The 114,712-nt window shown below is 71.2% G+C and carries 101 protein-coding genes, 4 tRNA genes and 2 pseudogenes (1 of these 107 only partly in view); 57 read left to right on the top strand and 50 right to left on the bottom strand.

Translation table 11 applies throughout. From position 1 onward, the window contains the following. Together ACQP09_RS17985 and ACQP09_RS17980 are read left to right on the top strand one after the other, a co-directional pair. Positions 1-86, top strand: partial view of a precorrin-8X methylmutase gene (locus ACQP09_RS17985; RefSeq protein ID WP_433400815.1) — the 3' end only. 541 nt of this gene lie to the left of the window's left edge; only the last 86 of its 627 coding nucleotides appear in the window; its start codon lies off the left edge, out of view; it ends in the stop codon at positions 84-86. Beyond that, complete coding sequence (locus tag ACQP09_RS17980) at positions 86-1,597, top strand: precorrin-2 C(20)-methyltransferase (RefSeq protein WP_433400812.1); 1,512 nt, start codon at positions 86-88, stop codon at positions 1,595-1,597. Before ACQP09_RS17985 ends, ACQP09_RS17980 begins: the two co-directional genes overlap by 1 nt. Here the strand turns inward: ACQP09_RS17980 and ACQP09_RS17975 are convergent. Further along, entirely contained in the window at positions 1,582-2,340 is a 759-nt protein-coding gene (locus ACQP09_RS17975; RefSeq protein WP_433400809.1) for a cobalt-precorrin-6A reductase, read from the bottom strand. The genes ACQP09_RS17980 and ACQP09_RS17975 overlap by 16 nt on opposite strands. A 29-nt stretch (positions 2,341-2,369) precedes the next feature. Between ACQP09_RS17975 and ACQP09_RS17970 the strand changes: the two genes are divergently transcribed. Next, positions 2,370-3,491: a cobalt-precorrin-5B (C(1))-methyltransferase gene (locus tag ACQP09_RS17970; protein ID WP_433400806.1), complete on the top strand. Its 1,122-nt coding sequence runs from the start codon at positions 2,370-2,372 to the stop codon at positions 3,489-3,491. A gap of 450 nt (positions 3,492-3,941) precedes the next feature. After that, positions 3,942-4,250, top strand: a pseudogene (locus ACQP09_RS17965) (transcriptional regulator); the annotation flags it as partial. Between the two features lie 31 nt (positions 4,251-4,281). Here ACQP09_RS17965 and cobM read toward each other — a convergent pair. Both cobM and cbiE read right to left on the bottom strand, forming a co-directional pair. Beyond that, positions 4,282-5,031 (bottom strand): precorrin-4 C(11)-methyltransferase, encoded by a 750-nt coding sequence (gene cobM / locus ACQP09_RS17960; RefSeq protein ID WP_433400804.1) that lies wholly within the window; start codon positions 5,029-5,031, stop codon positions 4,282-4,284. Continuing rightward, a complete protein-coding gene (cbiE, locus tag ACQP09_RS17955) occupies positions 5,028-6,299 on the bottom strand; it encodes a precorrin-6y C5,15-methyltransferase (decarboxylating) subunit CbiE (RefSeq protein WP_433400801.1) in 1,272 nt (423 codons plus the stop codon). Before cbiE ends, cobM begins: the two co-directional genes overlap by 4 nt. Before the next feature lie 206 nt (positions 6,300-6,505). Here cbiE and ACQP09_RS17950 point away from each other — a divergent pair, with 206 nt between their 5' ends. From ACQP09_RS17950 to ACQP09_RS17925, 6 genes are all read left to right on the top strand, one after another. Continuing rightward, positions 6,506-6,913 (top strand): YciI family protein, encoded by a 408-nt coding sequence (locus ACQP09_RS17950; RefSeq protein ID WP_388048586.1) that lies wholly within the window; start codon positions 6,506-6,508, stop codon positions 6,911-6,913. A 35-nt stretch (positions 6,914-6,948) separates the two neighbouring features. After that, positions 6,949-8,214: an RNA polymerase sigma factor gene (locus ACQP09_RS17945; protein WP_433406640.1), complete on the top strand. Its 1,266-nt coding sequence runs from the start codon at positions 6,949-6,951 to the stop codon at positions 8,212-8,214. Between the two features lie 199 nt (positions 8,215-8,413). Further along, positions 8,414-9,082, top strand: a complete 669-nt coding sequence (locus ACQP09_RS17940) for an HhH-GPD-type base excision DNA repair protein (RefSeq protein ID WP_433400798.1) — start codon at positions 8,414-8,416, stop codon at positions 9,080-9,082. A 220-nt stretch (positions 9,083-9,302) separates the two neighbouring features. Next, a complete protein-coding gene (locus ACQP09_RS17935) occupies positions 9,303-10,862 on the top strand; it encodes a M28 family metallopeptidase (protein ID WP_433400795.1) in 1,560 nt (519 codons plus the stop codon). Positions 10,863-11,179: 317 nt separating this feature from the next. After that, entirely contained in the window at positions 11,180-11,476 is a 297-nt protein-coding gene (locus tag ACQP09_RS17930) for a type II toxin-antitoxin system VapB family antitoxin (protein WP_003967677.1), read from the top strand. A gap of 193 nt (positions 11,477-11,669) precedes the next feature. Then, complete coding sequence (locus ACQP09_RS17925; RefSeq protein ID WP_433406639.1) at positions 11,670-12,299, top strand: LytR C-terminal domain-containing protein; 630 nt, start codon at positions 11,670-11,672, stop codon at positions 12,297-12,299. Positions 12,300-12,420: 121 nt separating this feature from the next. On the opposite strand, the gene upp is transcribed toward ACQP09_RS17925, so the two are convergent. Beyond that, the gene (gene upp / locus ACQP09_RS17920) at positions 12,421-13,056 is read right to left on the bottom strand and encodes a uracil phosphoribosyltransferase (RefSeq protein WP_018513622.1); all 636 of its coding nucleotides are present in this window, start codon (positions 13,054-13,056) and stop codon (positions 12,421-12,423) included. Between the two features lie 102 nt (positions 13,057-13,158). Here upp and ACQP09_RS17915 point away from each other — a divergent pair, with 102 nt between their 5' ends. The 4 genes from ACQP09_RS17915 to ACQP09_RS17900 all read left to right on the top strand — a co-directional run bounded on the left by ACQP09_RS17915 (position 13,159) and on the right by ACQP09_RS17900 (position 15,041). Further along, on the top strand, positions 13,159-13,425 hold the full coding sequence (locus ACQP09_RS17915) for a hypothetical protein (RefSeq protein WP_433400790.1): 267 nt from the start codon (positions 13,159-13,161) through the stop codon (positions 13,423-13,425). Positions 13,426-13,657: 232 nt separating this feature from the next. Beyond that, positions 13,658-14,275, top strand: a complete 618-nt coding sequence (locus ACQP09_RS17910; protein WP_433406638.1) for a hypothetical protein — start codon at positions 13,658-13,660, stop codon at positions 14,273-14,275. A 182-nt stretch (positions 14,276-14,457) separates the two neighbouring features. Continuing rightward, a complete protein-coding gene (gene tadA, locus ACQP09_RS17905) occupies positions 14,458-14,886 on the top strand; it encodes a tRNA adenosine(34) deaminase TadA (protein WP_433406637.1) in 429 nt (142 codons plus the stop codon). A 67-nt stretch (positions 14,887-14,953) separates the two neighbouring features. Beyond that, positions 14,954-15,041 (top strand) — tRNA-Ser (locus ACQP09_RS17900). A gap of 165 nt (positions 15,042-15,206) precedes the next feature. On the opposite strand, the gene ACQP09_RS17895 is transcribed toward ACQP09_RS17900, so the two are convergent. Then, complete coding sequence (locus ACQP09_RS17895; protein WP_433400787.1) at positions 15,207-15,617, bottom strand: hypothetical protein; 411 nt, start codon at positions 15,615-15,617, stop codon at positions 15,207-15,209. A 737-nt stretch (positions 15,618-16,354) separates the two neighbouring features. Between ACQP09_RS17895 and ACQP09_RS17890 the strand changes: the two genes are divergently transcribed. The 10 genes from ACQP09_RS17890 to ACQP09_RS17845 all read left to right on the top strand — a co-directional run bounded on the left by ACQP09_RS17890 (position 16,355) and on the right by ACQP09_RS17845 (position 25,447). Continuing rightward, positions 16,355-16,618, top strand: coding sequence for a hypothetical protein (locus tag ACQP09_RS17890; RefSeq protein WP_433400785.1), 264 nt, complete (start codon positions 16,355-16,357; stop codon positions 16,616-16,618). Continuing rightward, positions 16,587-17,117, top strand: a complete 531-nt coding sequence (locus ACQP09_RS17885) for a DUF6879 family protein (protein ID WP_433400782.1) — start codon at positions 16,587-16,589, stop codon at positions 17,115-17,117. The genes ACQP09_RS17890 and ACQP09_RS17885 overlap by 32 nt, the downstream gene beginning before the upstream one ends. A 25-nt stretch (positions 17,118-17,142) precedes the next feature. Continuing rightward, on the top strand, positions 17,143-17,994 hold the full coding sequence (locus ACQP09_RS17880; protein WP_433400779.1) for a helix-turn-helix domain-containing protein: 852 nt from the start codon (positions 17,143-17,145) through the stop codon (positions 17,992-17,994). 432 nt (positions 17,995-18,426) lie between these two features. Further along, positions 18,427-19,500, top strand: a complete 1,074-nt coding sequence (locus ACQP09_RS17875) for a MarR family transcriptional regulator (protein WP_433400776.1) — start codon at positions 18,427-18,429, stop codon at positions 19,498-19,500. 262 nt (positions 19,501-19,762) lie between these two features. Then, complete coding sequence (locus ACQP09_RS17870; RefSeq protein WP_433400773.1) at positions 19,763-21,037, top strand: HEAT repeat domain-containing protein; 1,275 nt, start codon at positions 19,763-19,765, stop codon at positions 21,035-21,037. Between the two features lie 692 nt (positions 21,038-21,729). Next, entirely contained in the window at positions 21,730-21,894 is a 165-nt protein-coding gene (locus tag ACQP09_RS17865) for a hypothetical protein (RefSeq protein ID WP_204117102.1), read from the top strand. A 19-nt stretch (positions 21,895-21,913) separates the two neighbouring features. Beyond that, on the top strand, positions 21,914-22,207 hold the full coding sequence (locus ACQP09_RS17860; RefSeq protein WP_433400770.1) for a Dabb family protein: 294 nt from the start codon (positions 21,914-21,916) through the stop codon (positions 22,205-22,207). A gap of 290 nt (positions 22,208-22,497) precedes the next feature. After that, complete coding sequence (locus ACQP09_RS17855) at positions 22,498-23,349, top strand: RNA polymerase sigma factor SigF (protein WP_433406635.1); 852 nt, start codon at positions 22,498-22,500, stop codon at positions 23,347-23,349. Positions 23,350-23,583: 234 nt separating this feature from the next. After that, positions 23,584-24,450: an RNA polymerase sigma factor SigF gene (locus ACQP09_RS17850; protein ID WP_015610039.1), complete on the top strand. Its 867-nt coding sequence runs from the start codon at positions 23,584-23,586 to the stop codon at positions 24,448-24,450. Between the two features lie 760 nt (positions 24,451-25,210). Further along, positions 25,211-25,447 (top strand): hypothetical protein, encoded by a 237-nt coding sequence (locus tag ACQP09_RS17845; RefSeq protein ID WP_433400767.1) that lies wholly within the window; start codon positions 25,211-25,213, stop codon positions 25,445-25,447. Between the two features lie 80 nt (positions 25,448-25,527). Here the strand turns inward: ACQP09_RS17845 and ACQP09_RS17840 are convergent, their stop codons facing one another. Continuing rightward, positions 25,528-25,743: a hypothetical protein gene (locus tag ACQP09_RS17840; RefSeq protein ID WP_433400764.1), complete on the bottom strand. Its 216-nt coding sequence runs from the start codon at positions 25,741-25,743 to the stop codon at positions 25,528-25,530. A gap of 257 nt (positions 25,744-26,000) precedes the next feature. Here ACQP09_RS17840 and ACQP09_RS17835 point away from each other — a divergent pair, with 257 nt between their 5' ends. The 5 genes from ACQP09_RS17835 (at position 26,001) to ACQP09_RS17815 (ending at position 31,748) form a co-directional block, all read left to right on the top strand. Next, complete coding sequence (locus ACQP09_RS17835; protein WP_404060989.1) at positions 26,001-26,513, top strand: MarR family winged helix-turn-helix transcriptional regulator; 513 nt, start codon at positions 26,001-26,003, stop codon at positions 26,511-26,513. A 31-nt stretch (positions 26,514-26,544) separates the two neighbouring features. After that, positions 26,545-29,085 carry an MFS transporter gene (locus ACQP09_RS17830; RefSeq protein WP_433400761.1) on the top strand — a complete coding sequence of 847 codons (2,541 nt, stop codon included), beginning with the start codon at positions 26,545-26,547 and terminating at the stop codon, positions 29,083-29,085. A 224-nt stretch (positions 29,086-29,309) separates the two neighbouring features. Beyond that, on the top strand, positions 29,310-30,125 hold the full coding sequence (locus ACQP09_RS17825; protein ID WP_433400758.1) for a YceI family protein: 816 nt from the start codon (positions 29,310-29,312) through the stop codon (positions 30,123-30,125). Positions 30,126-30,277: 152 nt separating this feature from the next. After that, positions 30,278-30,748, top strand: coding sequence for a PPOX class F420-dependent oxidoreductase (locus ACQP09_RS17820; protein WP_433400755.1), 471 nt, complete (start codon positions 30,278-30,280; stop codon positions 30,746-30,748). A gap of 4 nt (positions 30,749-30,752) precedes the next feature. Next, the gene (locus ACQP09_RS17815) at positions 30,753-31,748 is read left to right on the top strand and encodes an NAD(P)-dependent oxidoreductase (protein WP_433400752.1); all 996 of its coding nucleotides are present in this window, start codon (positions 30,753-30,755) and stop codon (positions 31,746-31,748) included. Positions 31,749-31,832: 84 nt separating this feature from the next. On the opposite strand, the gene ACQP09_RS17810 is transcribed toward ACQP09_RS17815, so the two are convergent. Then, positions 31,833-32,636, bottom strand: coding sequence for a TetR/AcrR family transcriptional regulator (locus tag ACQP09_RS17810; protein WP_433400749.1), 804 nt, complete (start codon positions 32,634-32,636; stop codon positions 31,833-31,835). Positions 32,637-32,730: 94 nt separating this feature from the next. After that, positions 32,731-34,260 (bottom strand): MFS transporter, encoded by a 1,530-nt coding sequence (locus ACQP09_RS17805; RefSeq protein ID WP_433400746.1) that lies wholly within the window; start codon positions 34,258-34,260, stop codon positions 32,731-32,733. A gap of 255 nt (positions 34,261-34,515) precedes the next feature. Here ACQP09_RS17805 and ACQP09_RS17800 point away from each other — a divergent pair, with 255 nt between their 5' ends. Both ACQP09_RS17800 and ACQP09_RS17795 read left to right on the top strand, forming a co-directional pair. Beyond that, entirely contained in the window at positions 34,516-35,367 is an 852-nt protein-coding gene (locus ACQP09_RS17800; protein WP_433400744.1) for an endonuclease/exonuclease/phosphatase family protein, read from the top strand. A gap of 179 nt (positions 35,368-35,546) precedes the next feature. Next, on the top strand, positions 35,547-36,824 hold the full coding sequence (locus ACQP09_RS17795; protein WP_433400741.1) for a serine hydrolase domain-containing protein: 1,278 nt from the start codon (positions 35,547-35,549) through the stop codon (positions 36,822-36,824). Positions 36,825-36,855: 31 nt separating this feature from the next. Here the strand turns inward: ACQP09_RS17795 and ACQP09_RS17790 are convergent, their stop codons facing one another. The 9 genes from ACQP09_RS17790 to ACQP09_RS17750 all read right to left on the bottom strand — a co-directional run bounded on the left by ACQP09_RS17790 (position 36,856) and on the right by ACQP09_RS17750 (position 46,640). Further along, positions 36,856-38,946: a glycosyltransferase family 39 protein gene (locus ACQP09_RS17790; protein WP_433400738.1), complete on the bottom strand. Its 2,091-nt coding sequence runs from the start codon at positions 38,944-38,946 to the stop codon at positions 36,856-36,858. After that, a complete protein-coding gene (locus tag ACQP09_RS17785) occupies positions 38,943-40,271 on the bottom strand; it encodes a glycosyltransferase (protein WP_433400735.1) in 1,329 nt (442 codons plus the stop codon). The genes ACQP09_RS17790 and ACQP09_RS17785 overlap by 4 nt, the downstream gene beginning before the upstream one ends. 26 nt (positions 40,272-40,297) lie before the next feature. Then, positions 40,298-41,908, bottom strand: coding sequence for a HAMP domain-containing sensor histidine kinase (locus ACQP09_RS17780; protein WP_433406634.1), 1,611 nt, complete (start codon positions 41,906-41,908; stop codon positions 40,298-40,300). 19 nt (positions 41,909-41,927) lie between these two features. Then, positions 41,928-42,674, bottom strand: coding sequence for a response regulator transcription factor (locus ACQP09_RS17775; protein WP_433400732.1), 747 nt, complete (start codon positions 42,672-42,674; stop codon positions 41,928-41,930). Between the two features lie 75 nt (positions 42,675-42,749). Beyond that, positions 42,750-43,655 (bottom strand): amidohydrolase family protein, encoded by a 906-nt coding sequence (locus ACQP09_RS17770; protein ID WP_433400729.1) that lies wholly within the window; start codon positions 43,653-43,655, stop codon positions 42,750-42,752. A 9-nt stretch (positions 43,656-43,664) separates the two neighbouring features. After that, entirely contained in the window at positions 43,665-44,555 is an 891-nt protein-coding gene (locus ACQP09_RS17765; protein ID WP_433400726.1) for a DUF2797 domain-containing protein, read from the bottom strand. 52 nt (positions 44,556-44,607) lie between these two features. Beyond that, a complete protein-coding gene (locus tag ACQP09_RS17760) occupies positions 44,608-45,294 on the bottom strand; it encodes a hypothetical protein (RefSeq protein WP_433400723.1) in 687 nt (228 codons plus the stop codon). An 84-nt stretch (positions 45,295-45,378) separates the two neighbouring features. Then, on the bottom strand, positions 45,379-46,077 hold the full coding sequence (locus ACQP09_RS17755; protein ID WP_433400720.1) for an excalibur calcium-binding domain-containing protein: 699 nt from the start codon (positions 46,075-46,077) through the stop codon (positions 45,379-45,381). A 176-nt stretch (positions 46,078-46,253) separates the two neighbouring features. Then, complete coding sequence (locus ACQP09_RS17750; RefSeq protein WP_433400717.1) at positions 46,254-46,640, bottom strand: hypothetical protein; 387 nt, start codon at positions 46,638-46,640, stop codon at positions 46,254-46,256. A 341-nt stretch (positions 46,641-46,981) separates the two neighbouring features. On the opposite strand from ACQP09_RS17750, the gene ACQP09_RS17745 reads away from it, so the two are divergent. Both ACQP09_RS17745 and ACQP09_RS17740 read left to right on the top strand, forming a co-directional pair. After that, entirely contained in the window at positions 46,982-47,926 is a 945-nt protein-coding gene (locus ACQP09_RS17745) for an RNA polymerase sigma-70 factor (protein WP_433400714.1), read from the top strand. A 93-nt stretch (positions 47,927-48,019) separates the two neighbouring features. Next, positions 48,020-49,243: an NAD(P)/FAD-dependent oxidoreductase gene (locus tag ACQP09_RS17740; RefSeq protein ID WP_433400711.1), complete on the top strand. Its 1,224-nt coding sequence runs from the start codon at positions 48,020-48,022 to the stop codon at positions 49,241-49,243. 45 nt (positions 49,244-49,288) lie between these two features. On the opposite strand, the gene ACQP09_RS17735 is transcribed toward ACQP09_RS17740, so the two are convergent. Then, a tRNA-Arg gene (locus ACQP09_RS17735) sits at positions 49,289-49,361 on the bottom strand. Positions 49,362-49,575: 214 nt separating this feature from the next. Continuing rightward, positions 49,576-49,666: transfer RNA gene (locus tag ACQP09_RS17730), tRNA-Ser, on the bottom strand. Positions 49,667-49,959: 293 nt separating this feature from the next. Between ACQP09_RS17730 and ACQP09_RS17725 the strand changes: the two genes are divergently transcribed. Together ACQP09_RS17725 and ACQP09_RS17720 are read left to right on the top strand one after the other, a co-directional pair. Further along, the gene (locus ACQP09_RS17725) at positions 49,960-50,523 is read left to right on the top strand and encodes an SSI family serine proteinase inhibitor (protein WP_432149357.1); all 564 of its coding nucleotides are present in this window, start codon (positions 49,960-49,962) and stop codon (positions 50,521-50,523) included. Positions 50,524-50,759: 236 nt separating this feature from the next. After that, positions 50,760-55,019 (top strand): PAS domain-containing protein, encoded by a 4,260-nt coding sequence (locus ACQP09_RS17720; RefSeq protein ID WP_433400707.1) that lies wholly within the window; start codon positions 50,760-50,762, stop codon positions 55,017-55,019. 84 nt (positions 55,020-55,103) lie between these two features. On the opposite strand, the gene ACQP09_RS17715 is transcribed toward ACQP09_RS17720, so the two are convergent. The 9 genes from ACQP09_RS17715 to ACQP09_RS17675 form a co-directional block, all read right to left on the bottom strand. Continuing rightward, the gene (locus ACQP09_RS17715) at positions 55,104-56,756 is read right to left on the bottom strand and encodes a long-chain fatty acid--CoA ligase (protein ID WP_433400704.1); all 1,653 of its coding nucleotides are present in this window, start codon (positions 56,754-56,756) and stop codon (positions 55,104-55,106) included. A gap of 160 nt (positions 56,757-56,916) precedes the next feature. Then, positions 56,917-57,483, bottom strand: a complete 567-nt coding sequence (locus ACQP09_RS17710) for a SigE family RNA polymerase sigma factor (RefSeq protein WP_392071693.1) — start codon at positions 57,481-57,483, stop codon at positions 56,917-56,919. 180 nt (positions 57,484-57,663) lie between these two features. Then, positions 57,664-58,830 carry a lipid-transfer protein gene (locus ACQP09_RS17705; protein WP_433400701.1) on the bottom strand — a complete coding sequence of 389 codons (1,167 nt, stop codon included), beginning with the start codon at positions 58,828-58,830 and terminating at the stop codon, positions 57,664-57,666. Continuing rightward, on the bottom strand, positions 58,827-59,279 hold the full coding sequence (locus ACQP09_RS17700) for a MaoC family dehydratase (protein ID WP_433400698.1): 453 nt from the start codon (positions 59,277-59,279) through the stop codon (positions 58,827-58,829). Before ACQP09_RS17700 ends, ACQP09_RS17705 begins: the two co-directional genes overlap by 4 nt. Continuing rightward, a complete protein-coding gene (locus ACQP09_RS17695; protein ID WP_433400695.1) occupies positions 59,276-60,307 on the bottom strand; it encodes an acyl-CoA dehydrogenase family protein in 1,032 nt (343 codons plus the stop codon). The genes ACQP09_RS17700 and ACQP09_RS17695 overlap by 4 nt, the downstream gene beginning before the upstream one ends. A gap of 1 nt (position 60,308) precedes the next feature. Then, positions 60,309-61,256 carry a bifunctional MaoC family dehydratase N-terminal/OB-fold nucleic acid binding domain-containing protein gene (locus tag ACQP09_RS17690; protein WP_433400692.1) on the bottom strand — a complete coding sequence of 316 codons (948 nt, stop codon included), beginning with the start codon at positions 61,254-61,256 and terminating at the stop codon, positions 60,309-60,311. Positions 61,257-61,417: 161 nt separating this feature from the next. After that, entirely contained in the window at positions 61,418-62,593 is a 1,176-nt protein-coding gene (locus ACQP09_RS17685) for an acyl-CoA dehydrogenase family protein (protein WP_433400689.1), read from the bottom strand. A 205-nt stretch (positions 62,594-62,798) separates the two neighbouring features. Then, positions 62,799-63,113: a hypothetical protein gene (locus ACQP09_RS17680; RefSeq protein ID WP_433400686.1), complete on the bottom strand. Its 315-nt coding sequence runs from the start codon at positions 63,111-63,113 to the stop codon at positions 62,799-62,801. A gap of 263 nt (positions 63,114-63,376) precedes the next feature. Further along, positions 63,377-63,922 (bottom strand): pyridoxamine 5'-phosphate oxidase family protein, encoded by a 546-nt coding sequence (locus tag ACQP09_RS17675; protein ID WP_433400683.1) that lies wholly within the window; start codon positions 63,920-63,922, stop codon positions 63,377-63,379. A gap of 102 nt (positions 63,923-64,024) precedes the next feature. Between ACQP09_RS17675 and ACQP09_RS17670 the strand changes: the two genes are divergently transcribed. Then, positions 64,025-64,921, top strand: a complete 897-nt coding sequence (locus ACQP09_RS17670) for a bifunctional DNA primase/polymerase (protein WP_433400680.1) — start codon at positions 64,025-64,027, stop codon at positions 64,919-64,921. A gap of 404 nt (positions 64,922-65,325) precedes the next feature. Here the strand turns inward: ACQP09_RS17670 and ACQP09_RS17665 are convergent, their stop codons facing one another. From ACQP09_RS17665 to ACQP09_RS17645, 5 genes are all read right to left on the bottom strand, one after another. Continuing rightward, positions 65,326-65,964: a hypothetical protein gene (locus tag ACQP09_RS17665; RefSeq protein WP_127468289.1), complete on the bottom strand. Its 639-nt coding sequence runs from the start codon at positions 65,962-65,964 to the stop codon at positions 65,326-65,328. A gap of 312 nt (positions 65,965-66,276) precedes the next feature. Next, positions 66,277-66,993 (bottom strand): class I SAM-dependent methyltransferase, encoded by a 717-nt coding sequence (locus ACQP09_RS17660; RefSeq protein ID WP_433400677.1) that lies wholly within the window; start codon positions 66,991-66,993, stop codon positions 66,277-66,279. Between the two features lie 26 nt (positions 66,994-67,019). Next, on the bottom strand, positions 67,020-67,469 hold the full coding sequence (locus ACQP09_RS17655; protein WP_433400674.1) for a hypothetical protein: 450 nt from the start codon (positions 67,467-67,469) through the stop codon (positions 67,020-67,022). After that, complete coding sequence (locus ACQP09_RS17650) at positions 67,466-68,491, bottom strand: hypothetical protein (protein WP_433400671.1); 1,026 nt, start codon at positions 68,489-68,491, stop codon at positions 67,466-67,468. The genes ACQP09_RS17655 and ACQP09_RS17650 overlap by 4 nt, the downstream gene beginning before the upstream one ends. A gap of 466 nt (positions 68,492-68,957) precedes the next feature. Beyond that, positions 68,958-69,185 (bottom strand): hypothetical protein, encoded by a 228-nt coding sequence (locus ACQP09_RS17645; RefSeq protein WP_079181489.1) that lies wholly within the window; start codon positions 69,183-69,185, stop codon positions 68,958-68,960. A 149-nt stretch (positions 69,186-69,334) separates the two neighbouring features. Here ACQP09_RS17645 and ACQP09_RS17640 point away from each other — a divergent pair, with 149 nt between their 5' ends. Continuing rightward, entirely contained in the window at positions 69,335-70,675 is a 1,341-nt protein-coding gene (locus ACQP09_RS17640; RefSeq protein WP_433400668.1) for a tetratricopeptide repeat protein, read from the top strand. A gap of 413 nt (positions 70,676-71,088) precedes the next feature. Here the strand turns inward: ACQP09_RS17640 and ACQP09_RS17635 are convergent. Continuing rightward, positions 71,089-71,920 (bottom strand): annotated as a pseudogene (locus tag ACQP09_RS17635) (IS5 family transposase). A gap of 332 nt (positions 71,921-72,252) precedes the next feature. On the opposite strand from ACQP09_RS17635, the gene ACQP09_RS17630 reads away from it, so the two are divergent. Next, a complete protein-coding gene (locus ACQP09_RS17630) occupies positions 72,253-72,780 on the top strand; it encodes a hypothetical protein (protein ID WP_433400665.1) in 528 nt (175 codons plus the stop codon). Here the strand turns inward: ACQP09_RS17630 and ACQP09_RS17625 are convergent. The 3 genes from ACQP09_RS17625 to ACQP09_RS17615 form a co-directional block, all read right to left on the bottom strand. After that, entirely contained in the window at positions 72,740-73,804 is a 1,065-nt protein-coding gene (locus ACQP09_RS17625; protein ID WP_433400662.1) for a DUF4365 domain-containing protein, read from the bottom strand. The two genes, ACQP09_RS17630 and ACQP09_RS17625, sit on opposite strands and share 41 nt — an antisense overlap. Before the next feature lie 245 nt (positions 73,805-74,049). After that, positions 74,050-74,136, bottom strand: a tRNA-Ser gene (locus tag ACQP09_RS17620). An 84-nt stretch (positions 74,137-74,220) separates the two neighbouring features. After that, positions 74,221-76,023: a trypsin-like peptidase domain-containing protein gene (locus ACQP09_RS17615; RefSeq protein WP_433400659.1), complete on the bottom strand. Its 1,803-nt coding sequence runs from the start codon at positions 76,021-76,023 to the stop codon at positions 74,221-74,223. A gap of 201 nt (positions 76,024-76,224) precedes the next feature. Between ACQP09_RS17615 and ACQP09_RS17610 the strand changes: the two genes are divergently transcribed. The 3 genes from ACQP09_RS17610 (at position 76,225) to ACQP09_RS17600 (ending at position 78,913) form a co-directional block, all read left to right on the top strand. Further along, the gene (locus tag ACQP09_RS17610; RefSeq protein WP_433406633.1) at positions 76,225-77,061 is read left to right on the top strand and encodes a glycerophosphodiester phosphodiesterase; all 837 of its coding nucleotides are present in this window, start codon (positions 76,225-76,227) and stop codon (positions 77,059-77,061) included. 94 nt (positions 77,062-77,155) lie between these two features. Then, on the top strand, positions 77,156-77,764 hold the full coding sequence (locus tag ACQP09_RS17605; RefSeq protein ID WP_432149375.1) for an ATP-binding protein: 609 nt from the start codon (positions 77,156-77,158) through the stop codon (positions 77,762-77,764). A 183-nt stretch (positions 77,765-77,947) separates the two neighbouring features. Further along, on the top strand, positions 77,948-78,913 hold the full coding sequence (locus ACQP09_RS17600) for a DUF5926 family protein (RefSeq protein WP_433400656.1): 966 nt from the start codon (positions 77,948-77,950) through the stop codon (positions 78,911-78,913). A 265-nt stretch (positions 78,914-79,178) separates the two neighbouring features. Here ACQP09_RS17600 and ACQP09_RS17595 read toward each other — a convergent pair whose 3' ends face one another. Both ACQP09_RS17595 and ACQP09_RS17590 read right to left on the bottom strand, forming a co-directional pair. After that, positions 79,179-79,760: a hypothetical protein gene (locus ACQP09_RS17595; protein WP_433400653.1), complete on the bottom strand. Its 582-nt coding sequence runs from the start codon at positions 79,758-79,760 to the stop codon at positions 79,179-79,181. A gap of 194 nt (positions 79,761-79,954) precedes the next feature. Then, complete coding sequence (locus ACQP09_RS17590; protein WP_433400650.1) at positions 79,955-80,695, bottom strand: bifunctional DNA primase/polymerase; 741 nt, start codon at positions 80,693-80,695, stop codon at positions 79,955-79,957. 560 nt (positions 80,696-81,255) lie between these two features. Here ACQP09_RS17590 and ACQP09_RS17585 point away from each other — a divergent pair. Beyond that, complete coding sequence (locus ACQP09_RS17585; RefSeq protein WP_433400647.1) at positions 81,256-82,746, top strand: PP2C family protein-serine/threonine phosphatase; 1,491 nt, start codon at positions 81,256-81,258, stop codon at positions 82,744-82,746. A 93-nt stretch (positions 82,747-82,839) separates the two neighbouring features. After that, positions 82,840-84,321 carry an aminopeptidase P family protein gene (locus ACQP09_RS17580; protein WP_433400644.1) on the top strand — a complete coding sequence of 494 codons (1,482 nt, stop codon included), beginning with the start codon at positions 82,840-82,842 and terminating at the stop codon, positions 84,319-84,321. Positions 84,322-84,358: 37 nt separating this feature from the next. Here the strand turns inward: ACQP09_RS17580 and ACQP09_RS17575 are convergent, their stop codons facing one another. After that, positions 84,359-84,919: an ATP-binding protein gene (locus ACQP09_RS17575; RefSeq protein WP_432149381.1), complete on the bottom strand. Its 561-nt coding sequence runs from the start codon at positions 84,917-84,919 to the stop codon at positions 84,359-84,361. Positions 84,920-85,200: 281 nt separating this feature from the next. Here ACQP09_RS17575 and ACQP09_RS17570 point away from each other — a divergent pair, with 281 nt between their 5' ends. The 9 genes from ACQP09_RS17570 to ACQP09_RS17530 all read left to right on the top strand — a co-directional run bounded on the left by ACQP09_RS17570 (position 85,201) and on the right by ACQP09_RS17530 (position 95,242). Continuing rightward, the gene (locus ACQP09_RS17570) at positions 85,201-86,046 is read left to right on the top strand and encodes a hypothetical protein (protein WP_433400641.1); all 846 of its coding nucleotides are present in this window, start codon (positions 85,201-85,203) and stop codon (positions 86,044-86,046) included. A 191-nt stretch (positions 86,047-86,237) separates the two neighbouring features. After that, positions 86,238-86,990: a YcnI family copper-binding membrane protein gene (locus ACQP09_RS17565; RefSeq protein WP_433400638.1), complete on the top strand. Its 753-nt coding sequence runs from the start codon at positions 86,238-86,240 to the stop codon at positions 86,988-86,990. A gap of 84 nt (positions 86,991-87,074) precedes the next feature. Next, positions 87,075-87,734 carry an SCO family protein gene (locus ACQP09_RS17560; RefSeq protein WP_433400636.1) on the top strand — a complete coding sequence of 220 codons (660 nt, stop codon included), beginning with the start codon at positions 87,075-87,077 and terminating at the stop codon, positions 87,732-87,734. Beyond that, complete coding sequence (locus ACQP09_RS17555) at positions 87,731-88,180, top strand: copper chaperone PCu(A)C (RefSeq protein ID WP_433400633.1); 450 nt, start codon at positions 87,731-87,733, stop codon at positions 88,178-88,180. The genes ACQP09_RS17560 and ACQP09_RS17555 overlap by 4 nt, the downstream gene beginning before the upstream one ends. A gap of 10 nt (positions 88,181-88,190) precedes the next feature. Next, on the top strand, positions 88,191-90,104 hold the full coding sequence (locus ACQP09_RS17550) for a copper resistance CopC/CopD family protein (protein ID WP_433400631.1): 1,914 nt from the start codon (positions 88,191-88,193) through the stop codon (positions 90,102-90,104). 5 nt (positions 90,105-90,109) lie between these two features. Continuing rightward, positions 90,110-91,432 carry an iron uptake transporter deferrochelatase/peroxidase subunit gene (efeB, locus tag ACQP09_RS17545; RefSeq protein WP_433400628.1) on the top strand — a complete coding sequence of 441 codons (1,323 nt, stop codon included), beginning with the start codon at positions 90,110-90,112 and terminating at the stop codon, positions 91,430-91,432. Between the two features lie 89 nt (positions 91,433-91,521). After that, complete coding sequence (pheA, locus tag ACQP09_RS17540) at positions 91,522-92,457, top strand: prephenate dehydratase (protein WP_404061113.1); 936 nt, start codon at positions 91,522-91,524, stop codon at positions 92,455-92,457. A 683-nt stretch (positions 92,458-93,140) separates the two neighbouring features. Further along, a complete protein-coding gene (gene serS, locus ACQP09_RS17535; RefSeq protein WP_433400625.1) occupies positions 93,141-94,418 on the top strand; it encodes a serine--tRNA ligase in 1,278 nt (425 codons plus the stop codon). Further along, positions 94,415-95,242, top strand: a complete 828-nt coding sequence (locus tag ACQP09_RS17530; protein ID WP_433400622.1) for an HAD family hydrolase — start codon at positions 94,415-94,417, stop codon at positions 95,240-95,242. Before serS ends, ACQP09_RS17530 begins: the two co-directional genes overlap by 4 nt. A gap of 69 nt (positions 95,243-95,311) precedes the next feature. On the opposite strand, the gene ACQP09_RS17525 is transcribed toward ACQP09_RS17530, so the two are convergent. The 5 genes from ACQP09_RS17525 to ACQP09_RS17505 form a co-directional block, all read right to left on the bottom strand. Next, positions 95,312-96,019 (bottom strand): hypothetical protein, encoded by a 708-nt coding sequence (locus tag ACQP09_RS17525; protein WP_433400619.1) that lies wholly within the window; start codon positions 96,017-96,019, stop codon positions 95,312-95,314. Positions 96,020-96,342: 323 nt separating this feature from the next. Then, complete coding sequence (locus tag ACQP09_RS17520; RefSeq protein WP_433400616.1) at positions 96,343-97,062, bottom strand: ABC transporter permease; 720 nt, start codon at positions 97,060-97,062, stop codon at positions 96,343-96,345. Between the two features lie 30 nt (positions 97,063-97,092). Further along, a complete protein-coding gene (locus ACQP09_RS17515) occupies positions 97,093-98,004 on the bottom strand; it encodes an ABC transporter ATP-binding protein (RefSeq protein ID WP_433400613.1) in 912 nt (303 codons plus the stop codon). After that, positions 98,001-98,909 (bottom strand): ABC transporter permease, encoded by a 909-nt coding sequence (locus ACQP09_RS17510; protein WP_433400611.1) that lies wholly within the window; start codon positions 98,907-98,909, stop codon positions 98,001-98,003. Before ACQP09_RS17510 ends, ACQP09_RS17515 begins: the two co-directional genes overlap by 4 nt. Next, a complete protein-coding gene (locus tag ACQP09_RS17505; RefSeq protein ID WP_433400608.1) occupies positions 98,906-100,012 on the bottom strand; it encodes an ABC transporter ATP-binding protein in 1,107 nt (368 codons plus the stop codon). Before ACQP09_RS17505 ends, ACQP09_RS17510 begins: the two co-directional genes overlap by 4 nt. A 212-nt stretch (positions 100,013-100,224) precedes the next feature. On the opposite strand from ACQP09_RS17505, the gene ACQP09_RS17500 reads away from it, so the two are divergent. From ACQP09_RS17500 to ACQP09_RS17485, 4 genes are all read left to right on the top strand, one after another. After that, positions 100,225-101,124, top strand: coding sequence for a M24 family metallopeptidase (locus ACQP09_RS17500; protein ID WP_433400605.1), 900 nt, complete (start codon positions 100,225-100,227; stop codon positions 101,122-101,124). Continuing rightward, positions 101,121-102,893, top strand: coding sequence for an SDR family oxidoreductase (locus tag ACQP09_RS17495; RefSeq protein ID WP_433400602.1), 1,773 nt, complete (start codon positions 101,121-101,123; stop codon positions 102,891-102,893). Before ACQP09_RS17500 ends, ACQP09_RS17495 begins: the two co-directional genes overlap by 4 nt. Beyond that, a complete protein-coding gene (locus tag ACQP09_RS17490) occupies positions 102,890-103,861 on the top strand; it encodes a MerR family transcriptional regulator (protein ID WP_433400599.1) in 972 nt (323 codons plus the stop codon). Before ACQP09_RS17495 ends, ACQP09_RS17490 begins: the two co-directional genes overlap by 4 nt. A gap of 148 nt (positions 103,862-104,009) precedes the next feature. After that, the gene (locus ACQP09_RS17485; protein WP_433400596.1) at positions 104,010-104,552 is read left to right on the top strand and encodes an RNA 2'-phosphotransferase; all 543 of its coding nucleotides are present in this window, start codon (positions 104,010-104,012) and stop codon (positions 104,550-104,552) included. 14 nt (positions 104,553-104,566) lie between these two features. On the opposite strand, the gene ACQP09_RS17480 is transcribed toward ACQP09_RS17485, so the two are convergent. Continuing rightward, the gene (locus ACQP09_RS17480) at positions 104,567-105,463 is read right to left on the bottom strand and encodes an LLM class flavin-dependent oxidoreductase (protein WP_433400594.1); all 897 of its coding nucleotides are present in this window, start codon (positions 105,461-105,463) and stop codon (positions 104,567-104,569) included. Between the two features lie 230 nt (positions 105,464-105,693). Here ACQP09_RS17480 and ACQP09_RS17475 point away from each other — a divergent pair, with 230 nt between their 5' ends. Further along, positions 105,694-106,539, top strand: coding sequence for a Cof-type HAD-IIB family hydrolase (locus ACQP09_RS17475; RefSeq protein WP_433400591.1), 846 nt, complete (start codon positions 105,694-105,696; stop codon positions 106,537-106,539). Positions 106,540-106,557: 18 nt separating this feature from the next. Here the strand turns inward: ACQP09_RS17475 and ACQP09_RS17470 are convergent, their stop codons facing one another. The 4 genes from ACQP09_RS17470 to ACQP09_RS17455 form a co-directional block, all read right to left on the bottom strand. Next, positions 106,558-108,270: a sensor histidine kinase gene (locus ACQP09_RS17470; RefSeq protein ID WP_433400588.1), complete on the bottom strand. Its 1,713-nt coding sequence runs from the start codon at positions 108,268-108,270 to the stop codon at positions 106,558-106,560. Between the two features lie 69 nt (positions 108,271-108,339). Next, entirely contained in the window at positions 108,340-111,900 is a 3,561-nt protein-coding gene (cydD, locus tag ACQP09_RS17465) for a thiol reductant ABC exporter subunit CydD (protein WP_433400585.1), read from the bottom strand. An 81-nt stretch (positions 111,901-111,981) separates the two neighbouring features. Next, the gene (gene cydB, locus ACQP09_RS17460) at positions 111,982-112,983 is read right to left on the bottom strand and encodes a cytochrome d ubiquinol oxidase subunit II (protein WP_433400582.1); all 1,002 of its coding nucleotides are present in this window, start codon (positions 112,981-112,983) and stop codon (positions 111,982-111,984) included. Positions 112,984-113,001: 18 nt separating this feature from the next. Next, a complete protein-coding gene (locus ACQP09_RS17455) occupies positions 113,002-114,513 on the bottom strand; it encodes a cytochrome ubiquinol oxidase subunit I (RefSeq protein WP_433400579.1) in 1,512 nt (503 codons plus the stop codon). Positions 114,514-114,712 lie beyond the last annotated feature (199 nt).

Here is a 114,712-nt window from a genome sequence, read left to right as displayed (position 1 = left end):
TGGAGCACCTGATCGTGCGCGGCAGGCGCGGCGGCAGCGCGATAGCGGCGGCGGCGCTCAACGCCATCGCGAGCGAGGAAGAGTAGTGACCGACATCAACACGGGTGGCGGCAGGCTGTACGGCGTCGGGCTCGGCCCAGGCGACCCGAACCTGATGACGCTCCGGGCCGTCCAGGCCATCGGCGAGGCCGACGTGATCGCGTACCACAGCGCCCGCCACGGCCGCTCGATCGCCAGGTCCATCGCCGCCGCGCACCTGCGCCCGGACCACATCGAGGAGCCGCTGGTCTACCCGGTCACGACCGAGACCACGGACCATCCGGGCGGCTACCGGGGCGCGCTGGAGGAGTTCTACGAGAAGGCCGCGGCCCGGCTCGCGGCGCACCTGGACGCGGGCCGGACGGTGGCGGTCCTCGCCGAGGGCGACCCGATGTTCTACGGCTCGTACATGCACATGCACAAGCGCCTGGCCGACCGGTACGCCACCGAGGTCATCCCCGGCGTGACGTCCGTGAGCGCGGCGGCGGCCCGTCTCGGCACCCCCTTGGTCGAGGGCGAGGAGATCCTCACGATCCTCCCCGGCACCCTCCCGGAGGAGGAGCTGACGGCCCGTCTCGCCGCCACGGACACGGCGGTGGTGATGAAGCTGGGCCGTACGTTCCCGGCGGTGCGCGGCGCGTTCGAGGCGTCGGGCCGGCTGGCGGAGGCGCGGTACGTGGAGCGGGCGACGATGGCCGGGGAGCGTACGGGCGACCTCGCCGACATCGACCCGGCGTCGGTCCCGTACTTCTCGGTGGCGGTCCTGCCGAGCCGGGTGGACGCGGTCAGGCCATCGGGAACTGCGGACGGCGAAGTGGTCGTCGTGGGCACCGGCCCGGCGGGCCCGCTGTGGCTGACGCCGGAGACGCGCGGCGTGCTGGCGGCGGCGGACGCGCTGGTCGGCTACACCACCTACCTGGACCGCGTCCCGGTCCGCCCCGGCCAGGCGCGGCACGGCTCGGACAACAAGGTGGAGTCGGAGCGGGCGGAGTTCGCACTGGACCTGGCCCGGCGCGGCCACCGCGTCGCGGTCGTCTCGGGCGGCGACCCCGGCGTCTTCGCGATGGCGACGGCGGTGCTGGAGGTGGCCGCGCAGGAGGAGTACGCGGACATCTCCGTACGGGTCCTGCCCGGCGTCACCGCGGCCAACGCGGCGGCGGCGCGCGCCGGCGCACCGCTCGGCCACGACTACGCCACGATCTCCCTCTCGGACCGCCTCAAACCGTGGGAGGTCATCGCGGAACGGCTCCGCGCCGCGGCCTCCGCCGACCTGGTCCTCGCCCTCTACAACCCGGGCTCCAAGTCCCGTACCTGGCAGGTCGCCAAGGCCCGCGACCTCCTCCTGGAGCACCGCGCTCCGGACACCCCGGTCGTTCTGGCACGGGACGTCGGGGGCCCGACGGAGAGCGTCCGTACGGTACGGCTGGCCGATGTCGACCCGGCGGAGGTGGACATGCGGACGCTGCTGATCGTGGGCTCGTCGCAGACGCGCTGGGTGCGGCGGGGCGAGTCGGGCGGGTCCGTCGTGTGGACGCCGAGGCGCTACCCGGAGGCGTAGAGCTTCCGTACGACCCACTCCCCGGCCTCGTCGGGCGTGGCGGCCACCGGCACCCCTTCCGGAACCGGTGGCCGCCGCACCACGACGACGGGGATCCCGGCCTCGCGGGCGGCGGTGAGCTTGGGGGCGGTGGCGTCGCCGCCGCTGTCCTTGGTGACGAGCACGTCGATACGGTGGCGCCGGAGGATCTCCCGCTCACCGTCGAGGCTGAACGGCCCCCGATCGAGCAGCACGTCCATCTGCCGCGGGCAGGGCGGCTCCGGCGCATCCACGGACCGTACGAGGAACCACAACGCGTCGAGCCCCGCTCCCGCGAAGGCGGCGAGCCCCATCCGCCCGGTGGTGAGGAAGACCCGCTTCCCGAGTGTCGGCAGCAGGTGCGCGGCCTCGGCGAGCGAGGCGACGGAGTGCCAGCGGTCGCCGTCCTGGGCGACCCAGCCGGGCCGGCGAAGGGCGAGGAGGGGAACATGGGCCTGCGCGGCGGCCTCGGCGGCGTTCCGGCTCATGGTGGCGGCGAAGGGGTGGGTGGCATCGACAAGAGCGTCGACGCGGTGCTCCCGTACCCACTCCGCGAGCCCGTCGGGCCCCCCGAACCCCCCGACGCGCACGTCACCGGGCGGAAACCGGGGAGCGGCGACGCGACCGGCGAGCGAGGTGGTGACGCGGACTTCCGGGGCCTCGGCGGCGAGACTCTCGGCAAGCCGACGCGCCTCGGTGGTCCCTCCCAGAACGAGAACATGCATCGAACGGACTCTTCTCATGAACGCTTCCCATGACCGCTGAGGCACGGGGCGGTCGCAGTGCCCAACTCAAGCACACGGGTCTCCGCCCCGGCTGGACGACCGGTGCGTGCGCGACGGCGGCGACGACGGCCGCGTACATGGCCCTGCTGACCGGCGACTTCCCGGACCCGGTGAGGATCACGCTGCCGAGGGGCCAGACCCCGGAGTTCGCGCTGGCGGTGGAGGAGCTGGGGCCCGGGCGGGCGAGCGCCGGGGTGGTGAAGGACGCCGGGGACGACCCGGATGTGACGCACGGGGCGCTGGTGAGGGCGACGGTACGGAGGCTGCCGCCGGGTTCCGGGGTGGTGTTCCGGGCGGGCTCCGGCGTCGGTACGGTCACCCTCCCCGGCCTGCCGCTGGACGTCGGGGAGCCCGCGGTGAACCCGGTGCCGCGCCGGCTGATGCGCGAGCACGTGGAGCGGGTGGCGGCGGAGTACGGGGAGGCGGGGGACGTGGAGGTGACGGTGTCGGTGGACCACGGCGAGGAGATCGCGCGCTCGACGTGGAACGGCCGGCTCGGCATCCTGGGCGGCCTGTCGATCCTCGGCACGACGGGCGTGGTCGTCCCGTACTCCTGCTCGGCGTGGATCGACTCGATCCGCCGGGGCGTGGACGTGGCGCGGGCGGCGGGCCTGACGCATGTGGCGGGCTGCACGGGTTCGACGTCGGAGAAGACGGTGGTCGGGGAGTACAACCTCCCGGACATAGCCCTCCTGGACATGGGCGACTTCGCGGGCGCGGTCCTGAAGTACGTACGCCGCCACCCCATCGACCGCCTCACGATCTGCGGCGGCTTCGCCAAGCTCTCGAAGCTGGCGGCGGGCCACCTGGACCTCCACTCGGCCCGCTCCCAGGTGGACAAGCCCTTCCTCGCGGACCTGGCCCGCGAGGGCGGCGCGAACGAGGAGCTGGCGTCCCGGATCGCCACGGCCAACACGGGCCTGGAGGCGCTGCGGCTGAGCGAGGCGGCAGGGGTGCGGCTGGGCGACCTGGTGGCTTCACGGGCACGCGACGAGGCACTGTCGGTGCTGCGGGGCGCCCCGGTGGAGGTGGACGTGATCTGCATCGACCGGGCGGGGGTGGTGGTGGGGCGGTACGGAGGTGGACGCTAGCTCTTCCGAGCCCAGCAGGGGCAACGCGAGGAGCCAGACATCGGGCATCCACGGCCGGTAGCCGTAGCCCACGGTCACGTCGAGCAGGTACAAGGCCTCGTCACGGCTCTCAGACCCCGGCCCCGGGTCGTGCACGGTGTCGGAATCAACCAGGTCGAACCCGTGCTCGTCCAGCAGCTTTGTCCATACCGTCGGTTCCAGGACCCATCGCTGCAGGGTGCCGGGGCTGCCGTCAGGCATGCGGGTCGGGATGTCGGCGGGGCGGCATTCGGTCTCGGGTGGCGTGCCCGTTCGGTAGTGGGCCAGCGTCGAGAACACCAGAGTGCCGCCTGGTCGGAGCCCGACTGCGGCTGCCGGGAGCAAGGTCTGCGGGTCGCTGAAGTCGAGTGCGCCGACGATGCCGTAGGCGACATCGAGACCGGCCGGGTGGTCCAGGAGGTACGCGGCGGCGCCGTGAGCGTCCACTGGGCACTCGGTGACGCCGGTGCGGCGCTCGAAGCCGGACGGGGCCTGCGCGCCGGGCAGTTCAGGACAGCTGAGCGCCGTAGCCGCATGCACACCGACCTCGCGCGGGCCTGGTGGCAGTGGGGCAAGCCGGAACAGACCACCGCCGAGCTTCTGTCGGCAGTGCGTGTCTCACCGGGTGAGGTACGCGATCGCCCGGCCATCCGGCAGATGGTCACCGAGATCCATTCGCGTCACCCCCGGACCACGGGCATGCAGGAGCTGGCGAAAGCAGCAGTTCCGCGCTCCACCTGACAGCTCTGCCCGGCTCCTGGACACCGCCCCCTCAGCACCCGCCCCGCTCCCGCCCCACCGCATACAGGTGGCTGTCCCGGAACTGCTCGGCCCCCAGCGTGCGCCCCACCATAATGACCGCCGTCCTGATCACGCCCGCCGCCTTCACCTGCTCCGCGATCGAGTTCAGCGGCCCGCGCAGGATGATCTCGTCCGGGCGGGACGCCATCGCGACCACCGCGGTCGGGCAGTCCGCGCCGTAGTGCGGGAGCAGCTCCTCCACCACCCGGTCCACGTAGCGGGCCGCCAGGTGGAGGACGATGAGGGCGCCGCTGCGGCCCAGGGTGGCCAGGTCCTCGCCCTCCGGCATGGCCGTGGCTCGTTGCGCGATGCGGGTCAGGATCACCGTCTGGCCGACCGTCGGGACCGTCAGCTCGCGCTTCAGGGACGCGGCCGCCGCCGCGAACGCGGGGACGCCGGGGACCACCTCGTACGGGATGTCCGCCTCGTCCAGGCGCTTCATCTGCTCGTTCACCGCGCTGAACACCGACGGGTCGCCCGAGTGCAGCCGCGCCACGTCGTGGCCGTCCGCGTGGGCCCGTACGAGCTCCTCGGTGATCTGCTCGATGTCCAGGTTCGCCGTGTCGATCAGGCGGGCGTCGGGCGGGCATTCCGCCAGCAGCTCCACCGGGACCAGGCTGCCCGCGTACAGGCAGACCGGGCTGGCGGCGAGCAGGCGCGCGCCGCGCACCGTGATCAGGTCGGCCGCGCCGGGGCCCGCGCCGATGAAGTACACCGTCATGTTCGATCTCCTGGGACTGGGACGGGGATTGAGGGTTTGCGTACGGACCACTGCGTCACCGGCATCGCCTGCCGCCAGCCCGTGAATCCGCCCACCGGGACCGCGTGCGCCACCGCCAGCCGGGTCAACTCCCCGCCGTACGACCGGTACCACTCCCCCAGCAGCGCCTCCGACTCCAGCGTCACCGTGTTCGCCACCAGCCGGCCACCGGGCCGCAGCGCCTCCCAGCACGCGTCCAGCAGGCCCGGTGCCGTCAGGCCGCCGCCGATGAACACCGCGTCGGGCACGTCCAGTTCGGCCAGGGCGGCAGGGGCCCGGCCTGTGACGACCCGCAGCCCCGGCACTCCCAGGCGGTCCGCGTTCCGCGTGATCCGCTCCGCCCTCGCCGGGTCCCGCTCCACGCTCACCGCCCGGCAGGAACCGTGCGCCCGCATCCACTCGATCGCGATCGAGCCCGAGCCGCCGCCCACGTCCCACAGCAGCTCGCCCGGCGCGGGGGCCAGGGTCGCGAGCGTGGCGGCCCGGATGTGGCGCTTGGTGAGCTGGCCGTCGTGTTCGTACGCCTCGTCCGGCAGGCCCGGGACCGTGCCGAGCCGCAGCGCGTCCGCCGAGGCGCGGCACTCGATCGCGATGACGTTCAGGCGGTCGCCCGGCGCGTGCGTCCACGTCTCCGCGGTGCCGTCCGCGTACGCCTCCGCCTCGCTGCCCAGCTGTTCCAGGACGCGCAGCCGGCTCGGGCCGAACCCATGGGCCGCGAGCAGGGCCGCCACCGTGGCCGGCGTCGACGCGTCCGCGCTCAGGACCAGCAGCCTCCGGCCCTCGTGGAGCGAGGCGGCCAGCCGTGCCGCCGGACGGCCCACCAGCGTCACGACCTCCGTGTCCTCCAGCGGCCAGCCGAGCCGCGCGCAGGCATACGAGACCGAGGACGGGTGCGGGAGGACCCGCAGCGCCTCCGGGCCCAGCTCCTCCGCCAGCGCGCGCCCGATCCCGTAGAACATCGGGTCCCCGCTCGCCAGCACCGCGATCCGGCGCTCCCGGTGCTCGGCCAGGAGCCGGGGTACGGCGGGGCGCAGCGGCGACGGCCACGCCACCCGTACGCCCGCGCACTCCGGCGGAAGCAGCTCCAGCTGGCGCGCCCCGCCGATCACCACCTCCGCCTCCCGCAACGCCGCGCGCGCCCCGCCGGACAGCCCGGACCAGCCGTCCGCGCCGATCCCCACGACCGAGACGGGAGAGGGAGGGACGTCCGGAGGAAGGGCGGCAGACACAGTCGGGGGACCTCGTTCGAGGGGGGACGGGTGGGGGCGGGCGCAACGTTGGCGAACTTTACTGAACGTGCCGTTCCGACCCCTCCAGCGGGTGAATCCCGAAAGGAATCCGCGCGTCGTGTCGAGAACCCCGCCCCGGCCCCGACGTCCCCTGTGTAAGCGGAGAAGAAGAGTACGAAGAGCGAGCTTTTAGGAGGCGGCTGGTCATGAAGTATCTGGTGATGGTCCAGGGCAGCCAGGCGGACTACGACGCGCAGGCCGGCAAGGGGTCGGCGGACAGTCCGGCCTGGGACGAGAAGGCCGTGCAGGAGATGTTCGCCCACATGGGCAGCATCAACGACGACCTCGCCGAGTCGGGTGAGCTGGTGACCGCGTACGGGCTCACGGAGCCCGCGCAGGGGCGGGCCGTCAGCCTCGACGCCGAGGGGCGGCCCGTGGTGTCGGACGGCCCCTACAGCGAGACCAAGGAGCTGCTCGCCGGGTTCTGGATCCTCGAATGCGAGAGCCTGGAGCGGGTGACCGAGATCGCCGCCCGCGTGGCACGCTGTCCGCAGCCGGCCGGGGCGCCCGAGTACCCGGTGCTCATCCGCACCATCGGCGGCGGGATCGACTAGCTCGACCAGGAACAGACTCCGACCAAGAGCGACCACTGAGGGCGGATCGTACGGACGACGACCACCGCATCGAGGACCTGCTGCGCCGCCACGCGCCGCAGGTCCTCGGCGCGCTCGTCCGCCGGTACGGGCACTTCGACCCGGCCGAGGACGCCGTCCAGGAGGCCCTGATCGCGGCCGCCGGGCAGTGGCCCAAGGACGGCGTGCCGGAGAACCCGCGCGGCTGGCTGATCCGGGTCGCCTCGCGCCGCCTCACCGACCGGCTGCGCAGCGACGAGGCCCGGCGGCGGCGCGAGGAGACCGTGGCGGCCCTGACCCCGGCCGACGCGTTCGTCGCGCCGCCGCCCGGAGAAGGCCCCGCCGGGCCGGGCGGCCGGGCGCCGTCCGAGGACGACACCCTCACCCTGCTCTTCCTCTGCTGCCACCCCGCCCTCTCCCCCGCCGCCCAGATCGCGCTCACCCTCCGCGCGGTCGGCGGCCTCACCACGGCCGAGATCGCCCGCGCCCATCTGGTGGAGGAGGCGACGATGGCGCAGCGGATCAGCCGGGCGAAGCGGGCGGTGCGGGGTGCGGAGTTCCGGCGGCCGGAGCCGGCGGACCGGGACCGGCGGCTCTCGGCGGTCCTCCAGGTCCTCTACCTGATCTTCAACGAGGGCTACACCGCCACCGCCGGGCCCGACCTCCACCGCACCGACCTGGCGCGCGAGGCGATCCGGCTGACCCGTGCCGTACGCCGGCTCCTCCCGCACGAAGGACGCGTGACCGGGCTCCTGGCGCTGATGGTCCTCACGGAGGCGCGCACGCCGGCGCGCACCGGGCGCGACGGTGAGCTGGTCCCGCTCGACGAGCAGGACCGCTCCCTCTGGGACCGCACGGCCATCGCGGAAGGCACCGCACTGGCCGAGGAGGCGCTCTCCCAGGGCCCGGCGGGCGACTACCAGCTCCAGGCCGCGATCGCCGCGCTGCACGACGAGGCCGAGCGCGCCGAGGACACCGACTGGCCGCAGATCCTCGCCCTGTACGAGCTCCTCGTGCACCGCACCCCGGACCCCGCCGCCGCGCTGGGCCGGGCCGTCGCGGTGGCCATGGTGCACGGGCCCCGGGCGGGCCTCGCGGCGGTCGACGCGGTGGCGAAGGCGTCGGGCGGCCACTACCGTCTCGACGCCGTACGCGCCCATCTCCTGGAGCGTGCCGGTGAGTTGGACGCGGCCCGGTCCGCCTACCGCGCGGCCGCCGACGCCACCCTCAGCGAACCCGAGGCCCGCTACCTGCGGATGCGCGCGGAGCGGTCGGGGCCGTAGCGCCCGTACCCGAACACGTACGGCGACGGCACGAGCACCCTCGCGTACCCCCTGCGCCGGAAGGCGCAGCACCGGCCGAACCCGCCGGACCCCGGCCGAACCCGCCCGAACCCGCCCGGGCCGCGGCGGACACGGCCAGACGGGCCCATCGGCGCCGCTGGAGTCGCCGTCGGCGCCCGGCGTCGGGATCATCGAATGTATGACCAAGAGTGACAGCGGCAAGGACATCACCCTGCGGATCGCCCAGCGGCCGGAGGCCGACGAGCTCCTCGCCCGTAGCCCGCTGGCCGCCCTCGTCGGCATGCTGCTGGACCAACAGGTGCCGATGGAGTGGGCGTTCACGGGCCCGTACACGCTGGCGGAGCGGATGGGCTCGGACGACCTCGACGCGGCGGAGATCGCCGCGTACGACCCCGAGGCCTTCACCGCCCTCTTCACCACCAAACCGGCCCTCCACCGCTACCCCGGCTCGATGGCCCAGCGGGTGCAGCAGCTGTGTCAGTACCTGGTGGCGGAGTACGAGGGGGACGCGAGCGCGGTGTGGCGGGACGCGGACACCGGCGAGGAGCTGCTGCGCCGGCTGAACGAGCTGCCGGGCTTCGGCACCCAGAAGGCCCAGATCTTCCTGGCGCTGCTCGGCAAGCAGTTCGGCGTACGTCCTGCGGGGTGGCGGACGGCGGCGGGGGCGTACGGGGAGGACGGTTCGCGCCGCTCGGTCGCCGACATCACCGGGCCGGAGTCGCTGGCGGAGGTGCGCGCGTACAAGCAGGAGGCCAAAGCGGCGGCCAAGGCAGCGAAGGCAGGGAAGGCGGAGACGGCAGCGAAGGCGGCGAATACGGCGAAAGGCTCGCCCAAAGCCAAGGGGTGACCGGATTGCACAGTTCAGCACGCAGCCGGACAGAACACCCGGCGGAAACGATCAAAATCGGCCACTGCTGTTCCCAGGGGCCGCCCCACTCGCTAGCTTTCGCAACAGCTTTCGCAGCACGTTCGTTCGCACATCCAAGCGCACATCCAAGCGCACCTCCGTAACGTCTCGACACGTCTCGACCGGAAGGACTCTTGTGCACGCAACACGTCGCAGAGCCATGGCAGTTGTGGCCGCCACCGCCCTGGCCACGCCGCTCCTCCTGGGCGCAGCCCCGTACCACGGGCCCTCGCACGGACACAGCCACTCGAAGCCCGGAGCAGGTCATGGGAAGAGCCCCTCGAAAGAGGCGGTCAAGCTGTCCCGGGAGCTGGTGAAGAAGGCGTCCGCACGTGACGCCTACCGCCACCTCCAGGAGTTCCAGGCGATAGCCGACTCGGCCGACGGTCACCGCGCGGCGGGATCGCTCGGCCACGACGCCTCGGCGGCGTACGTCTACCGGAAGCTCCAGCGCGCCGGGTACCAGGTCTCGTACCAGACCTTCCGTTTCCCGTACACGGAGACGCTGGCCGAAAAGCTCGCCGTGGTGTCGCCGACGCCCCGCCAGGTGACGATCACGGCGATGACGTACACCCCGTCGACCCCGGTCGGCGGTCTGACGGCGGGACTCGTCAACGTGCCCGTCGACGACACCTCCGGCTGCGAGGCGTCCGACTACGCCTCCGCCAACTTCACCGGCAAGATCGCGCTGATCAAGCGTGGCGGCTGCCCCTTCGCCGACAAGCAGGCGGCGGCAGCGGAGGCCGGTGCGGCCGGTGCGGTCATCTACAACAACACCGAGGGCCTCCTCTCCGGCACGCTCGGCGACGCCGCGGCGGGCCGCATCCCGACCGGCGGCATCAGCCAGGCGGAAGGCGAACAGCTCGCCGCCGACCTGGCCGCCGGCGAGGTCACCGTCTCCTTCGAGGTCCGCCAGCTCCAGGAGGTGCGCACCACCCGCAACGTCGTCGCGGAGACGCGCGGCGGCAAGGCGGCGAACACCGTGGTGCTCGGCGCCCACCTCGACTCCGTCACCGACGGCCCCGGCATCAACGACAACGGCTCCGGCTCCGCCGGCCTCCTCGAAGTCGCCCTGGAACTCGCCAAGTCGAAGAGCAAGCCCGCCAACAAGGTCCGGTTCGCCTGGTGGTCGGCCGAGGAGAACGGCCTGCTCGGCTCGGAGGCGTACGTCGCGGGGCTCTCCGAGAAGCAGCGCCAGCAGATCAAGCTCTACCTGAACTTCGACATGATCGCCTCGCCCAACGGCGTCCAGTTCGTCTACGACGGCGACGACTCCGACGGCGTCGGCGCGGGCCCCGGCCCGGAGGGCTCCGCCCAACTGGAGCGCGACATCAACAAGTTCCTCGACAGCAAGGGCAAGAAGCACGAGGGCACGGACTTCACCGGCCGCTCGGACTACGGCCCGTTCATCGAGATCGGCATCCCCTCCGGCGGTACGTTCACGGGCGCCGAGGGCATCAAGACGGAGGCCCAGGCCAAGGCCTACGGCGGGCAGGCGGGCGTCGCCTACGACGCGTGCTACCACGCCGCCTGCGACGACCTGAGCAACATCAGCATGCGCCACTTCGACGTCAACATCGACGTGATCGCCAACGCGGTCGGCACGTACGCCCACGACCTGCGCTCGCTGACCCGTCCGGTCAAGCCGGTCCCGAGCACCGGCACGCCGGGCAGCGGCGGCGGCCTGCACGACGGCCACGGTCACGAGGTCACGGAGTAACGGCCCGTACGCACGCCGAGCACCGCCCGTAGCGGGCGGAGTCGGGCCCGTACGCACGCCGAGTACCGCCCGTCGCGGGCGGAGCCGGGCCTCAGCGCCCGCCTCCGCCCGCGACGTACCGCCTCCGCCCGCGACGCACGCCGTCCGACCTCGGCACGCTCTGCGGCACGCTCCACCCGTACGAGCGGAAACGCCTGTCCCGGTATCCAGCGGTATGCGGCGCCGCACACCCTTTGGCGGCCGCCGCTGTGGGGTTCCGTGGCCGCTGCGGGGTTCCGTGGCTGCGCCCGGCGCCCCTTGACCGGTAGGCTTTCCGTGTGATCTTCAAGCGCATCGGAAATGGGAAGCCATACCCCGACCACGGCCGGGAAAGCACCCGACAGTGGGCGGATGTCGCGCCGCGTCCGGTTCGCCTGGACCAGCTCGTGACCACCAAGGGCCAGCTGGACCTGGAGACCCTCCTCGCCGAGGACTCCACGTTCTACGGCGACCTCTTCGCCCACGTCGTGAAGTGGCAGGGCGACCTGTACCTGGAGGACGGGCTGCACCGGGCGGTCCGGGCCGCGCTCCAGCAGCGGCAGGTACTGCACGCCCGCGTCCTCGACCTGGGCTGACGCCGCCGCGCTCTCCCGCGCCCGCCGCGCATCCGTACGTATCACCCTCATAACAGCCGCCTGACGGCCGCACCCGAATTCGGGCCTTTCGGGTGCTTTCGCGCTCATCCGGGTGCCATACGTAGATCATTTAGTACGCAGCATCACCGGGTCGCACTACGCTGCCTCCATGAGCATGCTCACTCCCCCCGGCATGGGCGGAAAGTACCGCATCACGGGCGACACCTACCCCCGCATGCGCCGCCCCCGGAACCGCCGCAGGATCGTCCTCGTGGGCGTCTCGGCCGTGGTGGCCCTCGGCCTGGCCGGCTGGGGAACACTGCAGCTCATCGACGTCTTCACCGGCGGCGACCAGAGCGCCAGCGCCGCCGGCCACCAGCGGGACTGCCCCACCCCGAAGCCCGTGGCCCCGGTGAAGGCGCTCCCGAAGCCGGCCGCCATCAAGGTCAACGTCTACAACGCGACGACCACCAGCGGGCTCGCCAAGGCCGCCGCGGACGAGCTGAAGAAGCGCGGCTTCACCGTCGGCGAGGTGGGCAACGCCCCGAAGGCGTACGACAAGAAGGTCCCCGGCACCGGTGTGCTGCTCGGCGCCCCGACCGCGGCGGCGGGCGGCAGCTTCACCGTGCTGGGCACGCAGCTGCCGGGCACGGTGCAGAAGACGGACCAGCGCAAGACGGCGGAGGTCGACCTGATCCTCGGCGCGAAGTTCAAGGCGCTCAGCACCCCGGCGGAGGCCACGGCCGCCATGACGGCCCTCACGAAGCCGTCCCCGGCGCCGTCGGCGTCCTGCGCGACGACTCCGACGACGAAGAGCGGCTGAGCAGCACACACAGGCGGACACACCGGTGCCCCTTCCACGTACGTGGAAGGGGCACCGTGCTGTTCTACCGTCGAGCTGTCGGGCCATCGAGCTATCGGGCCGTGGGGCTCTGACGGGGTGGCTACTCCGCCGTCCCGTACATCCGGTCACCGGCGTCGCCGAGGCCCGGCACGATGTAGCCGTGCTCGTTGAGCCGCTCGTCGACGGAGGCGGTGACGACGGTGACGGGGGTGCCCGCCAGCTCGCGCTCCATGACCTCGACGCCCTCGGGCGCGGCGAGGAGGACGACGGCGGTGACGTCGTCGGCGCCGCGCTTGATCAGCTCGCGGATGGCCGCGACGAGGGTGCCGCCGGTGGCCAGCATCGGGTCGAGGACGTAGACCTGGCGGCCGGAGAGGTCCTCGGGCATCCGGGTCGCGTACGTCTCCGCCTGGAGCGTCTCCTCGTTGCGGATCATGCCGAGGAAGCCCACCTCGGCGGTGGGCAGCAGCCGCACCATGCCGTCCAGCATGCCGAGGCCGGCGCGCAGGATGGGGACGACGAGCGGCCGGGGGTGCGAGAGCTTGACGCCCGTCGTGGGGGTCACCGGCGTCTCGATGTCGACCTGCTCGGTCCGGACATCCCGGGTGGCCTCGTAGGCGAGGAGGGTGACCAGCTCGTCGGCGAGGCGCCGGAAGGTCGGGGAGTCGGTGCGCTTGTCGCGCAGCGTGGTCAGTTTGTGCGCCACCAGCGGGTGGTCGACGACGTGGATCCGCATGCGTCAACAGTAACCGCGCCCTCCGGCACTCTGCGCTGGCATCAACCACCTGTTCGGGGGGAAGGTGGGGGCATACGGACCCAGGGTTGGGGTGGTGTGTCGATGGCGGACGGGGAACAGCGGCGGAACGCGGTCTCACGCGGAGTGAGCGACGCGCGCGAGCCGCGCGACGCGACACGCGAGCCGGCGCGCGACACGACAGGTGACGTCACGGACGCGCAGGAGAGTGACGCGGCGCGGCGTCGGCGCCGCGCCCAGTTCCTCCGCGAACTCCACGAGGCGAAGCAGCTGCGCGACCGCGTGCAGCCGCGCCGGGCCCGTGCGGCCCGTATGCGGCAACAGATGCGGATGCGTACGTTCCGCTGGTGAAGGCGGCCCGTACCACCGGCGCACTACCCCCGCCGATCGGGTCATCGGCCGGTCACGTCAGGGAGGCGCCCGACCAGGCACTCCTGGAACTGATGGCCGACGCAACGGCCGAAGAGGTCTCGCTCGGCGCTTGTTTCTGCCACGATGCCGATTGGGCGGGGCTCAGGCAGACGGACTTTCCCGTCTGCCCTCCCGTCGGACCGATTCACCTATGACCAGTGGGAGAGTCACGGTGTACTTCGCCGCACTGCTCGCGCGCACCGAAGACGGGTGGGAAGCGAGCGATACAGAGCTCGACGATGTGGAGACCCTGTCCGACCTGATGGATCTGGCCCAGGAGGCCTCGGTGGACGAGGACACGGTCCTGGTCTACATCGAGCAGGAGGACGCCTGGTTCGGCATCCTCCGGGTGGACGGTGAGGAGGACCCCCGTATCTACGTCTCGGACGCGTCCGCCGCCGCCCGCTCCTCGTACGGGGAGATCCTGCTCACCGACGAACTGCTCGGCCGCGAACCAGGGGCCGAGGACGAGATCGCCGCGCTGGAGGAGCTCGTCGACCTCGACGGCACGGAGGACGGCGAACCGGACGGCCCGGCGGCCTCAGCCTCCTCAACGACCACCGACCGGACCACCGCCTCCGCCCGGGACGCGGACACGGACTCCGATCCCGATCCCGATCCCCACTCCGACTCCGACGCCGACTCCGTGCCGGCGGGCCCGATCGGCGAGCTGGGCATCCTCGCCGACTTCGGGGTCTCGGAGAAGGACCTGCTGACGCTGCGAACGGACGCGCTGACGGAGATCGCCGACGCGCTGGGAGCGGCCGAGGTCCTGGAGGCGGTGCGCTAGGGGTGGTCGGGGCCTGATGGCCGGGACGCTCTCCCTCCCCTCTCCTCCCCCTGCCCGTCCGTTAGGGTCCGCGGGTGACCGCGAGCCCGCCGAACCCCTCCCCTTCCCCCCGGCCCACCCCGGATCCCGTACGCGTGCCTGTGCCCGGCCCCGACCCCGTACGCGATCCGTGGCAGGCCCCGATGCGCCGTGCTCTGGCCGAGGCCGAGCGGGCGGCGTCGGCCGGTGACGTACCGGTCGGCGGCGTCGTGCTCGGCCCCGACGGCACCGAACTGGCCGCCGCCCACAACGAGCGCGAGGCCACCGGCGACCCGACGGCCCACGCCGAGATCCTGGCCCTGCGCCGGGCGGCCGAGGCGGTGGGCGAGTGGCGCCTGACCGACTGCACGCTGGTGGTCACCCTGGAGCCCTGCACGATGTGCGCGGGCGCCCTGGTCCAGTCCCGGGTGGCCCGGGTCGTCTACGGCGCCCGCGACGAGAAGGCGGGCGCGGCCGGCTCGCTCTGGGACGTGATCCGCGACCGCCGCCTGAACCACCGCCCGGAGGTCATCGCGGGCGTGCTGGAGACGGAGTGCGCGACCCAGCTGACGGCGTTCTTCCGCACGCTCTGACGGCGTACGGCCCCGCCTCCGGGAACCGATTTCTGTGCACGCCCCGGGATGGTCTAAGCTCTCTCTCGGTAGCGTGTCCGAGCGGCCGAAGGAGCTCGCCTCGAAAGCGAGTGTGGCGTAACCCGTCACCGTGGGTTCAAATCCCACCGCTACCGCTTCTGACGCCCCCTTGACCGTGGAAACGCGGTCAAGGGGGCGTTCTGCGTTTACGGCGCCGACGGCGCGCGGAGACGCCAGCACCTTGGTCGACTGGAAACTCCCTGCTGGCCCAGGAGGCGGAGGGCCCGGTGAGCGCACAGGTTCACCGGCGACGTGACGGGCTACGGCCGCACCTGCCAACCGCGCTCCGACTCAGCGCGAGCCACTTCGGCATCGTACTGACGCGCGTCGAAGCGAAGCTCCGGCGGGGGGTGGGGCATGGCGGCGTGCGCAGCCCACGGAACCTCCCAGTCCGACCACTGCACAATCTCTCCGAAGCGCTGGACGACCACTGCCAGATATCCGCAGCAGCCACCGGTGCAGTCAGGCTCACCCAGCTCCAGGCGCCGCGCTTCGCCGGTCGCCCGAAGAGGGCTGGGAGAGTCGGACGGCAGTGCATCGGCCGCGTACGTTCCGCGGCCGCCTTCGCCGACTGCTTCCTCGACCACGTCCTCACCATTGACCCAGAACCGCACCTGGGCAGGGTAGCGAGGCCCCGGCTGCAGAACCTTGATCTCCAAGCGATCGAACATCAGAGCACCCTAAGGGGCGCGCTGACATCCCCGCGGACCAATTACGCCTACCTCCATCCGGTCAGCGGGAAGAGGTCGAGACGGTCACCTGCCCTCCACCGGGTAGAACGCAGGCCGAACGCGAGCCGGTACCCGGCACGGAACCCGGTGCATCACGAGCGTGCCCCCCGCACCGGACGCCCCGTCGACCACGACCTCCTCCGCCTGCCCGGGAGGAACCGGCTCATCGCAGCGGTCACACACCACGGCGGACCTCCCGCCACGCACGGCCCAGCTCCACGGCCTTCGGGCAGGGGCGGCGGGCCGACCGGCAGTCGGCACAGACCACGGTGTGGCCAAGGAACATGCGGTACGCCACGTCCGGCCGAGCCACCCGCTCCACGGCCCTCACTGCACCGGCTCCGTCTCCGTACACCTGAGGCACCCGCAAGAGGGGAGCTGTTGCGAGGTGTCCGGTTCGTCGAGCGGAACCACTTCGGTCCGTTCACGCAGGACGCGAACATCCCCTTCGGGATTCACCGCGTACACCTTGATCGTCATCACGGGTAAGGCTCCCGTCACAGTTCGTGAGATACGCCAGACCGTAGGGACCTATCGTGCACGCATTCCAGCTATGTGCAGATCTGTGCACACAGCCTCTCTTCCCAGGCTCACGAAGCCATGCCCTCTTGACCCAAGCCCCTTGATGTCCAACGGTGTTGCACACAACTGCACTCCACTCAGACGGAGGTAGCAGCATGTCGTTACAGTTCATCGGAATCGACCCACAGACCGGAGACGACGAAAGTCCCACTGTGTGGGTAGACCAGGAGAAAGGTGAACTCGTCTTCCAGGGATGGAAAGCGGGCCCCGAACTCGAAGCCGAATGCGCCGCACTCGAACTCCCCGGGCACGCTGTGGGAATCCCGGACACCGAAGCCGTAGTCCGCATCCCCGCCCGGATGGTGGACATGATCAGGAAGGCGTGCGATGTCCTCGACAGCGCCGACCAGGTTCGCTGATCTGCTAGCTCAGTGCCAACGGTCCGCCGTCCACCTCGAAATGCGGGACGTCTACGCCGTCGACAACGAGACGGGCCCGTTCGCCGAGTGGCGGGCCGGGATCCGTCACGACCCGGCGGACCGAGCCTCTTGGTGGCGGCCATGGCTCGATCTCGTAGCCGAGGCCGTCGGGCGAGGCGTCGTCATGCGCCGGGCCCGCATCGTGTCCGAACCCGCCAGCGAATACATCCGGTACGAGCACTCCTGCACCTTCACGAACATCGCCGCAGGGGAGCAGGTGCGGTGGCTGCCCCGCCGCCGCGCATCCGACATCGCCTTGCCCGGCAACGACTTCTGGCTCTTCGACGACCGTCTCGTCCGGTGGAACCACTTCGCAGGCGATGGCTCATCCCAAGGCCCGGAGCACACCACCGATCCATCTGCGGCGAAGCTGTGCGCTGACGCCTTCGAGGCCGTGTGGGACCGGGGCGTACCGCACGACCAGTACGAAATCCGCTGACAGCTGCACCCGGACAGGCCGGCACATGACCGCATCCCCCTCCTCCTCGGCCCAGGCTGCGCGCGAGGTCGTAGCAGGGCGACTGCGCGACCTCCGCAAGGGAGCCGGGCTCACGGTCACCGAGCTGGCCTCGGGGTGCGGCTGGCACCACGCCAAGACCTCCCGCATCGAGAACGCCCGCACCGCCCCGTCCGCAGGGGACATCCGCCGTTGGTGCCGGGCCGTCGATGCGGAGGCCCTGGCCGAGGATCTCATTGCCCAGTCGCTGCACGCCGAGTCGATGTACACCGAGTGGCGCCACCAAATCCGTCACGGGCTCAAACAGCTCCAGAACAGCTCCATCGCCTTCTTCCGGCAGACCGAACTGTTCCGCGTCTACTCGTCCTCGCTCGTTCCCGGCCTCCTGCAAACCGAGGGGTACGCTGCCGCCGTCCTCGGTATGAGCGCCCGCTTCCGTGATCTGCCGGTCGACGACAGTGCCGAAGCCGCCCGCGCCCGGGTCGACCGTTCCCGCGTCATCCACGAGCGGGGCCACCGCTTCGTCCTCCTCATCGAGGAGTCCGTACTGCACTACCGGATCGGCGATGCCGACGCGATGGCCGCTCAGCTCGGCTACCTCCTCACCGCCGGCGCCTTGCCCGCCGTGTCGCTGGGTGTCATCCCGGCGACCGCGCACCGCGAGCAGTGGCCTCGCGAGACGTTCCACGTCTACGACAACTCACTCGTCTCGGTCGAGCTGGTCTCGGCCCGGGTCCGCATCACTCAACCCAGCGAAATCGCGCTGTACACAAGGGCGTTCGAGGAGCTACGGAAGGCCGCCGTGTACGGCGCCGCGGCTCGCGCCCTGATCGTGAAGGCGATCGACGCCCTGACCTGAACCAGAGGGCTCGTGGCGCCCTCCGCCCGCACTGGGCAGGAGATCAGGATGTGCCGGATGGGGTGGCAATACGGCTGACGGCCCGAAGCTCGGGTCCCAAGCGCCGGGTTCCGAGCGTCGGGACCGGTCGGCTCACTCTTGCGGGGGTACGGAGGTGGGGTCCCGGCCCGAAGCTCGGGTCCCGGGATTCGGGCCTCGGGATGCGAGCTTCGAGGTTCGAGCGCCTTCTTTAACCGGCGGGTAGATGCGGGGGGTTGGGAAAACCGCCCCTACCTCCCTGACCTGTCACGGCGAGCAAGTATGACTAATCGTGACAGCTTGCGGCGGAGCGTCACGAGTGCTTACGGTTCGAGAACCAATCGACCCCGACGAGGTGTTGCCACACCAGGCCGGGGTCTGACCGCAAGATCGCAACCCTAGAAAGACGATCCCGTGGCTACCCAGCACCCTAGTCCTGCCCTGCAGTCCCCCGCACTTCCCGCCGCGTACCCGATGGCCAACCCCGGCTACGGCAAACGCTCCGCACCCGACCAACGCCCCCGCACGCCCCAGGACTTCGCGCTCCTGCCGGTACGTGAGCGGTACGTCGCCAGGTTCGTCGACCACCTCCCCGACGGCGCGGCGATGAGCGTGAAGCAGCTCGCCAAGCAGATGCCGCTCTACGGCCAGCAGGCGATCTCCTCCGCGCTGACGGCCCTGTCGGTGGCCGGCCACCTGCGGCGCGTACGGTGCCCGGTCAGCGCGGGCGACGAGACCAGGTGGGTCTCCCGCACGTTCTGGTCCCGCACCGCCCGCGACAACGAATGGTGGACCACCTACCTCACCGCCCAGGCGGCGGGCCCCGCGCCAGAGTCGGCTCCCCCGCCGCCGTGGGTCCCGGACGAGGAACCCCCGCCCCCACCGGAAGACCCCGGCCCACAACAGGACCCGAAATCCACCGCCGTACCGCAACAACGCACCCCAGCCCAGGCTCCGGACGCAGAACCCGAGCCTCCCGCGACGGACACGACCCCGGCAGCACCTCAGGTACCCGGGACGGGCCCGTCTCCCGCCTACCTAGCCCTGGCCCGGCTGGGTCGGATCGACCACCGCCTGACGCTCTCCGCCGACGACTGCGCCGCCCTGGAGCCACAGGCTGCCGAGTGGCTGGCCCGGGGCGTGAGCGTCGACCACCTCACCAGCGCACTCACCGCAGGACTCCCCGCCGAGATCGGCTACCCCGCCGGCCTCATCCGCCGCCGCCTCACCGACAAAATGCCACCCCGTCTCCCGGCCGAGAACACCGCACCCGACACCCCAGCCCCGGCCCGCCGCGTCCTGATGGAATGCACCGACTGCGGCCGCCCCGGGAGGCCAGAAGCCCTCCCCGACGGCCTCTGCCGCCCCTGCCGCACAACCCACAACCCAGGAAACGCCGAAGCCCCGGGCCACCCCGCCGAAGGCGACGAAGCCGCCGACATCACAACCCACATGACCAACCTCCGCGACCTGCTCAAAACCGTCTGAGGCTGACAGCCCACAAGGCCAGCTCACGCCACACAGCCACCAGAGGCCAACAGCAGCGGCCACGTAGCGGGGCACTGACACAGCAGCCCTTCACCTTCGCCGACTGCTGGGCAGGCGCTGGACGACCTTCCTTGCGGAATGTGGCGTCCCCGAAGATCACTGACGAGCAGAATCACTCCTGACATGCCCACTTTCAGGCAAGGACGAGCCGCCGGTGTACCCCTTGACGGGAGCTGTCAGTGGGACGTGGCAGTCTCCGTTCATGCTCACGGAACATGACCATTGCCCGTTGGCCGGGCTGGACGATATCGACTGGGAACGGCTCCACCACGCGTACGGCAGCGCCTACGACATTCCCGACCAGCTACGTCTGGTGTGCGGAGACAACGAGGAGAAGCGCAAGAGTGCCTGGCTTCATCTCTTCAACACGATCTTCCACCAAGGCTCGCGCTATACCTCGTCGGCCGCGGCCGTACCGTTCTTCGCCCGGATCGCGATAGCCGGGCCCGGGCACGCACGCCCCACCGCCTTGGAGATGCTGACCCGACTGGCGATCGACTGGCACGACGAGTACACCCTGCCGGCAGGCATCGACACCGCCACCTGGCGCGCTGCGGCGGCCGAGAACACACCGGAGAAGATGGCGGCCTGGTATCAGGAACAGCGTGACGCCGAGGACGACCCCGACCGGCGCCGCTTCTACGAAGAGGCGCGGGGTTTCTGCCTGGAGGGGGGAACGCCCGACGCTGCCGCAAGCACGCTGCCGTCGTACGACGCCGTCCGCGCCGAACTGACCGCTCTCTGCCCGCTCCTGGATGACGCAGATCCCGAAATCCGTGTCCGTACGGCCTACCTCCTCGCCTGGTTCCCCGAGGAAGGCTCCTGCACGGTCCCCAAGCTCCTGGCACAGCTCGACCGAGAGTCGCACACTCAGGTAGCGGCAACGGCATTGGTGGCCGCAGGGCTGGTCGGCGACCGCTCCCTGGTTCCGCACTTCCGGCCCTACCTCATTGCGCCGGATCCGCTGGTGCGGTGGGGTGCCGCCATCGCGCTCGCCCGTCTGCTGACGACCGGCCGCCGCCCCAGTGCCGGCGACGAGGGAGTCGTGGCTATGGTGATCGAGGAGCTAACGCAGGCGATCACCACGCCCCCCACAGCGTCAGGTGTGCCCGAAGCCGTTTTCAACGACGGGGACCTTGGCGGGTACGCCGCCCGCTCACTTGCCCCACTCGCCGTCCACGCTCCCCGTCCCGTCCTACCCTTGATCATGGACGCCCTCGGCGCGAACACCGCCGCTGCCGCCGAGGCCGTTACAGCCGCACTACAGAACGCCCTCCCTGGTGCAGAACAGCCCGGGACACCCTTCATCGACCTCGGCGAAAGCACCCAGCACATCCTGCGGTGTGTCGCTGCACGCGGTCCCTGGGGCGAGCACGAAACCCCGGTCGAGAACTACCTGCGCACTGTCGGCCTGCCCGACACCCGCCCCAGTCTGTATGCATACGTTCAACTCACGGCCCCCCACCTGCCGTCGTAACGTTGTGCGGGGTGACCTGGCGCAGGCCGCAGCCGTCCTTCTGTCCGCCTTGACCCTCAGGATTCGCGTCTCCTCACTACGCCGCACAAGTCCGGGCCCCGGGAATCTGGTACAGCTCTGCCGAGGGGCTGCGAACTTCCGCAGCGCTGCCGCACCGGTTCAAGGATGGGTTCCTGAAGATCTACCAGTTGACGTACGCCAGGCCATGCGCTGTCTCATCAAGGCAGTGATGGTTCCTAGCCCGACACTGCTGGGCGTGGAAGAGGCGGGCCGGGTCGTCAAACCACGCAGGTGTGCTGAGTACGGGCCCTCCCCAGGAAGAGCAGGTCGGGGGAAGCGGCGTCGGGGGGACAGGCCGCTTCCCCCGGGGAGAACAGGGCCTCCAGGCCGGCCGTCGCGGTCAGGGGGGAAGTCGCGCGGCGGTGGCCCCGCAGGGAGGCCTGTTCCGGGCTCTCCGGGTCCTGCCAGGGTCGGAGAGCCTAGGTCCATCCTGCCGGGGTGCTGACCGGCTCGGCCGCGGGCGAAAGGCCCCTATAGGCGGGTCCTAGGGCCTTAAAGGGCGCATCAGTGATCGAGAGCGGCCACCGGATACGGCCATACGTGCGGATACAATCTGCCGATCGCACGAGCGGACCAGGCGGCCCTGGGTAGGGCGCACGCGGGTCCGGCGGGTCTACGGGGAGGCAACGGCAGTGGCGCAGGCCAGGAAGATCGCGCTCTACATAGTGGTCGTTTTCGTGCTGTACTCGATCATCACCTCGCCCAAGCGGTCCGCCGAGCTCGTGGGGGTGGGGTTCGAAGGCGTCTCCAGCGCTGCTCAGAGCGTCGGCGACTTCATGACCGAACTGGTTAAGTAGCGAAGCAGTAGGGGTATCGATGATCCGCCACCTTGTTCTTTTCAAGCTCAACGAGGGCGTCGAGCGGGACGATCCGCGGGTCGTCGCCGGGGACCGTGCCTTCCGGGAGCTGGCGGGGCAGGTACCCGAGCTGGAGTTCTGGGAGTGCGCCTGGAACATCACCGACCGGCCGATCGCGTACGACTACGCCATCAACTCCGCCGTCGCCGACGAGGCCGCCCTCAAGCGCTACATCGAGCACCCCGCCCACCAGGCCGCCGCCGGCCAGTGGCGCGAATTCGCCACTTGGGTGATCGCGGACTATCCCTTCTGATCCCTCCCGCGCGCGGACGCGGGACCCGCTCCGACCGACCCCTCGCCGTCCCGGCGAGGGGTTTTGCTGTCCCTTTTGAGGATTTATGTACTCAACACGGCGCTTTGCGGTGCTTGCACACAGTGGACATGTCTTGTGATGCTATGACCGCTTTTGACGGATGAGTTGACCGTAGTTGACCGCGAACGTGAAGGGGTGGCGTCACCGTGCCGGCCAGTACAGCGCCTCAAGTGCCTCCCCAGTCCGTTCAGCCGTCGCCCCCGGCCGCCGCCCAGAGTCCACGAGGGCCTCTGCCGAGCTCCTCGCAGGGCCCTCAGGCCGCCCCCGCCGACGAGATCCAGACCGAGACCCCCGACCCCACCACCCCGCCCGCCAGAACCCGCGGGGCGGACACCAGGGCCCTCACCCAGGTCCTCTTCGGGCAGCTCAAGAACCTGGAGCCCGGCACCCCGGAACACGGCCGCGTCCGGACCGCCCTCATCGAGGCGAACCTCCCGCTCGTCCGGTACGCCGCCGCCCGCTTCCGGAGCCGTAACGAGCCGATGGAGGACGTCGTCCAGGTCGGCACCATCGGCCTGATCAACGCCATCGACCGCTTCGACCCGGAACGCGGCGTCCAGTTCCCCACCTTCGCGATGCCCACCGTCGTCGGCGAGATCAAGCGCTACTTCCGCGACAACGTCCGCACCGTCCACGTCCCCCGCCGGCTGCACGAGCTCTGGGTCCAGGTCACCGGCGCCACCGAGGACCTGACGACCGCTCACGGCCGCTCCCCCACCACCGCCGAGATCGCCGAGCGGCTGAAGATCTCCGAGGACGAGGTGCTCGCCTGCATCGAGGCCGGGCGCTCGTACCACGCAACCTCCCTGGAGGCGGCCCAGGAGGGCGACGGGCTGCCCGGACTGCTCGACCGGCTCGGCTACGAGGACCCCGCGCTCGCCGGTGTCGAGCACCGCGACCTCGTACGCCATCTCCTCGTCCAGCTCCCCGAGCGCGAGCAGCGCATCCTTCTCCTGCGCTACTACAGCAACTTGACTCAGTCTCAGATCAGCGCCGAACTAGGCGTCTCCCAGATGCATGTGTCAAGGCTCCTGGCCAGAAGTTTCGCCCGACTGAGGTCCGCAAACAGGATCGAAGCGTAACCGGAACGGGTAGACCCTCCAGGGACCGGTTCTGACGGCATAAATGCCCTACACCCCCTGTTTCCAGGGCGGATTCACCGCTGACTTGTCGACATGTCACTACAGCGTGTTGCCGACATGTGACATTCTGCTGGAAGCGCGTTTGCCGCAGCCCCACCTCCGGTATTCAGGTGGAGGCTGCGTTCCTCCGATGGTCGCGGCCACCGCGACCGTCCGCGACCTCAAGGGGGTGGCATGTCCGCAGAACAGGGCAGCTCGAAGGTGCTCACGCTCACGAAGAGCGTGCCGGCACCCGCCGTGCTCACCAGCTCGCCGGAAGCCATCGACACCCGCACTCTGTCCCGCTCCCTGTTCCTGCGGCTCGCCGCGCTCGGCCCCGCTTCGGGTCCCGAGGGAACGGACAGTCCGGAGCGGACCTATGTGCGGGACACACTCATCGAGCTCAACCTCCCGCTGGTGCGTTACGCCGCGGCGCGGTTCCGGAGCCGTAACGAACCGATGGAGGACATCGTCCAGGTCGGCACGATCGGCCTGATCAAGGCGATCGACCGGTTCGACTGCGAACGCGGCGTGGAGTTCCCGACGTTCGCGATGCCGACCGTCGTCGGCGAGATCAAACGCTTCTTCCGCGACACCTCCTGGTCCGTCCGGGTCCCCCGGCGCCTCCAGGAGCTGCGGCTCGCGCTGACCAAGACCAGCGACGAGCTGGCCCAGAAGCTCGACCGCTCGCCGACCGTCCCGGAGCTCGCCAAGGCGCTCGGGGTCTCCGAGGAGGACGTGGTCGACGGTCTCGCCGTCGGCAACGCGTACACCGCCTCCTCGCTCGACTCCCCCTCCCCCGAGGACGACGGCGGCGAGGGTTCCCTCGCCGACCGCCTCGGGTACGAGGACGCGGCCCTGGAGGGCGTCGAGTACCGCGAGTCGCTGAAGCCCCTGCTGGCCAAGCTCGCCCCGCGCGAGCGCCAGATCATCATGCTGCGGTTCTTCGCCAACATGACCCAGTCGCAGATCGGCGAGGAGGTCGGCATCTCCCAGATGCACGTCTCCCGCCTGCTCACCCGCACCCTCGCCCAGCTGAGGGAAGGGCTCATCTCCGACTGAGCCGTGCAGGAGGGTTCTGATTTGACGGAGCGTCAGACACACTGGCGCGATGCGACGTCGGATACGGCAGACCCGCCACACGTTCGGTCCGTACGGCCGCCGGGGCGTCTTGGTCGTCGCCTCGGCGGTCTCGCTGTGTCTGAGCGTTGGGCTTCTGACCGGTTGCGGGGGCGGGCCGGGCGAGGACGGGTACGCGGCGGTGGGCGCGGTCGGAAGCGGAGCTGAGCGGTCCGGGGCTGCCGGGTCTTCCAGTCCCTCCGGCAAGGTGACGCTGGTTCCGTTGGACGGTGACGACCGTACGGGTGGCGGTGAGGACGGAGCCGGGCGGCGGAGTCCCGTACTCCCCTTCCCCTCCGCCGGTAAGCCTCCTGCCGGTGGCCCGTCCGCCGGTGAGCCTCCTGCCGGTGGTCCGTCTGGCGGTGGTCCGTCTGGCGGTGGTCCGTCTGGCGGTGGTCCGTCTGGCGGTGGTCCGTCTGCCGGCGAGCCCGGCGCCGCCCATGGGCCCGCGGGAGGTCTCGCGGTGCCGGCCACCGGTTCCGGGGCGGGCAGCCGTGGTGGGAGCGGGAGCGGAGCTCGTACGGAGACACCCGACGGGGCCGGGGCCGCCAAGCCCTCGAACCCGAGCCCGAAGCCGGCTCCTAAGCCGGCGCCGAAACCCTCCAAGCCCGGCAAGCCCGCGCTTCCCCCCTCACCCCCCGCCCTCACCCTCAGCACCCCCCAACGCGCGCCGGCCGACAAGCGGTGGTGCGAGAAGGTGACCGTGGAGTTCCGCAACACCGGCGGCTCGGCGGCCCGTTCGGGGACCGTCACCTTCGCCACGCACATCATCGGGGCCCTCGGCGTCGACTGGGCCACCATCCGGTCCAGCCAGTCGCTGCCCGCGCCCATCGCGGCCGGGGCCACGCGCTCGGAGACGTACACCGTGTGCGTGGAGTCCTGGCGCGTTCCGCTCGGGATGCGCGTCGAGACCCAGGACGTCTCCGCCGTGTGGGAGTGAGCCTCGGCCATGACCGACGGAAACGCCTGTGGGGCGGGCCGCGGCCCGCCCCACAGGCGTCTCGGTCGTGGTTCGGTGCGTCAGCTCAGTGCGAGCCACGCCACCGCGCCGAGGACGACGACGACCGCGACGACCGCCGCGATCACCCCGACTCTCGGCCCGGACGAGGTCGCGGCCGGCTGCGCCCGGCGCTGCGGCTCGCCCTCGTCGACGAAGGCGCGGAACATCTGCGTGCTGCCCGCCGGATCAGGGGTGCCCTCGGGGCCCGGCTGAGGGGCGTGGGGGTTGTGTGCCATGGGGCAGGACCCTAGCGAACTCGGGCCTTCCGCCCAACCCCCGGGCCGCCCGGCGCCCCGTCCGACCAGCGGTGGAGCACGCGGAAAACGGGGCGCAGCGCGCGGTGACCTGGCTTGACCGGGAGCCTACGGAGGCTTTGGCGTTCCTTTACTTCTGCAAGGCCGTTTTCATTTGCCTGTAGCAACCAACGGCTCCTATGGTTGCCCTAAGCAACAACATGGACAGCGTGAATCAGTCAGTGCGTTGGGGGGTCCTGGTGGCCGCACGGAGTCGGTACGAGGAACTGGCCCGGCAGCTCAGCGCCGTCGGCGCCGTCAAGCGGGGCCTCGCCCGCGCACTGCCTCCCGAGTGTCCCGGCGGTTCCGCCGCCGTGCTGACGCTCCTCGACCGGCACGGTGAGATGCGGATCAGCAGGCTCGCCGAGCTGATGGCCGTGGACCTCTCGGTGACCAGTCGCCACGTGGCCCATGTGGCCGAGCACGGCTGGATCGAGCGGTCCCCGGACCCGGCGGACAAGCGGTCCCGCATCCTGCGGCTGACGCCCGGCGGCCACGCGCAGCTCGACGAGCTGACGCGGCGGACCACCGAGATGTTCGCCCGCAACCTCCAGGACTGGTCCGACGAGGACGTCGGCCGGCTCAACGCGCTGCTGTCCCGGCTGCGTGACAGCTTCGCCTGTCGCGGACCCGGTGGCTGTGCCCCCGGAAGCCACTCCGGCGAGTGCCGGAACGGGCTCGGCGACGACGCGCACACCCGTACACCTGTGTAACAGAAGCAAATACGCACGGATAAGGAACCCCATGGCTACGACCACACCGACCGGTGTGCGGGGCGGCCACGCCAAGCACGGAGGTCATGGAGGCCACGGAGGCCACAGCGGCTCCGGCGCCTCCGACGGCACACCCATGACGCACCGCCAGATCATGGAGGCGCTGACCGGGCTGCTGCTCGGCATGTTCGTCGCGATCCTGTCGTCGACGGTCGTCTCCAACGCCCTGCCCGAGATCATCTCCGACCTCGGCGGCGGCCAGAGCGCCTACACCTGGGTCGTCACGGCCTCGCTGCTGGCCATGACCGCCACCACCCCGCTCTGGGGCAAGCTCTCGGACCTGTTCAGCAAGAAGCTGCTGGTCCAGATAGCGCTGATCATCTACGTCCTGGGATCGGTCGTCGCCGGCCTGTCGACCAGCAGCGGCATGCTCATCGCCTGCCGTGTCGTCCAGGGCATCGGCGTCGGCGGCCTCTCCGCCCTCGCGCAGATCGTGATGGCCGCGATGATCGCCCCGCGCGAGCGCGGCCGCTACAGCGGCTACCTGGGCGCGGTCTTCGCCGTCGCCACCGTCGGCGGCCCGCTGCTCGGCGGTGTCATCACCGACACCAGCTGGATGGGCTGGCGCTGGTGCTTCTACGTCGGTGTGCCGTTCGCGATCATCGCGCTCGTCGTGCTCCAGAAGACCCTGAAGCTCCCGGTCGTCAAGCGCGAAGGCGTCAAGGTCGACTGGACCGGCGCGTTCTTCATCAGCGCCGCCGTCTCGCTGCTGCTGGTCTGGGTCACCTTCGCGGGTGACAAGTACGACTGGCTGTCGTGGCAGACGTACGTGATGGTCGGCGGATCGGTCCTGCTGGGCCTGATCTTCGTCTTCACCGAGTCGCGGGCCAAGGAACCGATCATTCCGCTGCGCCTCTTCCGCAACCGGACCATCACCCTCGCCTCCATCGCCTCGCTCTTCGTCGGTATCGCGATGTTCGCGGGCACGGTCTTCTTCAGCCAGTACTTCCAGCTCGCGCGCGACAAGTCGCCGACGATGTCCGGCGTCATGACCATCCCCATGATCGCGGGCCTCTTCCTCTCCTCCACCGTCTCCGGCCAGGTCATCACCAAGACCGGGCGCTGGAAGGCCTGGCTGGTCACCGGCGGCTTCCTGGTCACGGCCGGGCTCGGACTGCTCGGCACGATCCGGTACGACACCGAGTACTGGCACGTCGCCGTCTACATGTTCGTCATGGGTCTCGGTATCGGCATGATGATGCAGAACCTGGTCCTCGCGACCCAGAACCAGGTGGCTCCCGAGGACCTCGGCTCCGCGAGCTCCGTCGTCACCTTCTTCCGCTCCCTCGGCGGCGCGATCGGCGTCTCGGCGCTCGGTGCCGTCCTCGGCAACCGCGTCACCCACTACGTGAAGGACGGCCTCGCCGACCTCGGTCCCGAGGGCGCCGCCTTCGGCCACGGCGGTACGGGCGGCGGAGGCATCCCCGACCTGGACAAGCTGCCCGAGCCGTTCCGGCTGGTCATGGAGGCCGCGTACGGGCACGGCGTCGGCGACGTCTTCCTGTACGCCGCTCCGTGCGCGCTGATCGCCTTCATCGTGACGCTCTTCATCAAGGAGGTCGCGCTGAAGACCAGCGCCGCCAACGACGCCCCGGCGACCCCGGACACCCTGGAGACTCCTGTGGTGGAGGCTCCCGTGCCCGCCACCGTCGGCGCCGTTTCCTCGTACGAGAACGAGAACGTCCAGGCCGCCTCGTACGGGAACGGGACCGTGCAGGACACGTCGTACGAGAACGAGACCGTGCAGGGAACGCCCGTACGCGGTGTGGTGCGCGGTGCCGAAGGGGTTCCGGTCGCCCGTGCGGCGCTCACCCTGATCTCGCTGGGCGGCCGTCAGCTGGGGCGTTCCGTCGCCCGGGCCGACGGCGGCTACACCTTGGACGCGCCGGGCTCCGGCAGCTACGTCCTGATCGCCTCCGCCGACGGTTTCCAGCCGCAGGCGTCCACGGTGGTCGTCGGCGAGGAGCCGCTGGCCTTCGACATCCTGCTCTCCGGTACGAGCGGACTGGCCGGTGCCGTACGGGCCGCCGAGTCCGGTGCGCCGGTGGACGGCGCGATGGTCATCGTGACCGACGTACGCGGCGACGTCCTGGCCACCGGTACGTCCGGCCCGACCGGCGAGTTCGCCTTCGGCGAGCTGGTCCCGGGCTCCGTGACCGTCGCCGTGAACGCGGCCGGGTTCCGGCCGCTGGCGCTGCCGGTGGAGGTCGGCGGCCAGGGTGTGACCCGTATCGAGGCGGCGCTGCGGGCCGGGGCGCTGGTCCGGGGTGTCGTACGGGCCGGGTCCGGCCGGAGCCCGCTGGCCGACGCCCGGGTCACGCTGATCGACGCGGCCGGCAACGTGGTCGCCACCGCGACGACCGGTGAGGACGGCGCGTACGCCTTCACCGACCTGGACGCGGGCGAGTACTCGGTCATCGCGACCGGCTACCCGCCGGTGGCCTGCGCCGTGACGGTGACCGGTACGGGATTTGACGGACACGACATCGAACTCGCCCATCCCGGTGAGTGATTGATCCCCCTTATGTGCACGCGTGCGCCTATAAGGATGCGCGTCAACACGTGAAGGGATCGCAAAGACCCCTGGTCGGGCAGCACTTCTTGCGGAGAGGCTGTCGCGGCCGGGTGGAAATGGACCCCGGAGGTGGGTACGGCAGGCAGGGGACGGCCTGCCGTGCCCGCCCCGGGGCCCGACTCATGTGGCCCCCGGGTCATGGAGCTAGGAGAGAGATACGCATGGGACTTCGCGCACACGTACGGACGCGGGACGGCTGGGCGGTCCAGCACGCCGTCGTGACGGTCACCGACATGACCGGCACCCAGGTGCTGCGGGCCGCGGCCGACGAGGACGGGGCCGTCCGCGCGGACGGGTCCCTGCCGGCCGGCGCGTACACGGTCATCGTCACGGCGGTCGGGTACGCGCCCGCCGCCTCCACCGCCCTCGTCACGGCGAGCGGCCGGATCGAAGGCGGACAGATCGTGCTGGCCCGCCAGGGCGGGGTGCAGCTGCCGCCGCCGGGCGCCTGGTCGCTCGACCCGGTCCACTCCTCGGTCGGCGCGGTCGCCCAGCACCTCGGGATCTCCAGCGTCCGCGGCCGGTTCACCGACTTCGGCGGCCGGATCGAGATCGGCGACGACGTGGCCCGCTCCCGGGTCGACGCGGTGATCGGCGCGGGCAGCATCGACACCGGCAACGGCATGCGGGACAAACACCTGCGCTCGCCCGACTTCCTGGACGTGGACCGCTACCCGGAGATCACCTACCGCTCCACCGGCCTCGCCCCGGCGGGCCCCGACCGCTGGACCGTCCACGGCGAGCTGTCCATGCACGGCGTCAACCGGCCCGTCGACCTGGACCTGACCTACCTCGGCACCGGGCCCGACCCGTGGGGCGGGGTCCGGGCCGCCTTCCACGCCACGGCCGAGCTGCGCCGCGACGACTTCGCGATGAACTACAACCAGGTCGTCCAGGCCGGCATCTCCGCCATCGGGACGACCCTGCGCGTGGAGCTGGACATCCAGGCCGTACAGGGCGACGCGCTGCCCGGATGACCGGAGGACTGGATGCCCGGATGACTGGGTGCCCGGAGGACTGGATGCCCGGAGGACTGGGTGCCCGGATGCCCGGATGCCCGGATGACTGGATGGGGATGGAGTGGTTCGCTGCCGCCGGTGGGATCGTGGCCGGTCGTAGGGTGGTCGCCATGGCTCCCAACATCGCGACCAACACCGCCGTCGACCTGGACGAGTTGCTGGCGTTCGTCCGGCCCCGGCACCGGGCGGTCCTGCTGACCACCCGGGCCGACGGCCGCCCCCAGGGCTCCCCGCTGACCTGCGGGGTCGACGACGCGGGCCGGATCGTCATGTCGACGTACCCGGAGCGCGCGAAGACCCGGAACGCCAAGCGCGACGAGCGGGTCAGCGTGATCGTCCTCTCCGACGAGTGGGACGGGCCGTGGGTGCAGGTCGACGGGGTGGCGGAGGTGCTCGACGTCCCGGAGTCGGTCGAGCCGCTCGTGGAGTACTTCCGGAACATCTCCGGCGAGCATCCGGACTGGGACGAGTACCGGGCCGCCATGGTGAAGCAGGGCAAGTCGATCATCCGGGTCACGCCGGAGCGGTGGGGGCCTGTCGCGACCGGCGGTTTCCCGGCCCACCTCGCGCCGGGCAGGTGAAGTGATGGGCGTGGTGCCCGGACCGGAGCTTCTCGCGCGGGCCCGGCTGCTCGTCGCGCCCGAGCTGAGCGCTTCTCTCGTACGGGAGGTGGAGCGGATCACCGGGCGGGACGCGGAGCCGTTGGCGGACGAGGTGCCGGGTGACGGCCCGCTGCTCTGTGTGGGGGCCGCGCTGCCGGGCCCTGTGCGGGCGGCGGATCGGCTGATGTGGTTCCACAGCGTCAACGCCGGTACGGATCCGCTGCTCGCCGCAGGGCCTTGGCCGGCCGGAGCGCTGCTGACCCGGACCGTGGGGCGGATGGGCGAGCGGATCGCGCAGTACGTGGTGGGCTGGGTGCTCGCGGAGTGCCAGGCCGTCCCGGAGTACGCCGCCCAGCACGCCCGCGCCGAGTGGCGTCGGCTCCCGACGGAGCTGGTCGCCGGGCAGACCGCGCTCGTCTACGGGACCGGGCGCATCGGCGGGGCCGTGGCCGGGTTGCTGCGGAGTTGTGGGGTGCGGACGGTGGGGGTGGGCCGGACGGCGTGGAGCGGGACGCCTCCGGTGGGCTTCGACCGGATGCCGTCGGGCTTCGACCGGGTGATCGGCGTGGACGCGGACGCGGAGGCCGAGGCCGAGGCCGAGGAGTTGGCGGGGGCGCGATGGGTGGTCGGTGCGCTGCCGTTGACCGGGGCGACGGAGGGGTTCTTCGGGGCGGGCCGGTTCGCGGCGGTGCGGGGTGCGACGTTCGTCAACGTGGGGCGGGGCGCGACGGTGGATCTGGCGGCGCTGGAGGGCGCGCTGCGGGGCGGTGGGGTGCGGCGCGCGGTGCTGGACGTGCTGGCGCAGGAGCCGGCCGCGCCCGACGCCCCGGTCTGGCGGCTGCCTCGTACGGTGATCACCTCGCACTCCGCGGGGATCACCGCCGACGAGGACGTGGCCCAGGACTTCGCCGCCTGCTGGGAGGCCGTGCGGGCGGGCCGCCGTCCCGAGTTGGCGGTGGACGTGGGGCGCGGCTACTGAGCGGCGGTCGTCGCGGAGTCCGTCGGTCCGCGTCGCGGGGTCTGTCAGTCCGTCGCGGAGTCTGTCGGTCCGTCGCGGGGTCCGTCAGCCCGTCGCGGAGTCCGTACGGCCGCACTTCGCCTCGATGCCCGCGATCAGCAGGTCCAGCGCGAAGACGAAGTCCCGCTCGCGCATCTCCTCCACCGTGTCGCCGCCCCGGGCCGCCATCAGGTCGTCGGAGGACTCGACGAGCGCCCGCAGGTGCGGCTGGGCCCGGATCGTGCCCATCGCGTGCCGGTGGTACGCGTCCTGGGTGAGCCCGGTCGCATCGCACCGCACCTTGAAGTGGCCCTCGACGGTGCCGAATCCGTACACGAACTGGAAGACCGCCGCGAGCGCGCCCGTCTGCCGTTCCAGCGGCAGGCCGGTGGAACGGAGGACGTCCATGATGGCGGACGAGAACAGCACCGAGTTCGGGCCGATGTTGAGGTAGGTCCCGGCGAGCGGCGAGATCCAGATGTGGCGGACGATCAGTTCGCGGTAGCTGCGGGCCAGCTCGCGCAGGCGGTCCCGCCAGTCGGCGTCCTCGCGCGGTGGCGCGATCTCCGCGTAGACCGAGTCGAGCGCCAGCTCCAGGAGGTCGTCCTTGGTGTCGACGTACCAGTAGAGGGACATCGCGGTGACGTCCAGTTCGGCGGCGAGCCGGCGCATGGAGAACTTGGCGAGCCCTTCGGCGTCCAGCAGCCGTACCGACGCCTCGGTGATCCGGTTGCGGTCCAGGCCCGCCGGGGACTCGGCCGCCTTGCGGCTCCGCGAAGGGGTCCGTCGGTCGAGCCACACGCTGGTCCGCGCGGGGGCCGTCCCGGAGTCCTTCCCGGGGTTCGTCACGCGGTCGGACGCGGACACCATGGCGCACTCTCCTCGTCTCGCGGGGCCGGCCCGGCCCCGCCCTGTACTGACCCGTCCTGGCTGACCCGTACTGCCCGTCCTGCCTCCTCCGATGCTATGCCGCCGGTCCCGCCGCCTCGGCCCGTCCTCCGGCCGCCTCCGTCCGTTCGGCCCGGCGCAGCAGCAGCGCCGCCAGCAGACCGCCCGCCAGTACCGCGACCGCGCCGGCCAGCTGGCTGGTCTCCAGGCCGATGGCGAAGGCGTCCTTGATGGCCGCGCGCTCACCGGCGCCGTCGGCGGCGGCCAGCGCGGCCGGCAGGGAGGCGGCGCCGACGGCCGCCGGTACGAGCGCGGCGAACCGGATGTTCAGGACCGCGCCGAGCACCGCCACCCCGAGCCCGGTGCCGAACTCCGCGAGCGTGCCGTTGACGCCCGCGCCGACCCCGGCCTTCTCCGGCGGGATGGCGCTCATGATGGCGTTGGCCATCGCGGGCATCGCGAGGGCGATCCCGGCGCCCATCACGACCAGGCCGAGCAGCATCCCGGTGTACCCGTCGCGGCCGAGCACCGCGATCGCCGCGAGACCGGCCGCCAGCGCGCTCATCCCCACCGCGATCGTGGCGGGCGTCCCCATCCTCGGGACGAGCCGCGCCCCGAGGCCGGTCAGGTTGAGAGCGACCACGGTGAGCGCCATCGGCGCCGTACGCAGTCCCGCCTCCAACGGCCCGTACCCGAGAACGAACTGAAGGTGCTGCGTGAGCAGAAAGAGGGAACCGCCCATCCCGAAGGCGACCAGGATCGCGCCCGCCACCGCGCCGATGAACTTCTGGTTCCGGAAGAAGTGCATGTCGAGCATCGGATGCGGAATGCGCAGCTCCCACACGACGAACCCGGCGAGGACCAGGATCCCGGTGAACGCCGTCAGCAGCACCCGGGCCGACGTCCAGCCGTGCTCGGGCCCGGAGATGATCGCGAAGACGACCGCCGTCATCCCGACCGTGGAGAGCAGCGCGCCGAGCAGATCGGGCTGCTCACCGCGCGGATTCTTGAACTCCGGTACGAGCCGGACGACGGCGACCAGGCCGATCAGCGCCACCGGGATGTTGATGAGGAAGATCGCGCCCCACCAGAAGTGGTTCAACACCACGCCGCCGACGAGCGGACCGGCCGCGAAGCCGAGCGAGTTGACGGTCGACCAGAGGCCGATCGCCTTGACCCGCTCGGAGTCGTCGAAGATCTGCACGACGACGGCGAGCGTCGTGGTGATCAGCAGCGCGCCTCCGACGCCCATGCCGGCGCGGGCCGCGATGAGCTGGCCGGAGGACTGCGCGAGCCCGGCCGCCAGCGAACCGATGCCGAACAGCGCGAGGCCCACGACCAGCATCTTCTTCCGCCCGTACCGGTCGGCGGAGCTGCCGGCGGTGAGCAGCAGGCCGGACTGGACGAGCGAGTACGCGTTGATCATCCACTGCACATCGGCGGTGGAGGCGTTCAGCTCCGTGGTGAGGGACGGGATCGCGACATTGAGGACGGTGTTGTCGAGCAGCACGACGAGCTGGGCGAGGCAGATGACGCCGAGAATCAGCCAGCGCTGCGGGTGCGGCTGAGGGGCGAGATCGGGTCGCGGTGCGGCGGGCGCCGTCATGCGGGCTCCTGGGTCTCCGGCGCGGCTGGTGCCCCGGCGGTTCGGCGAGTTCTACGGTGCGGTGAGTTCTACGGTTCGGTGAGTATCACGGTGCGGTGAGTCCTACGGTGCGGAGGTCGTGCGGGCCCCTACGGTGTGCGGGGCCCGTGTTCTACGGCGTATAGGACGCGACCGTTGTACACCGTAGGACACTTCCCGTACGGCGTACAACTCGATTACGGCCGGTACGCCGCCCCCGCCACCCTTGGGAGAGTCATGTCACTGCGCCGCCGCATCCACCTCCCTCAACTCCTCCTCACCACAGCGCTGTTGGGCGCGTTACTCGGATCGCCGCCTGCCGCTGCCGCCGGCTCCCGTACCGTGCCGCTGCGCGTCGCCACGTACAACATGTATGCCGGTGCGGGCCTGGACAACGTCTTCGATCTGGACCGGCAGACGGCCGAGCTGCGCTCGCTGCGGGCGGATGTCATCGGGCTCCAGGAGGCCGACCGGCACTGGGGCCCACGCAGTGAGTGGCGCGATCTCGCGGGTGAGCTGGCCGAGCGGCTGGGCATGTACGTGTTCTTCGCCCCGATCTACAGCCTGGATCCGGCCGAACCGGGCGGGCCACGGGCGGAGTACGGGGTGGCGGTGCTGTCCCGGTACCGGATCGTGAGCGCCGAGAACCACGAGATCACCCGCCTCTCGACCCAGGACCCGAACCCGGTCCCCGCGCCCGCTCCGGGGTTCGGTGAGGCTGTCGTAGGGGTGAAGGGGCGGCCGGTGCACGTGTACGTGACGCACCTCGACTTCCGCCCGGACCCCGCCGTACGCACCGCCCAGGTCGCCGACACCCGGCGGATCATGGCCGAGGACCGGGGCCGTACGCGGATCCTGCTCGGCGACTTCAACGCGGAGCCCGGCGCTCCGGAGCTGGCCCCGCTCTGGAAGGAGCTGACGGACGCGGACCCGGGAGCGCCGACGTTCCCGGCGAAGGACCCGGTCAAGCGGATCGACTACGTGGCGGTGTCGAAGGAGACGGCACGGGTGCGGCGGGCGTGGGTGCCGGAGAGCGGCGCCGGCGCCTCGGACCACCGGGCGGTGGTGGCGGACCTGGACCTGCCATGAGCCCGGACGTCGTGGCCCATGAGCGCGGAGTCTCATCTTTTTACGGTCGTGCCGCTTTCTTTCGGCCACCGATGGCGTCTTACAGTCCGAGCACCGCTCACGGACCGCTGCCCACGGGGGGACGCACCAAGGAGGGCGGACTCATGCCAGAGCACGCGGTACCGGAGAAAGGCCCGCCCATGAGCACCCCGCACGGACTGCAGGACCTGCTGGACACCCACATCGCCCGCGGATCGGCGCCGGGAGCGGTGGCACTGGTGGCCCGAGGCGATCGGAGCGACCGGGGTGGCCGGAGTGACCGGGGTGGCCGGAGTGACCGGGGTGGCCGGAGTGACCGGGGTGGCCGAGGTGACTGGAGCGACCGGGGTGATCGCGTGGAGGTGGCGGTGGCCGGTTCGGCCACGCTCGCCGGGAGCACGCCCATGCGGCGGAACTCCGTCTTCCGCCTCGCCTCGATCACCAAGCCGGTCGTCGCGGCGGCCGCCATGACGCTGGTCGAGGACGGCCTGATCGCGCCCGCCGACCCGGTCGCCGCCTGGCTGCCCGAACTGGCCTCGCCGCTGGTCGTCCGTACTCCGCAGAGCCCGGTCGACGACGTGGTGTCGGCGGTCCGCCCGATCACGCTCCTGGACCTGCTGACCTTCCGGGCCGGGTACGGATTCCCGTCCGACTTCTCGCTCCCGGCCGTCGCCCCGCTCCTCACCGAGCTGAAACAGGGCCCGCCCCAGCCGCAGGCCGTGCCGGCGCCGGACGCCTGGATGGCCGCGCTCTCCCGGATCCCGCTGCTCCACCAGCCGGGCGACGGCTGGCTCTACAACACGTGCGCCGACATCCTCGGCGTCCTGATCGCCCGGGTCGCGGACCGCCCGCTGGACGCGTACCTGGCGGAGCGGATCTTCGAGCCCCTCGGCATGACGGACACCGGGTTCGCCGTCCCGCCCGCCGCGCTGGACCGGTTCACCGGCTACTACCGGGCCGGGGAGGGCGGAGATCCGGAGCTGGTCGACGCGCCGGACGGGCAGTGGAGCACCCCGCCCGCCTTCCCGTCCGGCGCCGGCGGCCTGGTCTCGACCGTCGACGACTGGTACGCCTTCGGCCGGATGCTGCTCGCCGACGGCCTGGCGGACGACGGGCGGCGGGTCCTGGCCGGCGAGTCGGTACGCCAGATGATCACCGACCAGCTCACTCCGGACCAGCGCGCGGCCAGCGGGCTCTTCACTGAGGGCCAGGGCTGGGGGTTCGGCGGCTCGGTGGACGTCGAGATCACCGCCCCGTACAACGTGCCGGGCCGCTACGGCTGGATCGGCGGCACCGGCACCACGGCCCACGTCATCCCGTCCACCGGCACGGTCGCCGTCCTGCTCACGCAGACGGAGCTGGCCGGACCCGCCGCGCCGCAGATGATGCGGGACTTCTGGACGTACGCGGCCGAGGCCGGGGGCCGGGCCGGAATCTGACCCCGGCCCCGGCCACGTACGCGGTAGGCCGTCAACTCACCGGCTGCGTCAGGTCGTAGAAGGTGGCGCTGCCGACGGTGATCTCGGTGAAGTTCTCCGTCACCCAGGAGGAGATCTGCGACGAGGTCCCGGCGCTCCCGCCCATGCCTCCTCCTCCCTCTCCGCCGCCTCCCATGCCGCCGCCTCCCATGGCGCCGCCCGGGACGAAGTAGTGGATCCGGCCCTCCTCCACGTACTTCTTGAACTGCGCGAGCGTCGGGGCGGGGTCGCTGCCGTTGAAGCCGCCGATGGCCATCACCGTTTGGCCGGTGGCGAGTTGGTAGCCGGCCGCGTTCTGTGCGCCGACGGCTGCGGCGGCCCAGGTGTAGGCGTCCGCGTCCTTCTCCAGGAGTGCCTTCGCCTCGGCGGAGACGGACGGGCCGTTGAGCAGACCGCCCATGCCGCCACCGCCCTCGCGGGTGGATCCGGGGGCCGCCCCGCCGGGCATGGTGGGCGCTCCTCCGGGCGGCTGTTGCATGCCGCCGCGCTGCCCACCGTCCCCGCCGTCCCCGCCACCGAGCCCACCAGGCCCACCGACACCAACAGCACCACCGGGCCCACCGACACCACCCCGGCCGCCACCGTCACCGCCACCGCCAGGCCCGCCCATCCCGAAGCCGGCCCCCGAAGGCCCGGCGGTCACGATCGACCCCTGGTGACCGGAGTTCAACGTACTGACGGTGTACGCGGCCGGCCCCGCCAGCGACGCCGCGAAGCTCAGGCCCACCGCCACGAGCGCCAGCCCCCGTCCGCCGGCCCGCCCCGCGACCAGCAGCCCCACGGCCCCCACCAGCCCGCCCACGAGCACCGCCCACCGCAGCCACGGCAGGTACTCCGGAGTCCGGCCCAGCAACACGTACGCCCACACCACCGTCGTGACAACCGTCCCCGCGAGCACCACCCTCGGCCACCAGGCGGCCCGCTCCTCCCAGAGCACGGCCACCCCCATGGCGACGAGCGCCGCGACGTACGGAGCGAGGGCCACCGTGTAGTACTGGTGGAAGATCCCGGCCATGAAGCTGAACACCGCACCGGTCATCACCAGCGCCCCGCCCCACGCCAGGAACGCGGCCCGCGCGGAATCGGTCCGTCCGGCCTTCCGGGTCAGCCAGAGCCCGGCCACCAGCAGGATCAGCGCGGCGGGCAGCAGCCAGGCGATCTGGCCGCCGACCTCGGAGTTGAACATCCGCCCGATCCCGGTCTCACCCCAGCCACCGCCGCCACGGCCGCCACCGCCCCCACCGACGCTCCCGGTCTCCTCCCCGTTGAGCCGGCCGAGCCCGTTGTAGCCGAAGGTCAGCTCCAGGAACGAGTTGTTCTGCGAGCCGCCGACGTACGGCCGCGACGACGCGGGCATCAGCTCCACGATCGCCACCCACCAGCCACCGGCGACGACCATCGTCACTGCGGACAGGGCGAGTTGGCCGAGCCGCTTCCGAACCGGAACCGGCGCGCACACCGCGTACAGCACCGCCAGCGGCGGCAGGATCAGGAACGCCTGCAAGGTCTTCGCCAGGAACGCCAGCCCCACCGCCGCCCCCGCCCACAGCAGCCACTTCGTCCGCCCGTCCTCCAGCGCCCGCAGCACGCACCACACGGTGACGGTCATCAGCAGCGCGAGCAGCGCGTCCGGGTTGTTGAAGCGGAACATCAGCGCGGCGACCGGTGTCAGCGCGAACACACCGACCGCGATCAGCCCGGCGACCGGCCCGAAGCGACGGCGTACGGCGGTGTTGAGCACGGCCGCCGTGGCCACCCCCATCAGGACCTGCGGGGCCAGGATCGCCCAGGAGTTGAGGCCGAAGAGCCGTACGGAGAGGGCCATCGGCCAGAGCGCGGCGGGCGGCTTGTCGACGGTGATGGCGTTGGCGGAGTCCAGCGAGCCGAAGAAGAGCGCCTTCCAGCTCTGGCTGCCGGCCTGGACGGCGGCGGAGTAGAAGGAGTTGGCGTAACCGGAGGCGCTGAGGTTGTAGAGGTAGGCGAGTCCGACGGCCAGGAGGAGCCCGTACAGCGCGGGACGTGCCCAGCGGGGGCCGGCGGCGCGTTCGGGCGGCGCCGACGGTGAAGTGATGGTCGCGGTCATCGGAGGTCCTCGGAGTCAGGGCAGGCGCGGGCCGGGAAGACCCAGGCGCGCAGAAGCAGAAAGCGGAGCACGGTGGCGGCGAGGTTGGCGGTGATCAGGACGGCCACCTCGGCACTGTGGGACGGAGATCCGGAGGCCGCGCCGAGCGCCGCGAGCGAACCGCTGGTGAGAGCGAGGCCGATCGCGAAGACGACGAGGCCCTGGGCCTGATGGCGTACGGCCCCGCTCCGGCCGCGTACGCCGAAGGTGAGCCTCCGGTTCGCGGCGGTGTTGGCGACGGCGGAGACGAGGAGCGCGCCGCCGTTGGCGAGCTGCGGGCCGACGCCGAGCCGGAAGAGGGAGTAGAGAGCCAGATAGAAGAGGGTGGACAGGGCCCCGACCACACAGAACCCGACCAACTGCCTGACCAGTCCACGCTCCACCCCGGTCAGCGCCCGGTCGCGCGGGTCGTCGCCGAAGGGCCGGGCCAGCCGGTCCAGCGGCAGCGCGCCGACGGCGAGCGCACGCCCCACCCGCCACACACCTTTCAGGTCCTCAGTGGCCGTCCGCACGATGTGGACGGTCGAGTCGGGGTCGTCGATCCAGTCGACGGGCACCTCGTGGATGCGCAGCCCGGCCCGCTCCGCGAGGACCAGCAGCTCGGTGTCGAAGAACCAGCCGCTGTCCTCCACCATCGGCAGCAGCCGTTCGGCCACCTCGCTCCGGATCGCCTTGAACCCGCACTGGGCGTCGCTGAAGCCGGCGGCGAGCGAGGAGCGCAGGATGAGGTTGTAGGCGCGCGAGATGAACTCCCGCTTCGACCCGCGCACCACCCGCGCACTCCGGGCCAGCCGCGAGCCGATGGCCAGGTCGGAGTGGCCGGAGATCAGCGGCGCGACCAGCGGGAGGAGGGCGTTGAGGTCGGTGGAGAGGTCGACGTCCATGTAGGCGAGGACGGGTGCGTCGGAGTCCGACCAGACCGTACGCAGCGCCCGCCCGCGCCCCTTCTCCTCCAGCCGTACGCTGCGCACCCCGGCCAGCTCCGCCGCGAGCGCGGCCGCCACGGCCGGGGTGGAGTCGGTGGAGGCGTTGTCGGCGACGGTGACGCGGAAGGCGTACGGGAAGGTGCGCGCGAGGTGGTCGTGGAGGCGCAGGACGCAGGGGCGGAGGTCCTTCTCCTCGTTGTACACGGGGACGACGACGTCGAGCACGGGGACGCGGGAGGCGGCGGGAGCCGTCTGCCGGGCCGGGAGGTGCTCCCGGCCCGGCAGGTGGGCGTGGTCCCCACCCCTGTTGCTGCGGCCGTCGGCGTCGGGGCCGCTCCGGAGGCTGTCGGTGGTGGTCATGGCTCCGACGTTCGCCAACCGCGCTGTCACACCGGTGTGGTGAGCCTGTCCCTGCCCTGTGAACCCTGGCGTGCGGCCGTTCCGGCGGGCAGGTCGTACGGGTCTGCTTCCGCCGGCAGCTCGACCGCGAAGACCGTCCGGCCGGGCGCCGAGTCGACCCGTACGCGCCCGCCGTGCGCCGAGACGACGGCCTGCACGATGGCGAGACCGAGGCCGGTGGAGCCGCCGGTCTTCTCGCCGCCGGTCCGCTCGCCGGCGGGGCCACGGGTGCGCGAGGCGTCACCGCGCGCGAACCGCTCGAAGACGTGCGGCAGGAGCTCGGCGGGGATGCCGGGCCCGTCGTCCCGTACCTCCAGCGTGACCGGCCCATCGGCGCGTACGGACGCGGACGGCTTCACGGAGACCGTCACGGTGGTGCCCGGCGGGGTGTGGGTGCGGGCGTTGGCCAGCAGGTTGACCAGTACCTGCTGGAGCCGGGCGGGATCGGCGCGTACGGTCACGGGTTCGCCGGGCAGCTCCAGCCGCCAGTGGTGGAGTGCGCCGGCGCCGGTGGCGGTGTCGGCGGCCCGGGCGTCGCTCACCGCGTCCACGACCAACGGCAGCAGATCAGTGCTCTCGTACGAGAGCGGGCGTCCGGCATCGAGCCGGGCGAGCAGCAGCAGGTCCTCCACCAGGCCGGTCATCCGGTCCGCCTCCGACTCGATCCGCCCGAGCGCGTGCCGGGTTACGGGGTCCGCGTGCTCCCGACGGGTGGCGCGCCGGGTCAGCTCGGCGTATCCGCGGATCGAGGCCAGCGGGGTGCGCAGCTCATGGCTGGCGTCGGCGACGAACTGCCGTACCCGCGTCTCGCTCTCCTGCCGGACCACCAGCGCCGAACCGACGTGCCCGAGCATCCGGTTGAGCGCGGCGCCGACCTGTCCGACCTCGGTACGGGGATCGGCCTCGGCGTCCGGGACGCGTTCCAGGAGCGCCACCTCACCGCTGTGGAGCGGGAGTTCGGCGACCCGGGTGGCGGTGGCGGCGACCCGGCGCAGCGGACGCAGCGCGACGCCGACGAGGACGGTGCCCGCGAGCGACGCGGCGATGAGCCCGGCGGCGGTGACGCAGACCTCGACGACGATCAGGGTCGTGAGCGCGCCGCTCACCTCGGCGGTCGGGATGCCGACGAGGACGGTGTGGCCTTCGGTGGTGGTGGCGGCCTCGACGCGGTAGCCGCCGAGGCCGGGCAGCTCGATGCTCCGGGCGTCGTCGCCGACCGCCGGAGCCGCCGCCTCCAGCGCCCGCCGCTGCCCCTCCGTCAGCGGCTTCGCGCTCTCCTGGGAGCGCAGCCCGCTGTCCTCGACGACCTTCGACGCGGTGACGTCCCCGCCGTCGACGAGCGCGCCGAACGTGCCGAGCGGCTGCCCCCCGCCGCCGACGAAACCGAGCGGACCGGCGTCCCGGAGGGCTTCCGGCGCGGGTCCGGGCGGCCGCTCCGCGCGTACGGCGACGGAGTGGAGCTGGTCGTCGAGCTTGCCGTACATATAGCTGTGGAAGGCGATGGCGGTGACGGACCCGATGACGGCCGCGACGACGGCGATCAGGGACACGGCGGAGACGACGAGCCGCGTCCGCAGGGTCCACGGCCGCCGCAGCACACCCAGGCCCTGGGGGCGCCTACTCACCGGGCTTGATCAGATACCCCGCCCCACGCCGGGTATGGATCATCGGCGTCCGTCCGGCGTCGATCTTCTTGCGGAGGTACGAGATGTAGAGCTCGACGACGTTGGCCTGGCCGCCGAAGTCGTAGTTCCAGACCCGGTCCAGGATCTGCGCCTTGCTGAGCACCCGGCGCGGGTTGCGCATCAGGAACCGCAGCAGCTCGAACTCGGTGGCGGTCAGGTGGATCGCGTCCCCGCCCCGGCTCACCTCATGGCTGTCCTCGTCGAGCACCAGGTCGCCGACGGTGAGCGTCGACTGGCTCCGCTCGGCCGCGAGCGCCGTGCCCGAGCGGCGGATCAGCCCGCGCAGCCGGGCCACGACCTCCTCCAGGCTGAACGGCTTGGTCACGTAGTCGTCGCCGCCGGCCGTGAGCCCGGCTATCCGGTCCTCCACGGCGTCCCGGGCGGTGAGGAAGAGGACCGGCACGTCGGAGTGGTCGCGCCGGAGCCGGCCCAGCACGGAGAGCCCGTCCATGTCCGGGAGCATCACGTCGAGCACCACGGCGTCCGGGCGGAACTCGCGGGCCGCGCGCACGGCCCCGGCCCCGTCACCGGCGCTGCGCACCTCCCACCCCTCGTACCGCAGGGCCATCGAGAGCAGCTCGGCGAGCGGAGCCTCGTCGTCCACGACCAGGACGCGCACGGGCGTACGGTCCGGCCTGAGCAGTTCGGTACGCCCCTGGGGCGCGGTCGTCGTCGTCATGGGCACCAGCCTGTGAGCCGCCCGTGAGAGAAGCCTGACCCGTTTCTGTGAATTGCCTGAGAAAGCGGTCGGTTTCTATGCGGGGCTCCCGAACAACGCCTCCGCGTTCCGGAAGCAGACGGCCCGCAGCCACTCCTCCCCGAGCTCCAGCCGCTCCAAGGCCTCCAGCTGGTGGACGTACGGATATGGAATATTCGGGAAGTCCGTCCCGAGCAGGATCCGGTCCCCGAGATCGGCGAGCAGCCCCCGCCGGCCGGCCGGAAACGGGGAGAGCCGCTCGCTGAAGTCGGTGAACGCCATCGTCGTATCGAGCCGCACCTCCGGGTACGCCTCCGCCAGCGCCAGGAACTCCGCGTACTCCGGCATCCCCATGTGCGCCACGATCAGCCGCAGTTGGGGATGGCGCGCGAGGAGCCGCCCGATCGGCTCGGGCCCGGTGAACCGACCCGGCGCGGGCCCGGACCCGCAGTGCATCACGACCGGCACCCCGGCCTCGGCGAGCAGCCCCCAAGCCCCATCCAGCAACGGCTCGTTGGCGTCATAACCCCCGACCTGGAGGTGCGATTTGAAGACCCGCGCCCCGCTCTCGACGGCCTCCTTCACGTACAACTCCACGCCGTCCTCAGGGAAGAGGGTCGCCGTGTGCAGGCAGTCGGGCGTCCGAGCGGCGAAGCCGGCGGCCCAGCCGTTCAGCCAGCGAGCCATGCCGGGCTTGTGCGGGTAGAGCATGGAGGTGAAGCGGAGCACCCCGAACGACCTGAGTACGGACAGCCGTTGCTCTTCCTCGTACCGATAGGTGATCGGCCACTCCAGCCCGGTCAGCGGCCCGGCGGAGTCGAAGTAGGCCCACACCTTGCGCAGGACCTGCTCGGGCATGAAGTGGGTGTGGACGTCGATGATGCCGGGCAGCCCGAGCCGCTCCCAGAACCGCACCACGTCAAGGCCGTCGTCTTCCACCCGCAACTCCTCACAGCTCCTCATGGGGCAAGGTCAGAACAACCCACCCTGCACGCCACCACCCGTGATGTCGATGAGAGGAACACGTACGTCACCCTCGCCCGCAGGCTGAAACGCCTCCAGCTCCCACCCGGTGATCAACCGCGTATCGAGCACGACCGCGCCACCTTCACCGCCCACGGCGAGGTGCAGATCGGGCCCGGCCGCAGCCACGAGCCGCCCCGCGACCACACCCCCGTCGACCAGCTCACCCACCGACCGCGTGGCGGCGCCCGAGCGGTCCAGCCCGAAGATCCCCGCGTGATCGACGACTTCGACCGGGACCGGCTCCAACGACTCGGGCCAACCGCGCCCTTGAAGCGCCACGGCCCGCCCGTACAGCTCCACCACCTCGTCGAACCGCTGCTGCTCGTCCGGCAGTTGGCCTCGTACGGTCCGCTTCCGGGCGTACGGAATCCGGTCCGGCACGCCGAGGGCGGCCCGCAGCACCTCCTCGGTCCGCCGGACGGCCATCAGGGGCCCGCGCCCGAGCCAGGTGTACGCCACGGCCCCCTGCTCCCGCAACCGCGCCCCGCCCCGCTCCTCCCGGGTGATCCCGACCTTGACCAGACCGGGCCCGAACCAGGCGAGATAGACGCGGTACGTTCGCGGGTCGTCCACCATCGTGTCGGCGGCCACCGAGTGGGCCCGGTCCAGCCGCGCGCACTCCGGGCACCGGCCCCCGGTGGAGCGCCCGGCCACCACGGCCCCCAGAGGACACACGTTGCCCCGCGCCCCCACACAGTGCCGCTCCCCCACGGCCCGAAACCCGAGCCGACCCCCGTACGCCAACGTGCTCACCCGCCGCTCGGCGCCCCTGCTCCACCCCAGCTGCGGCCCGTCGCCCGGCCACGCGACCCCGGTACACCGCCACCCGAAGGCCACCCGAACTCCGCTCTCTCCGTCCCGCCGGGGCCCCACACCCCGAACGCGAAGGCTAACGGGCGCCGGGAGCAAGCCCTCCCGGCCCACCGACCGGACCGGGAGGCGGCCCACCGACCGGACCGGGAGGCGGCCCACCGACCGGACCGGGAGGCGGGCCTGCGGCAGGGGCGGCGGACGGGCCACCGACCGGCCCACCGGCCGCACCGCCACCCACGCCCTCGATCCGCTGCCGCATCCCGGCCATCCGGCGGACGAAGCGCCGGTTGAACCAGACCATCCACCCGAGGAACGCGGCACCGAACGCGAGCCCCCACAGGCCCGCCGCCACGTTCCCGGCGGCGAACCAGAGCACCGGCGTCCCGAAGAAGATCAGCGCGAGCAACGGGAAGGCCCACCACCGGTTGCGCCGCAGCTTCTCCTCCCGGCGCCGGATCAGCCGGACCATGGCAGCCTGCTCGGCCGGGTCCTCGGGCAGCTCACCGTTCCTCGCAATCCGCCGCTCCAGCTCCGGCACCCGCGCCGCGTCGGTCCCGACCGCCCGGGCGTCACGACGACGGCGCCGCATCACGTACCACGTCATGAACCCGGCGTAGGCGAACCCGCCGACCAGAATCCCGGGCCACCCCGACCACCCGTCGAAGGCCAGCCGGATAGCGACCCACACCACCAGCACCAGCAGCGCCACCGCCCACCACCGGTCCTGCCACCGCTGCACCTGGCCGTGCCGTTGCGACCCCATGGGTAACCTCCGCGCCCGGGCGCGCCCATCACGCCCCGTGCGAATCCGGTTACCCCGTAACGTTCCACCGACGCACGAGCGCCCTCAGGGGAGGGGGACATACGGCTCGCAGGCGGTCCTGTCGCTGTCGCGGTCCAGGTGGTCCCCGTACCCGGGATCGCCCGGCCGCAAGGGCGCGGCTCCGGCGTCCCGGGCGGCGTCGCAGTTCTCGTAGTACACGTCCCCGGTCTCCTCGCCCGGCGGGGCGGTTCCGTCCTCCGGCTCGGTCACTTCCCGCACATCGGCATCGGTGATCACGCCCGACCGAACCGCATAGGCCCCTTCGAACACCTTCACGCTGCCGTCGGTCTGGAGCGCCTCCAGCTCAACCCGGACCGTGCTGCCCTCCACGCCGAGGATCCGGACGGTGTCCCGCTCCGTCCCGGCGAGACCGTCGACGAAGGCTCCGTACTCGCCGCCGAGGTTCTTGCCGCCCAGCTCCCAAGCTTCCCGGTAATCGCGGGAGTTGATGGCGTCGAAGTAGGCGACCACGGTCGCCTCCGCGCTCAGGGTGCTCGACGTGGACGGCGCCGGAGGCGGCGCGCTCCTCTCCGGAGAGGACGCGGTGTTCTCCGGAGAGGCGGTGACGGTACTGGTCACCGTGGCGGTCACCTCGGCCGGAGCCGAGGAGGCGGGAGAGGTGGAGGCGGGTGCGGCCACGGAGGTCGAGACGGGGGCGGCACCCCCGTCGGTCCCGCCGCCCCCGGCGCACGCCCCGGCACCGACGATCCCGACGGCTCCCACGACCACAGCGCATCCCGCGCTCCGCACGCCCGACCGAAAAAGCCCGCTCACACCCATCACCTCGCCGAGAAGCCCCGAGAGGAGTGTTCTCCTTCCAGCTTCCTCCCGACCGGAGGCACCCGCCCCTCGATCTTGGTCGGAAAGCCCTCACACGCGGTGCGCGGAGTCCCGCCCGGCTACGGGAGGTTCTCCTTCTCCACGTAATAGGCGTAGGCGTACCCGCCGTCCGCGGACTCCTCCACCGGTGTGGCGGTGAAGCCGATGGACGCATCAGGCTCGGGCACGTCCACACGCGTCTGGAAGAGCGAGCCGTCGCACGTCTGCGTCCCGGCGGCCGACGGCACGTCCTTGCCTCCGGCCTCGTTCCGCAGCTTCACCTCGCCACCGCCGGTGCAGGTGAAGACGAAGGTCACGCTCACCACGCCGTCGGGGACGGCGGGGTGGGTGTTGCCGAACTGCGGTGCCAGCTCGCCGCTCCCTCCGCCGAGGGACTCCCGCTCGACGAGAAGCCCCTCCAGGACGGCCTTGGCCTCGTCGGCGACGGTCGTCGCGCCGGGCGTCACGCCGACCGGCTCACCGTCCCGGGACGAGGGCGAGGACGGCGGCGTCGCACCGGCCTCCCCACCCCCACTGCAGGCCCCCGCGCCCAACAACGTAACTACGGAAAGAGACAGCAGAGCTGCCCAACGGCCCGTCCTGGCATAACGGTTCATCACTTCAGTCGCCCCCCGACCGACATGGAGCCGTACCGTCCCCGCGTGAGGCGAGGACGCCGGCGCCTTCGCCCCCGACGGTACAGGGGGTCGGCGGCGCCCCGAAGGCTTCACGCACCGGCGGGCTCCGCGCACCGACGGGCTTCACGCACACGCGGGCTTCACGCACCCGCGAGCGTAGGATCCGGCCCATGGCTCTGACGCGGACCCACATGGACCGGTTCGAGGCCTCCATGCCCCGCCTGGAGGCCATCGCCTACCGGCTGCTCGGCTCGGCGAGCGATGCCGAGGACGCCGTACAGGACACGTTCCTGCGGTGGCAGGCCGCCGACATCGACCGCATCGAGGTGCCTGAGGCCTGGCTGACCAAGGTCCTCACCAACCTCTGCCTCAACCAGCTCACCTCGGCCCGCGCCCGCCGCGAGTCGTACGTCGGCCAGTGGCTGCCCGAACCGCTGCTCGCCGGGGACCCGATGCTCGGCCCGGCCGAGACCGCCGAGCAGCGCGAGTCGGTCTCGTACGCCGTGCTCGCCCTCATGGAGCGCCTCTCGCCGAACGAACGGGTGGTGTACGTGCTGCGGGAGGCGTTCGACTACCCGCACCGGCGGATCGCGGAGATCCTGGACATCACCGAGGCCGCCTGCCAGCAGATCTTCCACCGCGCCAAGAAGCACGTCGCGCAGGGCAAGGCCCGTACGGAGATCGACGAGGCCGCCGCCCGGCGGATCGTCGAGGAGTTCCTCACCGCGGCCACCAGCGGGCGGACCGAGCCGCTCGTCCGGCTCCTCACGTCGGACGTCATCGCGATCGGCGACGGCGGCGGGAAGGTCCCGGCGCGCACCACGCCGTTCCAGGGCGCGCTCGCGGTCGCGAAGTTCATGCGGGGGCTGTTCAAGCCCAGCAAGGCCAAGCGCAATCTGGTCGGCGGCTCCCCCGAGGTTCACCTCACATCCGCCAACGGCGCCCCGGCCATCGTGGTCGTCCTCGACGGCCGGGTCATCGGCGTCCTGTGTGTGGAGATCACCGCGGAGGGCATCGCCGCGTTCCGCAGCCAGGCCAACCCCGACAAGCTCGAACGCGCGACGAGGCAGTGGTCGGCCACCGACCACGGCGACCCCCTGTTCAACGCCTTCTGACGACCACGTGACGCAGGTCACATCACCCACCTGTCAGGAAACGACGGGCTGCCCGGTTCAAGGGGCGAACCCGCGCGAGACAGGAGACAGGTCATGCAGGACGGACAGCACGGATCCCACGGGCAGCACCGCGTCATCGTCGTAGGAGCCGGATACGCCGGAGCCATCGCCGCCGGTCGCCTCGCCAGGCGGCTGCGGAGCGAGGACGTCGCCATCACCCTCGTCAACGCGGAGCCGGACTTCGTCGAGCGGGTGAGGTTGCACCAGCTGGCGGTCGGCCAGGAGCTGAGGCCTCGCCCGTTCAGCGAGATGTTCGCGGGTACGGGGGTCCGGCTGCGGCTCGCCAGGGTGACGGCCGTGGACGCGGACCGCAGGACGATCACCGTCACGGACGAGCAGGCCACCGAGGAACTCCCCTACGACACCCTCGTGTACGCCCTCGGCAGCACCTGGAACACCCACGGCGTCCCCGGCACGGCCGAACACGCCCACGACATCGCCGGCCGCCCCGGCGCCCTCCGACTACGCGAACGCCTGGCCGCCCTGGCCGCAGGGGAGCCCGTGGTCGTCGTCGGCGGCGGCCTCACCGGCCTGGAGGCGGCCACCGAGATCGCCGAGGCCCGCCCCGACCTGAACGTGGCCCTCGCCGCCCGGGGCGCTCTGGGCGACTGGCTCTCCCCCAAGGGCCGCCGCCACCTGCGCAAGGTCTGCGTCAAGCTGGCCATCACGGTCCACGAACACACGACGGTCACCGCCGTGGAAGCGGACCACGTCACCACCACTGCGGGCGACATCCCCGCAACGGTCACGATCTGGACAACCGGCTTCGCGGTCCACCCGATCGCCCAGGCGACCACGCTGAAGATCGACGCCATGGGCCGGATCGAGGTGGACGCCACCATGCGCTCGCTCTCCCACCCGGACGTGTACGCCATCGGCGACGCGGCCCTGGTGATGGGCCCCAACGACAAGCCCCTGCGCATGGCCTGCGCCACGGGCGGCCCGACCGCCTGGCAGGCCGCCGACGCCATCGCGGCCCGCCTGACCGGCACCACGTCCCCGACCATCCCGCTCCGCTACTTCAACCAGTGCATCTCCCTGGGCCGCAAGGAGGGCCTGATCCAGTACGTCACCGCCGACGACCGGTCCCGCCCCACCGCCCTCACCGGCCGCCTGGCCGCCCTCTACAAGGAAGTGGTCTGCAAGGGCGCGGCCTGGGCCGTCGCCAACCCCACCCTGGGCAAGCCGACCCGGCGCCGCGGCGTCGTACAACAGCAGACTCCCGCGCAGCACCCGACCACCGCGAACGCCGCATAACGCGAGAGGCCCCCAGGATCTCTCCTGGGGGCCTCTGACCTGCTGTGCACTCGGCAGGATTCGAACCTGCAACCTTCTGATCCGTAGTCAGATGCTCTATCCGTTAAGCTACGAGTGCTTGGCGTTCCGGGCTTTTCTGCCTGGTCGGCGTTGCGGGAACAACATTACATGACCTGCGCCGTGACGCGAAATCCATTGTCCGCACCACCTCTGAGCTGCGGAAACACCCTTCTGGGGCCGATCTCGGCCACCCCCTTGACCACGGCCGCACACGGGATCCGGTCGGGAACGGCCGAAGCCCCGTGCCAGGGGCACGGGGCTTCGGGGTGGAGCGGAGGCGGAGGGATTTGAACCCTCGATGGGCTTTAAGACCCAAACCGCATTAGCAGTGCGGCGCCATAGACCGGACTAGGCGACGCCTCCTCCACACACCTCGCGCGGACGCGAGTGGTGCGTGCAGATGATGACACAGTCGAACGTCGTGTCACCAATCGCCGCTCACGTTACTAGCCGGGCGGGGGCCAGGGCAAAGCACTTCGGCGTGGTGGCGCAACGTCCGGGCCGCAGAGGCGTTAGAGAGGCGTGGAGGTTTCGGCCTCCGTCGGTCGGGGGCGGCCGGGAGCGGTCGGCCCGCCGCGAACCACCCCACCGCCCGCCTCGTCATCCGCCGCGTCCCCGGTCGTCCGTGACCGTGGTGCGGAGATACAGGAGCCCGCATGTTGCGCCGTCTCGCCCTCACCGCCGTCGTCACGCTCGCCGCGCTGTCCGTCACCGCGCCCGCGGCGACCGCTTCCGCGACCGCCACCGGTCCGGTGCCGTCCGCCGTGCCCACCGCCGGACCCCTCTCCTCGGCCTTCCCGGCGCTCGGGCCGCTGCCCGTGCCGCTTCCGCCACTGCCCTCGTTCCTGGACGGCGGCAGCGGTGTGGGCCAGGAGAAGCCCGCCGCGCGAACCCGGCTCACCGTCACCGTGGAGCGTTCCGGGGTCGCCGGCGCCGACGGGACGTTCGAGCTGACCTGCGGGCCCACCGGAGGCACCCACCCGGAGCGGCAGGGCGCCTGCGACCGGCTCGCGGAGGTCGGGGCGACGCGGACGGGGCCGGAGCTGTTCCGGGCGGCGCCCGAGGGCACCATGTGCACCATGATCTACGGCGGCGACGCCTCCGCCCGCATCGTCGGGACCTGGGAGGGCCGGCCCGTGGACACCACCGTGACCCGGGGCGACGGCTGCGAGATCGCGCGCTGGAACAACCTCGTTCCGGTGCTCCCCGATCTTCGGTAGGGCTTCGGCAGGGCCCGTTCCGCCAGGCGTCCGCGCACGTCACACGGTGCGCGGACGCTCACGTCACAGGCCACCGGCGTACACGCCGTGCACAGAACCTTGGTGAGAGCTCCCCCTCATCCGCCGCCCCCGGGCCCTCGCCTGGCCTTAGACTCCTCCAGTGACAGTCTGCGGCCCGAGGGGCAAGATGGGGCCCGCTGTCGGCAAGGTGCGGTAATCAGGGAGGAAGCGTCGTCGTGAGCAGCAGGCCATCCCGAGGCACTGCTCGCCTCGCAGCCATACTCGATGCCCTTCCGGACGGGCTCCTGCTCGTCAATTGCAACGGCACGGTCGTCAACGCCAACGCCATCGCCCTCGAAATGTTCGAGACCCCGGGCACCGCGCTCGTCGGTCGCGGACTGCTGGATCTGCTGCCGGAGTTCGACTCCACGCTGATCCCGGGATCGATGCGCCGACCCGAGGCTGCGGACGAGCAGGGCAGGACCAAGCCGACGCGCATGATCGCGCGCCGCACCGACCGGCACGAGTACCCGGTCGAGGTCACCAGCGCCAGCCTGGACAGCGGCCAGGCCGCGTACAACGACATCCACTCCAGCTACACCGGCGACGAGCTGCTCATGCTCGTCGTACGGGACCTCTCCGGCACGGTCGACACCGAGGCCGAGCTGGCCCGTTCGCAGCGCCAGACCGAGATGATCCTGCGCGCCGCCTCCGAGGGCGTCGTCGGCACGGATACGGACGGGCGCGTCGTCCTCGTCAACCCCGCCGCCGCCCAGATCCTCGGCTTCCGGGCCAGCGACCTCGGCGGCCAGGAGCTGCACCCGCTGATCCTGCACTCGCGGGCGGAGGGCGAGCCGTTCCCGTACGAGGAGTCGCCGCTCGCCGACACGCTCAAGTCCGGGCGCAAGCACCGCGTGCGCGGCCAGGTGCTCTGGTCCAAGAGCGGCGCCCAGGTGCCCGTGGACCTGACGACCGCGCCCGTACGGGACGGCGACCAGCTCGTCGGCGCGGTGATGACCTTCACCGATCGCAGGCCGTACGAGGAGCTCTCCGCCCAGCACAAGAACGTCGTCGCCGAGCTGACCACCAGCCACTCCGACGAGGTCACCGCGCTGAAGGAAGCGCACGCAGCCGAGCTGGAGGCGCTCAAGGAGGCGCACGCGGCCGAGCTGGCCGACCGGACCGAGCGGTACGCCGCCGAGATCGAGGGTCAGGCCGAGCTGCTCGCCTCCCTCGGCGCCCAGCACTCGCAGCTGACGGCCGTGCTCGGCGGTTCGCTGCGCGGGCCGCTGGAGGAGCTGCGCGGTGAGCTGTCCACGCTCGCCGCCGACCCGGCCGGGCAGCTGTGGCCCGAGGCCAACCAGATCCTGCACCACCTCGCCGCCGGGTACGCCCGGATGACCACGCTCGTCGACAACGTGCTCGGCTACCAGCGCCTCGACGCGGGCGTGGACGGGCTGCACAAGGGTCCCGCGATGGTCGACGGGATCGTGACGGGCGGGATCGACGGAGCGGTCGAGCTGATCGGCCCCGGGCGCGCGCAGTTCGCCGTGCACGCCCCGCCCATCGAGGCCGAGGTCGACGCCCGTCAGCTCGCGACCGCCCTCGCCCACCTCGTCGCGGACGTCTGCGGCGTCGACTCCACCGGCAAGGCCCGGGCCGTCCCCGGCGGCGGATACGTCGACTCGACCGTGGTCGTGGCCGCCGCCCAGCGCGGTGACGTCGTACGGATCGAGGTGCGCGGGCCGTTCGCCGGCGGCGACCCGGTGCACCAGCCGATCGTGCGCGGCATCGTCCAGGCGCACGGCGGTGTGCTCCAGACGCACGAGATGCCGGGCATGAGCGGCAGTGCGTACGTTCTCGACATCCCGATCGGCGCCGGCTCGGGCACCATCGTGCCGCCGGACGTGCCGGTGGAGCCCGCACTCGATCCCGCGCCCTCCCCGGCCGCGCCTGCCGAGGGTCTCGGGGCGCCGGGCGTCACCAGTGGCGGGCGCCGGCGCGCGCGCCGGTCGTCGACCGACGCGTTCCTGGACAGTCCCGGTGGCGCGCCCGAGGCCGAGGCCGCGGACGGCCCGGCGGACGGTCCTGTCGCCGAGCCGACCGGGCGGCGCCGGGCGCGCCGTGGGGCCGCGGCGGCCGAGGAGACGGCTCCCGAGCTGATCCCGGCCCAGCAGGGCGAGGGGTCGGGGCGCCGGCGCGGACGGCCCAGTCCGGCGGAGAGCGCGGCGGCGGCCGGAAACGGTACGGCGGAGAGCGGCCCGGCCCAGCTCGAACCGCCTCAGCAGCGTGATCAGCAGGCCCAGCCTCAGCAGCCCCAGCGGCATGCCCTCGCGCTGACGTCCGCCGCGTCCTCCGCGCCCTCCGAGGGGTCCGTCGTCACCGCGGCCGAAGGTGCGCAGGGCGCCGGACGGCCCCAGCGTGGCCAGACCGTGCCGCCGCAGGGCGTACCGGCCGACCCGCAGCAGCCGGTACCGCCCGCCGGCCGGCGGGCCCGGCGCGAGGGCGAACACCGCCCCGCGCTCCCCGCCCTCGCGGCAGGAAGCGGCGGTAGTGGCGGTAGTGGCGGAAGCGGCGGTACGGACCCGGAGCAGGCCCCGAGCGGCCAGAACGGGCGCCACCAGCCTCAGGAGGAGGCCCTCGCGCTCAGCCAGGCCCCGGCGCAGCAGCCCGGTGGGCGGCGGGCCCGCCGCGCGCTGGCCGCCGCCCAGGAGCGCACCGCCGCCGACGCCGGTCCGCGTACCGCCTTCGCCCTGCCGCCCGCCGACGCCGACCGGGCCCCGGCCGCGTCCGTGCAGGCGCCCGGCCCCGCTCCTGTACAGGCGCCCGGACCCGCCCCCGTACAGGCACCGGACGTGCCGGTCCCCGGCCCCACCCCCGCACCCCCTCCCGGCGACGAGAGCCACCACGGGCGCACCGCACCCGAGGCCGGTCACACGCCTCCGCAGGCCCACCCCGTGACGCCTCCCGCCGATCGGTCCGGCGCCTCGGACCAGGACACGCCGCTCCCCGCGCCCGACGAGCAGCCCTGGGCCGCCGCACCGCACGCCCCGAACGCTCCGAACGCCTCCTCCCGGCCCGCACCGGACGACCGGTCCTGGGGCGGCAACGGGCAGACCGCCCACGCCACCGGCACCGGGGCCGTTCCGGCGGCGCACCCGGCCGACTCCGGCGCGCCCCCCGCCACACCGGACGCGTGGCGGCAGCCGCTGCCGGCCGAGGAGCCGACGGCGGGCGTCAACCCGGACTCCACGCAGGGGCGGGCGTTCAGCGTGCGGACGCTGGGCCAGGGGGTGCCGTTCGCGCAGCACCTCACCCACCAGCAGAACCAGCCCGCCCAGCCCGGCCAGCCCGCCCAGCCCGGCCAGCCTGCCCAGCCCGCTCCGGCGAACCAGCAGCAGAGCCTCGGCGGTGCCGGCCGGCGGCGCAAGCTCGCCGCCCCGCCGGAGGGTGAGCGCCCGTCAGCCCAGCAGCCCGCCACCGGAACGGATCCCGCTACCGGAACGGGCCCCGCCGCCGGTCCGACCACTCCGACCGCTCCGGCGCAGCCCCAGGCACCTCAGGCACCTCAGGCACAGCCCCAGGAGGCTCAAGGGCCTTCCGCCCCCCACCCCGGCTCCGGTCAGCTGCTGGCGCCTCCGGTGGCCGAGGGGCGTGCGTACGCCATAGGGGCGCCTGACGAGGGTGCCGAGGGTCCGGAGCCGCTGGACGGGCCCGGCGGTGCCGTCGAGGTCGCCAACCGGCCGCAGCCCCGCCCGCTCGACGACGAGCTGCCGCCCGAACCGCTGGACAACCCGCGCCGGCTGCTCGTCTGGCCCGCTCCCGACGTACCGACCCAGCAGGCGCTCAGCGATCGCGGCTACCGTCCGGTGATCGTCAACTCCCGTGAGGAGGTCGACGCCCAGATCGCCGCGTTCCCCGCCGCGCTCTTCGTCGACCCGCTGACCGGGCCCATCACCCGTACGGCGTTGCAGTCGCTGCGCCAGGCCGCCGTCGCCGCCGAGGTTCCGGTGCTGGTCACGGCCGGTCTGGGGCAGGCGACCCGGGAGGCCGCGTACGGGGCCGACCCGGCCGTCCTCCTCAAGGCGCTGGCACCTCGCGACAGCGAGCAGCACCCGCCGCGCGTCCTCCTGATCGAGGAGCACGAGGAGATCGCGGCGGCGCTGGGGCAGACCCTGGAGCGGCGCGCGATGCAGGTCGCCCGCGCGGCGACCGACAGCGAGGCCGTCGATCTGGCGGGCCGGATGCGGCCGAACCTGGTGGTCATGGACCTCATGCAGGTACGCCGCCGCCGCGCCGGGATCATCGACTGGCTGCGCGCCAACGGCCAGCTCAACCGCACGCCGCTGGTCGTCTACACCTCGGCCGGAATGGACCCTTCGGAGCTGCCGCGGCTGGCTTCCGGGGAAACCGTTCTCTTCCTGGCGGAGCGGTCCACCAGCGACGAGGTGCAGTCCCGGATCGTCGACCTGCTGGCGAAGATAGGCACCAACTGACCACGCACAGAGGCGGGGGCGGTACGGGAACTCCCGTACCGCCCCCGCCCTGTTTCACGTGAAACCAAGGCCGGAACCGACGCCTCAGAGCTGGGTGACGTCCAGCTCCCCGGCCGCGTACTGCTTCCGGATCACCTTCTTGTCGAACTTGCCGACACTCGTCTTCGGTACGGCCGGGATCACCGACCACCGCTCCGGCAGCTGCCACCTGGCGATGCCCGACTCGGCGAGGAACGCCTTCAGCGCCTCGTAGTCGACATCGGCGGCACCTTCCTTGAGGACCACCGTCGCCAGCGGCCGCTCGCCCCACTTCTCGTCCGGTACGGCGACGACGGCCGCCTCCGCGACGTCCGGGTGGGCCATCAGCGCGTTCTCCAGCTCGACGCTGGAGATCCACTCGCCGCCCGACTTGATGACGTCCTTGGCCCGGTCGGTCAGGGTGAGGTAGCCGTCGGTGCTGATCACGCCGACGTCGCCGGTCTTCAGCCAGCCGTCCTCGCTGAACTTGTCCTCGGGCCGCAGGTGCTCGCCGTCGGCCCCGCCGTAGTACGCGGCCGCGATCCAGGGCCCCCGGACCTCCAGCTCACCGGCCGACTCGCCGTCCCACGGCAGGTGCTCGCCCGCCGGGCCGACCAGCCGCGCCTCCACACCGGCCGGGAAGCGGCCCTGGGTGATGCGGTACGGCCACTCCTCCTCGGCGGTCAGCCCGGCGGGCGGGTGGGCCATGGTGCCCAGCGGCGAGGTCTCCGTCATGCCCCAGGCGTGGCAGAGCCGGACGCCGAGCTTGTCGTACGCCTCCATCAGCGACGGCGGGCAGGCCGCGCCGCCGATGGTCACGTTGGCCATGGAGGAGAGGTCGCGCGGGTTGGCGGTGACCTCGGCGAGGAGGCCCTGCCAGATGGTGGGCACCGCGGCGGCGTGCGTCGGGCGCTCGCGCTCGATCATCTCGGCGAGCGGGCCCGGCTGGAGGAAGCGGTCCGGCATGAGCATGTTGACGCCGCTCATGAACGTGGCGTGCGGCAGGCCCCACGCGTTCACGTGGAACTGCGGGACCACGACGAGCGTGGTGTCCTTGTCGGTCAGCCCCATCGACTCCGACATGTTGACCTGCATGGAGTGCAGGTAGATGGAGCGGTGGGAGTAGACGACGCCCTTGGGGTCGCCGGTGGTGCCGGAGGTGTAACACATGGCGGCGGCCTGGCGTTCGTCCAGCTCCGGCCAGTCGTACGTGGTCGGGCGGCCCGCGATCAGCTCCTCGTACTCGTGCACGCGCGGCGCCACCCCGGCCAGCGCCGAGCGGTCGCCGGGTCCGGAGACCACCACGTGCTCGATGCTCGGCAGGTGGGGCAGGAGCGGTACGAGGAGCGGCAGCAGCGTGCCGTCCGCGATGACGACCTTGTCGTCCGCGTGGTTGACGATCCACGCGAGCTGCTCCGGCGGCAGCCGGAGGTTGAGGGTGTGGAGTACGGCTCCCATGGAAGGAATCGCGAGGTATGCCTCGATATGCGCCGAGTTGTTCCACATGAGGGTCGCCACCCTCTGGTCGCCGTCGACGCCCAGCTCGTCGCGGAGCGCGTTGGCCAGCTGGGTCGCGCGGGTGCCGATCTCGGCGAAGGTGCGTCGGTGCGGCTCGGGTTCGCCGGTCCAGGTCGTGACCTGCGACTTCCCGTGAATCGTCATCCCGTGGTGCAGGATGCGGGTGACAGTCAGCGGTACGTCCTGCATGGTGCTCAGCACGGCGTCCTCCCGGTGGGCGCTACGCGGCAGTAGGGTTGCGCTGATTCTGCGCACATACCACGCGGTATGTCACTACTCGCGGGAGAAAATTCCTGTCCGGGGCACGTGGGCGGGCCTGTCCGGGGCACGTGGGCGGGGGGGTGCGGGGGCTGTGTGGTCCTCAGCGCACCGGCGTCAGCTCCGGGTCCTCGCGGAGCTTGCCGAGGGCGCGGGAGACGGCGCTCTTCACCGTACCGACCGACACCCCGAGCACCTCGGCCGTCTGCGCCTCGCTGAGGTCCTCGTAGTACCTCAGGACGACCATCGCGCGCTGGCGGTCCGGGAGCTTGAGCACCGCGCGCCACATCGCGTCGTGCAGCGACTGCTGCTCGGCCGGATCCGGCGCCGGGATGCCTCCCTGCTCGGGCAGCTCCTCGCAGGCGAACTCGTCGACCTTGCGCTTGCGCCACTGCGAGGTCCGGGTGTTCAGCAGCGCCCGGCGGACGTAGCCGTCGAGCGCCCGGTGGTCCTCGATCCGCTCCCACGCCACGTACGTCTTGGCCAGCGCGGTCTGCAGCAGGTCCTCCGCGTCGCACGGGTTCGCGGTGAGCGAGCGCGCGGTGCGCAGCAGGACCGGGCCACGGGCCCGGACGTACGAGGAGAACGACGCGTACGGCGTGTGCGCGTGGTGGCCGGCGGCGGTGGCGGAGGCCGCTCTGGAGGCGCCCGTGCAGACTGGCGTGGTCATGTACTCAACCTAGGAGCGGGGCCCGCCGAGGGGATCGGCCCCAGGTCCCGAAGGCCCGTCCGCCTCAGGTTGTAGGGGCGGCTCACCCTCCACCTCCTGAAGGTGGACGGGCCCTCGTCCGGCCTTAGGGGTCCCACCACCCCGCCGTAAGGGTCCGCCCCCGGGACCGTCCGGGGTCGTTCAGCCGTCCACGCCGAGGATCAGCCCGGACGTCGGCACCCCCGTACCGGCCGTGACCAGCGATCTCGCCGCCCCCGCCACCTGGTTCACCGAGGTGGAGCGCAGCTGCCGGACGGCCTCCGCGATGCCGTTCATCCCGTGGAGGTACGCCTCCCCCAGCTGACCCCCATGCGTGTTCAGGGGCAGCGCGTCCGCCGCGACGAACGCACCGCCCTCCCCGGGACCGCAGAAACCGAACTCCTCCAGCTGCATCAGGACGAACGGCGTGAAGTGGTCGTAGAGGATCGCCACGTCGATGTCGGCCGGACCCAGCCCCGAGCTGCGCCAGAGCTGCCGGGCCACGACGGCGGTCTCCGGCAGGCCGGTCAGCCCGTCCCGGTAGAAGCTCGTCATCTGCTCCTGCGACCGGCCCGCGCCCTGGGCCGCCGCGACGACGACGGCCGGCGGACGGGGCAGGTCGCGGGCGCGCTCGACGCTGGTCACGACGAGTGCCTGGCCGCCGTCGGTCTCCTGGCAGCAGTCGAGCAGCCGCAGCGGCTCCACGATCCAGCGGGAGGCGGCGTGGTCGGCGAGCGTGATCGGCTTCTCGAAGAAGTACGCCGCCGGGTTCCGGGCCGCATGCCTCCGGTCGGCCACCGCCACATGTCCGAAGACCTCGGGGTCCAGCCCGTACGCGTACAGGTAGCGCTGGGCCGCCATCGCCACCCAGGAGGCGGGCGTGAGCAGCCCGGACGGCAGGTTCCAGCCGAGCGCCGCGCCCTCGGCGGTGGGCTCGCGCCGCTGGACGCCGGAGCCGAAGCGGCGGCCGGAGCGCTCGTTGAACGCCCGGTAGCAGACGACGACGTCGGCCACCCCGCTCGCCACCGCGAGGGCGGCCTGCTGGACGGTGGCGCAGGCCGCGCCGCCGCCGTAGTGGACGCGGGAGAAGAACGACAGCTCCCCGATACCGGCCGCCTGGGCCACGGTGATCTCGGGGCTGGTGTCCATGGTGAAGGTGACGAGGCCGTCGACGTCGGCGGGGGTGAGGCCCGCGTCGTCGAGGGCGGCGGAGACGGCTTCGACGGCGAGCCTCAGTTCGCTGCGGCCGGAGTTCTTGGAGAACTCGGTGGCCCCGATGCCGACGATGGCCGCTTTTCCGCCGAGGGAGTCGGGCCTGCGGATGCTCATAGGGACCGCGCCTCCTGGGGCAGGGCGACGGTGACCTTTCCGGTGACGTGTCGCCCTCTACGGTTGTCGCCGGTCACCGCGATCTCTATAAGGGCGTCGTTCTCTATAAGGGCGTCGTTCTCGCCTTCCAGGGCCATGTTTTCCGAGGCGACGACGCGGCCGGACAACCGCAGGACATCCCCCGGGTAGGTGGGAGCCCCGAGGCGGATCGCGACCTTCCGGAGGACGGCCGTCGGTCCGAAGTGGTCGGTGATGTAGCGGCCGACGAGCCCGTTGGTGGTGAGGATGTTCATGAAGATGTCCGGTGAGCCCTTCTCCCGGGCCCGTTCGGCATCGTGGTGCACGTCCTGGTAGTCGCGGGACGCGATGGCGCCGGCGACGATCAGGGTGCGGGTGACGGGGATCTCCAGGGGCGGCAGTTCGGCGCCGACGCGGTACACGTCCTTCACGGCCTGCCTCCCGCTATCAGCAGGCCCAGTTCCTGCAGGATTTCGGCGCCGCAGCCGAGGTACGCGTCCAACTGGCGGCCCCAGAGGAAGTGCCGGTGGACCGGGTGGTCGAGGTCGGCCCCGGTGCCGCCGTGCAGGTGCTGTCCCGCGTGCACGACCCGCCGCCCCGCCTCGGATCCCCACCAGGCGGCGGTCAACGCCTGTGCCGCGTAATCCCTTTGCCGGTCATACCGCCAGGCCGCCTCGTACACCGTGACCCGGATGGCCTCGGTGTCCATATGGGCGTCGGCGGCGCGGAGCAGGACTCCTTGGTTGGTGGAGAGCGGGCGGCCGAACTGCTCGCGGGTGGTGGTGTGCTGGACGGCGCGCGCGAGTGAGCCCGCGCAGACGCCCGCCTGGAGCCCGGCGAAGGCGGTCCGGCCTGCGGCGAGGACCGATGCGTACGCCTCCGGGCCCGTACCGAGGGATTCTCCCCGTACGCCGTCAAGGCCGAGCCGCCCCGCCGACCAGGGTGCGGTCGTCTCCACCGGCACCACGCTCACGCCCGCCGCCCGCGCATCGACGATCCACAGCTCCCGCTCCGCGTCGGCGACCAGCACATGGGTGGCGTCGCGCAACCACGGCACCCAGGGCACCACCCCGGACAACGCCCCCTCCACCGACCTCACTTCACCGCGCACCGGCAAGGCTCCCGTCGCCACCGCCGTACCGTCACGCAGCGCGGGCAGCAGGCGCTCCCGCTCCTCGGCCGTACCGTGCCCGGCGACCGCGAGGAGCCCGTACACACAGGTCGCGGCCAGCGGGACCTGGGCGGTGGTCCGGCCCTGCTCCTCCAGGAGGAGTACGAGGCCGAGCAGCCCGATGTCCTCCACCGCACCCGGCAGCCCGGCCGCGCACAGCTCCTTCCACAGCTCGGCGTCCGTACCCGTCCCGGCCGCCGCCAGCCGCTCGTGCGTGGCCAGGTCGCCGAAGATCCGCGCGGCCAGCCCTTGTGCGGCTGACTGCTCCTCGTTCGGGGTGAAGTCCATCTCAACCGCCTTCGCTCGCCCGGAAGACCGGGAGTTCCAGCTCGGGGTCCGTACGCAGAAACTCCAGCCGTACGGGCAGGCCGACGCGGACCTTGTCGTACGGCACACCGACCACGTTTCCGACGATCCGTACGCCCTCGGAGAGCTCGATCAGCGCGACGGCGTACGGGCCGCCCTCGCCCGACGGGTCGAAGGCCGGGAAGGACGGGTGGTGCATCACGACATGGCTGAAGACCGTGCCCTCGCCGCTCGCCGCGACCGTGTCCCACTCCTGGCCGGCGCAGGCGTTGCAGCCGGGGAGCCAGGGGAAGCGGAGGGTGGCGCAGTCCACGCAGCGCTGGATGAGGAGGCGGTGCTCGGCGACCCCGGCCCAGAATCCGGCGTTGTCGCGGTTGATGACGGGGCGGGGGCGGAGGTCCTTCGCGCGGTGTGTCGGGCGGTACTTGAGGATGCGGAAGCGGTGCGTCCCGGCGAGTTCGCCGTCGGCGCGGACGTCCATCCGGGTGGTGACGAAGTAGCCGGTGCCGAGCTTGGTCGTCTTGCGCGGGGAGACGGACTCGATGACGGCGTCGAAGGTGATCAGGTCGCCGGGGCGGAGCGGCCGCAGGTACTCCTGCTCACAGTCGGTGGCGACGACGGAGGTGTAGCCGGCGCCGTCGAGGAGGCGGAGGAGTTCGTCGTACGCGGTCGAGCGGGCGTCGGTTGCGTCGCCGGACTCCGGTTCTCCGGTGAGCCCGCGCATCGTCCAGGCCTGGAGCATGGTGGGCGGGGCGACGGCGTCGGGGCCACGGTAGGCGGGCGAGGTGTCGCCCATGGCCTCGCACCAGTGGCGGATCATCGGCGCGTTGACGGGGTCCTTGCCAGTGGCGGCGGTGGCGGCGGGACGGCCGGCGTAGGCGGCGAGCTGCTCGTACAGGGGGTCGTCGGGCGTACCGGCCCGGGCCTGCACCGTCGGGGCGCCCGGGGCCTCCGGGGCGCCCGGGCCGCTCAGGCCACTCAGGCCACCCGGGCGACTCGGGCCGCTCAGATCTCTCCGGTCACCCGGGTTGCTCAGGCTACTCAGGCCACCCGGGTCTCTCGGGTCGCCCGGACCATCCGGGGCCCCCGGGTTCACCGCTTGCTCCGGGTCATCCCGAGCCGCATGGTCGCGACGATCTCGCGCTGCACTTCACTCACACCGCCGCCGAAGGTGTTGATCTGCGCGGCCCGGTTCATCCGCTCCAGCTCGCCGTCGGCACCGCTCCCGCCCAGGCAGCCGGCCGACCCGCCCCGCAGCAGCCCGACGTCCCCCACCACCTCCTGGCACATCCGATACACCTCCACGGCGCTCTCGGTCCCCGCGAACTTCACGCCGCTCGCCTCCCCGGGCGCCAGCGCGCCCGCCCCCACGGCACCGACGAGCCGCCAGTTCAGCAGCCGGGTCGCCGCGAGCCGGGCGTACGCCTCCGCGAGCCGGGCGCGCACCCACGGCTCGTCGATCCGGCGGCGCCCCGTGGCGGGGTCGGGGGTACGGGCGTGGGCGAGGGCCTCCTCGTAGAAGTCCTCGGCCTGCATGCCGATGGCGGCGAGGGCGACGCGTTCGTGGTTGAGCTGGTTGGTGATGAGCCCCCACCCGTCGTTCACCGCGCCTACGAGGTTCGATGCGGGGACGCGTACGCCGTCGTAGTAGGTGGCGGTGGTCGTCAGCCCGCCCACGGTCTCGATCGGCGTCCAGGAGAAACCGGGGTCGTCGGTCGGCACGAGGATGATCGAGATGCCACGGTGCTTGGGCGCGTCGGGGTCCGTGCGGCAGGCGAGCCAGACCCAGTCGGCCTGCTGGGCGTTGCTGGTGAAGATCTTCTGGCCGTGGACCACCCAGTCGTCGCCGTCGCGCACAGCGCGGGTCCGCAGCGCCGCCAGGTCCGTACCGGCTTCGGGTTCGCTGTAGCCGATGGCGAAGACGAGGTCGCCGCTGAGGATCCGGGGCAGGAAGTACGCCTTCTGCTCCTCGGTGCCGTACTTCATCAGGGTCGGGCCGACGGTGTTGAGGGTGACCATGGAGACGGGGGCGCCGGCCCGGTACGCCTCGTCGAAGAAGACGAACTGCTCGTCGGCGCCGCGCCCTTGACCGCCGTACGCGACGGGCCAGCCGAGGCCGAGCATGCCGTCGGCGCCGATCCTGCGCAGCAACCGCCGCTGCTCAGCAGGGTCGTCGCGCCAGCCTCCGCCCTCGGGCAGCACGGCCGCGAAGTACGTGCGCAGTTCGGTACGCAGCTGCTGCTGGCGCTCCGTCGGGGCGAGGTGCACGGCGGGACCTCCGGGGGACGCGGATCCTTTCGGAGTAACGGTTTCTGACTATCCGTCAGATCCGCTCATCGCGTCAAGGGAAACGGCAGCAGCCCGTACGCGGTACCGAAGTACCGCCGCACGGGCTGCTGTTCAGCCGTCCGGAACCCACCCCCCGGAAGGTCCCGGACGCCCGATCACCGAGAGGGCGTGACCGCCGGGCCCATCACCAGAAGAACGGGGTGAAGTTGACGGCGACGCTGTGGTCCGACTGGTCGATGGCGGTGAAGTCCGAGCCGCTGACCTGGGCCGAGGTGTTCTGGTTCGACGCCCCGGCACCGACGGCCTGCTGCTGCGTGGTGGACGAGTTGCCCGAGTTGCTGCCGCCGACGCCACTGCCGCCGACCGTCGCCACAGCCGCGTTCGATCCGTCGTTCGCGAAGGAGCCGTTGTCCGCCAGGGCCACACCGCCGCAGAGCGCGACGGTCAGGGGCAGCGCGGCGACTGCGGCGAGAGCACGAGCGGTGCGGATGCTTGCCATGTGAGTTCCTCCAGGAACCGGAAATCCGGCTTCAGTTGGTTCATGTGCGGCTGGTTCCGGGGAAGTCGGCCGACCACCCCGGTGCTGGTCACGACGTCGCGAAACCAGAGTTGCCCAGCACATCCCCGGCGAACCATGCTGTGCCGCCCCATTCCCTCGCAAGCATGAAGAAGAGGCGATAAACCCCTCCGGACCTCCGGACCTCCGGACCTCCGGAACAACGAAGGCGAGGCCTTTCCCCGGCACCTTCGAACAGAGGCCCGCTAGAAGGTGTACCGGGTGTGACTGAACACCTGGCCGTCGTGCCCGAAGCCGTACGCCGTGATGGGCGCCACCGCGAACAGCAGGTCCCGGCCCTCGCGGATGCTGTCGCCGAAGCCGAAGAAGGCGCCCTCCGGCGAGGTGATGTGGTCGCCGTACTGCGCCTCGAACGCGGCGATGGCCTCGTCCTGCCGCGCCGGATCCGCCACCTGCTCCGCCGTGCCCTCGACCACGATGTCGAGGCCTCCCGCGAGTGAGCCGTGCCCGGTGGTGAGTGCGCAGTGGGCGTTGCCGGCCAGGTTCCTCGCCTTCTGCCCGCCCGGGCCGGTGCTGAAGTACAGCGTCCCGTCGTGCCAGGCGGCCATCAGCGGTGTGACGTGCAACCGGCCGTCGGGCCGGACGGTGGTGATCCAGAAGACCTCGGCGTCACGCAGCCGCCTCTGCGCCTCGGCCCAGTCGGTGGCGGTGACGTCCTCCGCACCGGGCCGCGGGTTGAGCGCTGAGCTGTAGCGGGCGTCGAGCTCGGTCGTGGGCTGCTGGGGAGTCATGCGGAACTCCTTCCTTGCTCACTACGACCAAGGCTACGCAGCCCGTTCCGGCAACGCTCACCCCCACTTCCCTTATTCGAACTCTTGTACGAAACTAAAACCATGGCCACCATCGACCGGCAGACCGCCACCCTGGCCCTCGCCCACGCGCTCTCCGCCGCCGGGCGCGGGCTCCCTGTCTTCCCCCTGTCCGCCACCAAGCTCCCCGCGCTGCGCTCCCCGCACCACGGCGAGCGGCCGCCGGTCCACTGCCGGGGCGAGTGCGGGCTGCCCGGTCACGGGGTGCACGACGCGACGACGGACCCCGCGGCCGTCCGGGCCCTCTTCGCCGCCGCGCCCCGGGCCACCGGCTACGGCATCGCCTGCGGCCGCGCCCCGCACCGGCTCATCGGCGTCGACCTGGACATCGACACCGCACACGGCAACGACTCGGTGGGCGCCCTTCAGCAGCTGGCACTCCAGCACCTGTTCACCATCCCGCCGACGGTCACCGTGCTCACCCCGAGCGGCGGCCGCCACCTCTGGCTCACCGGCCCCGCCGACACCACGGTCCCCAACTCGGCCGGCCGCCTGGCCCCCGGCATCGACGTCCGCGGCAGCGGCGGCTACCTGGTCGGCCCCGGCTCGGTCACCACCCACGGCCGCTACCGCCTGGCCCCCGGCACCGCCCACCTCACCCCGGCCCCCTGCCCCCGCGCGCTCCTCCGCCTCCTCACCCCGCCACGCCGCGAACCCGGCCATCCCGGCCATCCCGGTAAGGAAACGCCCCCGGGTCGCCGGGGCGAGGGCCTGATCCAGTTCGTCCTGGCAGCCCACGAGGGCCAGCGCAACACCCGCCTGTTCTGGGCCGCCTGCCGCGCCTACGAACACGGCTTCGGCGACGCCCTGGCCGACGCCCTCACCGCCGCAGCGATCCGCACGGGCCTCACGGAACAGGAGGCGCGTGCGGCGATCGCCTCGGCGGAGCGGCTGACGTGGGGGCGCGGGCGCGACGACTGAGACGACGAACAGCGGACAACGAAAAGAGGCGCTCCGAAATCGAAGCGCCTCTTGTGACCGGCACAGACGCCGGCCCGCTGCGGTGGGTGTGGGATTTGAACCCACGGTGACATCGCTGCCACGACGGTTTTCAAGAGGGTGCTGCGGGAAGCCTGCCGTATGTGTCTGACCTGGTCGTTCCGTACGATCCGGGCCCCGCGCCGCCACCGGCGGTCCACACCTGGTCCACTGGGTCGGCTCAGCTCCCTGCTTGCCACTCGGGCCCGACAACTAACCTCTTGAACCGTAGGATAGGGCGGCCTGTTGGGCGGTGGCCTCGCCCTCTTCAACGGTGATCGCTGACGACCATGATCAACGGCTCTTGCGTGCCGTCGTTGCCGTCACTTGAACCGGTCTCCGTGAGCTCAGTTCCCTGGGGCAGTCGGAGAGTTGGCGATCGTCGGTGGGCGTAGTTCATTCTGCTGGCCTTGGCCGAACCAGTACCCGATGATGGCCCCGGCGATCCCTGTGACCGGAGTGACGTAGAGACTGAAATCCTTCGCTGCGATCCCAGCGATCATGGCGACCCACGGTGAGGCGATGATCGAAAAGACCACGGCAACAAGGGCCCAGCCGCGAACACCTTCCGCGCGCCGAACGAGCCCCGATTGCTGAAAGGCAAGATCAGCCCGGTGTTTGCGGTCCTCAAGTTCCACTGCCCATCGCCGCTCGGTCTCGCGAAGTCGAACTTCGGCGTCGATCTCCTCGGGCGTCTCTGGGCGCTTGCCGAGATGAAATGCGGGCTGCTCGCGTGCAGCCCTCAACTGCTGTGCCTCGTCCGTAAGGACAGATACCTGTTGCGTGAGGCTTTCCACCTCATCGCTCCGACGCCCGTACACATTCAGTAGGCCGTCTGCATGCTTGAGTAGGAGCCGATACTCAGTGACCCAGTCCTGGTCAGATGCAGGCATCCTCCCCATCTTCCAGTCATGGCGCCTCCCTTCGAGCATGAAACCCTCTGGACTCGCTACGGGCTCGGCCCCCTCCGGGCTCACTTCAGACATGCGCCTCCCCTTCCTCCCGCATGCACCGCCGGTACCGTACAAGCATGATGGGGCCTCCCCGTGAGCCGCCATCGAGCAAACTGTCTCAGCGGCGCGAAGAGTGCTGGACCTGAGGCCAATTGGACCCCAACCGTTTGGCAGGACACCCACATGGCGTTGCCGACCAGTAGCAGGATTTCGTCATACTGACACGAAAAGCTCTCGAATAGATCCCTCTCGCCGTACTGGTCTGAGGTCCTGGGAGGCTGGTCGAGAAGGGCCGCAAATAATCGGCCGCCCTCCGTGGCGGGCCGGTCAGCTCCTCGTCGCCGATCATGACCAGATGTACCGGGCCACCGTGTATGCGGTCGGCCGCGTAAGCGTGCCTCCGGAGCTGTCGGTCATGTCCAGGATCTCGAAGCCGACGCGTCCCGCGTACTGTTCGAGCTCGCGCGGGAAGAGCACCCGTCTGCGGATCTCGTCTTGGGCCTCGTCCCCGGAGGGGAGTACCCAATGCCGGTGCATGGTATTGATCTGGGTCCGCAAGTCCCACTCATGGCGGATCGTGACGGTCGCCGGGCCGCGCGGGGTGTCGACCGTGGCAGTCATCGAATCGGTCCCCGTGATGGGTGCGACGGGGGAGCACAGGATGAGCAGGCTGCCCCTGTGGGCGTGGGCCGCGAAGGTGGCGAAGACCTGGGTGATCTCGTTGTTGTCGTGGACGTAGGCGAGGCTGTTGCCCATGCAGGTCACCACGTCCATGCACCGCCGGAGTCGTGCGGTGCGCATGTCTCCGATCCGGATGTCCAGCTCCGGCCGGGCCTGGCGGGCGTAGTCGACCATGCCGGGCTGGAGGTCCAAGCCGATGCACTCGAAGCGCTCGGCCAGGATCTCCAGATCCCTTCCGGTGCCGCATCCGAAGTCGACCAGCGTCCGGGCGTCCGGCTGGTGCGTCTCGATCAGGGTCTGACACATCCCGGCACCGGTGCTGTCGGACTGGATCACGTCGTACAGGGCCGGGTCCCGGTAGAGGAGGTTCGTCGCTTCCACTGGTTCCGCTTCCGTGTGGTGGCTGGTCACATGAGGCTCCGCAGTCCGACCTCAAGGGCAAGGGCATCGCACAGCAAATCAGGGACGGTCGGGGCGGCTTCGGCGCCCTTGCGGGCCTGAGCGAGTGCCTGGCCGTCAACGTAGCCGAGATCGACCAGGACGGACTCCTTCAGCATGTCGTCCAGCACGGGCAAGCCGTACGAGCGCAGCCCCTTCTCCAGGACAGCCAGGAAGTTCTCCGGTTCGGCCGGCGACGCCACCGGCTCCGGCAGTCCCGCCCGCCTGATCCGCTCACGGAACAGCGTCTTGCCTCGCTTGTACTCGTGAGGCAGCTGCTCCATGAACCGGACGATCCGCGGGTGTACGAGCGGGCTCACCGGCCAGACTCCGGCCCGCAGAAAGCCGGGATTGTGCATCCCGAACGCCATCAGGGTCGGCACCGGCAGGACGGGGGTGGGCGCCAGGTGCTCGTTCACCTCGCCCAGGGCCCGAACCGCCTTCGGCCCGAGCCACGGAACGGCTTCCGGCGTCGGCAGTTCCGCATCCGTCCTGGAGTGGTGGGCGTTGACCTCGTCCCCTCCACTGCCGGTGAACATGACCTCGCACCGCTGGGCGGCTGCTGGGCACGTACGACGTCGAAGGCTTCCTGGTAGAACGCCCCGGCCGGATCATGCGGCCGGCGCAGAGCGCGCACGCCACCGGGGCAGAACGGCGGGTGCTGCATGGCGGGAATGGCCACGTCTCGGAAGCCGCAGTGATCCGCGTACGCCTGACGGCGCTCACTCTGCTGCCTGCCGGTGCTTCCCCCGACCAGTAAGCCGAAGCTGTGTACCTGCGGAAAGCGCGCCGCTTTGACGGCCAGGGCGACGTTCCCGGAGTCTGCGCCGCCAGACAGTTCGACGCCCACGCACCCCGTAGCGCTCGGCGCTTCGCTGATCACGTCGGTCAGCAACTCGTCGAGCATGGCGAGTGGATCGACACCGGGCCGCAGCGTGCGCGGCTCCAGGACGTGTTCGGCGGGCTCCGGGTAGTGGATGCCGAGTCCGGCAGCGGTGAACGTGGCCGACGCCCGTTCAGTGAGGCGGTAGACACCCTTGAACAACGTCTCGGACGTGTAGCGATGCTGCCTGGTCAGCGTCCGCGCCACGACACGCGGCACCAGGCGGTCAGTCGACAGATGCGGCGCCAGTGCTGCCACGTCCCATGACGCGTGCAGCTCGCCGGCCTTCTCCAGCAGGTACAGCGGGGCCGTGCCGAAGACACCCGCCGTGAGACGGGCTTCCCCGGCCGTCATGACGACCTCGACGAAGTCGGCGTCGCCCCGCTTGCACTCCTTCACCCTCATCCGCACACATGGCGCCTGGTCGTCGCGGACCTCCATGACCAGCGTGGACACGTTCGCAGGCTCGATCCAGCTTTCGCCGTTGACCCAGCGACCTCCTTCCGGCCTCCATCGGGGCTCCTGGAGATCGGCCAGGCGCAGACGCATCGACAGCATGTCGTCCCTTTCCGAAGTCATGCGGCGGGGCGGGGCCGCGAACGACCCCGCCCCGCCTGGCGTCAGCCCTGGATCACTTGGAGCAGTGGTCGCCGTTGTTGTCGCCACCGCCGGGCATCTTGTCGAGCAGCGTGGCCTCGACAGCCGGGACGCCGGTGATCAGGTCGCCGGTGAACAGCTCGTCCACGTTCATCGCGTTCTCCTCTTACGGTTGAAACGGACCCCGCAGCTGATGCTGCGGAGTTGATCCCGTCCGGCTGCCGGCCCTTACGAAGAAGGCGGCCGGACGGGTACCCACCACTTCCGGCGGTGGGCCCTCCCTCGCCACACGTGGGGTTGGATGTGGCAGCGAGAAGTCAGGTGGGGGTGGAGGCGGCGGCCACGCCCAGGACGAAGCCGACCGATGCGGAGATGGTGATGATCAGCAGCGCTCCGGCGTAGCGGCAGACGACTACGGCTAACCGCCTCACAGCCGCTCGCCGCGACTGTGCTCGTTCGCCCTGCGCACGGCGGCGCTCATCTCGGCCGCGGCGTCCTGAGGCTCGGGACGGCTGTGCTGCGGGCACTCACACGGCGGGAACAGGTTCGAGCCCGGCGGCGGGTCCGCGCCCTCGTAGGTGTCGATCCTCAGCACCCCGTCCACGCCCCGCTCTTCGGTCAACTGGGCCAGTCGGGCCCGCGCTTCGCTTTTCATCCCTCAGCCCCTCAGACGATGGCTGCGGCGAGGTCTCGCCGTTCCCTGCTGCCTCTACGCAACCGCGTGGCCACGCACAGCGGTACCGTTGCAGCAGCGCCGGGACTTGAAAGCCTTGAAAGTCCGCAAGGGCACGGGGAGTTGAGGGCATGGCCACGCGTGAACCGAACGGGGCGCTCGGGCGCCTGCTCGCCGAGAGCCGCTGGACTTATCGCCAGTTCGCGCGGGCGGTGAACCGCGTGGGCACCGAGATGGGCACGCCCCTGCGATACGACGAGTCGGCAGTGAGCCACTGGCTGGGTGGCACCGTACCTCGCGGAGCCGTGCGGGTGTGCGTCCTGGAAGCCCTCTCACGGCGTCTGGGGCGGCCCGTAACGCACGCTGAGGCCGGTCTGCCCGTTCCCCGCGATCACTCCCCGACAGCCGCGGATACCGTGGAGGGGCTGATCGACCTCGGGAGGCAGGACATGGACCCATCGCGCCGCAGTGTCCTGGGGGCCGGCCTGTTCTCCGTCGCCCTCACGATTCCCGGGTGGCCGGATGTCATCGGCCGTGCCGAAGCGGTCCAGTCCGGCCGCGCCCGCCGGATCGGCATGAACGAAGTGGACATGGTCACCGCCATGACCGAGCGCGTCTCGGAACTCGACGACCAGTTCGGTGGTCGCCACGCACGCCCCATGGCCGCCTCGTTCATGGTGAACACTGTGGCGTCCTATCTGCGCGCCGATGCCCCTGCCGACGTACGGAAGGCCATGCTGTCCGCGGCTTCGGACCTGCTGTACCTGACCGGTTACATGGCCGTGGACGAGGGGCTGCACGGCCTCGCGCAGCGCTACTACGTCAAAGCACTGGAACTGGCGGGCACCGCCGAGGACCACCTGACCTACTGCACCACTCTTCGCGGCATGAGCGTCCAGGCCATCGACCTCCGCCACGGGGGCAAGGCCATGGAACTGGCAGACGCCGCAGCCGCCGCCTCCCCCAAAGCAGGACCTCGCATGCTGGCCTTCCTCGCTGGCCAGCAAGCACACGCCTCCGCACAGACCGGCGACCGGACTCGGGCGCTGCGGTACATCCGGGAGGCCGAGACCGCCATGGACCGCGCCGAGTCACGCGGCAAGGCATTCGGATCGTACGACCCGGCCTCGCTCAACTACCACATCAGCCAGGTGCGTTACGAACTCGGCGACGTCTCCGGCGCCATCGAAGCCATGCAGCAGTCCGACAAGGTGCGCTACAGCGTCTTTCGCCGTGCCCGCGTCCGCCACCGCGCCATGCTGGCCGAACGGCAACTGGAGGTCGGCCACCTGGAAGCGGCCTGCGACACCTGGCATCAGGCGCTCGACGACTACCCCATGGTGCAGTCCGGCCGAGCCGACGACCGGGTCAGAACCATGTTCGGCCTACTCCGGCCGCATCTGAAGAACGCCACTGCGCGGGACCTCTACGACCGCGCACGAACGATCGCGCCGCCTTCCCTGGTCAGCTGACCCGTGCCGGTGGCGACCTCAGCCACAGAAAGCCAGCCACGACGACGGGTGCGCCGATCGAGCACCCGCCACGTGTGTCTCCAGCAACCACCCACCGACCCCAGCCACGCTTCCCCAATCCGTCACGACCTCGCCCCTGTCCCGGCCTGAGCACTGCCTCCGGCCTCGCCGGACGAATAGGCAGGGGCCGGCTGCCCGGCTTACGGCTGGTTGAACGGCAATCCGCGGTGAATGGTGCGAACTTGGCATGCATCCGGCTCCTGCTGGCCGTGCTCGTCGTGGGGCGGCTGGCGAGGTTCTTCACGGGTTTGGCTGCCCGCTTCTCGCGCTTTTGCGGCGCGAGCGGGCCGGGGCCGTCGCGGGCGGTAGCGGAGACATGGAGCCGTCGGCGGCCTAGGGCCTGTCGTCAAATGTCACGCCCACATCAGGAGTGACGCGAGCGTGACAGCTGCTTCGTAGGACTCGGCAGTCTTGTCGTACCGGGTGGCGATCCCGCGCCACTGCTTCAGGCGGTTGAAGCACCGTTCCACGACGTTGCGGTGCTTGTAGACCTCGCGGTCGAAGGCCGGCGGGCGGCCTCCGCGGCTGCCTCGCCGGGCCCGGTTGCGGGCCTGGTCGGCCCGTTCGGGAATCGTGTGGGCGATGCCCCTGCGACGGAGCCAGGCGCGGATCGCCTTCGAGCTGTAGCCCTTGTCGCCCAGGACGTGATCGGGCCGGACCCGGGGACGGCCGGGTCCGATCCGGGGCACGCGGATCGCTTCCATCACGGCGGTGAACCGGGTGCAGTCGTTGGTGTTTCCACCCGTGACCACGAATGCCAGGGGTCGGCCCCGCCCGTCACAGGCCAGGTGGATTTTGCTGGTCAGACCGCCTCTTGACCGGCCGAGGGCCGGGTCGCGGAGCCCCTTTTCGGGCCCCGGCCGCGTGCTGGTGAGCGCGGACGATCGTCGAGTCGACGGACACCAGCCAGTCGACGTCGCCCGCCGCATCCGCTTTCGCCTGGGCGGCGCGGAGCATCCGGTCGAACGTCCCGTCCGCCGCCCACCTGCGGAAACGCGTATGCAGCGTGGCCCACGGGCCATAGCGCTCGGGCACGTCCCGCCAGGCCGTCCCGGTCCGGAACTTCCACACGATCCCGTTCAGGACCCTGCGATCGTCCAACCGCTTGCGTCCCCGCAACGACGCGGGCAGCAGCGGCCGGACGAACTCCCACTCGGCATCCGACAGTTCATGGCGACGTATCACGACACCATGATCCACCAGCGGTGATCATTTGAAGACACTGCCTAGGGCCGCCGCGCGGCCCGCGGACCGCGTTGATCCAGTAGAGAAAATTTTGGACAGCTCACCCCTTCGGCTGCTTCGACTAAAGGGATGAGCCGTTTTTGCCATGCTTCATCCAGATCACCGGCGCCCTGCACCGAGCCTCCCCGCCAGAAGAGCACAGCCTTTGGGAGCCTCCTCCCAACCCGTGGGCGGTCACTGATCACAATCGCACGTTGGGCTCCTTCCTAGCCCAAGCAGCACGTGTACATGGCGCCATAGCTTCGCCTGCCGTCGCAGCCGGCCCACGGAGGGTGAGAATTGGCGAACTCGTCAACATCTACTTGAATAGCGTCGCAAAAGCTCGCCCGGCACCAACTATTGCCCGCACTGTGGAGCATTTACGCTTCGCCAGCTCTCCAACGACACCGATCAACTTTTGGAGTTTCGCAGGGGCCGGACATCAGGCTGCAGACGTGATCAAGATATTTCATCATTTCACAGGGCGCGAACAAATGAGCGACCGAACGAAAATCCTGAAGAGTGCGGCGAAGGAATGGCATGACTTCAGGAGTGTCGCCAAGTTTATCGAGAGTAGCGGACTCGAATATAATTTCTCGAAAGAGCCAATCTGGGGAATCCCGCACGGCGAACACCTGAAGTTCGCCGACAAGATTGAGGACGGGAACAATGAGCTGTCTATACGAATCAGACGCGCAGCTGATGAGCCACCGTTCCGACCTACGGTCAAGAAGGGATCCGAGTCGCTCGACATCCCCTTTGGCACCGGGCAGCAACACGTCATCCTTCCTCGGGAACACCTTGAGGATAGGCCAGCTTAAGCCTTCGCCTTCTATCAATCTCCAGCCTCACATAGAAGCTGGTCAGATACAGGAGTACAGCTTTCGCAACCACGGGCATCTGATGCACGAAGATCCATTCGAATACCGGATTCGCCGACCATGCAGAAGTCTGATGCGCCAGACCCACGTACCAGCCAGAGCAGATCAGAGAAAACGCCCCCCATCGTAGAATTCTTGCCCGCCTCTTGTGTGGATCTTTTCCGCTCACCGCCAGGAGATATGCCAGAGTTCCGTAGTAGCAAACTAGCCACATCCATCCGTTCCACAGCCATGAGACGTGACCATCACTTTCGACAACCTCGAACAGACTGGGCGCCATCATGGCCAAGAGAACCACGATTGCACTTACGGACAGCCACTTCACCAGAGCAGGGTGGAACCCGGGATGCCGCTCGCGAAAGTCGACCGAGTCGCTGGCCATCTCGTACGGAATGCCACCGACAGGCGTTCGATCTATATCATTGAAGTTGCGATTCTTCAGCCGACTTATTTTGCGACTGACACTTTGCAAAAACCCGAGCTCGATCGACCTCACCCGATCATTCTTGGAAATGAAACTACGGATACGCAGCACCGCGGATTCCACTGTGTCAATATCCAGCATTGCCGTCTCGGCAACCGGAACACTCTTCGGCTTCTTCCCCTGCTCCACTTCACGGAGCAGAAACCCCGTAAGATTGACCCAGAAGAGTTTCTTGAGATCCGGGTCGTACACAACGCCAATCACGGGGATACGGCTCCGAGTCCAATCCTGCACGTGCTCTCGACATGAAATTCCGTAGCCGCCTGACCGGCGGTACGTCGTGCCGCTCTTCACCTGAACCGCGACGATGTCGCCGGTCCTCTCCCCATTCTGCGTAAAGCTCAGGTAGCAGTCCTCCCCATAGTCGTTTCCGCCATCAATCTCTTCGACGATATGGCCAGCAGATTCCATAAGCGCGCGAAATTCATTCACTCCCGCACGCTCAGTCTTCTTCGTGGGCAGCACCCTGGCCATCGCCATCCCTCTCCGCCGTCGGTTAGCGCCCTTCATCGTAGGGACGGCAACTGACAGCAGCTGCGAAAACGGACAACACGTCACCGCTGGCCCAGCAGGGGGAAGGAGGGGCTGTTCGTGGTCCACGCCTGGTCCACACACCATGATCCAAAACGGCACACAGGCGGTTCAGAGTGAGAGCAGGACCCCACGACAAAGGGGTGCCCCTGGTCGGGGCACCCCTTCTGGTCAGCAGCTTCTCTGACCTGCTGCGGTGGGTGTGGGATTTGAACCCACGGTGACATCGCTGCCACGACGGTTTTCAAGACCGTTCCCTTAGGCCGCTCGGGCAACCCACCCCGCGTCGGCGGCCCGGGCCGTGATGGCCGATGGGCCGTCAGGGTCCCGAAGGGCCGGTGCGACGCGTAGGACAGCCTAGCCGGTCAGCTGTCGCCCTCGCGCTGGCCCAGGGTGACTTCGGCGGTGGACGACTTGCCGTCGCGTTCGTACGTCAGGGTCACCTTCTCGCCGGGCTTGCGGGTCCAGATCTCGCCGATGAGGGTGGGGCCGCTGTCGATCACGGTGTCGTTGAACTTGGTGATCACGTCGCCCGCCTTGAGGCCCGCCTTGGCCGCCGGGCCGTTCGGGGTGACGGAGGGGGTGCTGCCGGCGCCCTCGGGGGAGATCTCGGCGCCGCCCGTCTTCTCCTCCATGGAGACCGTCGCGCCGATCACCGGGTAGACCGGCTTGCCCGTCTTGATCAGCTGTTCGGCGACGTTCTTCGCCTGGTTGATCGGGATCGCGAAGCCGAGGCCGATCGAGCCGGCCTGGGACTGGCCGAGGCCGCCGCCCGTCGACTGGATCGCGGAGTTGATGCCGATCACCGCGCCCGTGGCGTCCAGGAGCGGGCCGCCGGAGTTGCCCGGGTTGATCGAGGCGTCGGTCTGCAGGGCGCTCATGTACGAGTTCTTGTTGCTGGAGCCGTCCCCGGAGGCGACCGGGCGGTTCTTCGCGCTGATGATGCCCGTCGTGACCGTGTTGGAGAGGCCGAACGGGGCGCCGATCGCGATCGTGGAGTCGCCGACCGCCACGCTCTCGGAGTTGCCGAGCGGGAGCGGTGCCAGGCCCGCCGGCGGGTTCTTCAGCTTCAGTACGGCCACGTCGTAGCCCTGGGCCCGGCCGACCACCTCGGCCGCGTACTTCTTGCCGTCGGAGAACGTCGCCGACAGCTCGCCGGACTCCGCCGCGGAGGCCACCACGTGGTTGTTGGTGAGGATGTGGCCCTCCTTGTCGTACACGAAGCCCGTACCCGTGCCGCCCTCGCCGTCGCCGCCCTGCGCGTCGATCGTGACCACGCTCGGGAGCGCCTTCGCCGCGACGCCGGCCACCGTGCCCGCCGGGCGCTTGAGGTCCCTCGGGCTGTCCGACGCGGAGACGGTGGTCGAACTGCCGGAGGAGCCGTTGTCGTTGCGGTCGGCGGCCCAGAAGCCGAGTGCGCCGCCGATCCCGCCCGCGACCAGGGCCGCCACCGCGACCGCCGCGACCAGACCACCCGCGCCCCGGCGCTTTCCGGTGCCGTTGCTGTGGGAGGGGTCGTGGCCGGGCTGCGGGGCGCCCCAGACCGGGCCGTTGCCACCGCCGTTGCCGATGCCGCCGCCGGGCGTGTGGGCCGCGCCGCCGCTCGCGTACGACGGGACCGCGGGCGGAGGCGGGGGCCAGGAGGAGGCGCCCGCGGGGGGCTCGGGCGCCGCCGCGTACGGGGCGTGCGGGGGCTGGTGGGGGTGCTGAGGGGTGTGGGGTTCGGGCTGGTGGTGCGTGGGCCCGCCCGCGTACGCCGGAGCGGCCTGGTGCCCGCCGGAGTGCGGCGCGGCGTCCTGCGGGGTGGCCTGGTGCGCCGGAGCGGTCTGGTGCGTGGGCTGGTGCGCCGGAGGGGCCTGGTGCGTGGGCGAGTGCGCCGGGGTGCCCTGGGCCGTGGGCGTGTGGCGCGGGGCGTCCGTGTGCGCCGGGGTGGACGGTGCGGGAGGCGTCGTGGGGGCCGCCGGTGGGGTTGCCGGCGAGGTCGTCTCCGTACCGGCGCCGTCCTCGGCCTCGCCGCGTACGCCGTCCGCCGTCGGAGCGGTCGTCGGCTCGGAAGCGGTCGGAGCGGTCTTCGGCTCGGGAGTGGTGGCCGGCACGGGAGGTGCGGGCGGAACGGACGGCACGGCCGGTACCGCGTTGCCCTCGGTGCCCTCGTTCTCGGTGCTCACAGCTCTCTACTCCTCGGTTCCACTCGGCATCCGGTCGGCATTCGGCAAGAAATCCGCTGTGCACGTGTCTGCGGTCAGCTTTTCCCACAGCGCGTCGGGCCACTGTAAGCAGGACCTGTGCATCCGCACACCAATCTTTACATCAGACAAAACGGTCCTCCCACGGTGACATGGTTCGCCTACCCCCTCAGCGGTGACACCATGGCCCGGGTGACCCACGCACGGCAGCGCAGCCCGCACGCCTCCATCCAGGTCGTCGCCCACCGCGGGGCGTCCGACGACGCTCCCGAACACACCCTGGCCGCCTACCGCAAGGCGATCGAGGACGGCGCCGACGCCCTGGAGTGCGACGTCCGGCTGACCGCCGACGGCCACCTCGTCTGCGTGCACGACCGCCGCGTGAACCGTACGTCGAACGGGCGCGGCGCCGTCTCCGCCCTGGAGCTCGCCGACCTCGCCGCCCTGGACTTCGGCTCCTGGAAGGACCGTGAGGAGTCGCCGGACTGGGATCCGGTGCCGGGCGAGCTCACCTCCGTACTCACGCTGGAACGGCTCCTGGAGCTCTTCACCGAGGTACGGGCCGCCGGGCGGCCGCTCCAGCTGGCCATCGAGACCAAGCACCCCACCCGTTGGGCCGGACAGGTCGAGGAGCGGCTCCTGAACCTGCTGAACCGCTTCGAGCTGGCCACGCCGCCGCCCGACGAGCCCTCCCCCATCCGGATCATGAGCTTCTCCGGCCGCTCCCTGCACCGCGTCCAGGCCGCCGCACCCGCGCTGCCGACGGTCTACCTGATGCAGTTCGTCTCGCCCCGGCTGCGCGACGGACGGCTGCCCGCCGGTTCCCGGATCGCCGGACCCGGCATGCGGATCGTGCGCAGCCACCCCGGATACGTCGAGCGGCTGCACCGGGCGGGCCACCAGGTGCACGTGTGGACGGTGAACGAACCGGTGGACGTGGAGCTCTGCGCCGAACTCGGTGTCGAAGCCATCATCACCAACCGGCCGAAGCAGGTGCTGTCCCAACTGGGCCGCATTTAGTACCCATCAGCCACATAACAGGCACGCGGAACACCCGCGCACCCTCGTGACGGGGAGTACACCGGCGCATTCGCTGCGCGTTCGGTCGTCGCGAGTGCGCCACCAGCAGTGCCTTGGCCGGTTTCCGGCGCAGCTCAGTGGGGCATCCAACCCGTGGCGTGGGGCAAAGGAGGTCTCGGGGGTGGCGTTGGTGGTGGCACAAGAGGTGCCTGCGTCGTCGAGCATGGCCGTTCCCCATGGCCCTGCCGGCGTGGGGCAGGCACGGCACCGGATGCGTGAGCAGTTGCGCGGCAACGGGGTGTCGGACGCGGTCGTGGACGACGCCGTTCTCATTCTTTCCGAACTGCTCAGCAACGCCTGCCGGCACGGCAGGCCGCTGGGGCGGCACACGGATGTCGGTGACGGCGACATCCGGGCCGCGTGGCGCGTGGACACAGGTGGCGGTCTGACCGTGGAGGTCACGGACGGCGGCGGTCCGACCCGTCCCGTTCCCGCCACCCCTTCGGTGACCGCACGCGGCGGGCGCGGGCTCAACATCATCAGCGCGCTGGCGCAGGAGTGGGGCGTACGGGACGACTCGTCCGGCGAGGTCACCGTCTGGGCCCACGTCCCCTGCCCCAAGCCGCCCGAGCTCGGCGCGGTCGGCGGACTCACCGGGTTCGAAGGGCTCGACTTCTCCGACATCCTCGACGACGCGAGCTGACCCGGGCCGTGGAGTCGATGCCGTGAGGTGACGCGGGCCGCAGAGCTGACTCCTTGAGCTGAGGCGGGCTCAGCCGGCCACCTCCGGCGGCGAGGGCCGCGGTGGGCGGGTGTCCGGCGAGGGTCTCGCGGGCCGCTAGGCTCGCGCCGAGACCGCACTGTCGCAATCGGGAGAATGCCCACCATGGCCAAGAAGCGCCCTCAGACCAAGGCCGGGAAGCAGCAGCTCAAGGACGGTGAGATCCCGGTCGTCGGGGCCCGTGAGCCCTGCCCGTGCGGTTCGGGCCGCCGATACAAGGCGTGTCACGGACGCGCCGCCGCCCAGGCCGTGACCGAGCTGGTGCACCGCCCGTTCGAGGGACTCGCGGGCGAGAGCGACTGGGTCGCCCTGCGCGAGCTGGTGCCCGCCGCCACGGTCGAGCTGACGCTGAAGGGCGGGCTGCCCGAGGGCGTTCCGTCGGTGACGCTCGCGACCGTCCTGCCGATGGCCTGGCCCGCGCTGCGCCGCGACGACGGCTCCGTCCTCCTCGCCCTGCAGAACGACACCTCCTCCGGCGACCTCAGCCGCGACCTCGCGGACACGCTCCAGCGTGCGCTGGAGGTCGAGCCCGGCACCCCGGTCACCGCCCGCCGCGTACCAGCCGACGGGCCTCGGCTGCAGGATCTGCTCGACCCGGAGGCCGCGTTCGAGCCGGTCGTCCACACCGGCTTCGAGTTCTGGGTGCCGGACGCGGAGAACGCCACCCCCGAGGTGGCCGCCTCCCTGGAGCGCGCGAACGCCGCCGCGATCCCGACGGTGCTGCTCTCCGGCGTCGACGCCGCGTACTGGTGCGAGACCCCGGACAAGAACCACCTGCGCTGGGTCATGCCGCACCCCGAGGAGCAGCTCCTCGACGCGCTCGCCCGGCTGCACGCCGCCGGCACCTCCTCGCTGGGCGAGGACACCCGGCTGGTCGGCTCGTTCCGGGCGCACGGTCTGGTCGTTCCCGTCTGGGACCTGCCGACCTCGATGGGGGCCGAGGCATGCGAGAAGCCCGCCGTCGCGTTCGCCGAGCGGCTGGCGACGGCGCTCGCCTCCGACGCCCCGCTCACCGCCGAGGAGCGCCGGGCCCGCGGCGGTCTCACCAACCGCCAGGTGACGCTCAGCTGACCTTGCGGACGCTGTGCCGGGGTCCTGCCGGAGCCCCGGCGACGCCCGCTCCGAGCCGGTGACCCGTGTCACAACTCGCCGTACTCACAAGTAAATCGGCGCCCCTGTAGGCCAGATCGAATTTGCGAACGGCAGATCTCTTGTTACCGTTCTAGAAGCCCGGTCGCTGGTGCATCCCCCGTCGCCAGCGACCGGGCGTCTGCGTTTCCGGCCTCGGACCGCTCCGGCCGGCCGCTTCGGGACGCGCCGCCGGACTCACTCCGGCTCACCCCGATGCGCCCGGCGCACGATGCGATCCGGCGCGGAGCAGCAGCGGCGCCTCCTCCACCGGCCCCGCGCCGGCGTACTCCGCCACCGCCGCATAGTCGTCCGGATCACCCGCCGAGGCGCTTCGCGGAGTCTCGCAGCTGCCCGGCTCGTCGTCGGCCGCGAGGACGCAGTGCAGCTCCACGGTCCGCCCGCCCGGTCCCATCAGGGTGAGTACGGAACGGAGCTCTCCGCCGGAGGTGTTGCGGTGGTAGGCGCGCGCCCAGGTCTCACCGCCCCCGGTCATGACACAGGTCTGCGCCTCGACGCCCTCCGGCGCGACCACCTCAGGACCGCACCGGGCCGCGTTCTCGACACCCCTTTTCGATGGTGATGCCGACAGCGGCGGAGAAGAGGAACCGGTTTTGTCGGCGGACAGTTCATCAGAAAGCTTCTTTTCACGGCTTTCTGATGAACTGTCCGCCGATTCCCCGCCTGCCGAAACCCCGTCCGAGGAGCCTCCAGGATCTGCGGAAGCAACGATCGGAATGAGGCACGCGAACGCGACGGCCGCCGTGAGACCGATCATGCGGAGATTCATGGTGGCCCCCTTGCCGACCGCGCGCACCACCGCGGATATCGCGCATAAGCAGGTACGCATCAGGAGGCGACGATATCGACGCGGGGCGCGCGGCCGGGCCGTCCGGCTCCCGTTCACCGCGCATACGGGCCCGGCTCACACCCGTACGAGTGAGAGCCGGGCCCGTGACACCGGCCCGCACGCGGTCACACCGGCTAGTACGCCAGCCGGCTGCCGCCGTCCGGGGCGCTGGTGCTCGCCACGACCAGCGCGTCCAGGACCGCCTCGACGTCCGGGAGCCAGGGCGCGGCCTCAGGAGCGCCGCCGCCCTTCGGGGCCCGGCGGAAGACCGGAGGCGAAGGGACGGCCGCCGAGGGTGCGGGGGGCCGCTCCCAGCGCACCTGGCCCGTGCCGATCTCGGAGGGCGGCAGCACGAGATAGCCGCCCTCACCGTGGAACCGGAGCGAGCTGGGCACCCAGTCCTTGCTGTACAGCAGCTCGCCGAGCCGCTCCAGCGTGTACGGAGCCACCAGCAGCGACCACCGGGTCGGCGTCGCCACGACGGGGCCCAGCCGCATGCCCATGCGGTCCAGCGCGACCAGAGCTCTCGCACCGGCCAGCGCGGGCAGGCTCACCGCGCACGGCGCCCGGCCGCCGGTCGCCAGCATCACCGGGGCGGCCGGGCGGTTGGTCCACCACCAGCGCACCATGCGCTCGTCCGTGGTGGCCGCCAGCAGTCCAGGTTCGAAGGGGTGCGCGCCGGGAACGGCGCAGTCGGGGTCGGGGCAGGCGCAGCCGAGGCCACGCCCGTCGCGCAGGGCGGCCGGCGCGGTCCCGGCTCCGGGGAGCACGGGCCACTGCCATGCGGTGGCGAAGGTCAGGGCCGCGTCGAGCCGGGCGGCACCCTCCTTGCGCCGGAGCCGGAGCCTGCGTCGCCTTCCGAGGATCTCGCGCATGAGCGCTCGTTCCTTTCCGTTGAACGCCGAGTCCACATGACGCCACGCGGGTGGGACATCGCGTGCGTCTCTTCGCTGTGCGTACGTGCTCATCAGGCTGTGGTACGGGGTACGGGCGTGCCTTCGGTACCGAGCGTGAGCCGAGCCGAGCCGAGTGGAACCGATCCGAGTGGAACCGATCTGGGGTGGTGCCGAGCTGCGTGGAGCCGGGGGCGCCCGCCACGGGTGCCGCGTGACTGCCGGCCGGGCCCGAACCCCCGCCGCGTGGGGCGGAGGCGTGACCGTCACTTGATCGCGACAGTCACGGGTAAGGACGTCCGGACCCGCTGTCAGGTTCCTGAGCGATCACATCCGCCCGTGGGCGTCTGCCCCGAGCATCGTCGATTACGTACCCAGCCTGCCCGGACTGACGCCGCCCCTGGGATTTCGTCCCCGGGGCACCCCTGGTGGAGCCTTGCTGAACGGCCCCAGTCGATCGCAAATAGCCGCCGGAGGGTGCATTTTTCAGCCAACTTGACTGACACTGGAGAGGAGCGAATCCGGCGAGGCTCCAGGGGACAATGCTGGACATCGGGTTACTTGTGCGTGTACATGTGGATGCCTTGATAGTGGCGCAGAATCACATGGGGGTTTGCGATGCTATTCGACGAATCGCACCGGCCGGAAAGCTGGCTGCCATGAGCGCCCCACACCTGCCGAAAGTGGCTGGAATCGATCCAGAAGTTCCGGTTTCAACGCAGACTGCCGCTCCGCTGAGAGAGGTCCCGGCAGCGCCCGGGGCCTTCATCCAGGACCGGCTCGCGGGCTGGGTCTCCGATCTCACGACCCTCCACGAACTCACCGAGCGGCTGGCCTCCACCACCACCCTGGACGCCGCCCTGAACGAGCTGCTGCACGCCGGAGCCGCCCTCGTCGGCGCCCGTCGCGGCCTCCTCGTCCTGGAACCGGCGGGCGACCACGCGATGCCGTCCACCACCCTCGGCCTCGGCCTCAGCCACGCGGACCTCGGGCACATCGAGACCGTGGAACGCGACGCCACCGCCCTGGGCCGCGTCCTCGACGGGCGGCCCGGCACCGCGGACGGCATCGCCACCCCCGACCTGCTCGGCGACCCCGACCTGGACCCCCGCCACCGCGAGGTCGCCACCCGCCTCGGCTACGCCGCCGGCTACGCCCTGCCGCTCGCCTCCGAGGCCGCCGGACGGCTCGGCGCGGCCCTCTGGCTCTACGACGAACCCGGCGAGCCCTCGGAGAAGCAGCGCCGCCTCGTCGGCCTGTACGCGCGGTACGCCACCGAGCACCTGGCCCGCCTGATCGAGCTGGAGCGCGCCCGCGCCGACATCGCGACCGTCGCCGAGGAGCTGCTGCCCAGCCGGCTGCCCCGCATCCCCGGCGTCCAGCTCGCGGCCCGGCACCGGACCGGCCCCCAGGGCGGCGGCGACTGGTACGACGCGCTGCCGCTCCCGGACCACGCGCTCGGCCTCGCGGTCGGCTCGGTCGGCGGATCGGGGCCGAGCGCCATGGCCGCCATGGGCCGACTGCGCGCGAGCCTGCGGGCGTACGCCGTGATGGAGGGCGAGGACCCCGTCGCCGTACTCTCCGATCTGGAACTCCTGCTCCGGCTGACCGAGCCCGCGCGGACCGCCACCGCCCTGTTCGCCTACTGCGAGCCCGCCGCCCGCAAGGTCGTGCTCGCCGGGGCCGGGCACACCCCGCCGCTGGTGCTCGGCGAGCGGCGCTGCGAGTACGTCGAGACCACGCTCTCCGCGCCGCTGGGGATGCTCGCCTGCTGGGAGGCGCCGAGCGTGGAGTTCTCGCCGGCGCCCGGAGAAACGGTGCTTCTCTACACCGACGGGCTGCTGCGCCGCACCGGCGACGCGATGGACCGCGCCTTCGCCCGGCTGCACTCCGCCGCCGCCTCCGTACCGAAGGCGAGCCGGCACGATCCGGAGGCCGTCGCCGACCACGTCCTGCGCACGGTGCTGCCCGACGGGCTCGACCGGAGCGGCTCCACCGAGGACGTGGTCCTCCTCGCCGCGCACTTCGAATGACCTCCTCGGTAACAGGTCTTTCGGCCCTGGGACCCCTTTCGTACGCCCGTACGATGGGTGATGGTCCAGTGTCGTAACAAGGAGAGACAAATCGTGTCTGAGGAGCTCATCCCGGAGACCCCGGAGCAGGAGACCGAGGAGAACGAAGCGGCGGAGCCGATCAAGCAGCGGAAGAACGGCCTGTACCCGGGTGTCTCCGACGAGCTTGCCGAGAACATGAAGTCGGGCTGGGCCGACACCGAGCTGCACGGGCTCGAACCGATCGCCCAGGCCGCGCACACCGCCGCCCGCCGCGCCGCGCTCTCCGCGCGCTTCCCCGGCGAGCGTCTCGTGATCCCCGCGGGCAACCTGAAGACCCGCTCCAACGACACCGAGTACGCCTTCCGCGCCTCCACCGAGTACGCGTACCTCACGGGTGACCAGACCCAGGACGGCGTCCTCGTCCTGGAGCCGGCCGGCGACAGCGGCCACCGGGCCACGATCTACCTGCTGCCGCGCTCGAACCGGGAGAACGGCGAGTTCTGGCTGGACGGCCAGGGCGAGCTGTGGGTCGGCCGCCGCCACTCCCTCGCCGAGGCCGAGCAGCTGCTGGGCATCCCCGCGAAGGACGTCCGCGAGATCGCCGCCGCGCTGGCCGAGGCCTCCGGCCCGGTCCGCAACGTCCGCGGCCACGACGCCGCCATCGAGGCCGCGCTCACCGACAAGGTGACCGCCGAGCGCGACGAGGAGCTGCGCGTCTACCTCTCCGAGGCCCGCCTCGTGAAGGACGCCTTCGAGATCGCCGAGCTGCAGAAGGCCTGCGACGCCACCGCGCGCGGCTTCGAGGACGTCGTCAGGAGCCTGGACAAGGCCGAGGCGACCAGCGAGCGCTTCATCGAGGGAACGTTCTTCCTCCGCGCCCGCATCGAGGGCAACGACATCGGCTACGGCTCGATCTGCGCCGCCGGACCGCACGCCACCACCCTCCACTGGGTCCGCAACGACGGCGCCGTCCGCGCCGGCGAGCTGCTGCTCCTGGACGCCGGCGTGGAGACGAACGACCTCTACACCGCCGACGTGACGCGCACCCTGCCGATCAACGGCACGTTCTCGCCCCTCCAGCGCACGATCTACGACGCGGTGTACGAGGCCCAGGAGGCGGGCATCGCCGCCGTGAAGCCCGGTGCCTCCTTCCGCGACTTCCACGACGCCTCGCAGCGTGTGCTCGCGGAGAAGCTCGTGGAGTGGGGCCTGCTCGGCGACCTGTCCGTGGACAAGGTCCTGGAACTCGGCCTCCAGCGCCGCTGGACCCTGCACGGCACCGGCCACATGCTCGGCATGGACGTCCACGACTGCGCCGTCGCGCGCACCGAGGCGTACGTCGACGGCGTCCTGGAGCCGGGCGTCTGCCTGACCGTGGAGCCGGGCCTGTACTTCCAGGCCGACGACCTGACCGTGCCCGAGGAGTACCGCGGCATCGGCGTCCGGATCGAGGACGACATCCTGGTCACCGAGGACGGCAACCGGAACCTCTCCGACAAGCTGCCGCGCCGGGCCGACGAGGTCGAGGCGTGGATGGCCCAGCTGAAGGGCTGACCCACGACCGTACGTACGGCGTCGGAGGGCGCGCCGCTCACACCATGAGCAGCGCGCCCTCCCGCCATTTCAGGACCTTGTCGAAGCTGACCACCGCGCCCCGGCCCGGCCGGTTGCCGAACTGGACGTGGTCGGCGAGCTGCTCGATGAGGTCCAGTCCGCGGCCGCTCTCGGCGACGCACGGGATGTACGGGGCGAACGTGGGCTGGGCGCCGACGGGCTCGGCGCCCCGGGTCTTCTCGATGTGCTCCGCGTGTTCGGTGTGCGCGGCGGGGCGAAGCGCGCGCCGGGCGGGGAAGCCCGGCCCCGAGTCGGCCACCTCGATACGGCATTTCTCGCCGTCCAGATAGGCCGTGACCCGGTACTGCCCGGAGTCCTCCGGAGGCTTTCCGGGTCCGTGATCCCCTTGCTCATCGAGGCCCGACCGGTCGCCGCCGTGTTCGACGGCGTTGGCACAGGCCTCGCTGAGCGCGACCGACAGGTCGAAGGAGATGTCCGGATCCACCCCCGCGGTTTCCATGGTGCCGAGCAGAAAACGACGGGCGAGCGGAACGCTCGCAGCTTCGCGCCGCAAATGGAGTGACCACCAGATGCTCATGCTCCAGCCTCCTGGCTGCGGCTCGACGTACCGATACGTATTGCCGCACAAGGCACTTCGTAAGCACGGATCGGCTGTGAGAGCCCTCATTCGGCGGATGCGGATATTCCGCGCACCGGTGTATGGCCTCCACCACGGAAGCCGGGCAGGTTCCGGAAGAAGATCGTCCACACTCCGTACATCCCCCGCTAACAGCCGCAACAAGCGCGCTTGCGGACGGAGGCTGATGTTTGGGACCTGCCGTACCGCCCAGGGGTGTCCAGTGCGATGATGTTCCGGCCATGTCCACGCCTGTCGCACACGCCGGAGCCGGTCTGCGGCTCATGAGGGCCGCGGTCTTCACCGCGGTCTGTGTCGTGCTGTCCGCGGCGGGACACGCGTTCGCGGCCGGTGCGCCGGTGCCCGCCTGGACCCTGCTCGCCGGATTCCTCGGCGTCCTCGCCGTGGCCTCCGTCCTCGCCGGACGGGAACGCTCCCTGCCGTCGATCGCGGGTGCGCTGGCGGGCGGCCAGCTCGCTCTGCACGTCCTCTTCGCCTACGGCAGCCATGGCAGCGCGCAGGCCGTCGCCGCCGCGCCCCGGGGCAGCGGTGAGAATCCGCTGATCCGCTTCGCCGCCGGGCTGGTGTGCGGTGGCGGGCCGGGGCAGTTGGACGCCGCCGACGCCCACCGCATCGTCACCACGGCGGGCATCGACCCCTCCACGGTCGCGGGCCACGGCCACCTCGCCTCGGGCGCCACCGCGGCGGCGCCGGACGGCGGGCCGGGCCTGGTGTCGGCGTACGCCTCGGTGGTCGCGCTGCTGCCGGGTCTGCCGATGTTCCTGGCCCACCTGCTGGCCGCGCTCGCCGCCGGCTGGCTGCTGCGGCGCGGCGAGGCCGCCCTCTTCCGGGTGGCCCGTCTCTCCGCGCACGGCGCCCAGGCGCTCGCGGCCGGCGCCCGGCTGCGCTCCCTGCGCGCCGCGCTCGCGCTCGTACGCGCCCTGCGCGCCGGAGCGCGTGAGCAGCTCGCGAGCGGCCCGCGCCCTCTGCGTACGGCCGACGACGACCCGGTACCGGCCACCGAAGGTCCGCTGGACCACCTGGTGATCAGGCGCGGGCCTCCGGCCCCGTACGCCCTCGCAGCCTGACGCGACACCTGCGCCCACCGCCGTACCCGAACGCCGACCGTCCCCACCGGGCGGTCCCTCAGGGACGGCTCACGCGGGCATGGCCGGATCCCTCACGGACCGGACGAGGTGTCGTGCCGCCGTCGCACCCGCGCGCCGGACCAGCGTGTTCCCCGTCCCGTATCCCTCTTCCTCCGTGGAGTGATTCCGCCATGAACCTTTCCCGTACCGCCATCGCCGCCGGCGTCGCCGCCTCCTCCGTCCTGCTGCTCGCCGGTCCCGCCGCCGCGCACGTCAGCGTCCAGCCGCAGGGCGAGGCCGCCAAGGGCGGTTACGCCACCCTCAACTTCAAGGTCCCCAACGAGCGGGACCAGGCCTCCACGGTCAAGCTCGAAGTGAACTTCCCGGCCGAGCACCCGCTCTCCTCCGTCACCCCGGAGGCCGTGCCGGGCTGGAAGATCCAGATCACCAAGGGCAAGCTCGACAAGCCCCTCGAGGTGCACGGCCGGAAGATCACCGAGGCCGTCACCAAGGTGACCTGGACCGCCGACGGCTCCAAGATCGCGCCCGGCTACTTCCAGCAGTTCCCGGTCTCCGTCGGCCAGCTTCCCGAGGACGCCGACCAGCTGGTCTTCAAGGCCATCCAGACGTACGACAACAAGGAAGTCGTCCGCTGGATCGAGGAGCCGAAGGCCGGCGGCGAGGAGCCCGACAGCCCGGCACCGGTCCTGGCCCTGTCCGCCGCGACCGACGACCACCACGGCGGCGGCGCGGCCGACGAGGCCGGTGACGACCACGCGGCCGACGACAAGGCCGCCTCGGCCGAGGGTGACACGAAGGAGACGCACGCCGCGTCCTCCTCCTCCAGCGACACCACGGCCCGCACGCTGGGCATCATCGGCATCCTCGTCGGCATCGCGGGCGTCGCCTTCGGCGTGCTCGCCGGCCGCCGCCGTACGGCCTGATCCACCCGGTCCGGGCCGTACGGCGTACGCGTACGGCCCGGACCGCCGGCCCCACCACCCGCACCACGTTCAGGACACCCCTTCATGCGCAACAGAAAAGCAGTGACGGCCGTGGCGTTCGTCGCGGCGGCCGCACTGGCCCTCTCGGCCTGCGGTACCGGCGACAGCACGACGGAGTCCTCGTCGATCGCCGATGTCGAGGCCTCACCGAAGACCAAGGCCGCGACCGTGCTCGACCAGCCGTTCACCAAGCCGAACCTCGTCCTCACCGACACGAACGGCAAGGAGTACGACTTCCGCGAGGTGACCAAGGGCAAGCCGACGCTCATCTACTTCGGCTACACCAACTGCCCCGACGTCTGCCCGCTGACCATGAGCAACATCTCCATCGCCAAGCGGGACCTGCCCAAGGCCGACCAGGAGAAGCTCCAGGTCGTCTTCGTCACCACCGACCCCGAGCGCGACACACCGGCCTCGCTCGGCAAGTGGCTCAAGGCCCAGGACCCCACCTTCACCGGCCTCACCGGCGACTTCCCCACCATCCAGGCGGGCGCGCGGCAGATCGGCATCGGCATCGAGCCGGCGACGAAGGACAAGGACGGCAAGCCCGTCTCGATGCACGGGGCGCAGGTCGTCGCCTTCTCGCCGAAGACGGACGGCGGATACGTGCTGTACGGCGAGGACACCACCGCCGAGGAGTACGCCAAGGACCTCCCCAAGCTGATCAAGGGGGAGAACCCGTGAACCGCCGCACCACCCTCGCCGCCGTCCTCGCCCTCACCACGGGGCTGACGCTGGCGGGGTGCTCCACGGACAGCGGCGAGCCCGAACTGAAGGTCATCGGCGCCTTCATGCCGCAGCCCGTCAGCGACATGGCCGCCGGCTTCCTCGTCGTACAGAACAGCGGGTCCACCGCCGACCGGCTCACCTCGGTGACCAGCCCGCTCTCCGACGACGTCACGATCCACGAGACGAAGAACCAGCAGATGCGCGAGGTCGAATCGTTCGAGGTGCCGGCGGGCGGCGAGCTGGATCTCGAACGCGGCGGCAACCACATCATGTTCATGAAGCTCAAGCAGATGCCCAAGCAGGGCGAGAAGGTCTCCGTCGAGCTGCGCTTCGAGAAGGCCGACCCCATCACGGTCGACCTGCCGGTGAAGGAAACCACCCACAACCCGAAGAAGCAGTGAGGGTCCGACCGTGACGACTGCCACCGCCCCGCGCCCCGGAACGTCCCCGATACCGCGGCCGCTCACCGCCGCCGCGCTCGTCGCCGCCCTGCTCAGCCTGGTGTTCGGGCTGCTGCTGGCCGGTGCCGGGCCGGCGTCCGCGCACGCCGCCCTCACCGGGAGCGACCCGCGGGACGGGGCGGTGGTGGCCACCGCGCCGAAGGAGGTCACCCTCACCTTCTCCGAGGCGATCGCCGTCGGCGACGGGTCGATCCGGGTCCTGGACCCCAGCAGCAAGCGCGTCGACACCGGCGCCGAGCCGAAGGACCTGTCCGACGGCTCCACCGTCCGGTACGGCGTCGAGCTCCACTCCGGCCTTCCCGAGGGCACCTACACCGTGGCCTGGCAGGCGATCTCCGCCGACAGCCACCCCATCTCCGGCGCCTTCACCTTCTCCATCGGCGCCCCCTCCGAGACCACCGTGGCCCTGCCCTCCGAGGAGGTCGGCGGCGGCCCGGTCGGTGTCGTCTACGGCATCGCGCGGTACGTCGCGTACGCCGGGTTCGTCCTGCTCGTGGGCGGCGCGGCCTTCGTCCTGGGCTGCTGGCCGCGAGGCGCGAGCGCGCGGCCGATGCAGCGGCTCGTGGTGCGCGGCTGGGTCACCCTGACCGCGGCGACGCTGGTCATGCTGGTGCTGCGCAACCCGTACACGGGCAGCGGGAAGTTCGCGGACGCCTTCGATCTGGACGGGCTCCAGGCCGTCCTGGACACCAAGCCGGGCGCCGCCCTCGTCTCGCGGCTGCTGCTGCTCGGCGCGGCCGCGCTCTTCATCGCCGTGCTGTTCGGTACGTACGCCCGGCGCGAGGACGCCGTCGAGAAGAAGGACCTCACCTTCGGCCTCGCGGTCGGCGGCGGGGTCGTCGCGGCGGGCATCGCCGCCACCTGGGCCATGTCCGAGCACGCGTCGACCGGCATCCAGGCGGGGATCGCCATGCCGGTGGACGTGTTGCACCTGCTGGCGGTGGCCGCCTGGCTGGGCGGTCTGGTCTCCCTGCTGGTGGCGCTGTACCGGACGCCGGACATCGGAAGCGGTGCCGTACGGCGGTTCTCCCGGGTCGCGTTCGGCAGCGTGCTCGTCCTGGCGGCGACCGGGATCTACCAGTCGTGGCGGCAGGTCGGCTCCTGGTCGGCGCTGACCGGGACGCGGTACGGGCAGCTGCTGATCATCAAGGTCGCGCTCATCGCGGTCCTGCTCGCCGTGGCGTGGTTCTCGCGGCGGTGGACGGGGCGGCTGACGGATACGGCGGTACCCGCTTCGGTGGAGCCGGAAGCCGCCACGGAACCGGATGCCGAGGTCGCGGACGGTGTCGACCCCGAGCGCGCCGCCCAACTGGCCCGGCAGCAGGCCGTCCTGACCGCCACGAAGAAGAAGCGGATACGGGACGCCGACCCGGAGCGTTCCGGGCTGCGCCGCTCGGTCCTGGCCGAGGCGGCGATCGCCGTGGTCCTGCTGGCCGTCACCACGATGCTGACGTCGACCGAGCCGGGCCGTACGGAGGAGGAGGCCCTGGGCGCCTCCACCGCCGCGGCGGCCCCGGCGGCGGGCCCCGTCAACCTGACCATGCCCTTCGACACCGGCGGCCGGAACGGCAAGGGAACCGTCCGGATCGACATCGACCCCGGGCGCTCCGGCGCCAACGAGCTGCACGTGTGGGTCGACGGCACCGACGGCAAGCCGATGGACGTCCCCGAGCTCAAGGTCGCCCTCACCCTGGAGGCGCAGGAGATCGGCCCGCTGCCGGTCGCGCCGGACCGGCTCGCCGCGGGGCACTGGTCGGCGAGCAATGTCCAGATCCCGCTGGCGGGGGAGTGGAAGGTCGACGTGACGGTACGGACGTCCGACATCGACCAGGTCACCATCGACAAGAACGTGAAGATCGGCTGAGGTACGTGAGCACGACCAGGAAGCAGGACCAGGACCGGGACCCTGGCCAGGGCCCGGACTCCGCGCCGGACTCCCCGTCCGCCGGTGTCTCGCGGCGGCGGCTGCTGAGCGGTGTGGGCGCGGCGGGCGCCGCCGGGCTGGTGCTCGGCGCGGGCGGCGGGGCCGCCGGGTACGCCGCGACCCGTTCCGATCCGCCGACCGCTCTGGCCACCGTCGGCTCCACCGAGGCGATGTTTCACGGGAAACATCAACCGGGGATCACCACTCCGCTTCAGGCCCGGGGCCACCTCGTCGCCTTCGACCTGGTGACGGGCGCGGGCCGCAAGGAGGCCGTGGCCCTGATGCGGCGCTGGTCGGCGGTGGCCCGCGAGCTGATGGCGGGCCGTCCGGCGGGAGGCTCGGCGGACGGGCCCGGCCACGACACCGGCATCGCGCTGGACGCGGGGCCTTCCTCCCTCACCGTCACCTTCGGCTTCGGCCGTACGTTCTTCGCGCGTACGGGTCTCACCTCGCGGCTGCCCGCCGGGCTCGACCCGCTGCCCGCGTTCTCCTCCGACCAGCTGGACGCCAGGCGCTCCGACGGCGACCTGTGGGTGCAGATCGGCGCCGATGACGCCCTGGTCGCCTTCCACGCGCTGCGGGCCGTACAGAAGGAGAGCGCGGGAACAGTAAAGGTGCGCTGGCAGATGAACGGCTTCAACCGCGCCCCTGGGGCCACGGCCCGGCCGATGACCGCCCGCAACCTGATGGGCCAGATCGACGGGACCGGCAATCCGAAGCCGGCCGACGAGGACTTCGGGCAGCGGGTGTTCGTGCCCGCCTCCCCCGGCACCCCGCATGAGTGGCTGGAGGGCGGCTCGTACGCCGTCGTCCGCCGGATCCGGATGCTGCTGGACGACTGGGAGAAGCTTCCGGTGGACCGGCAGGAGCGGGTCATCGGGCGGCGCAAAGCGGACGGGGCACCGCTGAGCGGCGGGAGCGAGACCACGGAGATGGACCTCGACAAGGCGGGCCCGGACGGCCGGCTCCTGATCCCCGACGACGCGCACGCCCGGATCTCCTCGCCCGAGAAGAACGGCGGGGCCGCCATGCTGCGGCGCCCGTTCTCATACCACGACGGGATCGCGGAGGACGGCACTCCGGACGCCGGGCTGCTCTTCGTCTGCTGGCAGGCGGACCCGTTCAAGGGGTTCGTGCCGGTGCAGCGGAAGCTCGACCGGGGCGACGCGCTGTCGCCGTTCATCCGGCACGAGGCGAGCGGGCTGTTCGCGGTGCCGGGCGGGGCGGCGGAGGGTGAGTACGTGGGGCAGCGGCTGCTGGAGTCGTGAGGGGGGTGCCTCAGAGGGGTTGCACGATCGGCTGCGACCGGATTCTGAGACGGCGGTGCCCCTGCCGTACGGCGCAATAGGGTGAGCGTATGTCAGCCACGCGCTACGCCTATCTCGGTCCCGAAGGCACCTTCACCGAGGTCGCCCTCCGCACGCTCCCGGAAGCCGCCACCCGCGAGCTCGTCCCGATGGTCTCGGTGCCGGCGGCCCTGGACGCCGTACGCAACGGGGAGGCGGCGGCGGCCCTCGTACCGATCGAGAACTCCGTCGAGGGCGGCATCACGGCCACGCTCGACGAGCTGACCAGCGGCGAGCCGCTGATGATCTACCGCGAGGTGCTGCTCTCCATCACCTTCGCGCTGCTCGTGCGGCCGGGCACCAAGCTGTCGGACGTCAAGACGGTCACCGCGCACCCGGCCGCCCAGCCGCAGGTCCGCAACTGGATGGCGGCCCACCTCCCGCAGGCGGTGTGGGAGTCGGCGGCGTCCAACGCGGACGGCGCCCGGCTGGTCCAGGAGGGGCGCTACGACGCCGCGTTCGCCGGTGAGTTCGCCGCCGCCACCTACGGTCTCGAACCGCTGGTCACGGAGATCCACGACGCCGAGAACGCGCAGACCCGCTTCGTCCTGGTGGGCCGCCCGGCCCGGCCGTCCGCGCCGACCGGGGCCGACAAGACGTCCGTGGTGATCTGGCTGGGCGACGACCACCCCGGTGCGCTGCTGGAGCTGCTCCAGGAGTTCGCGGTGCGCGGCGTCAACCTGATGCTGATCCAGTCCCGCCCGACCGGCGAGGGGATCGGCAACTACTGCTTCGCCGTGGACGCCGAGGGCCACATCGCGGACCGGCGGGTCGGGGAGGCGCTGATGGGGCTGAAGCGGATCTGCCCGAAGGTGCGGTTCCTCGGCTCGTACCCGCGGGCGGGCGTCTCGGCGGACGAGGTCCGGCCGCTGCGGGCGGGCACCTCGGACAGCGCCTTCACCGAGGCCTCCGACTGGCTGGCGCGCAGCCAGGACGGGCGGATCTGACCGGCCCCGCTCCGCTCCCGTCGGCTCTGCGGGCGGTCGACCGCGCTGCGCCGTGGTGCTACCGACCGCGCTGCGCCGTGGCCCTACCGAGCGCACTGCGCTGTGGTCCTACCTACACATAGTCATCCGCCCACAGAGTTATCCACAGGCTCGCTTCTCGACCTGGGGACAAGTCGACACCTCAATGCGACATCATCGACAAATCAACGCAGTGGACCTGGATGTCTCCACAGAGGCCCGACTCGCCATGAGCCCTCCCGAGTCGCGCGAATTCCCTTGATCAACTCACCAGAGCGACGAATTGCCACCCGAATGAGCGTGCGGGACAGGTTTCGGCGACGGAGACCGGGGGAGCGAGCCGCCTTCGTCCACGCCTCGGAACATTCCGTTCCGACATCCACAGAACTTCTTCACAGCCTGTGGATAACCATTCCGGAACGCACCCTCCTGTGGACAACGCGAGCGAGGCCGCCCCCAACTCCCCCTCCACCCAAGGCTCGTACGTCAAGAGAGCCCGCACCTTCTGCCCTGTTCAGGGGAGTTAACCACCGTTATTGACGCACCACCCGCGTGCACGCCTCGCGATTCACCACCAGAAATACCAATTGCGGCAATTCGGTCAAAGTGACACGCTCGGCAATATCGGTTCGAGTGCGAGATCCGCGCACCGGTAGCCTGGAGGGGTGATTGACCTTCGCCTGCTCCGTGAGGACCCCGACCGTGTTCGCGCCTCCCAGCGCGCCCGTGGAGAGGACGTCGCGCTCGTCGACGCCCTGCTCTCCGCCGACGAGCTGCGCAGGTCGTCCGGCGTCCGCTTCGACGAACTCCGCAACGAGCAGAAGCAGCTCGGCAAGCTGATCCCCAAGGCCACCCCCGAGGAGCGCACCGAGCTGCTCAAGAAGGCCGAGCAGCTCAAGGCCGACGTCAAGGCGGCCGACGCCGCCCAGGACGAGGCCGACGCCGAGGCCAAGCGGCTGCTCCTCCAGCTCGGCAACCTCGTCCACGAGGACGTGCCGGTCGGCGGCGAGGAGGACTTCGTCGTCCTGGAGACGCACGGCACCATCCGCGACTTCGGCGCCGAGGGCTTCGAGCCCAAGGACCACCTGGAGCTCGGCGAGGCGCTCGGCGCCATCGACATGGAGCGCGGGGCCAAGGTCTCCGGATCGCGGTTCTACTACCTGACGGGCGTCGGCGCCCTCCTGGAGCTGGCCCTCGTCAACGCGGCGATCGCCCAGGCCACCGAGGCCGGCTTCATCCCGATGCTGACCCCCGCGCTGGTCCGCCCGCGCGCCATGGAGGGCACCGGCTTCCTCGGCCAGGCCGCGGAGAACGTGTACCACCTGGAGAAGGACGACTACTACCTGGTCGGTACGTCGGAGGTCCCGCTCGCGGCCTACCACATGGACGAGATCGTGGAGGCGGACAAGCTGCCCCTGCGCTACGCCGGGTTCTCCCCCTGCTTCCGCCGCGAGGCCGGGACGTACGGCAAGGACACCCGCGGCATCTTCCGCGTCCACCAGTTCGACAAGGTCGAGATGTTCTCGTACGTCGACCCGGCGGACGCCGAGGCCGAGCACCGCAGGCTCCTGGAGTGGGAGAAGCAGTGGCTCACCGGCCTCGAACTGCCCTTCCAGGTCATCGACGTCGCCACCGGTGACCTCGGCGCCTCGGCCTCGCGCAAGTTCGACTGCGAGGCGTGGATCCCGACCCAGGGCAAGTACCGCGAGCTGACCTCCGCGTCGAACTGCGACAGCTTCCAGGCCCGCCGCCTCTCCGTCCGGATGCGCGAGGGCAAGAAGGTCCAGCCGCTGGCCACGCTGAACGGCACGCTCTGCGCCGTACCGCGCACGATCGTGGCGCTCCTGGAGAACCACCAGCTGCCCGACGGTTCGGTCCGGGTGCCCGAGATGCTCCGTCCGTACCTGGGCGGGCGCGAGGTCCTGGAACCGGTCGCCAAGTGACCTTCCCCTTCAAGCTCGTCGCGACCGACCTCGACGGCACGCTGCTGCGCGGCGACGACACGGTCTCCGAGCGCACCCGGGATGCCCTGGGCGCCGCCACGGCGGCCGGTGCGGCGCACATCATCGTCACCGGGCGCTCGGTCCCCTGGACCCGGCACATCCTGGACGACCTGGGCTACGACGGCCTCGCCGTCTGCGGCCAGGGCGCGCAGGTCTACCACGCGGGTGAGCACCGGCTGCTGACCTCGCTGACCCTGGACCGGCAGCTCGCCGGGCTCGCGCTCTCCAAGATCGAGGCGGAGGTCGGCCCGCTCGCACTGGCCGCCAGTCGCGACGGCCTGGAGGGCGAGGTGCTGGTCGGCCCGGGCTACCGGGTGCAGGAGGGGCCGCTGCCGTACGTCTTCGTGGACGACCACACGGAGATGTGGACCGCCCCGCTGAACAAGGTCTACCTCCAGCACCCGGAGCTCGACGACGACGCCCTGGCCACCGCCGCCCGCGCGGCTGTCGGCAATCTGGTCGACGTGGTCATGGCGGGCCCCGGCGTGGTGGAGATCCTCCCGCTCGGGCTGAGCAAGGCGACCGGCCTCTCGCTGGCCGCCCGCCGGCTGGGGGTGAAGGCCGCCGACACCATCGCCTTCGGCGACATGCCGAACGACATCCCGATGTTCGGCTGGGCGCGGCACGGCGTGGCCATGGCCAACGCCCACGACACGCTGAAGGCCGTGGCGCACGAGATCACCGCGTCCAACGAGCACGACGGCATCGCGGTGGTCCTGGAGGAGCTGCTCCGCACGGGCTCCATCGCCGCCGCGCCGCACTGACGTAACCCTGCTGTCGGCCCTGCCCGCCGCCGCTGAACTCCAGCGGCGGCGGGCAGGGCCTTTCACGGCTCAGCGCCGCCCGGTGCGCCGCCGCAGATCCTTCAGCTGGTACGCGAAGGCCTCCATCCGCGCGTCGAAGCGGGCGTCCATCCGTACGACGTCCTGCGACAGGTCGGAGAGCCGCACGCTCATCGCGCCGACCAGCTGCTGCGTCACCTCCACCTTCCGGTCCAGGCTGTCCAGCCGTTCCGACATCCGGCAGAGCACCGGCCCGAGCTCCTGGAGCGCACTGCCGACATCGGCGAGGCAGCTCTCGATCCGGGTGACCCGCACATCGAGTGCGTCGTACTGGGCCCGCACGGTCTCCTCGGCGTCGAGGAGGTACGTACGGACGCAGCGGGCGATGTCGCTGTCGCGAAGAAGCATGGCGACGTTGAGGACGGTTCGGCGGGTGTAGAGACGTAGCTGCGTGGCCGCCTGTGGATAACTTTCCACCCCCGCCCCCTTCCATAGCGACATCATGTCGCTATGGAAGGACTGCAGGTCAGAGCCGCGCAGCACGCGCAGCCCGTTCTCGGCGAACTCCTCCTGATGGCGATCGGTAAGCCTCCTGACCGAGGCTGTGGATACTTCGAAGTAACGTGCGACGTCCTCTGTGCGAACGTGAATTCCGTCCGGGAGCATGACAAGGCTCTTCACCTTGTCCAGGACATCGACACGCCCCATCTGCTCGACGCGCAGCGCGCGCGATTCGAGCAGGGCGACTTCCGTGGGCATGGGCATGCCTTCCGTACGAGGGAATGACAAGGGACGGCCCCTACCCCGGGCTGCAGGGGTGGAGGACGCTCACGGTTGCCACTCACTCGATGACCGGACCGGTGGGCTTCGGCCTCACCCGGATCCGGCACTCCCCGATTTCACGAACGCTACGACGCCACGGATTCCAGTTGCCTCCACGCACCTTGACCAACGACCCGATAAACGTACGGTTACGCGCACATCTGTCCCGCTCGTACGACTGTCCCGGTCATACGACAACCCCCGCCCGAAGGAACCGGAGGGCGGGGGCTGCGTGAGAGGCGTACGGGATCAGGCCGGGCTCACTCCTCCCCGGCCAGCTTCAGCGCGCGCAGCTTCTGGCCCGCGTACCAGGTGGCGGCCACGGTGACGGCGGCCAGCAGGACCGTCGCGAGCGGCAGCCCCACGTCCGAGGTGACCATGCCCTGACCGGCCACCTTCTCCGCGACGGCGAGGGACCACTGCTGGACGCTGAGCGTCCGCGCACCCGGCACCAGGCTGCCGAAGAGGGCCTCCCAGACCAGCGCGTACACCAGGCCGATGACCACCGCGTGGCGGCTGACGGTGCCCAGCAGCAGGAACAGCGCGCTGTACGCGATCGAGGCGACCAGCGCCGCGATCGTGTAGGCGATGGCGATCTGCTGCCCGTTGCCGTTCAGGATCAGCCCCGCGAGCAGGGTCGGCAGGGCGGAGAAGACCATGGTCACCGCGATGGCGACGATGAGCTTGGTGAAGATGATCGTGGGGCGCTTCACCGGCTTGGCCAGCAGGTAGACGATCGAGCCGTCGTCGATCTCGGGACCGATCGCCCCGGTTCCGGCGATCACCCCGATCAGCGGCACCATCGTGGCGATGGCGAACCCGCCGAGGACGTTGGCGGCGATCTGGTCGTCGGCCCCGGCGAACATGCGGACCGCCGCCGCGAGGAGCAGCAGCAGCGCGGGAAGGACGAAGAGGATGGCGGCCCGGCGCCGGCCGAGCAGGGCCCGGTAGGTGAGCCGGGCGACTGTGGGGTCGTACATGACGGTGCACAGCTCCTTTCAGGCCACTACTCAGGCCGCTACGAGGTAGGAAAAGACCGATTCGAGGGACTCGTCGGACGGGGAGACGGTCAGCAGCCGGATGCCCTGTTCGCGGGCGACCTTCGGCAGCAGTTCGGTGAACCGTCCGAAGTCGACGGCCTGGATGAGCAGCGCCTTCTCGGTCAGGTCGACCTCGATGCCGGCCGTCGACGGGTCGGCGATGAGCGCGGCGGCCAGTGCCCGGTCGTCGCTGGAGCGGACCAGGTAGCGGTGCGGCCGGTCCGTCATCAGCCGGCGGATCTTCCGGAAGTCGCCGGAGGCGGCGTGCCGGCCCGCCACGATCACCTCGATGTGCGAGGCCAACTGCTCGACCTCCTCCAGGATGTGCGAGGAGAACAGGACCGTACGGCCCTCCGCACCCATCCGCCGCAGCAGCTCCATCAGCTGCATCCGCTGCCGCGGGTCCATCCCGTTGAACGGCTCGTCGAGCAGCAGCACCGAGGGCTCGTGGACCAGCGCGGACGCCATCTTCACGCGCTGCCGCATGCCCTTGCTATACGTGGAGATCTTGCGGTCCTGCGCGTACTCCATCTGGACCGTGGCCAGCGCCCGCTGCGCCTCCGCCCCGCCCAGGCCCTGGAGTTCGGCGTTGGCGACGACGAACTCCTTGCCGGTCAGGAAGTCGTACATCCCTTCCCGCTCCGGAACGATGCCGATCTTCGTGTAGACGCTCTCGTTGCGCCAGATCGGCTGCCCGTCGAGCGTGACCTTCCCCGTCGACGGGGCCAGGAATCCGCCCATCATGTTGATGAGCGTGGACTTTCCGGCGCCGTTCGGGCCGAGCAGCCCGGTGACGCCGGGGCCCACCGTCATGGAGACGTCGTTGACGGCGACCACATTGCCGAACCAGCGCGAGGTGTGGTCGATCTCGATGGTGGTCACAGCCCGACCCTCCGGTAGCGGCGCATCAGGACGGCGTACGAGCCGGCGACGAGCGCGAGGACAACGAACAGGTAGACCACGCCCGTACCGGCCCCCGGGCCTTCCCCTCCGGGGAAGGCGGAGGTGGCGCCGAGGAACGCGGTCTGTACGCCGTCGATCAGCGTGATCGGCGAGAAGAGGCCGAGCCATTCCACGGCGCCGGGCGAACCGGTCTCCCAGGCGATCGCCTGGACCGTGGAGACGGCACCGTAGGAGATGGTCAGCACCGCGATCACCGCGGCGACGCCGAAGCCCCGGCGCGGGGTCAGGGCGGCCATCACCAGGCCGAGCCCGGCGAAGAGCACGGACAGCAGTGCCACCGACACCAACCCCTGGCCGAACCACTTGGTCTGGTCGACGAAGTCGAACTTCGCGAGCAGAGAACCCACATAGAGGATGAGCAGCGGCGCCCCGGTGAGGATGAGGAGCGCGGTCGCCATGGCGGCGAGTTTCGCGACGACGTAGTCGGCGCGTTCGATCGGTCGCGAGAAGTACAGGGGCACGCTCTTGAAACGGAGGTCCCTGGAGACCGCCTGCGGGGCCTGTGCGGCGATGAAGAGGCCGATGACCGCCTGCAGATAGATCGCGTACGACGTGTACTTGATGACGAGCTTGGTGGAGTCCGGCGCGGCCATGGAGACGGCCACCAGGATCGCCGCGACCAGCGCCATCACGCCGAACAGCAGCATCGGCAGCACCTTGGACTTGGCGGAACGGCCGAGTCCGAAGGAGCCGCGCAGGGTCTGGGAGTAGAGCGAGCGGCGGGCGTAGGCCCGGCCGAGCCGCCTGCCGTCGTAGGAGCGGTAGCCGATGTTGTGGATCCGGGAGGTGTCGCGCCCGGCCGCGGCCTTGGTCTCGGTGCTCATCGCGACCGCTCCCCTTCCTTCTGGTACGGCCCCGGTGCGGCGGCCTGGTGTACGGCACCCGCGGCGGGGGCCGGGACGGTGCGCGCGGCACCCTGTTCCGTACGGAAGACCTCGGCGATGTGGTGGCGGCGCTGCTCCATGCGGATCAGGCCGAGACCGAGCCCGGCGACGCTGTCGCGGACCAGGTCGTACGTCTCCTCGCCGGTGGCCTCGACCAGCAGGATGTGGCCCGCGCCCGGCAGGCCTTCCGCGTCGAGCCCGTCCTGGCCGACCAGCGCGACGCCGGCCTTGGTGAGGGCCTGGCGCAGGGCGTCGGTGCCGTCGGGGTGGGTGTCGCTGTCGGTCACCTCGACCGCGAGGGTGGTGGTGATCTGGGTGAAGTCGCTGGTGGAGCTGGAGCGCAGGAGGGCTCCGCCGTCGATGACGACGACGTGGTCGCAGGTGCGTTCCAGCTCGCCCAGGAGGTGCGAGGTGACCAGGACGGAGATGCCGAAGTCGGTGTGGATGCGGCGGATCAGGCCGAGCATCTCGTCGCGGCCGACCGGGTCCAGGCCGTTGGTCGGCTCGTCCAGGAGGACCAGCTGCGGGTCGTGGACCAGGGCCTGGGCCAGCTTCACCCGCTGCTTCATACCGGTCGAGTAGCCGCCGATGGGGCGGTAGCGCTCCTCGTAGAGGCCGACGTGGCGCAGGGTGTCGGCGGTGCGCTCACGGGCCGCGGTCGGCGGCAGCCCGGACATGCGCGCCATGTGCACGACGAACTCGGTGGCCGACACATCGGGCGGCAGGCAGTCGTGCTCCGGCATGTACCCCACCCGCTCGCGGATGGCGGCGCCGCTGGTCGCCACGTCGAGCCCGAGCACCGCGGCCCGGCCTTCGGTGGCGGGGGAGAGACCAAGAAGGATCTTGATCAGCGTGGACTTGCCGGCTCCGTTGGAACCCACCAGACCGGTCACACCTGGTCCGATGTCCAACGTGAGCCGGTCGAGCGCGGTCACCCGGGGGAACCGCTTGCTCAGGGCTTCGGTAGCGATGACGGCATTCACGGATACGACGGTAGTGGCGCGGGCCACAGGGATCGTCAGCCCTGACGGCTGGATCGGCATCAGACTCCAGGCGTACGGCCCCGTAGGGGGACCCCGCGAAGGAGGAGTTCCGGCCTCTGCGTACGGCCTCCGCTTACGGCCTCCGCGTACGGTCCCGGCGGGAGTTGTCCACAGGCCCGTGCACACCCCTTGACGTAGCCGCCAGACATTGTCACATTCATCAGTGTCACGTTACGGGCACGTACCGCACACGGCAGGGAACGGACGGTGGCATGGTCGCGGCAGCGCAGGACGAAAACGCCCCGGAAGTACGGGGGTTGAGGGCCCGGGTACTGCCGGGGTCCACTGCCTCGGAGCTGCGCGGGTTCCGGGAGGTGCAGCGCCTCGCCTACGCCTGCGCGGAGGCGGTCGCCGGTCAGCTCAGACCGGGAGTGACCGAGCGCGAGGCGGCCCGGATGCAGCGGGTGTGGCTGCGCGAGCGGGGCGTACGGGACTGGTTCCACCTGCCGTTCGCCTGGTTCGGCGACCGGACGGCGTTCGCCGGGTTCAAGGTGCCGCTCCAGTTCTTCCCGACGGACCGGAAGCTGGAGCCGGGCATGCCGTTCATCCTCGACATGGCCCCGGTGTACAAGGGCTGCACCGCGGACATCGGGTACTCCGGCTGCCTCGGCCTCAATCCGCTCCACGACAAGCTCCTCGCCGACCTGGAGGCGCACCGCGAACTGATCCTGCGCCAGGTGCGCGAGCGCCGTTCGCTCCGCGAGATCTACGAGGACGTCGAACGCCTCATGACCACGCAGGGATACGCCAACCGGCACCGCGCCTACCCCTTCGGCGTGATCGCCCACAAGGTGGACCGCGTCACCGAACGGCGTTGGTCCCCGAGCGTTTTCGGGTTCGGTACGCAATCGCTCAAGGGGCTGGTGAGCGACGCGGTGCACGGCCACCGGGACGGCTGGTCGCCGTTGTGGAGCCCGTACCGCTTCTCCGACCATCCACCGCGGCCCGGGCTGTGGGCGGTCGAACCGCACCTCGGATTCCGGGGTACGGGCGCGAAGTTCGAGGAGATCCTGGTCGTCACCGACTCCGAGGACCCCGAGCAGAGCGCCTTCTGGCTGGACGACGATCTGCCGCATGTGCGGCGCTGGGCCGAGGAGAGGGTGGCGGCGTGAATCTGCCGGGAGCGCGCGAGCGCAGGGTACGTACGGGTGGCGTCGAGCTGTGCGTCGCCGAACTGGGGGACGGGGACCGGCCGACGGTGGTGCTGGTCCACGGATACCCGGACAGCAAGGAGGTCTGGTCCGAGGTCGCCGGGCGGCTGGCCGAGGATTGGCATGTCGTGCTGTACGACGTCCGGGGCCACGGCAGGTCGACGGCGCCCAAGCCGCTGCGCGGTGGCTTCACGCTGGAGAAGCTGACCGACGACTTCCTCGCGGTGATCGACGCCGTCAGCCCGGACCGGCCGGTCCATGTGGTGGGGCACGACTGGGGGTCCGTGCAGTCCTGGGAGTTCGTCACGGTCGGGCGGACCGAGGGGCGGATCGCCTCCTTCACCTCGATGTCCGGCCCGTCCCTGGACCACTTCGGCCACTGGATCAAGCAGCGGATGGCACGGCCGACCCCGCGCCGGGTCGGCCAACTGCTGGGCCAGAGCGCCAAGTCCTGGTATGTGTACATGCTCCATACGCCGGTGCTGCCGGAGCTGGCCTGGCGCGGGCCGCTCGGCAAGCGGTGGCCCGGCATCCTCCAGCGGCTGGAGAAGGTGCCCGCCGGCGACTACCCGACCGCCTCCCTGCCGGACGACGCGGCCCACGGTGCCTGGCTCTACCGGGACAACGTCCGCGCCCGGCTGTCCAGGCCGCGCGCCGACGCCTACGCCCACGCACCGGTCCAGCTCATCACACCGACCGGCGACTCCTTCCTCTCCGAGCGGCTCTACGACGGCCTGGAGCAGTGGGTCCCCCGTCTGGTACGCCGGTCGCTGCCGGCCAAGCACTGGGTGCCGCGGACCCGGCCCGACCAGCTGGCGGCGTGGATCGGCGAGTTCGCCGCGGCCAACGAGGCGGGCGGCCAGGAGGGTTTGACCGCGCAGCAGCCTGCGGCGAAGGGGCCGTACGCGGAGCGGTTCGGCGGTCAGCTGGTGCTGGTGACGGGTGCCGCCTCCGGGATCGGGCGGGCCACGGCGTTCGCGTTCGCCGAGGCGGGCGCCCGGGTGGTGGCCGTCGACCTCGACGCGGAAGGGGCCGCCAGGACGGCGGAGCTGGCCCGGCTGGTCGGGGCGCCGGCGGCCTGGGGCGAGGCGGTCGACGTCAGCGACGAGGCGGCGATGGAGAAGCTCGCCGAGAAGGTCGCCACCGAGTACGGCACCGTGGACGTCCTGGTAAACAACGCCGGGATCGGCCTCTCCGGCTCCTTCCTGGAGACCACGGGCGAGGAGTGGAAGAGGGTCCTCGACGTCAATCTCTGGGGCGTCATCCACGGCTGCCGGATCTTCGGCGGGCAGATGGCCGACCGGGGCCAGGGCGGCCATATCGTCAACACCGCCTCGGCCGCCGCCTTTCAGCCCTCCCGGGCCCTGCCCGCGTACAGCACGTCGAAGGCGGCCGTGCTGATGCTGAGCGAGTGCCTGCGGGCCGAGCTGGCGGAGAAGTCGATCGGGGTGAGCGCCATATGCCCCGGCATCGTCAACACCAACATCACCGCCACCACCCGGTTCGCCGGGACCGACGCGGCGGAGGAGCAGCGGCGGCAGAAGAAGGCCACCCGGCTCTACGGCCGCCGCAACTACCCGCCCGAGAAGGTCGCCGAAGCGATCCTGGACGCGGTCGTCCGCAACCGCGCCGTGGTGCCGGTGACCCCGGAGGCGCGCGGCGCCCGGCTGCTCTCGCGGGTCAGCCCCGGGGTGCTGCGGCGGCTCGCCCGAGTGAAGCCGCCGCTGTGAGCGGGCGGGAGGCGGGAGGCGCCACGGCGGGCAGCGGCGGCGCCGCCGAGTACCGGATCGAGGATCTGGCCCATGCCAGCGGGGCCACGGTGCGCACGATCAGGGGGTACCAGGACCGGGGGCTGCTGCCGACGCCCGAGCGGCGCGGGCGGGCCAATGTGTACGGGGAGGCACACCTGGCCCGGCTGCTCCAGATCGCGGACCTGCTGGAGCGCGGCTACACCCTGGCCAGCATCAAGGAGTTGCTGGAGGCGTGGGACGCGGGGCGCGGGCTGGGCGGCGTGCTCGGCCTGGTCGCCGAGGTGCACGGACCCTGGACCGACGAGGAGGCGGACCGGATCACCCGGACGGAGCTGGACGCGAGGTTCGGCGGCACGCAGGACGACGAGGCGATCGCGGAGGCGGTGGCGCTCGGTGTGCTGGAGCGCGTCCCGGGCAAGGCCGACGAGTTCCTCGTACCGAGCCCGCAAGAGCTGGCGGTGGCCGTCGAGTTGCACACGGCCGGTGTCCCGCTGCTCGCGGTCTCCTCCCACCTCAAGGAACTTCGCGGCCAGGTCGAGCACATAGCCTCCCGTTTCCTGGAGTTCACCACCGAGCACGTCTTCGCCCGCTATCTGGGGCACCGGCCGCCCACCGACTCCGACGCGGCGGAGGCGGCGTCGATGGTGCGCCGGCTGCGGCCGCTGGCACAGCAGACGGTGGACGCCGAACTGGCCCGTGCGATGCGGATGTTCGCTACCCGGCATCTGCATCACCACCTCGGGACCCAGGAGAGCGCCATCACGGGGAGCGAAAGCCGTCCGGTGCTCCTGCCGGCCCGGACAACGCAGGCCGTACAGGACCTGGTTGGTGTCGAGCAGGTCGCGGCCTTCATCGCGGCAGCCGCCGAACGCGAGGTACAGGCACGCGCCTTGGACGCGCTCGCCTCATCTCACTCATCAGCCAACAAAGTTGATGAAAAGGGTTAAATTGCCCGCCAGTTGTCCACAGAGTCGCCAAATAGCCTGTGGATAAGTCGAGTTGGCTGTGGATCAAACATCGGTGCGAAGAAAGACGAAAAGAAGCCTGTAGGAAATCCGGATGCACCGATGAACCGCGCACGGGCACTCTGGCGGGATGGACGAACGACGCACCGTCAAGGTGTCCAAGTACCTCTCGAAACATCTGCGGCACCAGCCGGAGCGCATCGGCATCACCCTCGACGACAACGGCTGGGTGGGCGTCGAGACGCTGCTGAGCGCGGCGGCCCTCCACGGCTTCGCCATCAGCCGGGCCGAGCTCGACCACGTCGTCACGGTCAACGACAAGCGGCGCTTCGCCGTGGACGGCGACCGCATCCGCGCCAACCAGGGCCACACCGTCACCGTCGACCTGGACCTGCCGCCCGCGGAGCCGCCGGCGTACCTCTACCACGGCACGGTGGCCCAGGCGCTGGACGCGATCCGGGCCGAGGGCCTGCGCCCCATGGCCCGCCACCACGTCCACCTCTCCCCCGACCGCGAGACGGCCACCCGGGTCGGCGCCCGGCGCGGCCGCCCCTTGGTCCTCACGGTCGACGCGGGCGCCATGCACCGCGCCGGCCAGGTGTTCCGGGTCAGCGCCAACGGGGTCTGGCTCGCCGACGCCGTACCGCCGGAGTTCCTGCTGCTCCGCGAGTGAACCCTCCTGGCCCGTCAGCCCAGTTGGGTAAGCGCCTCCGTCGCGATGCGCTCGTAGACGGCCGGGTCGGTGTCGAAGTCGGAGTCCAGGATCGGGGCGTGGACGGCGATCTCGGTGAACCCGAGCTCCGCGTGGCGGCCGGCGAAGTCGACGAAGGCGTCCACCGACTCCAGCGGGGTGTTGCGGTCGGGGGTGAAGCCGGTGAGCAGGATCCGGTCCAGCTCCGAGGCGTCCCGGCCGGTCTCCTCACAGGCGGCGGCGAGCTTCTCGCCCTGCTCACGGAGCGCCTCCACCGACTGCTCGGGGGTGCCGCTCTCGTACAGCTTCGGGTCGCCGGTGGTGACCCACGCCTGCCCGTGGCGAGCGGCCAGCCGCAGCCCGCGCGGGCCGGTCGCGGCGACCGCGAAGGGCAGCCGAGGGCGCTGGACGCAGCCCGGGATGTTGCGGGCCTCGACGGCGGAGTAGTGCGTTCCGTGCTTCGTCACCGCGTCCTCGGTGAGCAGTCGGTCCAGGAGCGGGACGAACTCGCCGAACCGGTCGGCACGCTCCTTCGGGGTCCACGCCTCCTGCCCCAGCGCCGTGGCGTCGAACCCGCTGCCACCTGCGCCGATGCCGAGCGTGATCCGGCCACCGGAGATGTCGTCCAGCGAGATCAGCTCCTTGGCCAGGGTCACGGGGTGGCGAAAGTTCGGCGAGGTGACCAGCGTGCCGAGGCGCAGCCGGCTCGTGGCCGTCGCGGCGGCGGTGAGCGTGGGGAGCGCGCCGAACCACGTACGGTCGCGGAAGCTCCGCCAGGACAGGTGGTCGTAGGTGTAGGCGGTGTGGAAGCCCAGTTCCTCGGCGCGCACCCACGCGTCGCGGCCCCCTTCGTGCCAGCGGTCGATCGGCAGGATCACAGTGCTCAGTCGCATGAGGACGACCCTACGAGAGGCCCAGGAGGTGGCGCACCGCCTCCGCACCGCCTCCGCCGCCTCCGCACCGCCTCCGCCCGCCTTCCCATCGGACCGGTGGAGTCCGCCCGTCGGGTCCGCCTGAAACCTCTCGGCATATACCCTAGGAATGTTCCGCAGCTCAAGGGCGCGCCCACTCAAATGTGCGCCCCTCCGCACGCACGTGCACTCCGGTGGGCGAGAATGGCGAGGTGACCTCAGCTACCGATGCGCCTCTGCCTGCCGTGACCCGGCTGATCGCGACCGACCTGGACGGCACCCTGCTGCGCGACGACAAGACGCTCTCCGCGCGTACCGTCGCCGCGCTCGCGGCGGCCGAGGAGGCCGGGATCGAGGTCTTCTTCGTCACCGGCAGGCCGGCCCGCTGGATGGGCGTCGTCAGCGACCATGTGCAGGGCCATGGGCTGGCGATCTGCGCGAACGGCGCCGTGGTCACCGATCTGCGGGCGGACCGCGAGCTGCTCACCGTACGCGCGCTGGAGCGCGAGGCCGCCCTGCACGTCGTGCACACGCTGCGCGATGTCGCCCCCGGCACCTCCTTCGCCGTCGAGCTGACCACCGGCATCCACTACGAGCCGGCCTACCCGCCCTTCCACCTGGACCCGGGCGCCACCGTGGCCGTCGCGGAGAAGCTGCTGCACGAGGACGTGCCGGGGGGCGGCGCTCCCGTACTCAAGCTCCTCGCCCACCACACCGAGATGCCGCCGGACGCCTTCCTCACCCTGGCCCGTACGGCGGCCGGCGAGCGGGCCTCCATCACCCGGTCCAGCCCCTCCGCGCTCCTGGAGGTCAGCGGGCTCGGCGTCTCCAAGGCCAGTACGCTCGCCGCCTGTTGCGAGGAGCGCGGCATCGCGTCCACCGAGGTGGTCGCCTTCGGGGACATGCCGAACGACGTCGAGATGCTCGGCTGGGCCGGAGCCTCGTACGCGATGGGCAACGCCCACCCCGCCGCGCTGGCCGCCGCCTCCGGGCAGACCCTCACCAACGAGGAGGACGGCGTGGCCGTGGTCATCGAGCGGATCCTCGCCACCCGCTGACCGCACGCGTCGGCCGCCTCAGAGCGGCGCCTCCCACACCACCGTCGTCCCGCCCCCGTCCTCCCCGATCCCCGGCCCGAACCAGCTCGCCCCGCCCAGCGACTCCGCCCGGCGGGCCAGGTTCCGCAGACCGCTGCGGCGCCCGCCCTCCGGGATGCCGACCCCGTCGTCGGCCACCGACAGACGCACCGCGCCCCGCCCGTCCGGCAGGGTCGCCGTGGCGTCGACGACCACGTCGATCACCGAGGCCCCGGCGTGCCGGAAGGCGTTGGACAGCGCCTCGCGCAACGCGGCGACCAGGTTCTTGCCGGTCAGCTCGCCGACGAGCGCGTCCACCGCGCCCAGGAAGCGGTGCGAGGGCTTGAAGCCGAGCGGAACGGCCGCCATGTTGATCTCCCGCAGGACGCGGGTGCGGAGCCCCGAAGGAGCCTCGGCCGGTTCCTGCTGGAGCGCGAAGATGGCCGTACGGATCTCCTGGATGGTCACGTCCAGCTCGTCGACCGCCCGGCCCACCCCGGTCCGCACCTCCGGGACCACCGACCGGCGCTGGGCGCTCTCCAGCATCATCCCGGTGGCGAACAGCCGCTGGATGACGAGGTCGTGGAGGTCGCGGGCGATCCGGTCGCGGTCCTCGTAGACCGCGAGCCGCTCCCGGTCGCGCTGCGCCTCGGCCATCATCAGCGCGAGGGCCGCCTGCGAGGCGAACTGGGTGGCCAGCGTCCGCTCGGTCCGGCTGAACGGACGCGCTCCTCGCGCCCGGGGCGTCGCCAGGGCGCCGAGCACCCGGCCGCCGCTCTGCAGCGGCAGCAGCATGCTGGGCCCGTAGAGTCCGGCCAGCCTGGTGACCATCCGGCTGTCGGCGGCCGAGTCGTCGATGAAGACCGCCTCGCCCGCCAGCAGTTTCGCCACCACCGCGGAGCGGGCCGGGATGATCACCCCGAGCGAGGACGAGGGGTCGTCGGCGGAGACGGCGACGATCTCCAGCCCGCCGTCCCCGGTGGGCAGCAGCACGATCCCGGCGGCGGAATCGGCGAGGTGGCGGGCCTGTTCGGCGACCACGGAGAGCGCGTCGTCGGCGTCCCCGCCCGAGAGGAGAGCGGTGGTCACCGCCACCGAACCGTCGATCCAGCGCTCCCGCTGGCGCGCCGCCTCGTACAGCCGGGCGTTGCCGATGGCGATCCCGGCCTCGGTGGCGAGCACCCGCACCATGTGCAGGTCGGAGTCGCTGAACTCGCCGCCGTCCTGCTTCTCGGTCAGGTAGAGGTTGCCGAAGACCTCACCCTGGACCCGGATCGGTACGCCGAGGAAGCTCCGCATCCGGGGATGGCCCGGCGGGAATCCGGCCGAGCGCGGATCACCGGTGAGGTCGGCCAGACGTACGGGTTCGGGGTCGTGGATCAGCGCACCCAGCAGGCCCCGGTGGCCGTCGGGTCTGCGCCCGATCGCCCGCGCGACCTCGTCGGGGACGCCGTGGGTGACGAAGTCGGAGAGCCCCTCGCCCGTCTCGTCGACGACGCCGATGGCGGCGTACCGGGCATGGGCGAGCTCGGCGGCGGTCGCGCAGATCCGGTCGAGGGTGGAGTGCAGCTCCAGCCCCGTGCCGACCGAACGCATCGCCTCCAGGAGCTGCGGGACCCGGGCGGTCAGCTCGGTGGAGAGGCCTTGCAGGCTGCGGGTGGCCTGCGTGGCGGCATCGAGTGAGTCCTGCGGGTCCGGCTCCGGCTCTGCCATGGACTGAGCCTAGTTAGTGGCGATTGGGGAGGAAAGTCGGGTTTCCCCTCCACAGGCGCCCACGGAGGCTCACGCGGCCACCTCCACCGTCTCCTTCTCCCGCTCCAGCATCCGGCGCAGCGGCCCTTCCCCGGCCGCCAGCTCCGCGTACGGTCCGCGCTGCGCCACCCGGCCCGCGTCCAGCACCAGCACCTCGTCGACCGCCTCGACCCCGGCCAGCCGGTGGGTGATCAGGACGGTCGTCCGGCCCTCGGTCGCCGCCAGCAGGTCGGCGGTGAGCGCGTCGGCGGTCGCCAGGTCGAGGTGCTCGGCCGGCTCGTCCAGGACGAGGACCGGGAAGTCGGCCAGCAGCGCCCGGGCCAGGGCGAGGCGCTGACGCTGGCCGCCGGAGAGCCGGGCGCCGTGCTCGCCCACCGGGGTGTCGAGCCCTTCCGGGAGCGAGCGGACCCACTCCAGCAGCCGGGCCCGGGAGAGCGCGTCGTCCAGCTCGGCGTCGGTCGCGCCGGTACGGGCGAGGCGCAGGTTCTCCCGGATGGAGCTGTCGAAGACGTGGGCGTCCTGGGCACACAGGCCGACGGAGCGCCGTACGGTGTCGCCGTCCAGGCCGGCCGCCTCCACACCGCCGATGCGGTACGTCCCCGAGGAGGCGTCCAGGAAGCGGAGAAGGACCTGCGCGAGCGTGGTCTTGCCGGAACCGGAAGGACCGACGACCGCGATCCGGCGGCCGGGCACCAGGGTGAGGTCGAGCGACTCCAGGGCGTCGCGGTCGGCCCCCGGGTAGCGGGCCGAGAGACCCCGCACCTCCAGCGGGAACGGCGAGGCGGGCGCATCGGCCGGAGCCGCGGGCTCCCGTACGGGGACGGGGGCGTCGAGCACCTCGTACACGCGCTCGGCGCTCCGCAGCACCCGCTGGCGGTACTGGACCGCGAGCGGCATCCCGGCGACGGCCTCGAAGGCGGCGAGCGGGGTGAGCACCACCACCGCGAGCGCGACGCCGGAGAGCCGGCCGTCGTTCACGGCGGGGACGGCGACGGACGCGGCGGCCACCACCGTCAGCCCGCAGACCAGCGCCGAGAGCCCGCTGCCGAGGGCCGTGGCGGTGGCCGCGCGGGAGGCGATCCGGGTCAGCAGGGTGTCGGCGGACCGCATGTGGGCCTGCCGGGCCGGGAGCGCCCCGGCGACGGTCAGCTCGGCCGTTCCGCCGAGGAGGTCGGTGACCCGGGTGGCCAGGGCGGCGCGCGCGGGCGCCAGCTGACGTTCGGTACGGCGGGCGACTCCACCGCTGACCAGCGGCACGCCGACCCCGGCGACCAGCAGCCCGGCCGCCAGGACCACGCCCGCCTCGGGCAGCAGCCAGCCGGTGAACCCGGCGGCGGCCACGGAGACGGTGAGCGCGGTCCCGGCCGGCAGCAGCCAGCGCAGCCAGTAGTCCTGGAGCGCGTCCACGTCGGCGACGAGCCGGGAGAGCAGGTCGCCCCGGCGGACCGTGCGCAGTCCGGCGGGGGCGACGCGTTCGAGGCCCCGGTAGACAGCCACCCGCAGTTCGGCGAGCAGCTTGAGCACGGCGTCGTGGGAGACGAGGCGCTCCGCATACCGGAAGACCGCCCGGCCGATACCGAAGGCGCGCGTGGCGGTGACGGCCATCATCAGGTAGAGCACCGGCGGCTGTTCGGAGGCGCGGGAGATCAGCCAGCCGGAGACGGCCATGAGCCCCACGGCCGACCCGACGGCGAGGCTGCCGAGCAGCAGCGCCAGGGCCAGCTGCCCGCGCTGTGCGCCCGCCGCCTCCCGGACCCGGGCGAGGACCCGTCCGGAGCGCGCGTCGGTCTCCCGCAGCACCTCGGTCGCGGTCTTCCGTACGTCTCCGGGCTCCAGCAGGTCCGCCGCCTCCAGCACGTCCCCGGGGCGCCGCGCGTCCAGCGGCTCACCGCCCGCGAGGGGCTGCGGAACGGGCAGGCCGGGCGCATCGGTCGTGGCAGGCACGGAGGCGTCCACCGCGCGCGGCTCCAGCGTCACGACCCGGTCCGCCACCGCGAGCAGCGCCGGGCGGTGGACGACCAGGAGCACGGTCCGGCCCGCCGCCAGCCTCCGTACCGCCTCGACGATCCCCGCCTCCGTCTCGCCGTCCAGGCTCGCGGTCGGCTCGTCCAGGAGCAGCAGCGGCCGGTCGGCCAGGAACGCGCGGGCCAGGGCGAGGCGCTGGCGCTGACCGGCGGAGAGCCCGGCCCCGTCCTCGCCGAGCAGGGTCCGCTCCCGGTCGGGCAGCTCCGCGACGAAGTCGTACGCACCCGCCTCGCGCAGCGCCGCCATCACCGCCTCGTCGTCGGCGTCGGGCCGGGCGAGGCGGACGTTCTCCGCGATCGTGCCCGCGAAGAGGTGCGGCCGCTGCGGGACCCAGGCGATCCGGCTCCGCCAGCGCTCCGGGTCCAGCTCCGCGAGGTCCCGGCCGCCGACCCGGACGTGTCCCTCGTCGGGTACGGCGAACCCCAGGACCACGTTCAGCAGGGTCGACTTGCCGACGCCGCTCGGGCCGACCAGGGCGACGGCCTCCCCCGGCTCGACGGTGAGCGAGGCGGCGTCCAGCGACGGGTCGGTGCGGCCCTCGTGGCGTACGGTCACGCCCTCCAGCTCCAGGCGCGTCGAGTCCGGGACGTCCTCGGTGCCGCCGGCCCGGGGCTCGGTCTCCAGAACCGCGAAGATCTCCTCGGCGGCCGAGAGCCCCTCCGCCGCCGCGTGGTACTGCGCCCCGACCTGCCGGATCGGCAGATACGCCTCCGGGGCCAGGATCAGGACCACCAGACCGGTGTAGAGGTCGAGTTCCCCGTGCACCAGCCGCATCCCGATGGTGACGGCGACGAGCGCGACGGACAGGGTCGCGAGCAGCTCCAGGGCGAACGAGGAGAGGAAGGCGATCCGCAGGGTGCGCAGGGTGGCCCGGCGGTAGTCGGAGGTTATGGTGCGGATCGACTCCGCCTGCGCCTTGGCGCGGCCGAAGACCTTGAGCGTCGGCAGCCCGGCTACGACGTCCAGGAAGTGGCCGGAGAGCCGGGAGAGCAGCTGCCACTGCCGGTCCATCCGGGACTGGGTGGCCCAGCCGATCAGGATCATGAAGAGCGGGATGAGCGGCAGCGTGACCACGATGATCGCCGCCGAGACCCAGTCCTCGGTGACGATCCGGGCCAGCACCGCCACCGGCACGACGACCGCGAGTCCGAGCTGCGGCAGATAGCGCGCGAAGTAGTCGTCGAGCGCGTCCACGCCACGGGTCGCCAGCGCCACCAGCGAGCCGGTGCGCTGACCGCTCAGCCAGCCGGGCCCCAGGCGCGCGGCCCGCTCCAGGAGCCGGCCGCGCAGCTCGGACTTGACCGCCGCGCTCGCCCGGTGGGCCGCCAGCTCGGTGAGCCAGGCGACCAGGGTGCGGCCGACGGCGACCGCCGCGAGCAGGAGCAGCGGCGTACGGAGCTGGGTGACGGTCAGTCCGTCCTCGAATCCGCCCACCACGATCTCCGCGATGAGCATCGCCTGGGCGATCACCAGCGCGGCGCCGACCAGGCCGAGACCCACCACGGCCGCCAGGAAGAAGCGGGTGGCCCGGGCGTACCGCACCAGACGCGGGTCGATCGGTTTCACGTGAAACATCCCCCAGCAGGGTCGACGGAGCGAGCCGGGCGGTGTTTCACGTGAAACACCGCCCGGCGGGGCCGGTACGGATCAGTGCGCGTCCGCGATGTGCTGGGTGCCGATCCGCTTGCGGAACACCCAGTACGTCCAGCTCTGGTACAGCAGCACCATCGGTGTGGCGATGCCGGCGCACCAGGTCATGATCTTCAGCGTGTACGGCGTGGAGGAGGCGTTGGTGACCGTGAGGTTCCAGGCCTCGTTCAGCGAGGACGGCATGACGTTCGGGAAGAGCGTCAGGAACAGCATCCCCACCGCCGCCACGATCGTCAGCCCCGAGAACGCGAACGACCAGCCCTCGCGGCCCTTGGCGATGGCCCCGATCGCCGCCACCAGCGCCACCACCGCCACGATCAGCGCTACCAGACTCCAGCGGTCACCGCTCGCAGCCTGGGTCCAGAGCAGGAAGCCCAGCGCCAGCACCGCCGTGGCCAGGCCCAGCTTCAGCGCCAGCGAGCGCGCCCGTACCCGGATGTCGCCGGCCGTCTTGAGCGCGGCGAACACCGCGCCATGGAAGGTGAAGAGGAAGAGCGTGACGAGCCCGCCGAGGATCGCGTACGGGTTCAGCAGGTCGACGAAGGTGCCGACGTACTCCATGTCGGCATCGATCTTCACCCCGCGCACGATGTTCCCGAAGGCCACGCCCCACAGCACCGCCGGGATCAGCGAGGTCCAGAAGATGGCGTTCTCCCAGTTCGTCTGCCACCGCTCCCCGGTCCGCTTGGCCCGGTACTCGAAGGCGACGCCGCGCACGATCAGGCAGAGCAGGATGATCAGCAGCGGCAGGTAGAAGCCGGAGAACAGGGTGGCGTACCACTCGGGGAAGGCGGCGAAGGTCGCGCCGCCCGCACTGAGCAGCCAGACCTCGTTGCCGTCCCAGACGGGCCCGATCGTGTTGATGAGGACCCGCCGCTCCTTGCGGTCGCGGGCGAGCAGCTTGGTGAGGACCCCGATGCCGAAGTCGAATCCCTCCAGGAAGAAGTAGCCGATCCAGAGGACGGCGATGAGCACGAACCAGATGTCGTGGAGTTCCATCTCTCAGCTCCTGTGCTCTCAGTACGAGAAGGCCATGGGCCGGTCGGCGTCTTCGTCGTCGTGGCCGTTGATCCGGGTGGGCGGGTTGAGGTCGGACTCGGTGAGCTCCGGCGGCCCGGCCTTGATGTACTTCACGAGCAGCTTGACCTCGACGACCGCGAGCACGGCGTAGAGGAGGGTGAAGAGGATCATCGAGGTGAGGATCTCGCCCTGCGATACGCCGGGGGAGACGCCGTCGCGGGTCTGGAGGACCCCGTAGACCACCCACGGCTGACGGCCCATCTCGGTGAAGATCCAGCCCCAGGAGTTGGCGATGAGCGGGAAGAGCAGGGTCCAGAGCGCGGTGAGCCAGTAGAGCTTGGTGAACTTCGGGCTGAGCGCCTTGTTCCGGAAGAGGACCAGGTTCGGGACCTCGTCCTCACCGGTCCGCAGCGCCGGTGGCAGCAGGAGCTTCCGCCGGGTCAGCCAGAGCCCCAGGACGCCGAGGCCGAAGGAGGCCATTCCGAAGCCGATCATCCAGCGGAAGCTCCAGAAGGCGACCGGGATGTTGGGCCGGTAGTCGCCGGGGCCGTACTTCTCCTCCAGCGTCTTGTTGATGTCGTTGATGCCGGGGACGTAGGAGTTCGGGTCGTTGTCGGCGAGGAAGGAGAGCACGCCGGGCAGCGAGATCTCGACGGAGTTGTGGCCCTCGCTGACATCCCCGTACGCGAAGATCGAGAAGGGCGCGCCGTTCTGGCCGTCCCAGAGCGCCTCGGCGGCGGCCATCTTCATCGGCTGCTGGCGGAACATCACCTTGGCCAGCTGGTCGCCGCTGACGGCGGTGAGCAGTCCGGCGATGACGACCGTGACCAGACCCAGCCGCAGCGAGGTCCGCATCACCGGGATGTGCTTCTTGCGCGCGAGGTGGAAGGCGGCGATGCCGACCATGAAGGCCCCGCCGACCAGGAAGGCCGCCGTGATGGTGTGGAAGAACTGCGTCACCGCGGTGTCCTGGGTGAGCACCTTCCAGAAGTCGGTGAGCTCGGCGCGGCCGCGCTCCTCGTTGATGCGGTAGCCGACCGGGTGCTGCATCCAGGAGTTGGCCGCCAGGATGAAGTAGGCGGAGAGGATCGTGCCGAGGGAGACCATCCACATGCAGGCGAGGTGGATCTTCTTCGGCAGCCGGTCCCAGCCGAAGATCCACAGTCCGATGAAGGTGGACTCGAAGAAGAAGGCGATCAGCGCCTCGAAGGCGAGCGGAGCGCCGAAGACGTCACCGACGAAGCGCGAGTAGTCGGACCAGTTCATGCCGAACTGGAACTCCTGGACGATGCCCGTCACGACACCCATGGCGATGTTGATCAGGAACAGCTTGCCCCAGAACTTGGTGGCCCTGAGGTACTTCTCGTTGTTCGTCCGCACCCAGGCGGTCTGCAGGCCGGCGGTGAGCGCGGCGAGCGAGATCGTCAGCGGAACGAAGAGGAAGTGGTAGACGGTGGTGATGCCGAACTGCCAGCGCGCCAGGGTCTCCGGCGCCAGAGCGAGGTCCACGTCGTCTTTCTCCTTACGTCGCCGTGGTGACGCCACGTCGCCGTGGCCACACCGGGCACTCCGCCCCTTTAATCCCACCGATCACAGGACCAAACGGGGCACGCTTGTGAACGCGTTCACATTCACAAGCAATTATGGCGCACACACTTTCGGGCCGTTCGCCGGGGGTACCCCTTTCGACCACACGCGCCCCTGGACG

Source organism: Streptomyces sp. CA-146814 (assembly GCF_050942385.1).
Lineage (GTDB): Bacteria > Actinomycetota > Actinomycetes > Streptomycetales > Streptomycetaceae > Streptomyces.
The sequence above is the reverse complement of the archived record's forward strand: the minus strand, read 5'-3'. Positions and strand labels throughout refer to the sequence as shown.

Excerpts from the sequence above, each read along its gene's own strand:
- ACQP09_RS17975 (WP_433400809.1), bottom strand. The coding sequence starts at position 2,340 with ATGCATGTTCTCGTTCTGGGAGGGACCACCGAGGCGCGTCGGCTTGCC.
- ACQP09_RS17970 (WP_433400806.1), top strand. The coding sequence starts at position 2,370 with ATGACCGCTGAGGCACGGGGCGGTCGCAGTGCCCAACTCAAGCACACG.
- cobM (WP_433400804.1), bottom strand. The coding sequence starts at position 5,031 with ATGACGGTGTACTTCATCGGCGCGGGCCCCGGCGCGGCCGACCTGATC.
- ACQP09_RS17950 (WP_388048586.1), top strand. The coding sequence starts at position 6,506 with ATGAAGTATCTGGTGATGGTCCAGGGCAGCCAGGCGGACTACGACGCG.
- ACQP09_RS17940 (WP_433400798.1), top strand. The coding sequence starts at position 8,414 with ATGACCAAGAGTGACAGCGGCAAGGACATCACCCTGCGGATCGCCCAG.
- ACQP09_RS17935 (WP_433400795.1), top strand. The coding sequence starts at position 9,303 with ATGGCAGTTGTGGCCGCCACCGCCCTGGCCACGCCGCTCCTCCTGGGC.
- ACQP09_RS17925 (WP_433406639.1), top strand. The coding sequence starts at position 11,670 with ATGGGCGGAAAGTACCGCATCACGGGCGACACCTACCCCCGCATGCGC.
- upp (WP_018513622.1), bottom strand. The coding sequence starts at position 13,056 with ATGCGGATCCACGTCGTCGACCACCCGCTGGTGGCGCACAAACTGACC.
- ACQP09_RS17915 (WP_433400790.1), top strand. The coding sequence starts at position 13,159 with ATGGCGGACGGGGAACAGCGGCGGAACGCGGTCTCACGCGGAGTGAGC.
- tadA (WP_433406637.1), top strand. The coding sequence starts at position 14,458 with ATGCGCCGTGCTCTGGCCGAGGCCGAGCGGGCGGCGTCGGCCGGTGAC.
- ACQP09_RS17895 (WP_433400787.1), bottom strand. The coding sequence starts at position 15,617 with ATGTTCGATCGCTTGGAGATCAAGGTTCTGCAGCCGGGGCCTCGCTAC.
- ACQP09_RS17890 (WP_433400785.1), top strand. The coding sequence starts at position 16,355 with ATGTCGTTACAGTTCATCGGAATCGACCCACAGACCGGAGACGACGAA.
- ACQP09_RS17885 (WP_433400782.1), top strand. The coding sequence starts at position 16,587 with ATGTCCTCGACAGCGCCGACCAGGTTCGCTGATCTGCTAGCTCAGTGC.
- ACQP09_RS17880 (WP_433400779.1), top strand. The coding sequence starts at position 17,143 with ATGACCGCATCCCCCTCCTCCTCGGCCCAGGCTGCGCGCGAGGTCGTA.
- ACQP09_RS17870 (WP_433400773.1), top strand. The coding sequence starts at position 19,763 with ATGCTCACGGAACATGACCATTGCCCGTTGGCCGGGCTGGACGATATC.
- ACQP09_RS17860 (WP_433400770.1), top strand. The coding sequence starts at position 21,914 with ATGATCCGCCACCTTGTTCTTTTCAAGCTCAACGAGGGCGTCGAGCGG.
- ACQP09_RS17850 (WP_015610039.1), top strand. The coding sequence starts at position 23,584 with ATGTCCGCAGAACAGGGCAGCTCGAAGGTGCTCACGCTCACGAAGAGC.
- ACQP09_RS17840 (WP_433400764.1), bottom strand. The coding sequence starts at position 25,743 with ATGGCACACAACCCCCACGCCCCTCAGCCGGGCCCCGAGGGCACCCCT.
- ACQP09_RS17830 (WP_433400761.1), top strand. The coding sequence starts at position 26,545 with ATGGCTACGACCACACCGACCGGTGTGCGGGGCGGCCACGCCAAGCAC.
- ACQP09_RS17825 (WP_433400758.1), top strand. The coding sequence starts at position 29,310 with ATGGGACTTCGCGCACACGTACGGACGCGGGACGGCTGGGCGGTCCAG.
- ACQP09_RS17820 (WP_433400755.1), top strand. The coding sequence starts at position 30,278 with ATGGCTCCCAACATCGCGACCAACACCGCCGTCGACCTGGACGAGTTG.
- ACQP09_RS17815 (WP_433400752.1), top strand. The coding sequence starts at position 30,753 with ATGGGCGTGGTGCCCGGACCGGAGCTTCTCGCGCGGGCCCGGCTGCTC.
- ACQP09_RS17810 (WP_433400749.1), bottom strand. The coding sequence starts at position 32,636 with ATGGTGTCCGCGTCCGACCGCGTGACGAACCCCGGGAAGGACTCCGGG.
- ACQP09_RS17805 (WP_433400746.1), bottom strand. The coding sequence starts at position 34,260 with ATGACGGCGCCCGCCGCACCGCGACCCGATCTCGCCCCTCAGCCGCAC.
- ACQP09_RS17800 (WP_433400744.1), top strand. The coding sequence starts at position 34,516 with ATGTCACTGCGCCGCCGCATCCACCTCCCTCAACTCCTCCTCACCACA.
- ACQP09_RS17795 (WP_433400741.1), top strand. The coding sequence starts at position 35,547 with ATGAGCACCCCGCACGGACTGCAGGACCTGCTGGACACCCACATCGCC.
- ACQP09_RS17790 (WP_433400738.1), bottom strand. The coding sequence starts at position 38,946 with ATGACCGCGACCATCACTTCACCGTCGGCGCCGCCCGAACGCGCCGCC.
- ACQP09_RS17785 (WP_433400735.1), bottom strand. The coding sequence starts at position 40,271 with ATGACCACCACCGACAGCCTCCGGAGCGGCCCCGACGCCGACGGCCGC.
- ACQP09_RS17775 (WP_433400732.1), bottom strand. The coding sequence starts at position 42,674 with ATGACGACGACGACCGCGCCCCAGGGGCGTACCGAACTGCTCAGGCCG.
- ACQP09_RS17770 (WP_433400729.1), bottom strand. The coding sequence starts at position 43,655 with ATGAGGAGCTGTGAGGAGTTGCGGGTGGAAGACGACGGCCTTGACGTG.
- ACQP09_RS17760 (WP_433400723.1), bottom strand. The coding sequence starts at position 45,294 with ATGGGGTCGCAACGGCACGGCCAGGTGCAGCGGTGGCAGGACCGGTGG.
- ACQP09_RS17745 (WP_433400714.1), top strand. The coding sequence starts at position 46,982 with ATGGCTCTGACGCGGACCCACATGGACCGGTTCGAGGCCTCCATGCCC.
- ACQP09_RS17740 (WP_433400711.1), top strand. The coding sequence starts at position 48,020 with ATGCAGGACGGACAGCACGGATCCCACGGGCAGCACCGCGTCATCGTC.
- ACQP09_RS17725 (WP_432149357.1), top strand. The coding sequence starts at position 49,960 with ATGTTGCGCCGTCTCGCCCTCACCGCCGTCGTCACGCTCGCCGCGCTG.
- ACQP09_RS17710 (WP_392071693.1), bottom strand. The coding sequence starts at position 57,483 with ATGACCACGCCAGTCTGCACGGGCGCCTCCAGAGCGGCCTCCGCCACC.
- ACQP09_RS17705 (WP_433400701.1), bottom strand. The coding sequence starts at position 58,830 with ATGAGCATCCGCAGGCCCGACTCCCTCGGCGGAAAAGCGGCCATCGTC.
- ACQP09_RS17695 (WP_433400695.1), bottom strand. The coding sequence starts at position 60,307 with ATGGACTTCACCCCGAACGAGGAGCAGTCAGCCGCACAAGGGCTGGCC.
- ACQP09_RS17680 (WP_433400686.1), bottom strand. The coding sequence starts at position 63,113 with ATGGCAAGCATCCGCACCGCTCGTGCTCTCGCCGCAGTCGCCGCGCTG.
- ACQP09_RS17675 (WP_433400683.1), bottom strand. The coding sequence starts at position 63,922 with ATGACTCCCCAGCAGCCCACGACCGAGCTCGACGCCCGCTACAGCTCA.
- ACQP09_RS17670 (WP_433400680.1), top strand. The coding sequence starts at position 64,025 with ATGGCCACCATCGACCGGCAGACCGCCACCCTGGCCCTCGCCCACGCG.
- ACQP09_RS17665 (WP_127468289.1), bottom strand. The coding sequence starts at position 65,964 with ATGTCTGAAGTGAGCCCGGAGGGGGCCGAGCCCGTAGCGAGTCCAGAG.
- ACQP09_RS17650 (WP_433400671.1), bottom strand. The coding sequence starts at position 68,491 with ATGCTGTCGATGCGTCTGCGCCTGGCCGATCTCCAGGAGCCCCGATGG.
- ACQP09_RS17645 (WP_079181489.1), bottom strand. The coding sequence starts at position 69,185 with ATGAAAAGCGAAGCGCGGGCCCGACTGGCCCAGTTGACCGAAGAGCGG.
- ACQP09_RS17640 (WP_433400668.1), top strand. The coding sequence starts at position 69,335 with ATGGCCACGCGTGAACCGAACGGGGCGCTCGGGCGCCTGCTCGCCGAG.
- ACQP09_RS17625 (WP_433400662.1), bottom strand. The coding sequence starts at position 73,804 with ATGGCGATGGCCAGGGTGCTGCCCACGAAGAAGACTGAGCGTGCGGGA.
- ACQP09_RS17610 (WP_433406633.1), top strand. The coding sequence starts at position 76,225 with ATGGCCCGGGTGACCCACGCACGGCAGCGCAGCCCGCACGCCTCCATC.
- ACQP09_RS17600 (WP_433400656.1), top strand. The coding sequence starts at position 77,948 with ATGGCCAAGAAGCGCCCTCAGACCAAGGCCGGGAAGCAGCAGCTCAAG.
- ACQP09_RS17595 (WP_433400653.1), bottom strand. The coding sequence starts at position 79,760 with ATGAATCTCCGCATGATCGGTCTCACGGCGGCCGTCGCGTTCGCGTGC.
- ACQP09_RS17590 (WP_433400650.1), bottom strand. The coding sequence starts at position 80,695 with ATGCGCGAGATCCTCGGAAGGCGACGCAGGCTCCGGCTCCGGCGCAAG.
- ACQP09_RS17585 (WP_433400647.1), top strand. The coding sequence starts at position 81,256 with ATGCTGGACATCGGGTTACTTGTGCGTGTACATGTGGATGCCTTGATA.
- ACQP09_RS17575 (WP_432149381.1), bottom strand. The coding sequence starts at position 84,919 with ATGAGCATCTGGTGGTCACTCCATTTGCGGCGCGAAGCTGCGAGCGTT.
- ACQP09_RS17570 (WP_433400641.1), top strand. The coding sequence starts at position 85,201 with ATGTCCACGCCTGTCGCACACGCCGGAGCCGGTCTGCGGCTCATGAGG.
- ACQP09_RS17565 (WP_433400638.1), top strand. The coding sequence starts at position 86,238 with ATGAACCTTTCCCGTACCGCCATCGCCGCCGGCGTCGCCGCCTCCTCC.
- ACQP09_RS17560 (WP_433400636.1), top strand. The coding sequence starts at position 87,075 with ATGCGCAACAGAAAAGCAGTGACGGCCGTGGCGTTCGTCGCGGCGGCC.
- pheA (WP_404061113.1), top strand. The coding sequence starts at position 91,522 with ATGTCAGCCACGCGCTACGCCTATCTCGGTCCCGAAGGCACCTTCACC.
- ACQP09_RS17525 (WP_433400619.1), bottom strand. The coding sequence starts at position 96,019 with ATGCCCACGGAAGTCGCCCTGCTCGAATCGCGCGCGCTGCGCGTCGAG.
- ACQP09_RS17520 (WP_433400616.1), bottom strand. The coding sequence starts at position 97,062 with ATGTACGACCCCACAGTCGCCCGGCTCACCTACCGGGCCCTGCTCGGC.
- ACQP09_RS17510 (WP_433400611.1), bottom strand. The coding sequence starts at position 98,909 with ATGAGCACCGAGACCAAGGCCGCGGCCGGGCGCGACACCTCCCGGATC.
- ACQP09_RS17505 (WP_433400608.1), bottom strand. The coding sequence starts at position 100,012 with ATGCCGATCCAGCCGTCAGGGCTGACGATCCCTGTGGCCCGCGCCACT.
- ACQP09_RS17500 (WP_433400605.1), top strand. The coding sequence starts at position 100,225 with ATGGTCGCGGCAGCGCAGGACGAAAACGCCCCGGAAGTACGGGGGTTG.
- ACQP09_RS17485 (WP_433400596.1), top strand. The coding sequence starts at position 104,010 with ATGGACGAACGACGCACCGTCAAGGTGTCCAAGTACCTCTCGAAACAT.
- ACQP09_RS17480 (WP_433400594.1), bottom strand. The coding sequence starts at position 105,463 with ATGCGACTGAGCACTGTGATCCTGCCGATCGACCGCTGGCACGAAGGG.
- ACQP09_RS17470 (WP_433400588.1), bottom strand. The coding sequence starts at position 108,270 with ATGGCAGAGCCGGAGCCGGACCCGCAGGACTCACTCGATGCCGCCACG.
- cydB (WP_433400582.1), bottom strand. The coding sequence starts at position 112,983 with ATGGAACTCCACGACATCTGGTTCGTGCTCATCGCCGTCCTCTGGATC.